The organism is Nocardia sp. PE-7, from assembly GCF_030486425.1.
Lineage (GTDB): Bacteria > Actinomycetota > Actinomycetes > Mycobacteriales > Mycobacteriaceae > Nocardia > Nocardia salmonicida_A.
Genome location: NZ_CP129614.1, coordinates 6,191,617 through 6,303,837, shown reverse-complemented (window position 1 = coordinate 6,303,837; position 112,221 = coordinate 6,191,617). Strand labels below are relative to the sequence as shown.

The following is a 112,221-nucleotide window of genomic DNA, read 5'->3' as shown; positions in this document are numbered from 1 at the left end:
ACCCGTTGACCACCGATTCGGTGATCAACGAGGTCAACGCCGTCACCCGCTCGCACATGGTGTTCGAGGTGCTGCCGGGCCTGCCCAACGGCTCGGCCGTGCCCAGCTACGCGGGCATCGCGCTGGGCTCCGGGCATACCGAGGCCGATGTGCGCGGCGAGGTCGACTGGTCGGCGCTGGCCGCCGCCCCCGGCCCGCTGGTCCTGCACGCCACCTCCGGGCACCTGGCCGAGACGGCGAGCGCGCTGGTGGAACACGGTCTGGCGCCGCAGACTCCGGTCGCGGTGACCGTGCGTGGCACCACCCGTCAGCAGCGCACCATCGAGGCCACGCTGGCCTCGCTGAACAACGCCGCGTCCGAACTGGTCGGCCCGCTGGTCGTGACCGTCGGCAAGGAAGTCGACAAGCGCGCCAAGATGTCGTGGTGGGAATCGCGTGCCCTCTACGGCTGGACCGTGCTGGTGCCGCGCACCAAGGATCAGGCGGGGGAGATGAGCGAGCGGCTCGTCACCCACGGCGCGATCCCGATCGAGGTGCCGACCATCGCGGTGGAGCCGCCGCGCAGTCCCGCCCAGATGGAACGGGCGGTCAAGGGTCTGGTCGACGGGCGCTACCAGTGGGTGGTGTTCACCTCCACCAACGCCGTGCGCGCGGTGTGGGAGAAGTTCGCCGAGTTCGGTCTGGACGCTCGCGCGTTCTCCGGTGTGAAGATCGCCTGCGTCGGTGAGGCCACCGCGGAGAAGGTGCGCTCCTTCGGTATCAACCCCGAACTGGTGCCCAGCGGCGAACAGTCCTCCGAGGGCCTGCTCGCCGACTTCCCGCCCTACGACGATGTCTTCGACCCGGTGAACCGGGTGCTGTTGCCCCGCGCCGACATCGCCACCGAGACCCTGGCCGAGGGTCTGCGTGAGCGCGGCTGGGAGATCGACGACGTCACCGCCTACCGCACGGTGCGCGCCTCGCCGCCGCCCGCGGAGACCCGCGAGATGATCAAGACCGGCGGTTTCGACGCGGTGCTTTTCACCTCGTCCTCCACGGTGCGCAACCTGGTCGGCATCGCGGGCAAGCCGCACGCGCGCACCATCGTGGCCTGCATCGGCCCGAAGACCGCCGAGACCGCGATCGAGTTCGGTCTGCGCGTGGACGTGCAGCCCGAGTCGGCTCAGGTCGGCCCACTGGTGGAGGCGCTGGCCGAGCACGCGTCGCGCCTGCGCGCCGAGGGCCTGCTGCCCCCGCCGCGGAAGAAGAGCCGCCGCAGCAGCAGCCGCTAGGCTCGACAGATACGCCGAAAGCCCGCCCGCAACGGCGGGCTTTCGGCGTATCTGGGTCATCGGCTGTAGCGCAGCAGTGTGCGCACGAGCCGGCAGGTGGCATCCGACGGCGGGCGGATGTCGATCTTCTCGGCGGTGCGCCGGATCGTCTCGTTGGTGGCCTGATTGGGTAGGTACACACCGGAATCCAGCAGTGCGATCGTCAACCGCATGGCCTTGAGCCGACGATTGTGCGCCACGTACCAGCGGCGCGGACGCCCCGCGGGCAGTCGCTTCTTCTCGAGCGGCACGTACGGCGCGGTGATGAAAGTGGTCTGAGCGGCAATGGCGTTCATTCGGCGTCCTCCCGTTGCGTTTGGGTCCCGCCCCCGATCGTCGGAACCCTCGAACACGCTTTCGATTATAGCGAGAGGTACCGACAGGTTTCGTCGATCTCGCGCGGAAGCCATTGAGCTCCAGTGTCTTTCGATGTTATCCACAGGTTCGCCGGGACCGGTTGCCGACCTCGGCGAAGCACCGCGGGTGGCGATTCGCCGGTAGCTGTCGGACCGCTGTGGTCTAGTAGCGCAACGCAACCCGAGGAGAGGCGATGACGGTGGACGAGATCGGCAAGCGGCTCGGCGCGCACGTCGCGGCCGACGAACTGCTCGGGCTGGCCTGGCTCGTCGCGGTCGGCGACGACGTGACCACCGGCGCCATCGGTCATCTCGACGCCGAGCGCAACGCACCGGTGCGCACCGACACGATCTTCCGGATCTCCTCGATGACCAAACCGCTCACCGCGGTCGCGGCCTCGATCCTGATCGACGACGGCGTGCTCGATCCGACCGAACCGGTCGATCGACTGCTCCCCGAACTCGCCGACCCGCGGGTGCTGGCGAACCCCGCTGCCGAACTCGCCGACACGGTCGCGGCGAACCGCCCGATCACCGTCGAGGACCTCCTGACCTTCCGCCTCGGCTGGGGGATGGATTTCGCCGACTTCTCACCCAAGCCGCTCGACACCGCCTGGAGCGAACTCGGCCTCGGCTGGGGCCCGCCGACGCCCGCGCAGATGCTGCCGCCGGACACCTGGATGCGGCGACTCGGCACCTTGCCGCTGCAATATCAGCCCGGCGAGCGCTGGCTCTATCACGTCGGCGCACCCGTCCTCGGCATCCTGATCGCCAGGGCAGCGGGCGCACTGCTGTCGGAATTCCTGGCCGACCGCGTCCTGCGTCCGCTCGGCATGACCGACACCGGCTTCTCCGTCTCACCGGACGAGCTGGCCCGACTCGGCCCGCACTACACCGACATCGACGGCGTCCGCACCGTCTTCGATCCGGCCCTGGGCCAATGGAGCACCCCACCCGCCTTCGAAGGCGGCGGCGACGGCCTGGTCTCCACCCTCGCCGACTACCACCGCTTCGCCCGCATGCTGCGCGACGGCGGCGAATTCGACGGCACCCGCATCCTGTCCGAACGCGCTGTCACCGCCATGACCACCAACCACCTCACCGCCGAGCAACTCGACCGCGGCGGACCCGCCCCCGACGGCAGCGCGGGTTGGGGATACGGCGTCGGCATCCAGCTGCGCGACCGGCCCGACGGCCCCCGCGCAGGTGCCTACGGGTGGGACGGCGGTCTGGGATCCACCTGGTCCAACGACGGTGCGGTGACGGCGATCCTGCTCACCAACCAAGCCTGGAGTTCGGCGGGCCCCTCGCCGGTCTTCGCAACCTTCGAGCAGATTCTGGGCGAACTGGCCCGCGGCTCCGGCCCGCTGTAGGCGCTGCCGCGACCGACCGGCGAGAGGCGTATTCTGCGGGCTATGACCGCTTTCGACCGCCCGCGGCGGTTGCGTAGGACACCCGCATTACGTCGACTCGTCGCCGAAACCACGCTGCAGCCGCGTCAGCTGGTGCTGCCGATGTTCGTCGCCGATGGTCTCGACGAGCCGCGGGAGATCAGCTCGATGCCCGGGGTGTACCAGCATTCGCTGGACTCCCTGCGCAAGGCCGGGGCGGAGGCGGTGGCCGCCGGGGTCGGCGGGCTGATGCTGTTCGGTGTGCCGCTGCCCGAGGACAAGGACGCGACCGGTTCGCAGGCCAGTGATCCGAACGGAATCCTCAATCGTGGTCTGCGCGCGCTCGCCGAGGAAGTCGGGGACGCGACGGTCATCATGGCCGATACCTGCCTCGACGAATTCACCGATCACGGCCACTGCGGTGTGATCGGCACCGACGGCGCGGTCGACAACGACGCGACGCTGCACCGCTACGTGGAGATGGCGCTGTCGCAGGCCGAAGCCGGCGCCGATCTGCTCGGGACCAGCGGGATGATGGACGGCCAGGTCGGTGCGATCCGGCGCGGACTCGACGCGGTCGGCCGGACCGACACCGCCATCCTGGCCTACGCGGCCAAGTACGCCTCGGCCTTCTACGGCCCGTTCCGTGAGGCCGTCGGCTCGTCGCTGGAAGGCGATCGCCGCACCTACCAGCAGGATCCGGCCAACCGTCGCGAATCGCTGCGCGAGCTCGATCTCGACCTCGCCGAGGGCGCCGACATCGTGATGGTGAAGCCAGCGATGTCCTACCTCGACATCCTGCGCGACGTCGCCGACCGCTCGACGGTCCCCGTCGCGGCCTATCAGATCTCCGGTGAGTACGCGATGATCACCGCCGCCGCCGAGCGTGGCTGGATCGACCGCAGGGCCTCGATCCTGGAGTCGCTGATCGGCATCCGGCGGGCGGGCGCGGACATCGTGCTCACCTACTGGGCGACCGAGGCAGCACACTGGCTGTCGTGATCGTTCCGCCGAACAAACCCGAAACCCTTCCCATGCCGGAAGACGTCGGCACCGCCCGTCAATTGTGGTGGGCGACCGCCGGCCTCGGTGTGGTCTACACCTTCGCCAGCGTGATCACCATGACCGGTGAGCGCGACGAGCTCAGCAAGCAGTTCCTCGACGAGATGCACAAGTCGGATCCGAACTTCCCCGCGGCTACTGTCGACGCGATGGTGCTGGTGGCTTTCGGGCTGACCGCGCTGGTCGGCGTGCTGCTGGCCGGGGTCACCGTGGCCATCGCGCATCAGCTCGGCCGCGGCAAGTCCTGGGCGCGCACAGTGCTCACGGTCGTCGCGATCTGGCTCGGGCTCGGTGCCGTCGCGACCATGTTCACCTTCTCCGGCGTCGCCGGTCCGGCGACGATCGTGGCGGGTGGCTCGGCGATCGTGCAGGGCGTGCTGGCCGCGGGCGCGGCGTTCCTCAGTTACCGGCCGGAGTCGACGAAGTACTTCCAGTCTCGCCGGAAGTAACACTGCACAGTGTAGGGTGAGGATTATCACACCGGCGTGGCGCCGGGGGAGCGGAGGCAATGATGCGCGTGGTGATCGAGCAGCCACACAGCCTGCGGCGCGACCTGTTGGTCATCGGGTTGATGGTTGTCCTCACCTTGGCCGTCATCGCGTTGTTGCTGGTACCGAGCCTGGTCGGCTGATTCGGTCTCGCCCCTGGCAGGATCGCGGGAATGAGACGCTGGATCGCGCTGTTCGAAGTCGGCTTCGCCGTGCTCTTCCTGGCCTGCGCGGTCGTCAGTTGGCAGGCGGCGCGGCGCACCACCGAGTTCGTCGGTACCGATGAACACCCCGGCTTCGTGGCCGTGCGCTACGTGCCGCCGTTGCTGTTGCTCGCCTGCGCGCTGGTGACGGTGGGCGGACTGCTGGTGATCGACGCCCTCGCCAGGATCTACGCCAGATCTGTAGCGCGTCGCCGCGTCGAACCGATGATCTAGAGGAAGCCGAATTCCGATGTGCGCGTGGGGGTTCGGGACACGAGCCCGCACCGCGGGCTCCCTCGAGGAGGAATCGATGACCAGACTGACCGCAGGAATCTGTACCGTCGCCGCCGCCGTGGCGACGATCGCGTTGGCCGCCGCGCCCGCTCAGGCCGCCGGCCTGCCGCTGACCCCGCTGACCGCCGAGCCGGCCGCCGACGGTTTCGCCCCGGAGACCGGCTCGAGCGGGATCTACAACGGCATCATGTGCCAGCTGCACACGATCTCCGCCGAAGTGCCCTGCATGTACACGTAATCAGTCGGTCCACTGCTGGTAGACGTCGATAACGCGCCCGCCCCGCGTGCCGGGCGCGTTCAGGAAAACGGAGACGGTGCCGTCGGGATGGGCCGCCGCCTCCGTCACCACCTGGCGCAAGGTGGCACGGATGCCGCCGTCGGCGTCACGGTACAGATCGGTATCGGTGTGAAGACCCGCGCCGATCCGATTGGGGGGTACGAGCATCGCGGTGATCGCTGGAATCGGCCCCGCCCCGAGTGCCACGGTCTCCTCGTGGCTGAGTTGGGCGCCGATCCGATCGGGCTGGACCTGCGGTGCGAAGGCGGTGGCCGAACCCGCGCCCAGAAGCACTCCCGCCGCGACGAACCCTGTGCCAAGGGCAGTGCTGGTGACGCCGAAACGCATGAAATACCCTCTCGCTGATAGCTGATTTCCCTCCGGCTCAGGTGCTGAGCCGCACGGAGCGTAGTCGCAGGCCAATGGGCCTAGATCGAATTCTTTCGCCGATAGGGGCGGCGTGTCGGGCGTGTCGCCGGTGGGTCGCTGCGGTCTGGGTCACTGTGCTCCACCCTGTCGTCCGGCGTGCCGAAGCGAGCTGAGAGACTGGAATCCGTGAGTCCTACGCAGGTACCGGTTTCCGCCCAGCTCTTCGAGCGGGCAGCCTCGGTGATCCCGGGTGGCGTCAACTCCCCGGTTCGTGCGTTCAATTCGGTCGGCGGTACGCCGCGGTTCATCACCTCCGCGAGCGGCTACACCCTCATCGACGCCGACGGCAACGACTACGTCGATCTGGTGTGCTCGTGGGGTCCGATGATTCTCGGGCACGCCCACCCCGCCGTCGTCGAGGCCGTGCAGAAGGCCGCGACCAGCGGATTGTCGTTCGGTGCGCCGACCGAGGCCGAGATCGAGCTCGCCGAGGCCATCGCCGCCCGCGTCGATCCGGTCGAGCGGGTCCGCCTGGTGAACTCCGGGACCGAGGCCACGATGAGCGCGGTCCGCCTGGCCCGCGGCTTCACCGGCCGATCCAAGATCATCAAATTCTCCGGCTGCTACCACGGCCACGTCGACGCGCTGCTGGCCGACGCGGGCTCGGGCGTCGCGACGCTCGGTCTGCCGACCTCGCCCGGCGTCACCGGCGCGCAGGCCGCCGACACCATCGTGCTGCCCTACAACGACCTCGCCGCCGTCGCCGCGGCCTTCGAGGCGCACCCCGGCCTGATCGCCTGCGTCATCACCGAGGCCGCCGCGGGCAATATGGGCGCGGTCGCGCCGCTGCCCGGCTTCAACGAGGGCCTGCGCACGCTGGCGCACGACAACGGCGCGCTGCTGATCATGGACGAGGTGATGACCGGCTTCCGGGTCAGCGCGTCGGGTTGGTACGGCCGCGAAGGCGTCGCGGGCGACCTCTACACCTTCGGCAAGGTGATGAGCGGTGGCCTGCCCGCCGCCGCGTTCGGCGGTCGCGCCGAGATCATGAACAACCTCGCCCCGCTCGGCCCGGTCTATCAGGCGGGCACCCTGTCCGGTAACCCCGTCGCCGTCGCGGCGGGCCTGGCGACGCTGCGCGCGGCCGACGCCGACGTGTACGCGGCGCTGGACCGCAATGCCGATCGTCTCGGCTCGCTGTTCGCGAAAGCCCTGACAGAGGCCGGTGTCGAGCATCAAGTCCAGTTCGCAGGCAATATGGTGAGCGTGTTCTTCGCCGAGCGCCCGGTGACCGACTACGCCGCCGCCAAAGCGAGCCAGACCTGGCGTTACCCTGCCTTCTTCCACGCCCTGCTCGACGCGGGCGTGTACGCGCCGCCCAGCGCTTTCGAGGCATGGTTCGTCTCCGCGGCACTCGACGAGGACGCGTTCGACCGTATCGCCGCCGCTCTGCCCGCCGCCGCCCTCGCGGCCGCGGCCGCAACCCCCGAAGGATCCCCAGCGTGAGCTCCGACCAGCCCGACGCAGAATTCGCCCCAGTCCCGGCGGATAGCGACGAGGCGCCTCATCCTGTCCCCGCCGCCGCGCCGCCCGCGCTCGACGACGACCCGTCGACCGTCGAAACCATCGTGCACGTGCTGCGCCACGGCGAGGTGCACAACCCGAACGGCATCCTCTACGGTCGCCTGCCCGGCTTCAGCCTCTCGGTGGCCGGTCGCTCGCAGGCCGGTGCCGTCGCGCGCTCGCTGGCCGATCACGACATCGCGATGGTGATCGCCTCCCCGCTGCAGCGTGCCCAGGAGACCGCGGCGCCGATCGCGGCCGCCCACGACCTGATCGTGCGCACCGACGAGAACCTGATCGAAGCGGGCAACACCTTCGAGGGCCTGCGGGTCTCCGTCGGTGACGGTGCCCTGCGCAAGCCGAGGCACTGGTGGAAACTGCGCGACCCGTTCACCCCGTCCTGGGGCGAGCCGTACCTGCAGATCGCGCATCGCATGCTCGCCGCGGTGAACAAGGCCCGCGTCGAGGCCGCCGGTCACGAGGTGGTGCTGGTCTCGCATCAGCTGCCCGTGTGGACGCTGCGGCGCTTCCTGCAGGGCCAGCGGTTGTGGCACGACCCGCGCAACCGGCAGTGCTCGCTCGCGTCGCTGACCTCGCTGGTCTATCAGGGCGATACGCTCGTCGACATCGTCTATTCCGAGCCTGCAGGCGCGTCGGACCCGTCGGTACACGGCGCATGACACGCTGGTCCTCATCGGGATCCGCCCGTGGCCGTCGGCCGCGGGCGCTGACCGCCGTGCTGTCCGCCCTGTTGGTGATCATCACCGTGGCGGGCTGCTCGACGGGTACCGATGCGGTAGCCACCGGTGGCGGGACCTTCGAATTCGTCTCACCCGGTGGTAGAACGGATATCTACTACGATCCGCCCGCGACGCGCGGGACGATCGGCACGCTCTCGGGGCCCGATCTGATGAACGAGGGAAAGACCGTTTCGGTCGACGATTTCCCGAACCAGATCGTGGTCGTGAACCTGTGGGGACAGTGGTGTGGCCCGTGCCGCGCCGAGTCGCCCGCTCTCGAAAAAGTCTTCGCGGCGACCAGAGATCAAGGCGTCGCGTTCCTGGGGATCAACGTCCGTGACCATCAGCGCGACAAAGCCCAGGACTTCGTAGTGGACAACAAGATCGAATACCCGTCCATCTACGACCCGTCGATGCGGACCTTGCTCGCTCTCGGCGGAAACTTTCCCACCAGTGTTATTCCGACCACGTTGATCCTGGATCGTCAGCACCGGGTCGCCGCGGTCTTCCTTCGCTCGCTACTGGCCGAAGACCTTCAGCCCGTGGTCGAGCGCATCGCCGCCGAGGAGAAGCAGTGAGCAGCCGTCGTCGTCCAGGAAATCTGACCGCGTGTCGTCCCCGTCAGGGCGCCCGCCGAATGGGTGCGGGCTGGACGGTCGACGACCGTTGGGCCGGCATCGCGACCGTCCCGCGCAGTGTCGCGGGCGCCGGTCTGTTCGATTTCGGCCCCGCTGAACCGGCCGAGACCGAGCGCACCCTGTCGTTGCCGCGCGACGAGCAGCAGGACATGGATACGGACACCGACGAGTGATTCCGCTCGCCGCAGTCGGGGATTCCTTCCAGCAGACGGCGGCATCGGGTCCGCTTCTGCTGGCGCTGGGAGCCTGCCTGCTCGCGGGCCTGGTGTCGTTCGCTTCACCGTGTGTCGTGCCGCTCGTCCCCGGCTATCTGTCGTACCTGGCCGGGCTGGTCGGCGCCGAGGCGCCGCCCGCCACCAACGCGCAGGCGAGCACGCTCACCGCGCAGCGCCGTAGCGCGAAGATGCGGGTGGCCGGTGCCGCCGGGCTGTTCGTCGCCGGGTTCACGGTGGTGTTCGTGCTGGCCACGGCCACTGTTTTCGGCGTGATCCAGACCCTCAATGTGAATCGGGAACTGCTGCAGCGCATCGGCGGTGTGGTGACGATCCTGATGGGTCTGGTGTTCATCGGCTTGGTCCCCGCCCTGCAGCGCGACACGCGGATGGAGCCGCGCAGGCTTACCAGCATCCTCGGCGCGCCGCTGCTCGGCGGGGTGTTCGCGCTCGGCTGGACGCCGTGTCTCGGGCCGACGCTGTCGGGTGTGATGGCGGTGTCCGCGGGTACCGAGGGCACCACCGCGGTGCGCGGAGTGACGTTGATCGTCGCCTACTGCCTCGGCCTCGGACTGCCCTTCGTGGTGCTGGCTTTCGGGTCGGCCGGTGCGTTGCGCGGGGTCGGCTGGCTGCGGCGCAACTCGCGCACTATTCAGGTAATCGGGGGTTTTCTGCTCGTCGCCGTCGGCGTCGCGCTGGTCACGGGGGCATGGGATCAGTTCGTCAGCTGGGTGCGTGACGGGTTCGTCTCCGAGGTGACTCTTCCGATCTGATGACTGACACGCTGACTACTCCGACCACCCCCACCCCGCCCGTCCGGCAGTCGCTGGTGGGCCGGGCCTGGGCCCTGGTTCGCAATTCGTGGCGCGGCCTGACGAGTATGCGCACCGCGCTGGTGCTGCTGTTCCTGCTCGCGCTGGCCGCCATCCCCGGCGCGCTGCTGCCACAGCGCAGTCTCAACGCGCAGAAGGTCGACAAGTACATCGCCGACCGCCCGACACTGGGCCCGTGGATGGATCGGTTCGAGCTGTTCGACGTGTTCGGCAGCTTCTGGTTCACCGCCATCTACGTGCTGCTGTTCATCTCGCTCGTCGGCTGCATCCTGCCGCGCTGCTGGGACCACTACCGGGCACTGCGCACCCCGCCGGTGCCCGCGCCGCGCAACCTGAGCAGACTGCCGCACCACTCCAGTGAGACCGACGACCGGACTCCCGACGAGGTGATCGAGGCCGCCAAGGTTTCCCTGCGTGGGTGGCGGACCGAGGTTCGCCCCGGTCAGCGCGACGGTGAGGTGACGCTGTCCGCGGAGAAGGGCTATCTGCGCGAGTTCGGCAACCTGGTGTTCCACCTGTCTCTGGTGGGGCTGCTGGTGGCGATCGCGCTGGGCAAGCTGTTCGGCTACGAGGGCAATGTCATCGTGATCGCCAACGACGGTCCCGGCTTCTGCACCACCTCGCCCGCGGTCTTCGACTCGTTCCGGGCGGGCAACACCAATGACGGCACCGGCATGACGCCGCTGTGCATCAAGGTGAAGGACTTCAAGGCCGACTACCTGCCCACCGGCCAGGCCGAGATGTTCCACTCGAATATCGAATATCAGGCGGGCGCCGACCTCAGCACCGACACGTGGCGCAGCACCGAGCTCCAGGTGAACCATCCGTTGCGCGTCGCCGGTGATCGGGTCTACCTGCAGGGACACGGCTTCGCGCCGACATTCACCGTCACCTTCCCCAACGGACAGACCCGCACCGAGACCATCCAGTGGCGGCCCGACGACGCTCAGACCTTCCTGTCCAGCGGTGTGCTGCGCATCGACCCGCCCGGCGGCATGTACGCCACCGACGAGGAACGCAGGCAGAACCAGATCGCCATCGAGGGTCTGTTCGCGCCGACCGCGATGTTCCACGGCAGCCTGCTCACCTCGTCGTTCCCCCGGATGGATGACCCGGCGGTGGCGGTCGATGTCTATCGCGGCAATACCGGTCTCGACACCGGTCGCTCGCAGTCGCTGTTCTCGCTGGACCCGGAGATGATCAAGCAGGGTCGGTTGACCAAGGAAGCGCGGGTCAACCTGCGTCCCGGCGAGTCGACCACGTTGCCGAGCGGAGCGAAGGTCACCTTCGACGGCGCCGAGGAATTCGTCAACTTGCAGGTCTCGCACGACCCGGCCCAGCAGTGGGTGCTGGTGAGCGCGCTGACGATGATGGCCGGTCTGCTGGTGTCGCTGTTGCTGAAACGGCGACGGATCTGGATCCGGGCGTACCCGGTCGAGGCCGCGGCGGGTACCGTGGGTCAACGACGCGCCGTAGTAGAAATGGGCGGCCTGGCCAGAAGCGATCAAGCGGGCTGGGGCGCCGAGTTCGATCGACTGCGGACACGGCTGCTGGGAGCGGAGAAGTGATCCGCGCACTCGACATGGAGACGGAATCCTGATGCAGATCGACGAAACGCTGGCACGGTACAGCGACTTCGCGTTCATGTCGGCCATGGCCATCTACGCCCTGGCCACGGTCCTGCTGATCGTGCAGTACGCCTCGGCGCGCGCCAAGCAGGTCACCGCGCGCGAACTCGTCCCCGCGGGCGACCCGGGGTTGCCCGGCCGCATCGAGACCCCGGAGGCCAAACCGCTCGCCGAACGGCTGGGCAACATGGCCTTCTCGGTGCTGGTGGTCGGCGCGGTGCTGCACATCGGTTCGATCGTGCTGCGCGGCTTCGCGACCCACCGCTTCCCGCTGGGCAACATGTACGAGTTCACCACCATGGCCACCGCGGCCGCCGTGGTGATCGGCCTGATCTTCCTGCGCGACCAGCGCTACCGCGCCATGTGGGCGTTCCTGCTGGTCCCCGTGCTGATCCTGATGTTCCTGGCGGGCACGGTCCTCTACGCCGACGCCGCACCCGTGGTCCCGGCTCTTCGCTCGTTCTGGCTGCCGATCCACGTCACCATCGTCAGCATCGGTAGCGGCGTCTTCCTGGTCTCCGGCGTAGCCAGCCTGCTCTACCTGTTCCGCATGCGTCAGCCCGCGGGCGAGGAATCCACCGGCATCCTCGGCACGATCGCCCGTCGCCTCCCCGACGCCCGCACCCTCGACCAGCTCGCCTACAAGACCACCATCATCGGCTTCCCCCTCTTCGGCGCGGGCGTCATCCTCGGCGCCATCTGGGCCGAAGCAGCCTGGGGCCGCTTCTGGGGCTGGGACCCCAAGGAAACCTGCTCCTTCATCGCGTGGGTCCTCTACGCGGCCTACCTGCACGCCAGAGCCACCTCCGGCTGGCGAGACACCAAGGCCGCCTGGATCAACATCGCCGGCTTCGTCGCGATGCTGTTCAACCTCTTCATCATCAACATGGTGATCAGCGGTCTGCACAGCTACGCCGGACTGAACTAGCCGTTCTGCCGCGGACATACATAAGGCCCAGAGGCTCGGAAGAGCGTCTGGGCCTTTGTTGTTCGCGGATCAGCAGTAGTAGCAGATCTTGTTCGCGGGGAGTTCTACGTGGCAGTTCAGGCAGACCGGTTTGCGGACCGGTTCGGGCTTGGGGACGGCGGCGGTGCTGCGGGGGGCTCGGGTGCGCTTGACGGCTGCCTCTGCTGCTTCGGCGGTGGCCAGGTCCGCGGAGGTGGACTGGCGGATGGCGGCGACCTTCGGGGGGAGGGTGGGCAGGCCGCCGTCAGCGGGGAGGTCGGTGGCGAAATGCTGGTAGCACTGCCAGCGGGCCGCGGCGGCGTGCATTTCGAGGTCGTCGGGGATGGGCAGGCCCGCGAGTTCGAGGATGTAGCGGTAGCCGGTGCCGACGGTCTGGTTCTTGCGCACACACAGCGCGCTCAGCGGCGGCTCGTTGTTCTCGTGACAGTGCTCGGCGACCTTGTCCAGCACGACGGGCAGCCAGTGCTGCCACTTCACCGCGGTGCGGATGCCGGACTCTTCCTGGACCAGCTCGGCCAGTTCGGTGTTGACGATGAAGTTGTTGAACCGGGTGGCGGTGTCGGCCAGCACTTCATGTGCGGCGCGAGTCCACTCCAACCGGGCCTCGGTGAACGTCACGGCGCTGCCGTCGGCCGCGCGCCAAGTGGTCGGGACAGAACCTTGCTGCACATCAATCACCGGAATACGTTATCTACCCAGCTCTTTCGACGCGCAACGGGGGTATGTGCGACAGCTCACGGCGACGCACATCGCGAGGTCACTCGGTAGGACCGGAGTCGTCGCGTGGTTGTTTGCCGAGGCGCCAGAGGAATTCTGGATCGTCGTCGGGACCGAGAACCGGCCTGCGCGGGGGTGGGCCGGAATTCGGGCGCGGCAATTCGGGGCCGAACGCCTTCCAGCACAACACTGCGATGGCAACGATCGCGATGAGTGCCAATAGGAACGTCACGTCGCTCACCTCCTGCTATCGAGGGTAGCCGTGTCCGCGCCGTGTGCACATCCGCAACGGGAGGGAAATTTTTGGCAAACGCGAGCCCGCGGTGGGCTCGCGTCGGCCGGCGAGTCAGCGCGGTGCTGCCTCGGTGGTGAGCGATCTGAGCAACTGCAAGACCTCGGACTCGCGGAAACGGCGATGTCCGCCCGGTGTGCGCAGCGAGCCGAGCCTGCCGGCATGAGCCCACCTGGTGACGGTCTTGGGGTCTACGTGGAACATGGCGGCCACTTGGCCTGGTGTCAGCAGAGTGTCCTGAAGGCCGACGGTGATCGCAGTCATAGCTAACCTCTCCGTTTCGACAGTTCCCTCATCAGTGGCGTCATCGTCGCACTGCGACCCCCATGTAGTCGAACCACCTACTGTTGGTAAAGGGGAAGTAATAGACAAAAGCCGCGAACGTGCCGTATCGAAGCGATTCTCGCCGGGCCATCCGTACCCGCGGCCGGGTACGGCTGATGAACGCCGCCGTATCGGCGCCCATTAGGCTGTAGCCGTGAGTGAAGCAACAGGTCAGCAGGGTTCTGGCGCCGGGAAACGGCTGGTACGCAATCTCGCGCTCTACACGCTGGCTCGCCTCGGTCTGGTGGTGGTGATCGCCGCGCTGATCATCGGTATCGCCAAGCTGATCGGCGTCGACGTGCCGATCATCGTCGCGGCACTGTTCGCGTTGATCGTCGCGATGCCGCTGTCGCTGACGTTGTTCAAGAAATTGCGGGTGAAGGTGAACGAGGACATCGCCGTCGTCGACGCGCGCCGCCGCCAGGACAAGGCGCAGCTGCGGGCCCGCTTGCGGGGTGACGACGACGGTACGTCGGCGTGAAGTACCTCGACCGCAGCGCCCCGCGTGACTGGGTCGACAACGCCGTGCGGCTGATCGACGCCGACACCCAGCGCTCCGCCGACACCCACCTGCTGCGGTATCCGCTGCCCGCCGACTGGCCGGTGCAGCTCTACCTCAAAGATGAGTCGACCCACATCACCGGCAGTCTCAAGCACCGGTTGGCGCGGTCGCTGTTCCTGTACGCGATCTGCAACGGCTGGGTGACCGAGGGGACGACCGTGGTCGAGGCGTCGTCGGGTTCCACGGCGGTGAGCGAGGCGTATTTCGCCAAGCTGCTCGGCCTCGACTTCGTCGCGGTGATGCCGGCGAGCACCTCGCCGCAGAAGGTCGCGCTCATCGAAGCGCAGGGCGGCCGATGTCATTTCGTCGATCGACCACCGGATATGTACACCGAGGCCAAGCGTCTGGCCGCCGAATCCGGCGGCCATTTCATGGATCAGTTCACCCACGCCGAGCGGGCCACCGACTGGCGTGGCAACAACAACATCGCCGAATCCATCTTCGAGCAGCTGGCGCTGGAGAACCACCCGGTGCCGGAGTGGATCGTGGTCGGCGCCGGGACCGGCGGCACCAGCGCGACGATCGGTCGCTACATCCGGTACCGCAGGCACGCGACCCGTCTGGCCGTGGTGGACCCGGAGCACTCGGCGTTCTACGGCGGCTACGAGACCGGCGACGCGGGCTATGAAACCGGGATGCCTTCGCGCATCGAGGGAATCGGCCGTCCCCGCGTGGAACCCTCGTTCGTCGGCCAGGTGGTAGACCGCATGATCGCGGTGCCCGACGCGGCCTCGATCGCCACCGCCCGCCACGCGAGCGCCGCGCTCGGGCGTCGTGTCGGCGGTTCGACCGGCACGAACCTGTGGGGCGCCTTCCATCTCGTCGCCGAGCTGGTCGCGGCGGGCCGTAGCGGCAGCGTGGTCACCCTGCTGTGCGACGGCGGCGACCGGTACGCGGGCACCTACTTCGACGACGACTGGGTGGCGGCCCAGCACATCGATCTGACCGGTCCTACCGACATCCTCACCGAATTCGCCGCCACCGGTCGCTGGAACGGCTGACACTTCCCACCTCTCTCCTCGGGTTTTCCGCACCCTCTGTTGTCAATTTTTGTTGACAAGCGCGAGATCGTCAATCAAAATTGACGCCATGACCGATGCAACAACCCTCGCCTCGGCGGCAGGCAATCCCGACCCCGCAGTCGGGCTGCGCGCCGTGCTCGCACTGCGCAGATTGGCCGACCGACTCGAAACGATCCAGGTGGCCAACGCCAGAGCCAACGGATGGTCGTGGCAGGCCATCGCGGAGGCACTAGAGGTGAGCAAGCAAGCGGTCCATCAGAAACACAATCGGAAAGGTGGAACCCGCTGATGTTCGAGAAATTCAGCCGCGAGGCCAGGGCCGCGGTGGTCGGCGCCCAGTCCGTCGCCAAGGAGCTCGGCGCGAATCAGATCGAACCGGAGCACGTGCTGCTCGGCACTCTGTCGAACGCCGACCCCGGACTCCGGGCGGTGCTCGACGCGCACGGCATCACCGCCGACGGGGTACGCACCGCCCTCGCCGCCCGCACGGGCGAGCCGCAGCTCGGCGCCGATGACGCGCAGGCCCTGCGCTCGATCGGCATCGACCTGGACGCGGTGCAGGCCAGCATCGCCGAGAACTTCGGACCGCAGGCCTGGGACCGGGCCGAACCGGAGGCCAAGCGCGGCATGCTGGGCCGACTGCTCGGCTCCGGGCACATCCCGTTCACCGGCCCGGCCAAGAAGACGCTCGAACTCGCGCTGCGGGAAACGATCCACCGCAAGGATCGCGAGATCACCTCGGTCTACCTGCTGCTCGGGATTCTGCGCGGGGCGGACCCGGCCACTGTCGATCTGCTCGGCGGACGCGACGCGGCGTCGGGTCTGCGCACTGATCTCTACGCGATGCTCGACCGCGCCGCGTGAATCTGGCGGCGGGTGTGTGTCAGACCCGCCGCAACGCCCGTTTCCCGGCCTAGCATTGCGTGTATGCAACTAGCAATCCGGTTGGTCATCAACGCCATAGCCATCTGGGCTGCGGCCGCGTGGATCGACAAGATCGATATCTACGTGCCGCCCGAGTGGTCAGCGGAGTGGGGCAACTGGGGCAAGGCCCTGGTCCTGCTCATCGTCGCGGTCGTGTTCACCGCGGTCAACGCCGTGATCAAGCCGATCGTGCAACTCCTGTCGCTGCCGTTCGTGATCCTCACGCTCGGCCTGTTCCTGTTGGTGGTCAACGCGGGGATGCTGTGGCTCACCGCCAAGATCACCGAGATCACCGACTACGGCCTGCGCGTCGACGGCTTCTGGGCGGCGTTGTGGGGCGGCTTGATCATCACGCTGGTCAACTGGGTACTCGGCATTCTGGTACCCGACGGCGACTAGCCGACGAGCCCGACGGCCAGCGCGCTCAGCGCCGACCACGCCAGCAGGGCCAGCCCCGAATCGCGGAGGGCGGGGATCAGTTCCAGCCCGCCCTTGCCGGTGCGCACAGGGGCGTTGGCCCGGATCGCCAGCGGCAACGCGAGCAATCCGACCAGCGCCCACGGCGTGCTCGCGATCAGCGCCAGGCTGATCACGAACGGCGCCGCGAGCAGCACCACGTGCAGGGTGCGGGTGCGTGCGTCGCCGAGTTTCACCGCGAGGGTGATCTTGCCTGTCTCGGTGTCGGTCGGGATGTCACGCAGGTTGTTGGCCACCAGCACCGCGCTGGAGAACGCGCCGACTCCGATCGCGAGCAGCAGGCCGACCCAGTCGACCCGCAGCGCCTGCACGTATTGGGTGCCGAGCACCGCGATCAACCCGAAGAACACGAACACCGCGATCTCGCCGAAACCGCTGTAGCCGTAGGGCTTGCTGCCGCCGGTGTAGAACCAGGCGCCCGCCAGGCACACCGCTCCGATCAGCACCAACCACCATGCGGTGGTCACGGCCAACACCAGCCCCGCGACCGCGCCGATCGCCAGGCTGAGCACCGCGGCGGTGCGAACGGCCTTCGGGGACGCCAGCTTCGAGCCGACCAGCCGCAGCGGCCCGACCCGCACGTCGTCGGTGCCGCGAATGCCGTCGGAGTAGTCGTTGGCGTAATTCACCCCGACGATCAGTGCCAGCGAAACCAGCAGCGCCAGAATTGCTTTCCACCAGACGGCCCCGTCGACAGACGCGGCCGCGCCGGTGCCCGCGAGTACCGGCGCGATCGCGTTGGGCAACGTCCGCGGCCGGGCGCCCTCGATCCATTCCGCTGCTGTAGCCATGGATCGAAGCCTAATCCGACATCGGTGGGAGGGCGCGGGTGCGCCTGGTCACGGTGTCAGGCCGGGGTGGATTCGGCGATCGTCTTGAGTCGGGCCAGACCCTTGTCGAAGTCCTTGCCGATGAGGTTGTCGATCGGGAACACCTTGCCGAGCACGCCCATCATGCCGGAGTGGGTGCCGGTCATCTTCCAGGTCACCTCGGTACCACCGGCAACCGGAGCCAGCGTGAAGGTGACGAAATTGGTGGCCTTGAACGGCTTCTCGAAGGTGAGCTCCACCCCGATCTCGCGTTCGGCATCGGCCTTGATCTCCATCACGCCCGCACCGGCTTTGCGGTTGCCGCGCCAGGCGTAGCGGGCGCCGACGCCGGATTCCGGGCCGGTATAGGTGCGGGCGAGCTGCGGATCGGCATCCTCCCATGGCGACCACAGCCGCCACTGGTGGAAGTTGTCGATCAGTGCGTGAATCCGTGCTGGTTCGGCGGCGATGGCGGTGTGCCGCGACACCTCGAAGTTGCCCATGCGCGTGAGCCTAAGGCGAGTCGGCGACAAATCGCGGGACACGTCGACCTCGGGTGTCGCGGTGAGCGCGAATCGGAAACCCGACGCCGCGCTCGCCTACGATGACATCGGCATGTCTGTACAGCACCGCGGCCCCGAGGGGTCGCTCTCCGAGGCTCTCTCCCGCGTTGTCGTGGGGGTGCTCGGCGTGATCGCGATCCGCCGCGACGAGGCCATGATCGCGCTACCGGGCGCCCGCGCCAGGCTGCTGCTCGCCGCCCTCGCCGTCCATCCCGGCCGGGCTCGCAGCGCCCAGGCGCTGATCGACGAGGTGTGGGGCGAACAACCACCCCGAGCGCCGATGAACGCGCTGCACACCCAGGTCTCGCGGCTGCGGGCGTTGCTGCCCGACGGTGCGCTCGAGATCGGTCCGGCGGGCTACCGGCTGACCCTGCCCGCCGACAGCGTCGACCTCACCGCGGTCGCCGCGCTGGCCCGGCGAGCCGACGAACACCTGGCCGCGGGCAACACCGCCGACAGCCTCGCCGCGATCGCCCTGGCCCACACCCTCTGGCGCGGCGAACCGGGCGCCGATCTTCCTGATTCCGCCCCGGCCGACGACCTCCGCGCGGCCGCCGTCGACCTGCGCCGCCACCTCGATCACACCGAACTCGCCGCCCACACCGCCCGGCACGATTTCGCCGCCGCCCTCCCGCTGGCTCGCGCCGCCGCCACGACCAACCCCTTGGACGAATCCGCCCACACGACCCTGGTCCGCCTGCTCGCCGCCGCGGGCCGAACCAACGAAGCCCTCGAAGTTTTCGCCACCTACCGCCTACGCCTGATCGAGGAACTCGGCGCCGACCCGGGCCCCGCCCTGCTCGCCCTCAACACCGCCGTCCTGCGGGGCGAAACGATCGAGATCCCTGGAGATCGCGCAGCACAGCGCAACCGAGAAGCCGACCCGAGCGCCTCGCCGCCCGCGCACCGAGCCGCTGACTCATCGGCACTCGGTGTGAACAACGGCGACATTGCCGGCCGACGGGGCCCCACTGACGCGCGCTCTTCGGCTGTCGCCGCCCGGTACGAGGGCGCCGAGGCCGACCTGCCCGACTCGACCAGCGGCGGTGGTTCCCAGCGGAGCGGCGCGTCACCGATCGTGGAGCTGGACGAGCGAGGACAGCCGAACACCCAGCCCGCCGAATCGGCGAACGGCAGCGCGCCTGACCGATCGACGGCGAACCACGCCGCGACGCCGCGCACAGCGGTAGGTCTGCGCGCCGCACCCAATGAACTGCTCGGTCGCACCGCCGATCTCGACGCCATCATCGAGCTGGCGCACCGCTCCAGGGTGACCACCGTCCTCGGACCCGGTGGCACCGGCAAGACCAGGGTCGCCAACGCGGTGGGTGAACGGCTGGCTCGTTCGGTTCCGGTGGTGCTCGTCGAATTGGCCTCGGTGCAGCCCGAATCAGAGGTGGGCGCCGACTCGCGCACCGGTATCGAGGTCGTGATCGGGCAGGTGATGGGTTTGGGGGAGGTCATCCGTGACCCCGGCGCCATCCGGCAGGGCAGGCAGATCGATGCGCGCACCCGCCTGCGTGAGGCGCTCGCGGCGCGGCCGATGGTGCTGATTCTGGACAATTGCGAGCACGTGATCGATGCCGCGGCCGAGGTGGTCGCCGATCTCGTCGGCAGGTGCGCCCAGCTGACGGTGCTCACCACCAGCCGCTCACCGCTGGCGATCACCGCCGAATCCGTCTATCCGCTCGCTCCTCTGGCGATCGACGCGGCCGGTTCACCTGCCACGGAACTGTTCTCGGCTCGTGCACGGGCGGTGCGTCCCGATGTGCGCCTCGACCCCGACACCGTGGCCAGGTTGTGTCGCACCCTCGACGGTCTGCCGCTGGCGATCGAGCTCGCCGCCGCACGGGTGCGCACGATGAGCGTCGCCGAGATCGAGACCAGGCTCGAACATCGTTTCGCCCTGTTGCGCAGCGGTGATCGGTCTGCGCCGCATCGGCATCGCACGCTGCACGCGGTGATCGCGTGGAGCTGGAACCTGCTCGACCTCGATCAGCAGGTGACCCTGCGCAGGCTGAGCCGGTTCGCGGCCGGGTTCACTTTGTCCGCGGCCGAGATCGTCGCCGCGGGCCCGGATGTGGCCGCCGCGGTGGACGGGCTGGTTGGCCAGTCTCTGCTCACCGTCTTGGACGACCCCGACGGCGCGGGCATCCGCTATCGCATGCTCGAAACGGTTCGTGAGTTCGGCGCCGAACAGATCGCCGCCGCCGACGCGGCGACCGACGGCGCCGAATCCGCGCTGGTGCTCGACAGAATGTTCTGCTGGGCGAGGGAATTCGCGCTGGCGTCGTTTCGCGGCTATCGCGGCGGCGATCAGGTGCGGGCGGTGCTCGCGGTGACCGCCGACCTGGACAACCTCGTCGCGGTACTGCGCATTGCCGTCGATCGCGCCGACGCGCACACCGCCTACTCGGTGTTCCCGGTGGTCGCGATGGTCTGGGTGATGCGCGGCGCGCACCTGGAATTCACCGGGTGGGCCATGCGATTGGTCGCGCTCGTACCACCGCCACCGGCCTCGGGCGACGCCGCCGACCTACAGATGATCGCGCATCTGCTGACCTGCCTGCACATGCTGTTCCTCAAGGACGGTGGCGTCCGCGCGACGGCGATCGTGCGGACGCGCGCGCGGCGGTTGGTGACGAACCCCGATCTCGATCCGGGCCTGTCCTTCCTCGGTACGGTGATCACCGTTCGGCCCGAGGAGTTCCGGTTGGGCAGACTGTTCGCCCGTGGCGCGCGTTCACATCATCGGCAAGTTCGGGTCGCCGCGCTGATCGCACGCGCCAATCTCTGGGAGAACGCGGGCAACGTCGCGGGCTCGACCCGTGACTCCTTACGCACACTCGACGACATGGACCCGGCGGAAGTGTGGGGCATGGCGACGGTGAGCCAGCACCTGGCCCAGCTGTCCGGTCAGTCGGCGCATTACGCCGACGCCGTGAACTATTACCGCCGCGCGCTGGAGTTGATGGGCAAGCTCCGTGTGCACGAGGAGATCATGGAGAGCCGCTGCTACCTGGCGGCTTCCTTGGTCGGCTGCGGTCGACTCGAGCAGGCCCGCGCCGAACTCGACTTCGCTTTACGCCCGGACGATTCCGGGGTGAGCGCGGTCGACGACCCGACCGTTCGCCGCAATCACCGGCTGGCGAACGCGGCCACCGCCCTCGCCGAACTCGAACTCGCCGAGGGCGATATCGACGCCGGACTGCGCCATTTCCGCCGCGGGCTGGAGCTGCTCGGGTGGCCCGATTTCGAACCGACGCCCGGCCCCGGTTCACTGATGATCGCGGCGGGCACCGTGAGCGCCCATGTGCTGCACGGCCGGGCGTCGGTGGCCCGCGCTCTGGTGGCCGAGATGATCGAGACCGCCGATCAACGGTTGGCGCAGTACATCGACCTGCCGCAGATCGGTGCGGTGGCGTGCGCACTCGGTTCCTACCTGCTCACCACCGAGAACGGGCGTACCGACGGTCTCGAACTGCTCACGCTGGCAGGGACATCGATGGCCAGACAGGACAGCCCGTCGATGGAACTGGCCGCGCACATCGCCTTGCATCGGAGCGTGGTCGGCGATGCCGCGATGGACGCCGCGCTGCATCGCGCGGCGGGTACGCGTCGTCTCGATGCCGCGATGCGCGTGATCGAGATCATCGCCGGACTGCACTGACACGACAACGGCACCCGACCCGTGGATCGGATGCCGTTGCGGAACAGCGGTGTTCAGGCGCGGCGCATGTAGGCCCTGACCGCGAGCGGCGCGAAAATCGCGATCACCACGAGCGAGCCGACCAGCGACCAGACTAGGTCGGTGCCGTAACTGTTGGAGTTCATCAGTTCCCGGCAGGTGTTGACCATGTAGTACACCGGGTTGGCGTGGTTGAGTCCCTGCATCCAGCCCGGCATGGTGCTCACCGGGGCGAAGGCGCCGGACATGAACGTCAGCGGGAACATCACCATCATCGAGATGCCCTGCACCGACGCGGCGCTCTTGCCGGTGACGCCGACCAGCGCCCAGATCCAGCTGACCGCGAACGAGCACACCACGACCACCAGGCAGGCCGCGACCACGCCGGCCAGACCGCCGCCGGGCCGGTAGCCCAGGCACAACCCGACCAGCACGGTCAGCGTCGAGGCGATGGCGTAGCGCACCATATCGGCCAGCAGCGCGCCCGCCAGCGCCGAAACCCGAGCGATGGGCAGGGATTTGAAGCGGTCGAACACGCCCTTGTCCATGTCCTCGCGCAGCTGAGTACCGGTGACCACCGAGGTCAGCACCACGGTTTGCACGAGGATGCCCGGGATGAGCACCGGCAGATAGCCGGACACGCTGCCCGAGATCGCGCCGCCGAAGATGTAGGTGAACAGGGCGGTGAACAGGATCGGCTGCACCGTCACGTCGAAGAGCTGTTCGGGATTGTGCTTGATCTTGAGCAGGCCGCGATAGGCCATGGTGAACGAGGTGGCGATCGTCTCGCGCAGGGCGATCCGGTCGCCGGCCTCGGGGAGTTTGTCGATGGATTCGGGAGCGGTGAGTACTGCGGTCATGCCGCGCTCCGTTCGGTGTCGTCGGATTCGTCGGCCGGATGGCCGGTGATGGTGAGGAAGACTTCGTCCAGCGTCGGTTTGCTGACGGTGATCTCGTCGACCCCGATCTCCCAGTCGCGCAACCGGATCAGCAGGTCGGCGGTGAGATTGGGGTCGGGCAGCGGCGCGGTGAGCCTGCCCGCTTCGGGGCTGATCTGCACGCTCACGTCGAGGAAGTCGCCGATGATGCGCCGGGCTTCGTCGAGCTGCTCGGAATCGACCAGTGTCAGGTGGACCGACGCGCCGCCGATGGAAGCTTTGAGCTGGTCGGCGGTGCCGTCGGCGATCACCTTGCCGCGGTCGATCACCGCGATCCGGTCGGCCAGTTGATCGGCCTCGTCGAGGTATTGGGTGGTGAGCAGCACCGTCGCGCCCTCGCGGACGAGCCTGCGGATGGTTTCCCACATCTGCGCGCGAGTGCGTGGGTCGAGGCCGGTGGTCGGTTCGTCGAGGAACAGCAGCGGCGGGGTGGAGATGAGGCTGGCGGCGAGGTCCAGGCGCCTGCGCATGCCACCGGAGAAGTTCTTCAGCGGCTTGGACGCGGCCTCGGCGAGGTCGAACTCGTCGAGGAGCTCGACAGCCTTGCGCCGGGCATCGGACCTGCTCAGGCCGAGGAGGCGGGCGAAGATGATCAGGTTCTCGGTGGCGGTGAGTTCCTCGTCGACCGAGGCGTACTGGCCGGTGACGCCGATCAGCGAGCGCACCGCGTTCGGTTCGGCCACGACGTCACGGCCGAAGATCCGGGCGCTACCGCCGTCGGGGCGGAGCAGGGTCGCCAGCATCTTGATGGTCGTGGTCTTGCCCGCGCCGTTCGGTCCGAGCACGCCGTACACGGCGCCGCGCGGCACCGTCAGGCTCACCCCGTCGACCGCGCGCTGCTTGCCGAACACCTTGACCAGCCCGTCCGCCTCGACGGCGAGGGATGAAGTGGGTGTGTAAGTCATGAGCACTACCGTGCCCACCCCGACTTGCACGCCCCTTGCGTCGCGCTGTCGTCCGGCCGCTATTCGGCCAGGAGGAGCTTGCGCAGGGCTGCGCGGTCGGGCTTGCCGGGGCCGCGCAGCGGAATCTCCGACAGCACGGCCAGTTCACGCGGTGCGGCGATCGAGTCGAGTTCGGCCACCACGTGGGCGCGCAGTTCGTCCAGCGTCGGCGCGGCACCCGCTGCCGGCACGATCGCGACCGCGACCCGCTGACCCAGTCGTTCGTCGGGCAGCCCGAGCACGATGCATTCGCTGATGCCGGGGTGGTTGGCCAGCACAGCCTCCACCACCTGCGGAATCACCAGTAGCCCACCGGTCATGATGGCCTCGTCCAGGCGCCCCGTAATCGAGAGCACACCGTCTTCGAAGGAGCCCGCGTCCTCGGTCCGGAACCAACCGGGCTCGGCGAAGGCCGGATGGTCGGGCAGATTGCGGTAACCGCGCGCGATCATCGCACCGCCGAGGATGACGCGACCGTCCTCGATGCGCAGTTCGGTGCCGTCGAGCGGCACGCCCTCGTAGACGCACCCACCGCAGGTCTCACTCATCCCGTACGTTCGCACCACGGTGATACCGAGGTCACGCGCCCGGTCGAGGACGGGCGCGGGCGTGGCCGCACCGCCGACGAGGACGCCGTCGAGCTCGGCCAGCGCCTTGGCCGCCACCGGCGAATCCAGCGACTTGATCAGCTGCGTGGGCACCAGCGCGGTATAGCGACGCGGTCCGCGCATCGCGCCGACAGCCCCGGCCAGTGCCTCGGGCAGGAACCCGCCCGACACGTCGAGCACCGTCGGCTCGGTGCCGGCGAGGATGCTGCGCAGCAACACCTGGATACCGGCGATGTGATGGGTCGGCAGCGCCAGCAGCCAACTGCCCGGACCGCCGAGACGGTCGTGCGTGGCGTTGCCGCTGGCCCGCAGGGCTTCGGCGCCGAGCAGCGCGCCCTTGGGGATACCGGTGGTGCCCGAGGTCGTCACGACCAGGGCGACATCGTCGTCGATCGGATCACCGGGCTTGAGCGCGTCGGAGAGCCTGCGCGCCTCCCGACGATCGGTGGTCGGGATCGGTAACCACGCCGGGCCGCTGCCGTCGAGGGCTTGGCGCAGGTGGGGCATCACTTCGCTGACCCCGGAACCGGTCGGCATCTGCAGCGTCCGCAGGGTTCTACTCACCCCACCACCTCCAGAAACAGCTTGCCGCGCGCCCTCACGGCTTCGATCGTGTCATGCGACCGACAAGACCCGGCCAACGGGTCGGTTTGTCGGGAAACGGGTCGGCAAAGCCAGACATAGCGACTGCGATTCAGTAGATGGACAACACCACTCGCACTGCGGTCCGGACGACGTCGGTCGGGCGCTTGCTCGCAGCTATCGTGCGCGGCCGAGCCGTCATCGGCAACTCGGCTCGGCCGCGGGCACAGCCCTCTCACTCCGGCGACCAGCGCTGATCCCGCCGGATCGGATGTTCGGCGGGAACCTGCACCAGCACGATGGCGACCCCGTCCGGATCGCGCACCCACATCTCCCACAGACCCCAGTGTTCGAGCACCGGTGCGCGCTCGATCTCGATTCCCTTCAGCGCCAACTCCGCCGCCGCGTCGTCGACATCGCGCACCTGCAACCAGATCGCGCCGTCGAAGCTGCCCGACTGCCCGCTGCCACCGTGTGCGGCGACCTCGAGCAGCGACTGCCCGGCGAAGAACACCGTGCCGCCGGGGTACTCCCGCGCGATCGCCAAGCCGAGGCCGTCGCGGTAGAAAGCCAGCGTGCGACCGTAATCGCTGGGACGCACGATGATCCGGCTGTTGAGAATCTCCATGGGGTGTCCGTTCTCAGAAGTACCAGGGGTAGGGCGTCCAATCGGGCTTGCGCTTCTCCAGGAACGAGTCGCGGCCCTCGACCGCTTCGTCGGTCATGTAGGCCAAGCGGGTCGCCTCACCGGCGAACAGTTGCTGACCGACCAGACCGTCGTCGAGCAGGTTGAACGCATACTTCAGCATGCGCTGCGCCTGCGGCGATTTGCCGTTGATGTCGGCGGTCCACTCCAGCGCGACGTTTTCCAGCTCGTCGTGGTCGACGACCTTGTTCACCGCGCCCATCTGGTGCATCTCCTCGGCCGTGTACGGCCTGCCGAGGAAGAAGATCTCGCGGGCGAACTTCTGGCCGACCATCTTCGCCAGGTACGCGCTGCCGTACCCGCCGTCGAACGAGCCGACGTCGGCATCGGTCTGCTTGAACCGCGCGTGCTCGCGGGAGGCGAGCGTCAGATCGCAGACCACGTGCAGGCTGTGCCCACCACCGGCGGCCCAGCCGTTGACGAGCGCGATCACCACCTTGGGCATGAAACGGATCAGGCGCTGCACCTCGAGGATGTGCAGTCGGCCCGCGCGGGCCGCGTCGACCGTGTCGGCGGTCTCGCCGTCGGCGTACTGGTAGCCGTTGCGGCCGCGGATGCGCTGGTCGCCACCGGAACAGAACGCCCAGCCACCGTCCTTCTCGCTCGGACCGTTGCCGGTGAGCAGCACCGCGCCCACGTCGGAGCTCATCCGCGCATGGTCGAGCGCGCGGTACAGCTCGTCGACAGTGTGCGGGCGGAACGCGTTGCGCACCTCGGGTCGGTCGAATGCGACCCGCACCGTGCCCTGCTCGATATGCCGGTGGTAGGTGATGTCGGTCAGGTCCTCGAACCCGGGGACGGGCTGCCACAGCTTCGGATCGAAAGTCACGACCACGATTATTGCCCTACTCTCCGACCGCGCGGTACAAGGTCGTAACACCGCAGCTCGAGCGGTCGGCGCGTGCTCTGAGCACCCGATGCGTATAGTTGCGCCTGCTCGTACATCGAACCGATCCGGAGGAACCTGAAAGTGGTTGCAGCACTGTCTGAATCCCTGCTCGACGACGCCAAGCGTCCGGCTTTCCTTGCTGACGCCGTCGAGGTGCTCGACGCCGAGGTCTCGGACAAAGGTGGTGCGTCCGGCCTCGCCGTGAAGGGTGGCTACGCGGCGGTCAAGAAGATCAGCCCGACCATCGTTCCCGACGGCCTCGCGTCGCTGGCGCCGAAACTGCTCGATCAGCTCCAGCCGTACTGGGCCGAATTCACCGCTTCCGGCACCGGCACCTTCGCCGATCTGCTGGCCGCGAAGTCCGATGAGGTAGCCGAGTCGCTGCTGGCCGTCACCGACGCCCGCGCCGAATCGTCCACCCGGCCCGCACTGAAGAAGGTGTACTCGTCGATGCGTGGTTCTGCCAAGAAGCACGTCATCGAGGCACTGCCGCGCGTCGGCGATCTGGTGCAGAAGCACGCAGGCTGAGCGCGCTGGCGGGGTGGCCCCCGCTGTGATCGTGTGAACGAGGCCGGTGCGAGTTCGGGTAACCGAACCGCACCGGCCTTTTCGCGTTCCCGGGTGACCACCCTCACGTAACGGGGGCATGCGGTGGCCCCGGACACATCGATTCCCGGTCGGCGGTAAATTCCGTGACAGCGGGTGTGAGGAATATAACCGCCACGGTGAACGTCAGGATAATTGCGGGTTGCCGATAATTCGGCGAGAGCGCGCCGGTCATCGACAGCGATTGACAACCACCCGGCCTTATCGGATACGTTGCCAATCAAGCGATCCGGAAATCGAATTGCTTTGGATGACTGCATTGCAAAGGTCGAAAGGAAGTTTGCTCACATGATCTCTCGTAAGACCCTCGCCGCCACCGGTGCTGCCGCTGCTGCCGCTGTCATGTTCTTCGGTCCCGCCGTCGCGAGTGCCGACGCCACCGGTTCCGCCGAGGCCGCCACGGGCTCTGCTGACGTGCTGACCGGCTCGTCCGCTGGTTCGGGTGTGCTGGAGTCGGGCAGCGCCGCGGTCGACAGCGCTACTTCCGCCGTCCTCAACATCATCGAGTCCGTCACGGGCATCCAGGATCTCACCGCCCCCGCGGAGTGAGCTGAATACTCGTTCGACCAACCTTTTGTAGGGTTGGCGGAAATTCCGGCGGCGGGCAGGTAGCCCGCCGCCGGATTTCTTCCTTCCGTTGTTCTCTTTGCGATTTCATGAATATCGGTTGCCTCGGTATATGAATTCCGGTTCATCGCCTCCACGGCATCCCGACAATGGGTCGCATAGTCGAATACCGGTGCGCTGGTCGTACTCGGTGACGCAGGCAACGCGGGCCGGGGGCAGACGCGTGCGCGCCGGTCTGACAGGCTGTGATTGTGAATCCGTCTACTGCGCAGGCACGAGTGGTCGTCGACGAGCTCGTCCGCGGCGGCGTCGGTGAAGTGGTGCTGTGCCCCGGATCGCGCAACGCGCCACTGGCCTTCGCGCTGCAGGCCGCGGACGCGGCCGGGGAGCTTCGGCTGCATATGCGCGTCGACGAGCGCACCGCGGGATTTCTGGCGATCGGTCTCGCGGTGTCGTCGGGGCGGCCGGTTCCGGTCGTGATGACCTCCGGCACCGCGGTGGCGAACCTGGGCCCGGCTGTGCTGGAGGCCAACTACGCGCGGGTGCCGCTGATCGTCGTCAGCGCGAACCGGCCCTACGAGATGCTGGGCACCGGCGCCAATCAGACGGTGGAGCAGCTCGGCTTGTTCGGTTCGCAGGTGCGCGCCACGATCAGCCTCGGGCTGGCCGAGGCCGAGGTGGGGGAGTCGGCCTACCCGCGACAGAACAGCGTGTGGCGCTCGTCGGTGTGCCGGGTGCTCGCCGCCGCGCGCGGAACCCGGTCCGGCAACGCGGGTCCGGTGCAGTTCGATATCCCGCTGCGTGAACCGCTGGTCCCCGAGCTGTCCGACGATCCGCTACCCGTGGGTCGCGAGGGGCAACGGCCGTGGACGGCAACCCAATACGCCACCCTCGACGTACCGCTCGACATCGACCTGACGCCCGATACCGTCGTCATCTCCGGCCACGGCGCGCGGTTGCTGCCCGAACTCGCCGCGCTGCCCACGGTGGCCGAGCCGACCGCGCCGATGCACGGACCCGCCCTGCACCCGCTCGCGCTGTCGCTGCTGAAGCCGGCCCAGGCGATCATCACCGGACGTCCGACCCTGCACCGGCAGGTTTCACGGGTGCTGGCCGATCCGGACGTCACCGTGTTCGCGCTCACCACCGGTCCGCGCTGGCCCGATGTCTCCGGCAATGTCGTCGGCACCGGCACCCGCGCGGTGACCACCGGCGCACCCGATCCCGCCTGGCTGGCGCGCTGCTCGGAACTGAACCAGCAGGCCGAGTCGGTGGTGCGGGCCGAGTTGGCCGCGCATCCGAAGGCGACCGGTCTGCATGTGGCGGCCGTGGTCATGGACGGCTTGCGAGAAGGCGATCAACTGTTGCTCGGCGCATCGAACCCGGTGCGCGATGCCGCCCTGGTGTCGTATCCGCGCCCGGGCATCCGGGTGCTGTCCAACCGCGGTGTCGCCGGTATCGACGGCACGGTTTCCGGTGCCGTGGGCGCCGCCCTGGCGCATCCCGGCCGCACCGTGGCGCTGATGGGCGACCTCACTTTTCTCCACGATGCGTCCGGCCTGCTGATCGGGCGCGGCGAACCGCGTCCGGACAATCTCACGATCGTCGTCGCCAACGACGACGGCGGCGGCATCTTCGAGCTGCTCGAACAGGGCGATCCGCAGTACGCGGGTGTGTTCGAGCGGGTATTCGGCACGCCCCACGGGATGGATCTGGCCGCCCTGTGCGCGGCCTACCGCATCCCGCACCGGCAGGTCGATCCCGCCGAATTGGCCGTGGAACTGGCCGCCGACGCGCACGGCCTGCGGGTGCTCGAGGTCGCGACCGAGCGTTCCAGCCTGCGCGAACTGCACGCGGGCCTGCGGGCCAAGATCGCGGGTTAGGCGTCGGTGAACCCCTCGTCGGCCTCGTCGAAGGGGACGGGGATGGTCTGTTCGATCACGTCCGCCGGATCGGCGGTGTCGGCTACGCGGGCGATATCGGCCGCTATCTCGGCGGCGTCGGAGTAGGCCGGATCGTCGGGGTCGTCATCGCGGAAGGCGGACTGCTCCTGCTCGATGCGATCGGCCTCGGGGACCTCGTCCAGTGGGCGAGCGGGTTCGTCATCGATCATCGGTGCTCCTCGTTCGTCGGCCTGCTCGATCGGTTGAGCCTCGGACGTGATGTGCGCTGATCGGGTCCTGCGCTGTCCAGGGTGCGCCGATCCGGTGCGCGGGGCAAGCCGCACCGATGACTTCGGGGCGATGGGTTCGTCTGCATGAGTGCAGCCGCGAAGTCATCGACGAGGAGTACTCATGGAACCGCAGTTCGATTTCGAACCCGCCGCTCGATCGCTCGCCGCGGTTGTCGACGGCATCACCGGCGACCAGCTCGCCGACCCGACGCCGTGTGCCGAGGCGACGGTGCGTGACCTGCTCGCGCACGTGGTCGGGCTCACCGAGGCCTTCCGGCAGGCCGCGACCAAGGAATCGGTCGGCCGGTCCGTGCCGCCGCCCGCCGGCTCCGAGAGCCCGCTGCCCGATGACTGGCGCACCCGCATCCCCGCGCAGCTCGAGACGCTGACGTCGGCGTGGCGGGTGGCGCAGGCATGGGACGGTGATACCGAGGCCGGTGGGGTCGAGTTGCCTGCCTCGGTGATGGCGATCGTCGCGCTCGACGAGATCACCATCCACGCGTGGGATCTCGCCGTCGCGACGGGACAGGATTTGACCGTTACCCCGGTGGACCTGGCGATCCTGCACGAGTTCCTGCGCGAAACCGACCCCGCGGGCACACCCGGCTTGTTCGGCCCGATCGTCGAGATCCCGGCCGACGCACCGGCATTCGATCGACTGCTCGGTCTCACCGGCCGTGATCCCGCCTGGCGTCCCGCCGTCGCATCGTGACACGGACCTCGATATCTTGCGGCGCTGAACGTGGCCTCGTTGGCGAACTTGTCGGGAGTCAGGCGCTGACATCGTCGGGCGTGACGACGAACGTTCCCGCGGCGGTGGCGATGGTGGCGGCCTTGGCCGACCGGTCGGCGATGTCGTCGTCGATGGGATCGCCGCTGGCCAGTAATCGGTAGTAGAGCGGCGCGGAGACGGCGGAGAGCACGGCGCGCGGGTCGGTGCCGACGGGCGCTTCGCCCCGGAGGACGGCGGCTTCGACACATGGCGCCCACTCGTTGAGGCGGGTGTCGTAGAAGGTGTGCAGCGCGGCGGCGGTGGCATCGTCGCAGGTGGCGGCGGCGATAACGGCGCGGAAGAGGTTGCTCTGGCGGCCGTCGGCGAGGGTTTTCGCGACCAGCCGGGCGTTGGCTGTGAGGTCGTCGAGCAGTGAGCCGGTGTCGGCGCGAGGCAACGACTGCTCCGCCATCTCGACGAGCAGGTCGGCGACCAAGCCCGCGGGGGTGCGCCAGCGGCGGTAGACGGTGGTTTTGCCGACCCCGGCACCGGTGGCGACCTCGGTCAGATCGAGATGCGCGAAGCCGCGGTCCGCGAGCAGATCACCGGCCACTTCCAGCACGGACTCGCGCACGCGAGCAGTGCGTCCACCAGGCCGAACGGAGCCCGGCCAAGCGATGTCGTGATCCATAACGGAACTCCTGTTTCATTTAGCGCGCAGCGGGTGTACTGTCGGTCCTGTTAACGAAACCATAGACCCTTTAGGAGCTCTCATGGAATACCGGCGGCTCGGCGCATCTGGTCTTCTCGTTCCGGCGCTCGGCTTCGGCGCGGGTACCTTCGGCGGGCGCGGTGCGCTGTTCAGCGCATGGGGCGATACCGATGCCGCGCAGGCCAGGCGCTTGATCGACATCAGCCTGGAGGCCGGTGTCACCCTGTTCGACACGGCCGATGTGTATTCCGACGGCGCGTCGGAGGAAGTCCTCGGCGCGGCGATCAAGGGCAGGCGCGAGCAGGTGCTGCTGTCGACGAAATCGGCGTTGCCCACCGGTCCGGGCCCGCACGAGGCGGGCTCGAGCCGTGCCAGGCTGATCCGTGCCGTCGACGCCTCGCTGCGCCGCCTCGGCACCGATTACCTCGATCTGTTCCAGCTGCACGCCTTCGATGCGGGCACCCCGCTGGCGGAAACCCTCACGGCTCTCGACGATCTCGTGCGCGCGGGCAAGATCCGCTACCTCGGCGTCTCCAACTTCGCCGGCTGGGAGTTGATGAAAACGCTGGCCACCGCGGAGGCGCTCGGCCTGGAAAAGCCGGTGGCGCACCAGGTCTACTACTCGCTGGTGGGTCGCGACTACGAATGGGAACTGATGTCGCTCGGTGCCGACCAGGGCGTCGGCTCCATCATCTGGAGCCCGCTCGGCTGGGGCAGGCTCACCGGCAAAGTCCGTCGTGGACAACCGCTTCCGGCAGGTAGTCGGCTGCACGAGACGGCCCAGGCGGGCCCGCCCGTCGACGATGAACGACTCTACGACGTCGTCGATGTGCTCGATCGCATCGCCGCTGAAACTGGTCGCAGCGTTCCGCAGATCTCCCTGAACTGGCTGCTCACTCGGCCGACCGTCGCCTCCGTGTTGATCGGCGCCCGCAACGAGGAACAGTTACGTCAGAACCTCGGGGCGGTCGGCTGGCGGCTCGATCCCGAACACCTGGCCGCCCTCGACGCCGCGAGCGCGACCACGCCGCCGTACCCCTACTACCCGTACCACCGGCTGCCCGACTTCACCCGACTCAACCCGCCCGCGATCCGCGCGGCCTGATCGGGCAGGTCAGTACACGTCGCGCACGTACCGCTTCTCGGCCACGAGCTGCTTCTTGAAGGCCAGCGCACCCGCCTCGTCCAGCTTTCCGTGGATCTGGGCGATCCGCAGCAGGGTGTCGTCGACATCCTTGGCCATCCGGGCGGCGTCACCGCAGACGTAGAAGTGGCCGCCGTCGCGCAGCCACGACCACAGCTCGGCGCCGTGCTCGATCATCCGGTGCTGGACATAGACCCGCTCGCGCTGATCGCGAGAGAAGGCCAAGTCCAGGCGGGTGAGGAAGCCGGAGCGGAACATGTCCTCGAGCTCGGCGCGGTAGTAGAAGTTCTGGGCGGCGTGCTGGTCGCCGAAGAACAACCAGTTGCGGCCGGTCGCGCCGATGGCTCGCCGCTCGTGCAGGAATCCGCGGAAAGGAGCGATGCCGGTTCCCGGCCCCACCATGATCATCGGGGCATTCGGATCCAGCGGCGGACGGAAATGCGGTGCCCGCTGCAGAAAGATCGGGACCTCGGTGGTGCCACGGTCGGCCAGGAACGTCGAGCACACCCCACCGCGCCGCGCCGAGGTGCCCACCGGATCGCCGTAGCGGACCACGCCTACCGTCAGCTGCACCTCGTCCGGGGTGGTCAAGGGGCTCGAAGAGATCGAATACTGCCGGGGCTGCAGCTTTTTCAGTGCTCCCAGCCAGTCGACGAGATCGGTCCGCACCGGGAAGTCGCGCAGCACATCGACGGCCTGGCGGTCCCACAGGTACGAGGCGAGCTCGTTGCGGTTGTCGCGGCGCAGCAGCTTGGCCAGCTGCGGGTGGGGGTTGCGCTCGCCGATGAAGCCGAGCAGGTCCTGACTCACCTTGGTGATGTCGTAGTGCGTGCGCAGGGCATCGGTGAGTGTGAGTTCGCGGTCGTCGACTTCGATCGTGCGCCGACCGTCGAGCCCGGTGCAGGCGAGCCATTCGTCGACCAGATCGGGGCAGTTGGCGGGCAGCACACCCAGCGAATCGCCCACCTCGTACCCGGCGTCGAGGTCGTGGAGGTCGAAACCGAAGCGTCGCACCTCTTTCGGTGAACCGGGCGCGCTCAGGATCTCGTTGCGCATCAGGGTGGCGCGGACGGGGGACTGGCGGGTGAACGGAGCGGCGGTGGCGCGCTGCGTCCGGGAGGAGGCCGGCGCGAGCTGCCGGTCGAGCACGGTCGCGCCACCGCGGCCGGCTGATGACGGCATCAGGGGGGTCGAATGCGCTTGGGGAGCAGCACTGTTGGCGCCGAGGGGGGCTCGCCCATTGGTTGCGCCGATGAGCGAACCGTCGCGTCCTCGTGTAGAGCCGCCGGTGGGACCACCGTCGTCGGATGGACCGCTGATGATCGCGACCAGGACATCATCGAGCCACTGATCGGCGACATCGGCGAAATCCGGTTCGCTGTCCACCCTGGGCAGCAGCCGCTTCGCGCCACGCTCGGCGAACAGCGTGTCGAGCTTGCGGCCGTGGCCACAGAAATCGTCATAAGAGGAGTCGCCCAGCGCGAACACCGCGTAGCGAACGCCGTTGAGGCGAATGATGCTGTCTTCGAGCCTGGTCCAGAAGTCGGCGCCGTTGTCCGGCGGCCCACCGTCACCGAACGTGCTGGTGATGATGAGGACGTCACCGGTGATCGAGGTCAGCTCGCACGAATCCATATCGAGCAACGACGGCGAGAGGTCGGCTTCCGCGAGGCGGGCCGCGACGGTGGCGGCCAGTTCTTCGGCATTGCCGGTCTGGGAGGCCCACAGCACGGTGACCGGGTGGGGGACAGGGCTGTCGGTCGCCTCGGCGGCGGTGGCGCCGACATTGCGGGAGTACATGCCGGCCAGCAGACCGTCGACCCACAGGCGTGACTGTGTCGACAGCGGTGCGCTCACCGGCAGCACCGGCTGCCCGGTCACCGGCAGCGACTGCAGGGCGGCGAGGTAGCCGCCGAGGTAGATGCGCTCGGTCTCGCTGAGCGTGGGCGAGGTGCCGGCATCGAGGCCGAGAATTCCGGCCAGTGGATGCGCGGCCGGTTGTACGGGCAGCTGTGCGGGCTGGGCGGGCGCGTGCTCGGGCGGGGCGGCGGGGCCGACCCGGCGCAGCGCCACCGCGCACGCCTTGAACTCCGGCTGCAACGAGGCCGGATCCACCGCGTCATTGGTCACCGCGTTGATCGTCAGATATTCGCCCTGTTCGTCATTCCAGTGGAAGGGAGCAAAACAATCACCAGGTCGCACCCGGTCGCTGATGCGCACCGGCAGCACAGCCCGCCCCCGGCGCGATGCGATCTCGAGCTGATCGCCCGGCCGCAGATCGAGTCGTTCGGCATCGGTGGGATGCACTTCGACGAACGGTCCCCCGGTCAGCTTGGTCAGCTTGGTCACCTTGCCCGTCTTGGTCATGGTGTGCCACTGATGTTGCAGCCGCCCGGTATTCAGCAGGAAGGGATAGTCGTCGTCGGGCAGTTCGGCGGCGGGCAGATGCGGGCGAGGGAAGAACACCGCGCGCCTGCTCGGGGTGGCGAACGCGAGCCGCGGGGTGGTGCCGTCGGCCGCCACATGCAACGGCTGATGGGTGCCGTCGTTGACATAGCGGATCGGGTTGCGCGGTGTATCGGCGTCCTTGCACGGCCACTGCATCGGGCCTTGCGCCAGACGCTCGTAGCTCATACCGCTGAGGTCGTAGCCGGTGGCGGGATTGGTGAACTGCCGCAGCTCGGCGAACACCTCGGCGCTGGAGGCGAAGTCGAAGCCGGGGAAACCCATGGCCGTGGCGACCTGCGCGATCAGCAGCCAGTCCGGTCGCGCGTCGCCGATCGGGTCGACCGACTGCTGCAGCAGGGTGACGTTGCGCTCCGAATTCACCATCACCGCATCGGCTTCGGCCCACAGCGCGGCGGGCAGCAGCAGATCGGCGTAGGCATTGGTCGCGGTCTCGGCGTAGGCATCCTGCACCACGACCAACTCGGCCGCTTCGAGACCCGCGATCACGGTTTTGCGATTGGCCACGGTGGCAACGGGATTGGTGCAGATGATCCACGCGGCCTTGATCTCGCCGTCGGCCAGTCCGCGGAACATGTCGATGGTGCCGGGGCCGGACTCGGTGCGCAGGGTGCCCTCGGGCAGGTCCCAGGCGGTTTCGACGAAGGTGCGGTCGGCGGGGGAGAGCAGGCTGCGCTGGCCGGGCAGGCCGGGGCCCATGTAGCCCATCTCGCGGCCGCCCATGGCGTTGGGCTGGCCGGTGAGCGAGAAGGGCCCACTGCCCGGCCTGCAGATGGTGCCGGTCGCCAGGTGCAGGTTGACCAGGGCGTTGGTGTTCCAGGTGCCGTGCGTGGACTGATTGAGCCCCATCGTCCACAGCGACATCCACTCGCCCGCCTCGGCGATCATCGTGGCCGCGGTGCGGATATCGGCCTCGGCCAGGCCGGTCGACTCGGCGACGCGGGCCGGGGGATAGTCGGCGAGGAACTCGGGCATCGCCTCCCAGCCCTCGGTGTGCTCGGCGATGAACGCGGTGTCGATCGCGCCGTCGGCGACCAGCAGGTGCAGCAGTCCGTTGAGCAGGGCGAGGTCGGTACCCGGTGCGATCTGCAGGAACAGGTCGGCGCGGGCGGCGGTATCGGTGCGGCGTGGGTCGACCACGATCAGCTTGGCGCCTGCCTTGAGCCGGTCGGCCATGCGCAGATACAGGATCGGGTGGCAGTCGGCCATGTTCGCGCCGCTGACCAGGAACAGGTCGGCGTGTTCGAAATCGTCGTAGGAACCGGGCGGGCCGTCCGCGCCGAGCGACTGCTTGTAGCCGGTGCCCGCGCTGGCCATGCACAGGCGCGAGTTGGCTTCGATGTGCTTCGTCCGCAGGTAGCCCTTGGCCAGTTTGGTGGCCAGGTACTGGGCTTCCAGCGACATCTGTCCGGAGACGTAGAGGGCGATCGCGTCGGGGCCGTGCTCGTCGAGGATCGCGCGCAGACGGGTGGCGGTTTCGTGCACGGCCTCGTCGACCGGCAGCGGTACCGGGACCTGGCCGCGTTCGGGGCGCCGGTAGGCGGTGTCCATCCGGCCGGGTGCGGCCATCATCTCCGCGTGGGTGGCGCCCTTGGTGCACAGTCTGCCCGCGTTCGCCGGATGCAGCTTGTCGCCGCTGACCTTCGCGATCAAGCGTGCGCCAGACTGATCAGTCTTTGTCTGGACGTTTATGCCGCAGCCGACGCCGCAATACGAGCACTGTGTACGCACAGTGTCCGTGCCGCGGCCATCCGCTTCGCCTGTCATGACTCGATCATCCGCATTGGTCGTTGCGCTCGATTTACCGAACGTTATGTCCAGGTGACAATCGACCTCACAAGTCGAAATCCCGGCTGTGAGGAATCGGCCCGGATATCACCCCTGATCAGGGCGCATTCCGAGCAGCGGACGGGTAACAGCGCACGAACCGGGGTGACGGGACTCACCCCGGCGGTCGAGGCTGTTTCAGCTCAATTTGTAGCCGCGGTGCAGTGCCACCACGCCACCGGTGAGGTCGCGCCACTGCACCGAGTCCCAGCCGGCGTCCGCGATCCGGCGGGCCAGCCTGCGCTGGTTCGGCCACGCGCGGATCGACTCGGCCAGATACACGTACGCGTCGGGGTTGGAACTCACCGCGCGCGCCACCCGGGGCAGCGCCCTCATCAGGTACTCCATGTACACGGTGCGGAACGGCCCGAACACCGGCGTGGAGAACTCGCAGACCACCACCCGTCCGCCCGGTTTGGTCACCCGCAGCATCTCCCGCAGTGCCACATCGATGTCGGCGACATTGCGCAGCCCGAACGAGATGGTCACCGCGTCGAACGAATCGTCGGCGAACGGCAGGGCCATCGCATCGCCCGCCACCATCGGTACCTGCCGGAACCGGCCCGCCGAGAGCATGCCCTGGGAGAAGTCGGCGGCCACGCACCAGGCGCCGGACTTGCCGAGCTCCACCGTCGACACGCCCGTGCCCGCGGCCAGGTCGAGGACCCGCTCGCCGGGCCGCAGCCCGAGAGCACGTCGCGTCGCCCACCGCCAGTACCGATCCTGGCCACCGGAGATGACCGTGTTGGTGAGGTCGTAGCGCTTCGCCACACCGTCGAACATCGACGCGACCTCGTGGGGTTGCTTGTCCAGCGAAGCCCGAATCGGTTCTCGCTGCTCTGTTGTCGCCACGAACCGAGCTTAGAGTTCTTTCGCCGCGATAGCGCGCGTGGGTTTCACCACTCAGGCCGACCGTGGCAATCGCGCGCGCATCCCGGTGACATCGGCGTAATGGCCCATCAACTCGGTGCAGACCGCGGGCCAGGTGCGGTGCAGCACCGACTTGCGTGCCGCCGCCGCGAACAACCCGCGCTGCCCGGCATCACGCAGGGCAGACACCGCGCTCGGCAGCAATTCCGTGAATCGGTCGACCGGCAGCAGGTACCCGTTGCGGCAATGGGAGATCAGGTCGCGCGGCCCACCGGCATCGGGCCCGATCACCGGCACACCCGACGACAGCGCTTCCTGCACGCCCTGACAGAACGTCTCGTGCTCGCCGGGATGCACCATCACGTCCAGGCTGGCGTAGTGCGTCGCCAGCTCGCTGCCACCCAGCTCGCCGGTGAACACCGCGTCCGGCATCAACCTGCGCAGGCGCGCCCGCTCGGGTCCGTCGCCCACCACAACGAGCTGGATCGACGGGTCACCGGCCAGCGCGGCCAGCCGCTCCACGTGCTTTTCCGGCGCGAGCCTGCCCACGAACCCCACGACGAGCCGCTCACCCGATCCCAACCAGCTCGCCCGCAACTCGGCACTGCGCGCGGCCGGGGTGAAACGGGCTATATCCACGCCACGGCCCCACCGATGCACTCGCGGGATGCCGTGCTCGGCGAGGTCGTGCGCGGCCGCCGACGACGGCGCCAGCGTGCGGGTAGCGCCCTCGTGGATCCGGCGCGTCCATGCCCACGCGGCTCGCGCGGCCAACCCGAGGCCGTAGCTCTTGGCGAACCCCGCCACATCGGTCTGATACACCGCGACGGTCGGCAGATCCAACCGCGTCGCCGCGGCGAGCCCGCCCGCGCCGAGCAGGAACGGCGAGGCCAGGTGCACCACATCGGGATCGAAATCGGCGATGGCCGCGGTGATTCCCGGTTGCGGCAGACCCACCGGAAGAGAACTCACCTTGGGCACCATCATCGCGGGCACACGGTGCACCGGGAAGCGGCCGTGAAAACGAGGTGCCGGTGGGGCGCCGCGCAGGGTATCGGGCGCCACGATCATCGCGTCGTGCCCGTGCTGGTCCAGGTGGTCCAGCACCCGAAGCACGGAGTTGACGACGCCGTTCATGTTCGGCAGGAAAGACTCCGAGACGATGGCTACGCGCACTCTTCCAGGGTGACCGCCACACCGCGCGCCACACCCACACCGACGTGAAGCCGGGACGAACAGCAAGCGAAGTTACAACTCGCGCTGCTTGCGGCGCACGAGCCACAGCACCGGCACAGCCATCGCCCACGCCACGAAGATCACCGACGCCGCCGGGATGATCGCCACCCGCGCATCGCGCCCGGCCACCCGGACCAGGTCGGGATCGCGCGTGCTGTACTCCACGTTGATCCGTTGACCAGCGGTCAGGTTCGTCGGATACAGGATGCCGACCTTCGGATTGTGGGTCACGCTGTCGGGCGTCACGTAGGTCACCGCCGAGCGCAACCGGCCCGCGGAAAGCACTTCGCCGGAGGTCACGCCGCGATGGCTCTCGATCTCGAAATCGTTGCGCCAGGCCGCGAGCACCAGCAACACCATCAGCACGCTGATCACGGCAGCCGCACCGACCACCCACGTCCGAACCCGTCGCAGGCGCTTGTTCCGCCGCTCCGACAGGCTGGTTTCCGACACCCGGCACACAGTACCGGCTGTCATCCCGGCGGTTGGTGCCGCTTCGGAACGTGGTGACCGAGAACCACGGACTGCCGCAGCCGGGCACAGCGAATACGCCTAGCATTTTCGGCATGTCCCGCAAATTCAGCTTCACCGTGCCCTATACCGTCCCGGTCGAAGAGCTTCACCGGGCACTTGTCGACGACGCTGTCTGGCAGGCGCGTTTCGCCGCCGCCGAGACCGCGACCATCGAACTCTCCCATCCCGACGGCCCCGACTCGATCACCATCCAAATGACCGAAACACCAGGTAAGGACAAGGTTCCCGCCCTCGTGCGCAAGGTGCTCAAGAGCGATCTCGTGCTGGTGCGCACCGACAACTGGCAGCCGCTGCAGGGCGAGACCGCCAAGGGCAGTTTCACCGGCAACACCAGCGGCATCACCACCGAGATGTCGGGCACCTATGAGCTGCGCCCCACCGCCGAGGGCAGCGAAATCGAGGTCGTCGGCACCGTGAAGGTCAAGGTTCCCCTGGTCGGTGGCGCCATCGAGCCCTTGGCCGAGCAACTGCATCAGCGCGTCCTACACAGTGAACGCAAGTTCATCGAGAACTGGTTCGCCAAGCTCTGAGCCGCTGCGAGAGGGTGCCGCTCCTGCGAGCGGCACCCTCGCCTCATCCGCGATTCTCGACCAGGACCAGCCAGTTGCCCGAGTTGTCGCGGATGATCGCCTCGGTGCCGTACGGGCGCTCGGACGGCGGCTGGATGAACTCGACCCCCTTGGCCGTGAGTTCTTCGTAGGTCTTCTGACAGTCGGCGGTGCGCAGCCCGAGGGCGCCGTGGGTGCCGTCGGCCAGTGCCCGCCGGACCGCGTCGGCGAGGTCGTCGGTGAGCGGTGGCCCCGGCACCATCAGCGTCACCTCGAGCTCGCGATGATCGGGGTGGGCGATGGTGACCCAGCGGAACCCGTTGTCGCCCATGCTCACATCCGCGGATTCGACGAAGCCGAGCTTGTCGATGTACCACTGCTTGGCGGCATCCTGATCGGTGACGTACACGGTGACCAGGGAAACGTTCGTGATCGTTGTCATGATTGCAGGCTATGGCCGCGCGGTGCCGTCCGGCTTCTCCGAAATTGCGGTGTCGTGGCGGACGCGGTCGGAGAGCCCGTGCATGAACACGTAGCAACCCGGAATGTGCGGCGCACCGTCGGCGAATTTCGCCTGGTACTCGCTCGGCGTGACCCCGACCAGCTGACGGAACTTGGCGCTGAACGAGCCGAGGCTCGAATAGCCGACCAGCATGCACACCTCGGTGACGGTCAGGTTGGTCGACCGCAACAGATCCTGCGCCCGCTCGATCCGCCGCTCGGCCAGATACACCGCCGGGGTGCGCCCGTACACAGCGGCGAACGCGCGCAGGAAGTGATACTTGGAAACACCCGCGGCGCGGGCGAGTTCGTCCAGGGCGAGCGGTTCGGCGTACTGCCGGTCGACCAGGTCACGAGCCTTGCGCAGATGCGGCAGCAGGGCGAGCACCGGACGACGTGCTGCCCCGCTCACGACGCTCGCCCGCACTCGGTCATCAGCTGAACGGCGGGAGTTCGTCGGCGCGCAGCGAGGCTCGTCCCGCCGCACGCCAGGCGCGGGCGGTGAGGTCGAGGTCCTCGTCGGTCACCAGATTGCCCATCACGCGAACCGCCGTGCGCTGCAGATACTTCGAGCGCATCACCGGTGGCCCACCGAGCGGGACCATCCTCGGCTGGGTGGCCAGGCCCGCGAGCCTGCGCGCCACCGAGAAGGTGCGTCCGTAGTGCTCACGCAGCAGCTGCGGCCACGCCCGGCTCAGATCGGGCTCGTCGAGCAGGTCGGCGAGCATGTGCCCGCCTTCCAAGCCGTAGTCGATGCCTTCGCCGTTGAGGGGGTTCACGCAGCCGGCGGCGTCACCGACCAGCACCCAGTTCGGACCCGCCACGTTCGAGACCGCACCGCCCATCGGCAACAGCGCCGAGGCCACCGCGCGCAGTTCGCCCTCGAGTTCCCATTCCTCGCGGCGAAGCCGGGTGTAGTGCTCGAGCAGCGGCTTGAGCGCGACGTGCGAGGGCCGGGCCTCCGTGGCCAGCGAGCCGACGCCGATGTTCACCTCACCGTTGCCGAGCGGGAAGATCCAGCCGTAGCCGGGAACCAGTTCGTCGGCGGCGTTGCGCAGTTCCAGGTGCGAGGAAATCCACTGGTCGTCGCTCCGGCCGGACTTGATGTAGGCGCGGGCCGCCGTGCCGTAGGCGTAGCGGCGATGCCAGGTACGGCCCAACTGCTTCCCGACGGGGGAGCGCACGCCGTCGGCCACCACCAGCACCCGGCAGCGCACCGTGTGGGTGTTCTCGCCGATACGCACCGTCACCCCGGTGACCTGCTCGCCTTCGCGCAAAACCTCGGTGACCTTCGCGCCGTCGACCATCCGCGCACCGGACTTGATCGCGGTCTCGCGCAGTTTGTCGTCGAGTTCGGTTCGTGGAACGGCACTTCCGTAGGTAGGGAACGACCCGCCCGGCCACGGCAGCAGCGATTCCTTGCCGAACCCCGCCATCCGCAGACCGTGGTTCACCGTGTGCGCGCGCAACCATTCGCCCAGACCCAGATGCTCCAGTTCGGCGGTGGCGCGCGGCGTCAACCCGTCACCGCAGGTCTTGTCGCGCGGGAAAACCGCCGAATCGAGCAGCAACACATCGCGTCCGGCGCGCGCGGCCCAGGCCGCCGACGCGGAACCGGCGGGCCCGGCCCCGACCACCAGTACCTCGACGGTGGCAGGCAGGGGAGCGCGGTCGGCAGGGGTGAGATCCGGTGAACCCATGGCTCAATACTGGCACTGTCGGCCGCTGTGCGAGAGTGTCGGGTACACCGGGAATTGTCACTGTGTGACGGGGTTCATCGGCCATAGTGCCGGAACACGCTAGGTTGCTACCCGTCGGGGTCGGACGCATCGCTGGGAGAAGATAATGAGCACATCGGCTGTGAGCGACGAGAGCACCGTGGTTGCCGGGGTAGATCTTGTCGATCCCGAACTCGCTGTCATCGTGCGCGACGGACTGGCCGCGGTCGAGAAACTGCTCGTCGACGAACTCTCCGACGGCGCGGAATTCCTGCAGGAAGCCGCGCTGCACCTGGCCAGGGCGGGCGGCAAGCGGTTCCGGCCGCTGTTCACCGTGCTCACCGGCCAGCTCGGCCCCAATCCCACCGATCCGGCGCTGATCACCGCGGGCACGGTCGTGGAACTGGTGCACCTCGCGACGCTCTATCACGACGATGTCATGGACGAGGCGTCCCAGCGCCGCGGTGCGGAGAGCGTCAACTCGCGGTGGGGCAACAGCATCGCGATCCTGGCAGGCGACTACCTGTTCGCCCACGCCTCGCGCCTGACCTCCACCCTCGGCCCCGACGCGGTGCGCATCATCGCCGAGACCTTCGCCGAGCTGGTCACCGGCCAGATGCGGGAAACCATGGGCGCCAAGCAGACCCAGGATCCCGTCGAGCACTACCTGCGCGTGGTGTGGGAGAAGACCGGCTCGCTCATCGCCGCCGCGGGCCGCTTCGGCGGCACTTTCTCCGGTGCGGGCCTCGAGCATGTCGAACGCCTGGCCCGCCTCGGCGACGCCGTCGGCACCGCCTTCCAGATCTCCGACGACATCATCGACATCTCGTCCTCGGCCGAGCAGTCGGGCAAGACGCCGGGCACCGACCTGCGCGAAGGGGTGCACACTCTGCCGGTGCTCTACGCCCTGCGCGAGATCAGCGCCGACGGCGACCGCCTGCGCACCCTGCTGGCCCGCCCGCTGGAAACCGATGCCGAGGTCGACGAGGCATTGGAACTGCTGCGCCGTTCACCCGGCATGGCGCTGGCCAAGGAAAAGCTCGCTGAATACGCCGACCTCGCCGACACCGAACTCGCGGCCCTGCCTGCAGGCCCCGCCAACGACGCCCTCACCCGGCTGGTCCGCTACACCATCGAACGGGTGGGCTGAGACGGAAGGTCGCGGCGTCTTCTACTCGGAACTTTCGGCCCGCGATTCGCGTTGCTCTTTCATGCCCAATGGGATCAAAACCTTCGGTTTGATGGTTGGCATGTCGGCGCTGATCGTCGCCATCGGGGCGATGTTCCGCAGTCCGACGATCCTCATCATCTCGATCGTGCTGGCCGTCGGCATGAACGCCTACGCCTACTTCAACAGCGACAAGCTGGCGTTGAAGGCGATGCACGCGCAACCGGTGAGCGAACTCGAGGCGCCGGTCATGTACCGGATCGTGCGCGAACTCGCCACGACCGCGCGCCAGCCGATGCCCCGGCTCTACATCAGTCCGACCAGCGCCCCCAACGCGTTCGCGACCGGCCGCAATCCGCGGCACGCCGCGGTCTGCTGTACCAGCGGCATTCTGCAACTGCTCGATGAACGAGAACTGCGGGCGGTGCTCGGGCACGAGCTGTCCCACGTCTACAACCGCGACATCCTGATCTCGTCGGTGGCGGGCGCGATGGCCTCGGTCATCACCGGCTTGGCGAACATGGCGTTCTTCGCGAGTTCGTTCGGCAACAGAGACGGAAACGGCCCGAACATCATCGGTGTGCTGCTGGTCTCGTTGCTCGGCCCGATCGCGGCGGGCCTGATCAGGATGGCGGTCTCCCGATCACGGGAATACCAGGCCGACCAGTCCGGGGCAGAACTCACCGGCGACCCGCTGGCCCTGGCCTCGGCCCTGCGCAAGATCGAACGCGGCGTGCAGGCGGCCCCGCTTCCGCCGGACCCGAAGATCACCAGCGAATCGCACCTGATGATCGCCAACCCGTTCCGCGCGGGCGACCGCGTCGCCCGCTGGTACTCCACCCACCCCCCGATGGACGAACGAATCAAGCGCCTCGAAGATCTGGCCAGGGGCGACACCCATCAGCACTGACCGCCACGGTTCGCGGCGCCCGGGGGCCGCGAACCGTGGCACCAGCCGCTGAATTATCGGTAGTTGACGAACTGCAGGGCGATGCCGAAATCCTCGCCCTTGAGCAGCGAGATCACTTCCTGCAGATCGTCACGCTTCTTGCTGCTCACCCGCAGCTCCTCGCCCTGGATCTGCGCTTTCACGCCCTTGGGGCCCTCGTCGCGGATCTTCTTCGAGATCTTCTTGGCTTTCTCGGTGTCGATACCCTGCACCAGCGTGCCGGTGATCTTGAACACCTTGCCCGAGGGCTGCGCCTCGCCGGCGTCGAACGCCTTGAGCGAGATATCGCGACGGATCAGCTTCTCCTTGAAGACGTCGAGCGCCGCCTGCACCCGCTCCTCGGCATTGGCGGTCAGCACGATGGCTTCCTCGCCCGACCACGCGATGGACGCATCGGTGCCTTTGAAGTCGTAGCGCGAGTTCAGCTCCTTCTCCGCCTGATGCAGAGCGTTGTCGACCTCCTGGCGATCGACCTTGCTCACGACGTCGAATGACGAATCAGCCACACTGCGCTCCTGTCCTGTGAAGGTCCGGCGAACTCCGGCCGGGGTTCTACCGGCCACCGAGACAGTTCTACCCGCATAGGCGGCCGACCTGTGCTCGCAGGGGGTCTGTGCAGGCGTTTTGATAGTCCGGGTGGGTACGTTGTAAGCTGCTCAGCGCACCGGAAACGGCGCACACGGCAGATTGCCCGAGCGGCCAATGGGAGCGGACTGTAAATCCGTCGGCTTATGCCTACGTAGGTTCGAATCCTACATCTGCCACCTCGAACCCCGTCGATCATGAAGATCGGCGGGGTTCTTTGGTTCGAGGGGTCGCCCCGGCGCGCAGTCGAGGTAGCCTCGCTGGGAACTACGTGCCAGACCGGTTCCGATGCCGTGAAAATGGGCCTTGAGCTGCCGATTTGGTGGTGTCGGGTGCGAGTGTGTAATCTCGTTCAGGACGCCGGAGCACGGGGTCACGCTGATCGGCTTGCCGATACAGACTCTGTGCCACGTTGTCATGCCCCCTTAGCTCAGTCGGTAGAGCGTTTCCATGGTAAGGAAAAGGTCAACGGTTCGATTCCGTTAGGGGGCTCGCCGGATTGCCGGTGGTGAGCGGCTAACCGCGGCATCATCGGGATATTAGTCCGCCGTGGCGGTGTAGCTCAGTTGGTAGAGCAAACGACTCATAATCGTTGTGTCGCCGGTTCAAGTCCGGCCATCGCTACCAATTTCAACTCAGCCCAGACCGGAAAGAAGGCAAATCGTGGCCGCGAAGTCCACCGATGTCCGGCCAAAGATCACCTTGGCCTGCGACGAGTGCAAGCACCGCAACTACATCACGAAGAAGAACCGGCGTAACGACCCGGATCGCCTCGAGCTCAAGAAGTTCTGCCCGAACTGCGGAACCCACCGGGCGCACCGCGAGTCGCGCTAGTTTTCAACAGCATCTGCCGAAGGCCGGACGAGAGTCCGGCCTTTGTGCTTTTCCCGGTAAGTTCATGCGAAGTTCGGGGTCGATACACTACTCGGACAGGTCACGTTTTGCACCGGTCGACTTCGGTGCTGTCTTACAGGTGGGTAAGGTCCACGTTGTGACAGTGAACACCGGAACTCACGAAGCGGTCCCTGCCGCAGCCGCCGAATTCGATCCCGCCGCCCATGCGGCGTCGATGGTCGGCCACCACTATCGCGTCGACGACTACTACGAGGTCGGCCGCGAGAAGGTGCGCGAATACGCCCGTGCGGTGCAGGACTACCACCCGGTGCACTGGGAAGAGGACATCGCGCGCGAGTACGGCTACCAGGGTCTGGTAGCCCCGCTCACCTTCATCTCCCTGGTCGGCATCCTCGCCCAGCGCAAACTGTTCGAACAGATCGTGACCGGGTACGACCTGAGTCAGATCATGCAGACCGACCAGATCCTGGAGTTCCACCGCCCGATCCGGGTCGGTGACCAGTTGACCTGTGATGTATATCTGCATTCTTTCCGCCAGGCTTTCGGCGGCGACATCATCGTGACCAAGAACATCGTCACCGCCCAGGACGACGAGTTGGTGCTCACCACCTACACCACGCTGATCGGCCGCAGCGGCGGTGACAGCGACCCACGGATGTCGGACGCGGTGCGCAACGTGCTCATGCACGGCCTCGGCGAAGAGGAGCCCGCCCATCACGCACCGTCCGAGCTTTCCGTCGGGAGCACCGCCGACCCGATCACCAAGCAGCCGGAGCCGACGGTCAGCGTGCACGCCCTGTCCTTCGACAGTGTGTCGGTCGGCGACGAGCTGCCCGCGCGCGTGGCGCGACTCACCCGTGGCGACCTCGTCAACTACGCGGGCGTGTCCGGCGACGCCAACCCCATCCACTGGAGCGACGAGGTCGTGAAGCTGGTCAGCCTGGACAACGTGGTCGCGCACGGCATGCTCACGATGGGTCTCGGCGGCGGTTTCGTCACCTCGTGGCTGGGCGATCCCGGTGCGGTGAAGGAATACAACGTCCGCTTCACCAGCCCGGTCTATGTCGGTTCCGATGTCCCGGCCGAGGTCGAATACACCGGCAAGGTGAAATCGGTCGACCCGCAGACCCGCACCGCCGTGGTCGCCATCACGGCGAAATCGGCGGGCAAAAAGATCTTCGGTCGCGCCACGGCAACCGTTCAGCTGTCCTGACCTGGTCGAGTGTCCCGGATTGGCGATAACCGCGCGCGGTGACGTATAGTCGGGTCTCTGGGGTCATGAGGTGCTGCGCGCTGATCTTCCCGAGGGGTTAACCCCTCATGGAAGCGGCGCGCGTGTTGTGTGACACTGGGGACAACCGAATATCGAATGTGGTTGGGCACTACAGCTCAGGCTGGTCCAACCGAAGGGGCGTAGCTCAATTGGCAGAGCAGCGGTCTCCAAAACCGCAGGTTGCAGGTTCAAGTCCTGTCGCCCCTGCCCTGAATGCCAGCGACGAGAGAGGATCGACGTGAGCGACGAGCGGGATACTCGCGAAGACGGCGAGGACACCGCCGCTGCCACTCGACCGAGTGGCAAGCGGTCTGCTCGTCGTGTGCGCGCGTCGGATGCTCCAGCGGACAACGGATCGGTGGCCACGCTCGATCGGCCGTCGCGTAAGGCAGACAAGTCTGCCGGCACGGGCAACCCGTTCAAGCGGCTGCTCAAGTTCCTGCGAGAGGTCATCGCGGAACTGCGCAAGGTGATCTGGCCCAACCGGAAGCAGATGGTCACCTATACGGCCGTCGTTCTGGTGTTCGTGGTCTTCATGGTCGCGTTCATCGCCGGGATCGACGTAGCGTTCGTCAAGGGTGTCGACTGGCTGTTCGGCTGATCGCCGACACCCACGCCGGTAGCCGATCGCGGGCCGGAACGGCGGAGTCTGCCTCCGCGCGCCCGACCCGGCCCAGAGGATGTACGTGACGACACAGGAAGCGAGTGCCTCAGTGAGCACCCCGGAGAACGACACCAACGACGAGTTCCCGGTTGACGACACTGTCGTGGCGGAAAACGCCACCGACGAGGTCGAGGCCGCCGAGCTCGCCGACACCGACGAAGCCGCTGCCGAAGAGGCTGTCGTCGACGAAACCGTGATCGAAGAAGTCGCCACCGAGGACGACCCCGAGGCCGACCCGATCGAGTCGATGAAGACCAAGCTGCGCCGCGTGCCCGGTGACTGGTACGTCGTGCACTCCTACGCCGGCTACGAGAACAAGGTCAAGACCAACCTCGAGACCCGTGTGCAGAACCTCGGCCTCGAGGACTACATCTTCCAGGTCGAGGTGCCGACCGAAGAGGTCACCGAGATCAAGAACGGCCAGAAGAAGAACGTCAACCGCAAGGTGTTGCCGGGCTACATCCTGGTCCGGATGGAACTGAACAACGAGTCGTGGGGCGCGGTCCGCAACACCCCCGGCGTCACCGGTTTCGTCGGCATGACCGGCGGTGGCCCCGGCGCCAAGCCGACCCCGCTGACCATCAACGAGGTCGTGAAGTTCCTGGTCCCGGCCGGCGCGCAGGCGCAGAAGAAGGCCGCCGCGGCCGCCGCCGGTGGTTCGGATACCGGTAGCTCGGCTTCGGGCAAGCCCACCATCGAGGTCGACTTCGAGGTCGGCGAGTCGGTCACCGTCATGGACGGCCCGTTCGCGACCCTGCCCGCGTCGATCTCCGAGGTCAACGCCGAGCAGCAGAAGCTCAAGGTGCTGGTGTCGATCTTCGGTCGCGAGACCCCGGTCGAGCTGAACTTCACCCAGGTTTCCAAGATCTGAGTTCTACCGCTTTTCGTGAACGGCACCGCTGACCGGCGGTGCCGTTTCGCGTTTGTGCTGGTCGCACCCGATTGCTGGGTCGCGGGTCAGGTCGAGTAGAGTGTGATGGTTCGTGTTCTGACTTCCCCGCAGTACCTGTCGGGGCCCAGTCGTGCGCGGATACGAGGCTTACGGCAACCGTAAGGAACCGAACCCCAGAAAGCCAAGGAAGAAAGATGCCCCCCAAGAAGAAGAAGCTCGCCGGGATCATCAAGCTGCAGATCCAGGCCGGCGCAGCCAACCCGGCACCGCCGGTCGGCCCCGCGCTCGGTCAGCACGGCGTCAACATCATGGAGTTCTGCAAGGCGTACAACGCCGCGACCGAGTCGCAGCGTGGCAACGTCATTCCGGTCGAGATCTCGGTGTACGAGGACCGGACGTTCGACTTCAAGCTGAAGACCCCGCCTGCCGCTCGTCTGCTGCTCAAGGCCGCCGGTGTGCAGAAGGGCTCCGCTGAGCCGCACAAGACCAAGGTCGCCAAGGTCACCATGGACCAGGTCCGGGAGATCGCCAAGACCAAGGCCGAGGATCTCAACGCCACTGATCTCGATCAGGCCGCGAAGATCATCGCCGGTACCGCGCGTTCGATGGGTATCACCGTCGAAGGCTGAGTGTCAGCGCCGGAGGCGGCAGCGCAGCGTAACCACGCAGGCGCAGCGAAGCCTTCGATCAGACACCGCAGGCTGAGCGAATCTCGCTCCATGTGGGAGGGCCGGCCAGGCCCGACAACCACATCTGAACTCGAAACTCTAAGGACAGAAAATCATGGCAAAACGAAGCAAGGCGTACCTCGCCGCTGCTGAGAAGGTCGATCGCGACAACCTGTACTCCCCGCTGGCCGCCGCGCGCCTGGCGAAGGAGACCGCGACCACCAAGACCGACGCGACCGTCGAGGTCGCCGTCCGTCTCGGCGTGGATCCCCGCAAGGCCGACCAGATGGTCCGTGGCACCGTCAACCTGCCGCACGGCACCGGTAAGACCGCTCGCGTCATCGTGTTCGCCGCGGGCGAGAAGGCTTCCGAGGCCGAGGCCGCCGGCGCCGACGCCGTGGGCGCCGAAGACCTGATCGAGCGGATTCAGGGCGGCTGGCTCGACTTCGACGCCGCGATCGCCACCCCGGATCAGATGGCCAAGGTCGGCCGCATCGCGCGTGTCCTCGGCCCGCGTGGTCTGATGCCGAACCCGAAGACGGGCACCGTCACCAACGATGTGACCAAGGCCGTCAACGAGATCAAGGGCGGCAAGATCAACTTCCGCGTCGACAAGCAGGCCAACCTGCACTTCGTCATCGGCAAGGCGTCGTTCGACGACGCCAAGCTGGTGGAGAACTACGGCGCCGCGCTGGACGAGATCCTGCGTGTGAAGCCGTCGACTGCCAAGGGTCGCTACGTCAAGAAGATCACGGTTTCGACGAACACCGGACCGGGCATCCCGGTGGACCCGAACCGCACCCGCAACCTCCTCGACGAGGATGCGTGAGCTTCGGCTGACCGCTAGCTCCTAGAGCAACCGCGAGGGTGGGAACGCACTGCGTTCCCACCCTCGCGGCTTTTGTCAGGACTGGTCGGGAGTCTTGTCCCGCCAGCCGAGCAGCACCGATTCACCGCTCTGCGGCTTCCACGGCAGGAAGACGGCCACGATCACCGCGCACACCAGCACCGCGCCGGTGGCGACCAGCGAGGCCGCGTGCGCGCCCTGCAGGGTCGCGGCCTTCATGGCGACGATCAAGTTCTCGCGTTGAGTCTCGAAGAACGGCGCGAGCTCGCGTTTACGCAGTTCCAGGACGCTGAGTGGACTTGCCTTGACCAGGCTCTTCTCGTTGTCGTTCATGATGCCCATCGGGATCGCGTCGATGCGGGCGCCGATCCGGCTGGTGTAGTACGAGGCCACGATCGACCCGAGCACCGCGACGCCGAGGGTCCCGCCGATCTCGCGGGTCGTATCGTTGACGGCCGAGCCCGCACCCGCCTCGTCCAGCGGTAGCGAGGACATGATCGACTCGGTGGCCGGTCCCTGCACGATGCCGAGACCCAACGCCATCAGCACCATCGAGGGCAGCACGCCGACCAGGTAGGTACTGTCGACGGTCACCTGTCCGCCCAGGTAGAGACCGGCGCCGATGAGCAGCAGGCCGATCACCAGAACCGCGGTGGTGCCCACCCGTTGCGCGAGCAGCGTCGCGACCGGTGCGCCGATCGCGACCGAGAAGGCGAACGGCAGTGAGGCGATGCCGAATTCGAGTGGGGTGTATTCGCGCACGCCCTGGAAATACTGGGTGATCAGGAACAGGAATCCGAACATCGAGAAGTAGCCGATCGCGATGGCCAAGGCGGGCAGCGAGAATCGGCGATTGCGGAACAGTCGCATATCGAGAATCGGTGCGGCGGTGCGCAATTCCCAGGTGACGAAGCCGGCGAGCATGGTGGCGCCGAGGGTGGCGGTGCCGAGCGTGGTGAGGGAGAGCCAGCCGTTGTGCGGTGCCTCGATGATCGCCCACACCACCAGCGTGATGCCCGCGATCGAGAGGCCGATGCCGAGCAGGTCGATCTTGCCGACCTGCGCCGCGCGCGATTCCGGCACCCAGATCAGGGTCGCGATCAAGGCGATCAATGCCACCGGCACGTTGATCCAGAACACCGAATGCCAGCTGAAGTGTTCGAGCAGCCAGCCGCCGGAGATGGGGCCGATCGCGATGGCGAAGCCCGCCATCGCGGTCCAGGCGGCGATGGCCAGCGCGCGTTCGCGCCGGTCGGTGAAGATGTTGATGATCAGGGCGAGGGTGGCGGGGAAGACGGCCGCGGCGAAGACGCCCATCGCCGCGCGGGCGGCGATGACCTGGGTCATCGAATCGGCGAGTGCGCCGCCGACCGACATCACCGCGATGCCGACGAGGCCGACGATCATGATGCGACGGCGCCCGTAGCGGTCGCCGAGGTTGCCCGCGGCGAGGAGTAGTCCGGCGAAGGTGAGGGTGTAGGCGTCGACGATCCATTGCAGGCCGGAGACGCCGGTGGCGAGTTGGACGCCGATGGACGGCAGCGCCACGTTGACGATGGTGTTGTCGAGTACGACCAGCAGTTCTGCCAGGCAGATGACGGCTAGTGCGATGAATCGCTGCGGGCGTCGGCCCAGCAGCACTGGTGGAGCGACTATGGAGGTTGCCATAGCATTGGAGTGAACCAGGTTACTGTCACCGCACGTAACACCTTTCCCTTGGGATTCCGGCCACATTCGACTGTCAAATGTGAGCTGGGACACATGAATTCGGCCCGATCGAAGGGTTTCGACCCGTTTTGGCAGATGGGGGTAGGTGCAGGTACAGTGGTCAACGGTCATGCGGGATGTGCATACATCCTCGAAGACCACACCCATTCGTTCTACCGAAGACCGTTGGTCGTTGACGCCGAATTTCACGGTGTCGATCGAAGGTCCGGCGACATTGCCGGCGACCCACGCAGGGAGAGCTGAGGCCGAAGTTATTTTGCGCCCCGGTACGCCTTGCGTCCGGGGCGTTCGTTTTGTCGCCGGCCCCTGATTCGGTAGTGCACCAACGAAACCGACATCAGAGAGGAGGCGAAGTATGGCGAAACCTGAAAAGGTCACCGCTGTCGCGGAGATCGCGGAGCAGTTCAAGAACTCCACGGCCACTGTTGTCACGGAATACCGTGGCCTGTCGGTCGGCAAGCTCACCGAGCTGCGTCGTGCGCTCGGCGCCGACGCCACGTACTCCGTCGCCAAGAACACCCTGGTCAAGATCGCTGCCGGCGAAGCCGGTGTGGCGGGTCTCGACGAGCTGTTCGTCGGCCCGACCGCTATCACCTTCATCCAGGGTGAGCCGGTCGATGCCGCCAAGGCGCTCAAGCAGTTCGCCAAGGACAACAAGTCCCTGGTCATCAAGGGCGGATACATGGACGGCCGCGCGCTGTCCGTGTCCGAGGTCGAGCGCATCGCCGACCTCGATTCGCGCGAGGTGCTGCTGGCCAAGCTGGCCGGTGCGTTCAAGGCCAAGCCCTCGCAGGCTGCCGCCCTGTTCGCCGCTCCCGCTTCCCAGGTCGCCCGGCTCGCCCAGGCGCTGCTCGAGAAGCGCACCAGCGCTGAAGGCGCTGTCGCCGCTCCGGCTGCCGACGAGGCACCCGCGGCCGACGCCGAATAAGACAACTAATACCCGCTTCGCGGTGCGTACGCGCTGCGAGGTACACCATCGGAAGGAAACACCATGGCAAAGCTGAGCACCGAAGAACTGATCGGCGCCTTCAAGGAGCTGACCCTGCTCGAGCTCGCTGAGTTCGTCAAGGTCTTCGAAGAGACCTTCGACGTCACCGCCGCCGCCCCCGTCGCGGTCGCCGCCGCCGGTGGCGCTGCTGCGCCGGCCGACGCCGCCGAAGAGCAGGACGAGTTCGACGTCATCCTCGAGGGTGCCGGCGACAAGAAGATCCAGGTCATCAAGGTGGTCCGTGAGATCGTCTCGGGCCTGGGCCTGAAGGAAGCCAAGGACCTGGTCGAGGGCGCCCCGAAGCCGATCCTGGAGAAGGTCGCCAAGGATGCCGCCGAGGCCGCCAAGGCGAAGCTCGAAGAGGCCGGCGCCAAGGTTTCCGTCAAGTAATTCGGAACCAGTGCTGTTGTTGTGAACGGGCGGTCCTTTGCGGGCCGCCCGTTTGCTATTTGTCCGGACATGCGAAAGTGATCCGGGTCGTAGGAACCGCGCCAGGTTACTCTTCAGTCATGTAGGGGTGTGCCCCGTCTCACTGATGGGTTACAGTGACCGGACCCACAGAGTCGTAGCGCACCGCCGTGATGTGAGCGCGCGGGAACGCCGGTGGGGTGCTCGCAGGGATCAATGGAGGTAGCAGTGGGCGTCGAGGTCAGGACCGAGGGTGTAACCAAATCCTTCGGTTCACAGCGAATTTGGCAGGACGTGTCGATCACGCTCCCTTCGGGTGAGGTCAGTGCGTTGCTCGGACCTTCGGGCACGGGAAAGTCGGTGTTCCTGAAGTCGCTCATCGGTCTGCTGCGACCCGAGCGCGGGTCCATCTTCATCGATGGCACCGATATCATGACCTGCTCCAACAAGGAGCTCTACGAGATCCGCAAACTGTTCGGCGTCCTTTTCCAGGACGGCGCGCTGTTCGGCTCGATGAATTTGTACGACAACATCGCTTTCCCGCTTCGTGAGCACACGAAGAAGTCGGAATCCGAGATCCGTCGTGTCGTCATGGAGAAGCTCGAGCTCACCGGTCTGCTCGGCGCCGAGGGCAAGCTCCCCGGCGAGATCTCCGGTGGTATGCGCAAGCGCGCCGGTCTGGCCCGCGCGCTGGTCCTCGACCCGCAGATCATCCTCGTCGACGAGCCCGACTCGGGTCTGGACCCGGTGCGTACCTCGTACCTGGCGCAGTTGCTGCTCAACATCAACGCGCAGATCGACGCCACGATCCTGATCGTGACCCACAACATCAACCTGGCCCGTACCGTGCCGGACAACATCGGCATGCTCTTCCGCCGCAACCTGGTGATGTTCGGCCCCCGCGAGGTGCTGCTCACCAGCGAGGAGCCGGTGGTCAAGCAGTTCCTCAACGGCCGCATGATCGGTCCGATCGGTATGTCGGAGGAGAAGGACGAGGCGCAGATGGCGCGCGAGCAGGCGCTCGTCGACGCCGGTCACCACCACGGTGGCGCCGAGGAGATCGACGGCATCATCCCGCAGATGAAGGCCGAGCCCGGCATGCCCGCCCGTCAGGCCGTGTTCCGTCGGCAGGCGCGCGTGCGCGAGATCATCCACACCCTGCCGCACGCGGCACAGGTGGCGATCCGCGAGTCGCTGGATTCCTCCGACGACACTCAGGTGATGGCGGCCTACGGCGGCAGCGATCAGCCCACCGAAACCTTCAAGACCGTTCCGCACGGCCAGCTCAACAGCTGAGCGACTTTCACGTCCTGAATGAGCCCCGACCCTACGGTCGGGGCTCATTTGCTTTACAGGCCGGAAAACGGCGGCTGACCGGCCGCCCGCCGGTTGGCGCGCACGGCGTGTCGCGGGTAAAATAGGCGCGGTTCGAGGCCGGGGAAGTCCAGCGGCCCAGGCGATCTCACTTCGCGAACAGACCGTCCCGCGGCACTTGACGAGGCGCGCGGGAACCGTCACCCTATCTACAGCAGTACAAGCTGTTAAGGGGCACCAGCGGCCAGCGGATAGCTGGCCCGGCGCCGAGGGAACCCGACGCGGCCAGCGTTCCGGGGCTTCGGCGCGTTATCCGTGCGAGCGGTCACACGGATGGTATGTTGACACTCCCTTGTCTAGGGGTGTAAGTTTGGACGTTGCGCTGGCTGCCTCCTGTCCACACCTTGATTCGCACTCGAAAGTTCCACCCTTCCGGTGTTACTTCCGCTGCTGCTTGTTCTGGTTTCGTTCGGGCTGTAACCAGCGGAATTCGTAGCAGACAAGCGACGGTCGCGGACCACCACGCGACGCGCGTGAGGTGCTGGAAGGACGCATCTTGGCAGTCTCCACCCAGACCAAGGCTGGTATCCCCGGAGCCCCGTTGAGGGTTTCGTTCGCGAAGATCCGAGAGCCCTTGGAGGTGCCCGGACTTCTCGACCTACAAACGGACTCGTTCGCCTGGTTGGTCGGTACACCCGACTGGCGCGAGAAGGCAGCCGCTCGCGGCGACGTCGGTCTCGCAGGCGGCCTCGAGGAGGTGCTCGAAGAGCTCTCTCCGATCGAGGACTTCTCCGGGTCCATGTCCCTGTCGTTCTCTGATCCGCGCTTCGAAGAGGTCAAGGCCTCCATCGACGAGTGCAAAGAGAAGGACATGACCTACGCGGCGCCGTTGTTCGTCACCGCGGAGTTCATCAACAACAACACCGGCGAGATCAAGAGCCAGACGGTGTTCATGGGCGATTTCCCCATGATGACCGACAAGGGCACCTTCATCATCAACGGCACCGAGCGTGTCGTCGTCTCGCAGCTGGTCCGTTCCCCGGGCGTCTACTTCGATCACAACATCGACAAGACCACCGAGAAGGACCTGCACAGCGTGCGCGTGATTCCGTCGCGCGGCGCGTGGCTGGAGTTCGACGTCGACAAGCGCGACACCGTCGGTGTCCGTATCGACCGCAAGCGTCGTCAGCCGGTTACCGTGCTGCTCAAGGCGCTGGGTTGGACGACCGAGGAGATCGTCGAGCGTTTCGGCTTCTCCGAGATCATGATGTCCACCCTGGAGAAGGACAGCACGCCCGGCCAGGACGAGGCGCTGCTCGACATCTACCGCAAGCTGCGTCCGGGCGAGCCGCCGACCAAGGAGTCCGCGCAGACTCTGCTGGAGAACCTGTTCTTCAAGGAGAAGCGCTACGACCTGGCCCGCGTCGGTCGTTACAAGATCAACAAGAAGCTCGGCATCCACGTGCACGAGCCGGTGACCTCCTCGGTTCTCACCAAGGAAGACATCGTCGACACCATCGAGTACCTGGTGCGTCTGCACGCCGGTGACCGCACGATGACCGCCCCCGGCGGTGAAGAGGTCCCCGTCGAGATCGACGACATCGACCACTTCGGTAACCGTCGTCTGCGCACCGTCGGTGAGCTCATCCAGAACCAGATCCGCGTGGGCCTGTCCCGCATGGAGCGTGTCGTTCGTGAGCGGATGACGACTCAGGACGTCGAGGCGATCACGCCGCAGACCCTGATCAACATCCGTCCGGTCGTCGCGGCGATCAAGGAGTTCTTCGGAACTTCGCAGCTGTCGCAGTTCATGGACCAGAACAACCCGCTGTCGGGTCTGACCCACAAGCGCCGCCTGTCGGCGCTGGGTCCCGGTGGTCTGTCCCGTGAGCGTGCCGGTCTGGAAGTTCGTGACGTCCACCCGTCGCACTACGGCCGCATGTGCCCGATCGAGACCCCGGAAGGCCCGAACATCGGCCTGATCGGTTCGCTGTCGGTGTACGCGCGGGTCAACCCGTTCGGCTTCATCGAGACGCCGTACCAGAAGGTTGTCGACGGCAAGGTCACCGACGAGGTCAAGTACCTGACCGCCGACGAGGAAGACCGCTACGTTCGCGCGCAGGCCAATTCCCCGGTCGACGCCGAGGGTCGCTTCCTCGAGGAGAAGGTCCTCGTCCGCCGTGCGGGCGAAGAGGTCGAGTTCGTGACGCCGGCGCAGGTCGACTTCATGGACATCTCGCCGCGCCAGATGGTGTCGGTCGCGACGGCCATGATCCCGTTCCTCGAGCACGACGATGCCAACCGTGCCCTCATGGGTGCGAACATGCAGCGTCAGGCCGTGCCGCTGATCCGTTCCGAGTCCCCGATCGTGGGTACCGGCATGGAGCTGCGCGCAGCTGTCGACGCCGGTGACGTCGTCGTGAACGAGAAGCCCGGCGTGGTCGAAGAGGTCTCGGCCGATTACGTCACCGTGATGGCCGATGACGGCAGCCGCAAGTCCTACCGGATGCGCAAGTTCAACCGGTCGAACCAGGGCACCTGCTCGAACCAGCGTCCGATCGTGGACGAGGGCGATCGGGTGGAGAAGGGGCAGGTCCTCGCGGACGGCCCCTGCACCGAGAACGGTGAGATGGCGCTGGGCAAGAACTTGCTCGTCGCGATCATGCCGTGGGAAGGCCACAACTACGAGGACGCGATCATCCTGTCGCAGCGCCTCGTGGAAGAGGACGTTCTCACCTCGATCCACATCGAAGAGCACGAGATCGATGCCCGCGACACCAAGCTCGGTGCCGAGGAGATCACTCGGGATATCCCGAACGTCTCCGACGAGGTCCTCGCCGACCTCGACGAGCGCGGCATCATCCGCATCGGTGCCGAGGTGCGCGACGGCGACATCCTGGTCGGCAAGGTCACGCCCAAGGGCGAGACCGAGCTCACCCCGGAAGAGCGTCTGCTGCGTGCCATCTTCGGTGAGAAGGCTCGCGAAGTTCGCGACACCTCGCTGAAGGTGCCCCACGGTGAGTCCGGCAAGGTCATCGGCATTCGCGTGTTCTCGCGCGAGGACGACGACGATCTGCCTCCCGGTGTCAACGAGCTGGTCCGCGTCTACGTGGCCCAGAAGCGCAAGATCCAGGACGGCGACAAGCTCGCCGGTCGCCACGGCAACAAGGGCGTCATCGGCAAGATCCTCCCCATCGAGGACATGCCGTTCATGCCCGACGGCACGCCGGTCGACATCATCCTGAACACCCACGGTGTGCCCCGTCGTATGAACATCGGCCAGATCCTGGAAACCCATCTCGGGTGGATCGGTAAGGCCGGCTGGAATATCGACGTGGCCACGGACGGCACTCGTCCCGATTGGGCGGCCACGCTGCCCGAGGAGATGCTGTCCGCGCCTGCCGACTCGAACATCGCCACGCCCGTCTTCGACGGCGCCAAGGATGACGAGCTGACCGGTCTGCTCGCGTCGACGCTGCCCAACCGTGACGGCGAGCGCATGGTCGACGAGAACGGCAAGTCGACCCTGTTCGACGGTCGCTCCGGCGAGCCGTTCCCGTACCCGGTCGCAGTCGGCTACATGTACATCCTGAAGCTGCACCACCTGGTCGACGACAAGATCCACGCCCGTTCGACCGGTCCGTACTCGATGATCACGCAGCAGCCGCTGGGTGGTAAGGCGCAGTTCGGTGGTCAGCGATTCGGTGAGATGGAGTGCTGGGCCATGCAGGCCTACGGCGCGGCGTACACGCTGCAGGAACTCCTGACCATCAAGTCCGACGACGTGGTCGGCCGCGTGAAGGTCTACGAGGCCATCGTCAAGGGCGAGAACATTCCGGAGCCGGGCATTCCGGAGTCGTTCAAGGTGCTCCTCAAGGAACTCCAGTCGCTGTGCCTCAACGTCGAGGTGCTGTCTTCGGACGGCGCCGCGATCGAGATGGGTGGCGGCGAGGACGAGGATCTGGAGCGCGCCGCGGCGAACCTGGGCATCAACCTGTCCAGGAACGAAGCGGCAACCATCGACGATCTGGCGAACTAGGTGGTTGGCGGTGCGGTCGCTGTGGAAGCGACCGCACCGCGCACCGCGCTCGACAACTAGTGAACTTTTGCTCGAATTCGACCCGAATAGGGGAAAGGAAGTTACGTGCTAGACGTCAACTTCTTCGATGAACTCCGGATCGGCCTTGCCTCCGCCGATGACATCCGCCAGTGGTCTTTCGGCGAGGTGAAGAAGCCGGAGACCATCAACTACCGCACGCTCAAGCCGGAGAAGGACGGGCTCTTCTGCGAGAAGATCTTCGGTCCCACCCGGGACTGGGAGTGCTACTGCGGCAAGTACAAGCGTGTCCGCTTCAAGGGCATCATCTGTGAGCGCTGTGGCGTCGAGGTAACTCGTGCCAAGGTGCGTCGCGAGCGGATGGGCCACATCGAGCTGGCCGCTCCCGTTACTCATATCTGGTACTTCAAGGGCGTTCCGTCGCGCTTGGGTTACCTGCTCGACCTGGCGCCGAAGGATCTCGAGAAGATCATCTACTTCGCCGCCTACGTCATCGTCGGTGTCGACGAGGAGCTGCGTCACAACGAGCTCTCCACGCTCGAAGCCGAGATGGAGGTCGAGAAGAAGTCGGTCGCCGATCAGCGCGACGCCGACCTGGAAGCCCGTGCGCAGAAGCTCGAGGCCGACCTGGCCGAGCTGGAAGCCGAAGGCGCCAAGTCCGACGTGCGTCGCAAGGTCAAGGACGGCGGCGAGCGCGAGATGCGTCAGCTGCGCGACCGCTCGCAGCGTGAGCTGGATCGTCTCGACGAGATCTGGACCACCTTCACCAAGCTGTCGGTTCAGCAGCTCATCGTCGACGAGGTGCTCTACCGCGAGCTCGTCGACCGCTACGGCGAGTACTTCACCGGCGCCATGGGTGCGGAGTCCATCCAGAAGCTGATGGAGAACTTCGACATCAACGCCGAGGCCGAGAAGCTGCGCGAGACCATTCGCTCGGGCAAGGGCCAGAAGAAGCTGCGTGCGCTCAAGCGTCTGAAGGTCGTCGCGGCCTTCCAGACCAACGGCAACTCGCCCATGGGCATGGTGCTCGACGCTGTTCCGGTGATCCCGCCGGAGCTGCGTCCGATGGTTCAGCTCGACGGTGGCCGTTTCGCCACCTCCGACCTGAACGACCTGTACCGCCGCGTGATCAACCGCAACAACCGCCTCAAGCGACTGATCGATCTGGGTGCGCCCGAGATCATCGTCAACAACGAGAAGCGGATGCTGCAGGAGTCGGTCGACGCACTGTTCGACAACGGCCGTCGTGGCCGTCCGGTCACCGGACCGGGTAACCGCCCGCTGAAGTCGCTGAGCGATCTGCTCAAGGGCAAGCAGGGTCGTTTCCGTCAGAACCTGCTCGGCAAGCGCGTCGACTACTCGGGCCGTTCGGTCATCGTCGTCGGTCCTCAGCTGAAGCTGCACCAGTGTGGTCTGCCGAAGCTGATGGCGCTCGAGCTGTTCAAGCCGTTCGTGATGAAGCGTCTGGTCGATCTCAACCACGCGCAGAACATCAAGTCCGCCAAGCGGATGGTCGAGCGTCAGCGTGCCCAGGTGTGGGATGTCCTCGAAGAGGTCATCGCCGAGCACCCGGTGATGCTGAACCGCGCGCCCACCCTGCACCGCCTCGGCATCCAGGCCTTCGAGCCCCAGCTGGTCGAAGGCAAGGCCATTCAGCTGCACCCGCTCGTCTGTGAGGCGTTCAACGCCGACTTCGACGGTGACCAGATGGCCGTGCACCTTCCGCTGTCCGCGGAGGCGCAGGCCGAGGCACGCATCCTGATGCTGTCGTCGAACAACATCCTGTCCCCGGCGTCGGGTCGCCCGCTGGCGATGCCGCGTCTGGACATGGTGACGGGCCTGTTCTACCTGACCCGTCTCGACGAGAACGGTGCGGGCACCTACCGCGCCGCGGGCACCGACGAGCCGGAGTACGGCGTGTACTCCTCGCCCGCCGAGGCCCAGATGGCCGTCGATCGTGGCGAGCTGACCGTGCGGTCCACCATCAAGGTGCGGCTGACCGAGCAGCGCCCGCCGCGTGATGTCGAGACCGAGCTGTTCCCGGACGGCTGGCGGCGTGGCGAGGCCTGGCTGGCCGAGACCACGCTGGGTCGCGTGATCTTCAACGATCTGCTTCCGGCGGACTACGCGTTCATCAACGAGCCGATGCCGAAGAAGCGTCAAGCCACGATCATCAACGATCTGGCCGAGCGCTACCCGATGATCGTCGTCGCGCAGACCGTCGACAAGCTCAAGGACGCCGGCTTCTACTGGGCCACGCGTTCGGGCGTCACCGTCTCCATGTCGGACGTGCTCGTTCCGCCGGAGAAGCCCGAGATCATGGAACGCTATGAGGCCATGGCGGACCTGATCGAGAAGAAGTACCAGCGTGGTGCGCTCGATCACGCCGAGCGCAACAACGCTCTGGTCAAGATCTGGCAGGAAGCCACCGAGGAAGTGGGCGCCGCGCTGCGGACCCACTACCCGCCGGACAACCCGATCATCACGATCGTCGACTCCGGCGCCACGGGTAACTTCACCCAGACCCGTACCCTCGCGGGTATGAAGGGCCTGGTGACGAACCCGAAGGGTGAGTTCATCCCGCGCCCGATCAAGTCCTCGTTCCGTGAGGGCCTGACCGTGCTCGAGTACTTCATCAACACTCACGGTGCTCGTAAGGGTCTGGCCGACACGGCGCTTCGTACCGCCGACTCGGGTTACCTGACCCGTCGTCTGGTCGACGTGTCGCAGGACGTCATCGTCCGCGAAGAGGACTGTGGCACCGAGCGCGGCATCCTGGTGCCGATCGCGGAGAAGCTGGCCGACGGCACGATCATCCGTGACGCGCACGTCGAGACCTCGACCTTCGCTCGGACCCTGGCGTCCGACGCGGTCGATGCCAAGGGCAACGTCATCGTGGCGAAGGGCGCCGACCTCGGCGACCCCGCGCTGGAGGCGCTGCTCGAGGCCGGTATCACCGAGGTGAAGGTCCGCTCCGTGCTGACCTGCACCACCGGCACCGGCGTCTGCGCCACCTGCTACGGCCGTTCGATGGCCACCGGCAAGCTGGTCGATATCGGCGAGGCCGTCGGCATCGTCGCGGCCCAGTCCATCGGTGAGCCCGGTACTCAGCTGACCATGCGTACCTTCCACCAGGGTGGCGTCGCGGGCGACGACATCACCGGTGGTCTGCCGCGTGTTCAGGAGCTCTTCGAGGCCCGTGTCCCCAAGGGCAAGGCGCCGATCGCGGAGGTCTCGGGTCGGGTGCGTCTCGAGGACGACGACCGCTTCTACAAGATCACGATCATCCCTGATGACGGGTCCGAGGAAGTCGTCTACGACAAGCTCTCGAAGCGTCAGCGTCTGCGTGTGTTCAAGCACGACGACGGCTCCGAGCGTCTGCTGGCCGACGGTGACCACGTGGAGGTGGGTCAGCAGCTGCTCGAGGGCGCTGCCGATCCGCACGAGGTGCTGCGCGTGATGGGTCCCCGTCAGGTGCAGGTCCACCTGGTCCACGAGGTCCAGGAGGTCTACCGCTCGCAGGGTGTGTCGATCCACGACAAGCACATCGAGGTCATCGTTCGCCAGATGCTGCGTCGTGTGACGATCATCGATTCGGGTGCGACCGAGTTCCTGCCCGGCTCGCTCACCGAGCGCGCCGAGTTCGAGAACTCGAACCGTCGCGTGGTGGCCGAAGGCCGCGAGCCGGCTTCGGGTCGTCCCGTGCTGATGGGTATCACCAAGGCGTCGCTGGCCACCGATTCGTGGCTGTCGGCGGCTTCCTTCCAGGAGACCACCCGAGTGCTGACGGACGCGGCGATCAACTGCCGCTCCGACAAGCTGATCGGCCTGAAGGAGAACGTGATCATCGGTAAGCTCATCCCGGCCGGTACCGGTATCAACCGTTACCGCAACATCCAGGTGCAGCCGACTGAAGAAGCCCGTGCCGCGGCGTACGCGGTGCCGTCCTACGACGACACCTACTACTCCCCGGACAGCTTCGGCTCCTCCACCGGCGCAGCGGTGCCGCTGGACGACTACGGCTTCAGCGACTACCGCTAGTCCGTAGGTAGGCAACAGATTTCGGCCCCCGCCCATCAGGGCGGGGGCCGTTTTCGTGGGTGTCACCGGGGGCGGTTCCCACGGAGTCTGCGTACAGTCGCCGTGTGAAGTATCAGATCGTCGTCGGCGTGCTCGCGGTGATCGGCGTGCTCGCGATGGTGTTCGCGGCCTGTCGTGTCGCGGCCACCGTGATGTCGACCCAGGTCGTTCTGGGTTGCAGCCAGCAGAACAACACCGAGTACTGCGTGTACCACCGCGCGACGTGGGGTCTGTTGGCTACCGAGTACGAAATCCTCGTCGGCCCTTCACCCGACCGTGGCTTGGTCTACAGCGTCCCCTACCCGGCCCACGACGCGCATGTCACCTGGGCGGCCGATACGGCCCTGCTGACGATCGAGATGCCCGGCACCGCACTCACGATCGAGGCCGCCGAATACATCGACACTCGATAGCTCTGCGGGCGGGAATCGCGCAGGCGGTCAGGACTCCGATTCGGCGGTTTCGGGTCGAGGCCGGGCGGGGGCGGTTCGGGCGTGGGTGGCGTAGAGGGTCAGGCCGACGAACGTGAGCCCGCCTACGAGATTGCCTACGACGGTCGGGATTTCGTTCCAGATCAGGTAGTCGCCGATCGAGAAGTCGCCGCCGAGGAGCAGACCGGAGGGGAACAGGAACATGTTCACGATGGAGTGTTCGAAGCCCATGTAGAAGAACAGCATGATGGGCATCCACATCGCGATCACCTTGCCCGACACCGAGGTCGACATCATCGCGGCGACCACGCCGGTGGAGACCATCCAGTTGCACAGCACGGCGCGGATGAACAGGGTGAGCATGCCCGCGGCGCCGTGTTCGGCGTAGCCGAGGGTTCTGGATTCGCCGATCTCGCCGAGCTTTTCGCCGACAACGCTGGGGTCGACGGAGAAGCCCATGGTGAGGATGATCGCCATCATCACCGCCACGGTGAACGCGCCGGCGAAGTTGCCGACGAACACCAGCCCCCAGTTCCGCAACATCGAGCCCACGGTGACGCCGCGTCGTTTGTCGATCAACGCCAGCGGAACCAGCGTGAAAACACCGGTGAGCAAGTCGAATCCGAGCAGGTAGAGCATGCAGAACCCGACGGGGAAGAGCACGGCTCCGAGCAGCGGTTCGCCGGTGTTCACCGTGATCGTCACCGCGAAGGCGGCCGCGAGGGCGAGGATCGCGCCCGCCATGTAGGCGCGGATCACGGTGTCGCGGGTGGACATGAACGCTTTGGCTTCACCGGCGTCGATCATCTTCTCGACGAAGTCCGCCGGTTTGAGATAGGACATGAAAAACCCCTTCGTAGTGGTTCTAGCGCAGGAGTTTTCGCTGTCGACATTGCCTCGTGATCACTCGAGGTTGCGCCCGCGTAAATAGTGGTATTCCACTATGGCGAGTGAGCGGCTCCGAATGGCAGGCTATCGGCGACTCACCGACCTAGGAGCCCGTATGGAACCGATCCTGAGCAAGTCCGCCGCCGCCGACCTCGTCGTCGCCGCCCGCATCCGCAAAGGTCTCACGTGGGCGGGCATCGCGGAATCGATCGGCGCGCCACTGGTCTGGACGACAGCGGCCCTGCTCGGTCAGCATCCGATGACCGAGGAGCAGGCCGCCGCCGTCTGTGCCCTGCTCGACCTGGACGACACCGTCGCCGAAAGCCTGCGCCTACAGCCCTCCCGCGGCGCCGACCCGGCACAACTGGCCGACCCCACCGTCTACCGCCTCGTCGAGGCAGTCTCGGTCTACGGCCCCGCCCTCAAAGAACTCATCCACGAGGAATTCGGCGACGGCATCATGAGCGCCATCAACTTCAACATCGACATAGCCCGCCGCCCCCACCCCGACGGCGACCGCGTCGTCATCACCCTGGACGGCAAATTCCTCGACTACCGCTGGTGAGCCACACTCTGTTGTCGGTCAGGATCCTTGCTCGGACCGAGCCGCCGGGATCTCCGTCGGGGTGTCTGCCGGTGTCTCGGGGTCGCCGAGGGCGGAGGTCGTCGGTTCGCCGAGGCGGACGGCGACGACTCCGATGAGGATCAACGCGCCGCCGAGTAGTTGGATCGGGCGGGGGGCTTCGCCCAGGAGGGCCCAGGCGAAGATCAGGGCGGCGAGGACTTCGGTGAGGGCTACGAAGGAGGCAAGGCGGGAGCCGAGGCGGCGGGTGGCGGCGATGCCGGTGACGTAGGCGATGGCGGCGGTGACTATGCCGATGACGAGGATGGGGATCCACCAGGGGGTGGTGAAGTCGGCGAAGACGACCTGGCGAGTGGTGGCGTGCAGGGGGGCGATGCCGATGGTGCCCGCCAGGATCAGGAGGAGGCCGCCGATCAGGAGACCGCCGCAGGCCAGGACGGTGCCGGGGAGGTCGCCGCCCTGGGCGGAGAGGACGAAATAGGCCGCGGCGCCGATCATCGCGGCCAGTGCCCAGGCGATGCCGATCGGGTCGGTCGACAGGCCCGAGGCCACATCGAGGACGAGCAGTAGTCCGGTGATGCCCAGCACCGCACCGGCGATCGTGGCCGCGCCGGGCTGTTGCCGGTGGCGCACCCACAACCAGCCCACCACCGCGATCGGTGCGGTGTATTCGATCAGCAGCGCAGCGCCGACTTCCATGTGCGCGACGGCGTTGAAATAAGCGAGCTGAGTGCCCGCCACGGCGACCAGCCCGTACGCGCCGATGAGACTCGCGTTGGCGCGCAGTAGCTTCCAGTGTCCGCGCAGCTGGGGCAGTGCCAGCGGCAACAGAACCACCCCGGCCAGTAGGACGCGTGCGGCGACAACCGCGGCGGCACTCCACCCCGCGTTCATCAACCCACGCGCGAGCGGACCGGACAACCCGAACGAGGTGGCCGACGCCAGCGCGAACAGCAGCCCGGATCGCATCCGGATCGCACTGTCATGAGTCAAAGTCGCCATGACTAATGACGGTAAGCAGGCTGCGGTAATATGTCAATGTGGTTTTTGCTCATGACACCGAGGCGGCCCTGCTGGCGGCGGTCGAACTGGTCAATTCCGCCGAAGATCCCGACACGTTGACCGAAACAGCCCAGCTCGCCGAGTTCTTCGACCGGCACGTCTACACGGGCGCGCACACCGGCGACCCAGCCGAGCTGGCTGCCGTCCGGGCCCTGCGCGCGCCGCTACGCGCGATGCTCACCAGCGACCGCGATGCCGCCGTCACCCTCGTGAACGAGACCCTCGCCGAGCACCGCGCTGTGCCGCAGTTGGTCCGCCACGGCGACGTCGACTACCACGTGCACGCGGTCCCGCCACAAGCCCCGCTCCCGGTCCGCATCGCCGTCGAAACCGCGATGGCGATGATCGATCTGATCCGCGCCGACGACCTGAGCCGCCTCTCGATCTGCGCCGACGCGGACTGCGCCGGGCTGGTGCTCGACCTGTCCCGCAATCGTTCCCGCCGCTATTGCAGTACGGCATGCGGTAATCGCAACGCCGTCGCGGCCTATCGCGCGCGTCAACGCTGAGGGTCGGTCGCACCTCAGCCCAGCGTGCGTACCTTCGGGCACTTCTTACCCGCCAGGTGGCACTTGTCCTCGAACCCGGCGGGCAGCCAGGTCCCGGTCTTCAGCAGCGGATGATGCGGGAAATGTCGCAAGGCGGCCGTGACGAAAAGCAATGCTGCCCAAGGGGTCTGGACCTGGATCTGCTGCAACTTCCCGTCCCGGTCCGGGAATCGGCAGCCGACCCGATCCGGCGCGGTGAGGTCGATGGACTCGAGCGCCGACCAGTACAGCGAGAACGAACGCTCAGGATTGGTCAGGTGCAGCCGCCGGTCCGAGATCATCACCGACCCTGCCCGTTCCGCCACCCAGCGCGGTTGCGCGGCGGCCGCCTGCGTGCGCCGGGTCCGGTTCGCGACGGCATTGCCCAGCTGTGCGGCCGCGGCGACCGGGTTCGGACCGACGACAGTGCTCCGACCGCGAGGCGATTTGCCGTCGCCCGTCGCCCGCCACGTGTACCAGTTGACCGGCCCCTCGGCCAGACCGACCTCACCGGGCTCGATCCGCACCCGCGTCGCGGTGTGCGGGATCAGCGCCACCTCGCCGCGCGCCAGTAGATCGGCCACCCCGCACGTGTACAGCAGGTAGTCGTCGAACCACGTCCACCCGGCCTGTTCGGCCAGGGCGCGTTCGATATCGGCCAGCGGGTCGAACACCACTCTCATCACCACCCACCCGTGCGGACTTACTGCCGTCAACGGTAGCCGAGACCGGCGGCAACGCGCGTCGGGTGACCCGGCGAATGTCAGCGTTCGCTGTCCAGCATCGCCATCTGCTCGGCCGCGTACCGCTCGCCGGCGACAGCGTCGGCCGGAGTCGCTGCCTCGATCACGGCCGACTCGTCCGGCGTGAGCGAGATCGCGAGCGCCCCGAGCGTCTCGTCGAGTCGCGTCCGGGTTCGCGCGCCGATCACCGGCACGATGTCCGTGCCACGGCCCAGCGCCCAAGCGATCGCCAGCTGGGCGACCGAAACCTGTTTCGTGGCAGCGATATCGGCCAACGCCTCGACCATGCGCAGATTCCGAGTGAGGTTCTCGCCCTGGAAACGCGGGCTGTGGGCACGGAAGTCGCGTGCCGACGATGGACCTCCTCGGCGGAAAGTATCGCTGAGCAGCCCCCGCGAGAGCACACCGTAGGCGGTGATGCCGGTGCCGAGTTGTCTTGCGACCGGGAGGATTTCCTTCTCGATGTCGCGGGAGATGAGCGAGTACTCGATCTGCAGATCGGCGATCGGATGCACGGCAGCGGCACGTCGCAAGGTATCGGCACCGATTTCGGAGAGTCCGATATGGCGCACGTATCCCGCCTCGACGAGTTCGCCGATGGCGCCGACTGTGTCCTCGATCGGCACCTCGGGATCCAGGCGCGCGGGCCGGTAGATGTCGATGTGGTCGACACCGAGTCGTGTCAGTGTGTAGGTGAGGAAGTTGCGCAATGCGGCTGGACGCCCATCGAAGCCGCCCCAGGTTCCGCCCGGCCCGCGCAGCGCACCGAACTTCACGCTGAGCACCACGTCCTCGCGGGCGCGTTCGGCGATGGCCTTGCCGAGCAGCATCTCGTTGTGGCCCGCGCCGTAGAAGTCGCCGGTGTCGATGAGATTGATGCCCGCGTCGACAGCGGCGTGGACGGTCGCGATCGATTCACGGTCGTCGGAAGCGCCGTACATCCCGGACATGCCCATGGCGCCGAGGCCGATGCGGCTGACGCGGGGGCCGGTGTCGCCGAGGGCGACGGTGGGGATCTGTGAATTCGTCATGCTTCGAGCCTGCGCCGCGAGCGCCGGTCGCGGCAGAGATCGTTCATCGGGGGATCGGCAGTCCCTGGCTGGGCGTCGGCGCGAAGCGCACCATGGAGGAATGGACCGATCCGAGCTGGCCGACTTCCTGCGCCGTCACCGGGACCTGCTCACCCCCGCAGACGTGGGCCTGCCGCCCGGCGTGCGCCGACGCACCCCCGGCCTGCGGCGCGACGAGGTTGCCCTGCTCACCGGCATGTCCACCGACTACTACACCCGCCTCGAACAGGCGCGCGGTCCGCGCCCGTCCACCCAGGTCCTCGCCGCGCTGGCCCGCGCGCTGCGTCTGAGTGCCGACGAGCGCGACCACCTGTTCCATCTGTGCGGCCATCAATCCCCGGACCGAGGGCTACGCGACAAGCATGTCGGCCCCGGGCTGCTGCACATGCTGGACAAGCTCGACGACATCCCCGCCGCCGTGATCACCGACCTCGGCGAGGTTCTCGTCCAGAACCGCATGCACAGCCTGCTGGCCGGCGACCACAGCACCCGCCGCGGCCTCGATCGCTTCTATTCCTGGCGGTGGTTCACCGACCCGTCGGCCAGAACGCTGTTCCCGGAATCGGATTGGTCCCGCATGAGCCGCAGCCATGTGGCCGATCTCCGCGCCACCGCGGCGCGCCGAGCCGATGATGCCGAAGTCGTGGACTTCATCAGCCGATTGCGCGCCGACAGCACGGAATTCGAACAGCTGTGGAACGAACACGAAGTGGCCGTGCGGATCTCCGACACCAAACAGTTCCTGCACCCGGAAATCGGCCTGATCGACACGATCTGCGAAACCCTGCTCACCCCGAATGCGGCCCAACGACTACTCGTCTACCTGCCTCGCCCGGGCACCGACGCGGCGGAGAAGATGGCGCTGCTGCGCGTGATCGGCACCCAACTCCTCAGTCCGACAACGTGATCAGGGTGCCCCGGTGACATAGGCCAGCGCGGTATCGATCGCGGGCTGACCACCCGCCAGCGCGTACCCGGCGAGAGCGCCGATCGCCGCGCCCGCCACGGTGGCGACCGGGACGGTGATGAAGTCCAGGATGAACAGGCCGAGCGGGAAGCCGAGAACGAAACCGATCGCGGCCCCGATGACGGCGCCTTCGATGATCTTCGGTTGCAGGCGTTGGGTTTCGGCGAAGAAGCGCTCCTGCGCGCTGATGTCGCGCACCGGTGTGGTGGATTCGCTGATCGGTGTGAGGGTGAGGCTGGTGCCCTTCTCGTCGATCGACGGCGTGAGCGGCACCTGGTGCTCACCGACGCGCACGACCATCGGCAGCGCGGCGAGTACCGCACCCGATTCGTCGGTCACCGTGACAACTTTCGCGTCGTGGACGAGCTGGAACCGCCCCGCGTCGATGGTGGTGACCACCGCGCGTCGATCGTCGGTCGCGCTCACCCGGTAGTTCAGGCCCTTGTCGATCCCGCGCAGCGAGGGCGCTTCGGTCGGCTGTTCGGCGATGACCGCAGCGGGCTCGGCGTGCCCGTTTCCGGCTGCCGCCACGATGACCCCCATCGCGAGCAGTGCCGCGCCGATCCCAGTGCCGATCCTCATCCCGCAAGCCTCCTGCTGCTTCACCCGGTCCCATTCGTCCCGTTCGTCGCGGCAAATTTAGCCGTTGCGACCCATTTTCGAAAATGCCGACCGGAGCGCTAGGGCGGATCAGCGCGTCGCGTTGGACGGTTCGATGCCCGACGGTGGACGTCGCGCGAACTCCGGTGCGCGCTCGGGGCGCAGGCCGACCCCGCCGAGATAGGCGGTGAGCCCGGCCAGCGCGGGCACGGCGTCGACGACGCGCAGTGGCAGGGGCGCGGTGTGCAGGGTTCCCCGCAGCGCGGGCGCGATGAGCATGTCGTGCTCGCCACGCTGGGACCGCTGGGTGAAGCTGGCGGGCAGCATCCGTCTGCGCTGCACCTTTTCCAGATCGGCGGTTCGCACGGTGCCGGCGAGCAGTGGCTGCGCCAGGATGCGCGCGGCGGCCACGGCGTCCTGCACCGCGAGGTTGACCCCGACCCCACCGACCGGTGACATCGTGTGCGCGGCATCGCCGATGCACAGCAGGCCGGGCACATACCACCGGTCGAGCATGCCCACCGTGACCTCGAGCAGCTCGACGTCGTCCCAGGTCCGGATCGCCGCCGTGGTCTCGGTGGACCAGCCGAAGAGTTCGGCGACGCGAGCACGCAGCCATCCCACGTCGTGGGCGGCGCGAAGCTCCGCGTCGCAACCCTTCTCGATGATGTAGCCGGTCTGGTGATAGTCGCCGCGGTCGATGGCCACCGCGGAATTGCCGCTGGTGAAGCGGGCCTGTACGGCCCCGCCGTCGATGTCGTCGCGCGCTTTGGGGATGCGGAAGAACCACATGTCCATCGGCACGTCTTCCATCCGCCGGCGCAGTCCCGCGGCCTCGCGCACCACGGAATCGCGTCCATCGCAGGCGATCACGAGATCGGCACGCAACACGCGCTCGGCGCCGTCGGCATCGAGGTAGCGCACGCCGGCCACCTGGCCCGCCTCGTGGATCAGCCCGATCGCGGTCGAGCGCATCCGCAATGTGAAGGACGGTTCCTCGGCTGCGGCGCCGGCGAGCAGGTCGAGGAAGTCCCATTGCGGCACCATGGCGATATGCCGGTACCTGCCGGGGACCCGGGTGAAATCGGCGGCGACCACCATGCGGTCGCCCGCGTACATGCACATGCGAGTCAGCTCGGAGTGCGGCAACTCGGCGAACTCGGCGCCGAGCCCCAGTTCGTCGATCAGCCGCACCGTCGACGGGTGCACCGTGTCGCCACGGAAATCCCGGAGGAAGTCGGCATGTTTTTCCAGCACGGTGACGTCGACACCGGCTCTGGCGAGGAGTAGACCGGCCATCGTGCCCGCCGGGCCACCGCCGACGATGCAACACGTGGTCTTGTCCATGAGTGTTCCCCCTCGATGATTCCCGCCAAGTTCTACGACAAAGCGTAGTAGCAAATCCGTCGGCCCGTCCAGGGATTTCCGAAAGGGGTTGACCGGAGGGAATCAGCGCGCAATACTGAACTAGATGGTTCAGTATGACTTCCTCAACGCCTCGTTCGGGGCGCTCGCGGACCCCACACGGCGGGGCATCCTCGAGCAACTCGGACGTGGGCCCGCGAGTATCAGCGAGTTGGCCGAGCGGTTCGAGATGACCTTGACCGGCATCAAGAAGCACATCGGGCTGCTCGAGGACGCGGGCATGGTGGTCACCGAGAAGCGTGGGCGGGTGCGGTACTGCCGGATCTCCGAGCACGTCTTCGATCGTGAGGTGGCCTGGATGCAGGGTTATCGGCAGATGCTCGAAGCCCGGATGGACCGTCTCGGTGAATTCCTGCAACGAACGGAGTCGGAGCAATGAGCACAACCACCAACGACGCGGTCATCACCTCGACCTCGGACCGCGAAGTCCACATCGAACGCGATTTCGACGCGCCGCTGGACCGGGTGTGGGACGCCTACAGCCGCATCGAGCAGCTCTCGCGCTGGTGGGGTCGCGGCCACGTGCTCGACGTCGAGCGCTGGGAGTTCCGCAAGGGCGGGCACTGGCGTTTCGTCGAACACGACGGCGACGAGTCCTACGGGTTCGAAGGCCGTTTCCGCGAGATCACCCCGAAGGAACGCATCGTGCAGTCCTTCGAATGGGACGGCATGCCCGCCCACATCTCCATCGACGACACCACCTTCGTCGACCTCGGTGGCGGCCGCACCAGGGTCGTCACCGACAGCGTCTTCCATACAGCCGAGGAATGCGCGGGCATGCTGTCCTCCGGCATGGAGGGCGGTCTCAACGACAGCTACCGCGCCCTCGACGCCCTGCTCGCCGACGGTCGCTGATCGCGCACACCCGATGCGGCGCAGGGGAGCCCGCATCGGGTGCAGGCGCGGCCTGATCCGGTTCGGCGCGGTCAACCGATTCGGCTCGCGCGCAAACTGATTCGGGGCCGCGATCCGTCGAGTCAGCGGTGATTGCAGCCGGTCGCTCGTTTGCGCGGCTTCAAGCGCAACGGCGGCAGCGGCGGGGCAGGTATCCGCTCGTCGGGGATGTGACCGACGACCGTGGGAAAGCGGCCGGTATCGCGGGCTTCCCACGCCTCGCGGGCATCGACGATCTCGTCGTGACTGCGGGCGACGAAGTTCCACCACATCACCAATTCCTCGGCGAAGGGTTCGCCGCCGATCAGCGCGAAATGCGCACCGTCGGTACTGGACAGCCGCAGCTCGGCGCGGTCGGTACCCAGGTACAACAGCGGTCCAGGGGCGAGATCGGTGCCGTCGACGGTCACCGTGCCCGCGATCACCAGCACCGCGTGCTCGAACGCGCGCTCCAGCGGCAGCCGCACCTCGGCGCCGGGATCGAGCAGGATGTCGGCCCCGACGATCGGCGTGTAAGCCTTCGCCGGTGAGGTGACGCCGCCCAGCGCGCCGATCAGCACGGTGGCGCGCAGGCCCGGTGCGGAGTAGATCGGCAGTTCACGATGCTGCTCGAAATGGGGATCGACGCCCGTCGCGGTGCCGGGCAAGGCGATCCACAACTGGAGGCCGTTGGCCGACTCGGCGCCGGGCACACCGACCTCCGAGTGCGCGATGCCGCGACCGGAGGTCATCAGGTTCAGCTGCCCCGGTTCGATCACCACGTCGGAGCCCACCGAATCACGATGCCGGATGCGGCCGTCGAGCGGCCAGGTCACCGTCTGCAAGCCGATGTGCGGGTGCGGCAAGATGTCGGGGGAGGCGCCGGCCTCGGTCGCCGACGCCGAACCGAACCGGTCGAGGAAACACCACGCGCCCACGGTCGGCAGATCCCGTTGCGGCAGTGTGCGTTCCACGTACACCCCGCGCACGCCGCCGAGCGGCACCTCCCTGGCCGGGTACGACTCGGTGATCGGACCCGGCCGAGGCGAGGGTTCACACAGCGCCTCGTCCGGGTCGATCTCCAAGTCGCTCATCGCGCGATGCCCTTGCCCACCACATGCGCGTCGTACTCGGGGTGCTTGTCCAGCCAGCCGCGAATGAACGGGCAGTGCGCGGTGATGGTGCGTCCGCGCGCGATCACGTCCTCGACGGCCTGGCGGGCGAGTACCCCGCCGAGGCCTTTGCCCGCGAACGCGTCGTCGATTTCGGTATGGATGAAGTCGGTGTCGTTGTCGCGCTCGATGTACTCGGCGAAACCGGCGAGTTCATCGTCGAAGAACACGTCGTAGCGGTTCTTCTCGACATTGCGCACGACACGGCGCTGCGGATCGGCGGTGGCATCGGTCATGGTCGCGATCCTATTCGCGGCCGGCCGAGGTGAACGACATATCCGCGTACCGGCTGCCCGCCACCTGCCCGGCGATCGGTTCCAGCGTCGCCAGTTCGTCCGCGGACAGACGCACCGACGCCGCGGCGACGTTATCGGCGAGCCTGGTCCGCTTGCGGGTACCGGGGATCGGCACCACCGACAGGTTGTGCACCCCCGCCCTGGCATGCACCCACGCGAGCGCGACCTGGGCCCGGGTGATGTCGCGCGCCGCGGCGATCGTGGCCAACGGCGCGAGCAATTCGGCGTTGTGTTGGGCATTGTCGCCGGTGAAGCGAGGCTGGAACCGACGGAAGTCCTTGTCGCTCAGATCTTTCGCCGAGGCGAACGCGCCGGTGAGGAATCCGCGGCCCAGCGGCGAATACGGTACGAACGCCACCCCGAGTTCGGCCGCGGCGGGCACCGCGGTGCGCTCCACATCGCGCGAGAACAGCGACCACTCCGACTGCAGCGCCGCGATCGGGTGCACCGCGTGCGCGGCGCGCAACTCCTCGCCGGTCACCTCGGACAGCCCGAGAGCGCGCACCTTGCCCGCCGCGACGAGTTCGGCCATCGTGGCGACGGTCTCCTCGATCGGTACCGCGGGATCGCGCCGGTGCATGTAGTACAGGTCGATCGTGTCGACGCCGAGCCTGCGCAGGCTGGCATCGACCGACGCGCGGATGTAGGCGGGGGAGTTGTCGAACCCGCGGAAGGACGGGTCGTCGGCCTTGCGCACGATGCCGAACTTCGTGGCGATCAGCAGGTTCTCGCGGTTGGCGCGGACGAAATCGGCCAGGAATTCCTCGTTGTGGCCGGAGCCGTACACATCGGCGGTGTCGAACAGAGTGACCCCGAGTTCGAGCGCGTGGTCGAGAGTGGCCCGCGATTCGGCCGCGTCGGTGTCACCGTAGAACTCGCTGATGCCCATGCAGCCGAGGCCCTGGGTGCCGATCAGCGGCCCGTCGGCGCCGAGAGTGGTGGTCGGCAGTGTCGCGGTGGTGCTCATGTGTCGCTTCCTTCGCTCGTGTGCACGGTGATCGTGGCGGGACGGACCACATCGGATCGGCCTTCGTAGACGGCGATCTTGTAGTCGAGAACGGCCACGGTCTGCTGCAGCTCCGCGATCTTGTCGAGCACATCCGATCTGGTCTGCCGGAACATCTCCAGCCGATCGGGGTAGGTCTGTTCACCCGCCCGGACCAGTTCGGCGTAGCGGATCATGTCGGCCACCGGCATGCCGGTGAGCCGCAGCCGCCCGATCAGCGCCAGCCACTCCAGGTCGCGGTCGCTGAACCGGCGGTTGCCGGTGTGATCGCGACCGATGTAGCCCATCAGCCCGATCCGCTCGTACCAGCGCAGCGTGTCGCGGCTCAGGCCCGACAGCTGCGCCACCTGGCCGATCGAATACCTCGGGCGCCCGTGCTCGTCGTCGCCGCTGTCGTCGCGAAGCGCCGCGTCCTGATCCATCGTGCTCGTCCCTTCCCGTGGAACTTCCTAGAAGCTATCCACCTGGAGTGCGCTCCAAGCAAGACTTATTCTCACGGGCGGGCGAAGTCAGCTGTAGTTCGGCAGCTCCTGAATAGCCCATTTGTTGCCGTCGGGGTCGGCGAAGAAGGTGAACCGGCCCCAACCCATGTCCTCGACGGGGGTGGCCGCCACACCCGCGGCGATCAGCTGTTCATAGGCCTTGTCGGCGCTGGCCACGACCATCTGCATGCCCTCGACGCTGCCCGGCGCGGCACTGGTGAGCCCGCGCCCGATACAGATCGAACAGCCCGATCCCGGTGGAGTGAGCTGCACGAAACGGATCTCCGGGGTCGGGGTGTGGTCGTGATCGGCGTTGAAGCCGATGCTGGTGTAGAAATCCTTGGCCCGGTCGACATCGGTGACCGGGATGGCAACGAGTTCGATTTTCCAATCCATGTGGTCAAGCATCGTTGCGAGGTCTGACAGAAACAAGATGTGGATCACATGTGGGTGCGTGCGAGCCTGTGTACCGGGGTCCGGCGGAAACGTAGTGTGGATCACATGGCTGGTAAGGACATCGACCGCGTCAGGGCCCGCTCGGCTTGGGAAACGGTCAAGGAGAGCCCGGTGATCACCGCTATCGCGGTGGCGCCGGTGGTACTCGTGCTGGGCGTGGTCTGGGCGCTGACGAACGGATTCGTCGCGTTCGTGCTGCTCGTGCTGCTGGGGGTGGGCATCGTCGTCGGCGGCAAGTTGCTCAAGTGAGCCGCGCCGGATGAACTCAGCGCGGGACGTGGAACGTCGTGAGCTCGCCCGTGCCGGGGCCCAGTTGTGCCCACGGCAGGTCGAATTCGAGCACCGCCAGGGCCGAGGTGGGGAATTTACGGCTGAGTTCGGTCGCCTGATCGGATTCACGGTTGCCCGCCAGTTCCCACGCGGTCCACGGGATCCCGGGCACATGGCCGACGATGAGCAGTGTCGAGATCGTGTCGTCGGTGAGCCCGATCAGCTCCATGAGAGCGTGCGGGTTCGCGTCGTAGATGTCGTCGGTGTATTCGACGGGCGCCGTGATGCCGGTGGCGGCCAGCGTCTGTCTGGTGCGCTCGGCCGTCGAGCAGCGCACGGCGTCGATGGGCGGCTGGGCGGCGCGCAACCAGTCACCGGCCAGGGCCGCTTCGCGTTCGCCACGCGGCGCGAGCGGGCGCGCGTGGTCGTCGACGTTGTCGGGATACGCCGATTTTCCGTGCCGCATCAGGATCAGGGTCGCCACCATGAGACCACCGTAATGCCGGGCAGCGGTGAGGTAGCAGTCACACTCGAGGCACACTGAAAGCTGCGTCACCATCGATGGGTTCGTGGTTCACCTGCCGCGGGCCCTGATCGGGGGCGTCTCGAGCCACCGACCACACATTTCGAGGATCTGCACCTATGGCCTACGTCATCACGCAGCGTTGTTGCAACGACGCCAGCTGCGTCACCGAATGCCCGGTCGACTGCATCCGCCCGACTCCGGATCAACCGGAGTTCGCCACGGCGGAGATGCTGTACATCGACCCGGACACCTGCATCGACTGCGGTGCCTGCGTCGACGCGTGCCCGGTGGACGCGATCTTCTCCGAGGACGACCTGCTCGCCTCGCTGGCCAGGTATCGCGATATCAACGCCGCCTACTTCCAGCGCCACCCGCTCGAGTCGAACTTCGACCCGCTGAGCACCCCGGTCCGCCCGCCCAAGACTCTGGGCACATTGCGCGTCGCGATCGTCGGCGCGGGCCCCGCGGCCTGCTACGCCGCCGACGAGCTACTGCGGCGCAGCGATGTCGAGATCGAGATGTTCGACAAGCTGCCGACCCCATGGGGGCTGGTGCGCGCGGGCGTGGCCCCCGACCACGCGGGCACCAAGGGCGTCGCCGAGATGTTCGAGTCGGCGTTCCGTCGCGACACGCTGCAGTACTACCTCAATGTCGAGGTCGGCGAGCACATCGATCATCAGGAGCTCCTCGATCACCATCACGCGGTGATCTACGCCGTCGGCGCCTCGAGCGACCGCTCGCTCGACATCCCCGGCGAGGACCTGCCCGGCAGCCACTCGGCCACCGAGTTCGTGGCCTGGTACAACGGCCACCCCGACTTCGCCGACCGCGAGTTCGACCTGTCCGGCGAGCGCGCGGTGATCGTCGGCAACGGCAATGTCGCCCTCGACGTGGCGCGCGTGCTCACCGCCGACCCCGACGAGCTGGCCAAGACCGACATCGCCGACCACACGCTCGACGCCCTGCGCCGCAGCAACATCCGTGAGGTCGTGATCCTCGGTCGGCGCGGTCCGCTCCAGGCCGCCTACTCCTCCCCGGAGTTCCTGGCGCTCACCCATCGCAACGGCGTCGACGTGATCATCGACCCCGCCGATATCGAACTCGACCCGCACAGCCGCGCGGTGCTCGACGATCCGAACATCGAACCCTCGTTGCGCCTGAAGTACGAACTCGCGCAGGAGTATTCGACGGCACAGCCGGACCTGTCGAACAAGCGGATCGTCTTCCGCTATCTCGCCACGCCGACCGCCGTGCACGGCACCGACGCGGTCACCGCGATCGAGTTCGCGCACAACGAATTGACCGAGGAGAACGGGCAATTGGTGGCCACCGCCACCGACCGCACCGAGACCATCGACACCGGCCTGGTGCTGCGCGCGATCGGCTACCGCGGCGAACCCATCGCCGGCCTGCCCTTCGACGAGCGCCGCGGCACCGTGCCGAGCGAGCACGGCCGCGTCATCGACGCCGCCGAGCCCGTCCCCGGCGTCTACGTCTCCGGCTGGATCAAGCGCGGCCCGCGCGGGGTGATCGGCTCCAACCGGGTCGACGCGGAGGAAACCGTCGAAGCGTTGATCGCCGACTTCATCGCGGGCAAACTCACCACGCCGACCGGCGATCGGGCAGCTCTGCGCGCACTGCTCGCCGAGCGCCAGCCCGATCTGGTCGACCGCAAGGGCTGGAAGACCATCGACCAGGCCGAGAAGACCGCGGGCAAGGCGGCAGGCAGGCCACGGGTCAAGTTCACCACCCGCGCCGACCTACTCAAGGCAGCCAAGGGCTAGACGTAGAACCGGCACGGGGACCCGCGGCGCCGGGTTCCCGTGCCTGCTGCCATGCAACGGCCGAAGGCCGGTTCTCGGCGCGCCTCCGCCGATGGACTGACCGAAGGGTGCGACGAAGGAGTGCCCGTAGGGAGGGAAGAGGCGGAGTCAAGCGCCGAGAACCGCGGCGCCAGCCGCCAAATTACGGCAGGGGCATGATTCTGACGACGGTAGTGGTGACGCCGCCGACCACGAACCACAGTCGCAGCACCATCTGCCCGGTCCGGTCACCCGGTTCGTGGCGGGCGCGCACGGTGATGTGCTCGCGGGCCAGCACCGGCGCCACGTACTCGATCACGGCGCGGTGCGGTCCGGCGACCAGCTTCGGGAAGTCGACGAGGAACTGTTCGACGGCCTGCCAGTAGCAAGCGTTGTTGACGTGGTTGTACTGGTCGATATCGGTCGCCCGCACCGGGAACGGTAGGTCGTTGTCGGACTCGCGCGGCGCCGGATCGGTGAGATAGGGCCGCCAGCGCAGGCGGTGTTCGTCGGTGGATCTGGCCAGGTAGGCGAGGCCGTCGTCGCTGATCCGGGCGGGCAGATTGCTCGATTCGCTGAGGTTGATCCAGAAACCCTCGGTCTCGATCAGCCCGCCGCGCTCGCTGGTGATGCGCGTGCGCATATTCGTCCACCGGGTGGACATCGACGAACACCAGCGCTCGAGATGCACGTGATCGGGCCACACGACCGGGCGGACCACGTCGATGACGGTGCGGCGCACGATCCAGGTGGGATCGGTGAGATGCAGAGCCGTCTGATTCAGCTCGTCCCAGGCGATGTCGGACAGATAGCGCGCCACGGCATCCAGGCGCAGTCGTCGATAAGGATCCACGTCGCCGGCCCGGACGGGCCACGCCGTGGCGAAACCCGTGCCCTCCTCGGGAAGCGGGGCCAGTGGCTGATCGAGTGACACGTGTGCTCCTTGCACGACACACCAGGTGCGTCGCGACTTCTTGCGTAGTTCTGTAGACGACTTTACGGGTCGCAGATCACACCCTCACGCCGAGTCGGGACTAGCGGTACCAGGTGTGGGTCACCAAGGGGGTAGCGGCGCGGTTGTCCTACATGACAGACCTATCCACGCCCAGGTAGCCTGCTGTAATGGCCGGCGGAGCAATGGCGGGCTCGATGTTCGGGCGCTATGAAATTCGCAGACTTCTGGGAGTCGGCGGCATGGGGGAGGTCTACGAGGCCTACGACACCTCCAAGAATCGTGTTGTCGCGCTCAAGATGCTCAATCGCGAACTCGCCACCGATCCCACCTTCGTGCAGCGCTTCCGCCGCGAATCGCACGCGATGGCGAGCGTGCAGGAACCGCACGTCATCCCGGTGCACGACTGGGGCGAGGTCGACGGCGTCCTCTACATCGACATGCGCCTGGTCAAGGGCGTCGATCTCAAGGAGCGGCTGCAGCAGTTCGGCAGGCTCACTCCCGTCGAGGCGGTGCAGGTGATCGAGCAGATCGCGTTCGCGCTCGACGCGGCGCACGAGATCGGCCTGGTCCACCGCGACGTGAAACCGGCCAATATCCTGCTCACCGGCAACCTGTTCGCCTACCTGGTCGACTTCGGCATCGCCCACTCCGCCACCGACCCGCAGCTCACCAGCGCGGGCAGTGCGGTCGGCTCGATGGCCTACATGGCGCCGGAGCGGTTCGAGAGTGTGCCGATGTCGCCGTCGGTGGACACCTACGCGCTCACCTGTGTGCTCTACGAATGTCTGGTCGGCCGAGTTCCGTTCCCGGTGAACAGCCTCGCGGGCGCGATCGGCTCGCATCAGATGGCGCCCGCCCCGCGTCCCAGCGCCGCCGACGCCTCGCTGGCTACTTTCGACGCGGTCGTCGAGCGGGGTATGGCCAAGCGCCCCGACCAGCGTTACGCCACTCCCGTCGACCTGGCCCGCGCCGCCAGAGCCGCGTTGATCCAAGCCGAACGGTCGACTCCCGCAACGGTATCCGGCCCCCGCATCGAGATCACCGGACCGCAGACGCCGCCGAACCGGTCCGACGATATTGCTTCCCCGCCGACAACCCGTGGTTCGGCGGTGGTCCCGGCCGATTCGCAACCCCCACCGACCAGGGACTCCGCGGCCTTCTCGCCCGACTCGCACTCACCCCCGACTCGGGATTCCGCGGCGCTCTCGCCCGACTCGCGTTCACCCGCTACGCGGGATTCCGCTGCGCTGTCTCGTGATTCGCAGTCGCCCCCGACGATCCGCGGCTCGGTGGCCCGTTCCGCCGAACCCCATGCGACGCGCCGGGTGACCGGCCCGCAATCCGCCGGACCGCAGCCGACGCGCCGCGTGACCGGACCACAACCCGCCGGCGCGTATCGGGCAGCGGAGCACGAGCCCACGGTTCTGCGCGCGTCAGCCGGCGTGGGCGGCCCCGGTCAGCGCAGTGGCTACACCCATCCGTCGGCACCGATACCGATTCCCCCGCAGCGTAATTCGGCGACGCCGATCCTGGCCGGTGCGCTGGGTTCGCTGGTCGTGTTGGCGGCGCTCGGTATCGGGGTGTGGTTCATGATGAGCGTCGACGACCGCCGCAACGTGGCCGTCCCGCCGCCGCCCGCGTCCGGCGTCGTCGATCCCACCGTGATCGAGACCGGCAGCCAGACGGGCTACACCACAGCGCCGTCGCCGACCACGACCACCGTCCCCCCACTGCAGTCGAGTGTCTCCGGCGCCGACGGCCGGGGCTTCCTCACCGCGGGCCCTCGGTGTAATGACAACGACGCCGCGATGTCCATCGCCCGCACCACCAGATCGCGCGTCGTCATCTGCCACACCGGCGACCAGCGGTACTACTACAAGGGTGTACGAGTCAGCGACGGCGCCGGGATCGAACTCGACGATCCGGTACCGAACGGTGATGGCGCGTACACCGTGACCAACCCGTCCGACGGCACCCAGTACCAGCTCGACGCATCCGCTCTGACGATCATCAAGGCCGGTTCGGTGCTCGCCAGCGAGCCGGTGATCGAGTTCGCCCATCGTTGATCCCGTCGCCGGGTTATGTTCGCTGGTGAATGTCATAGAGAGAGGTGTCGAAGAATGCGCGCAGCCCAGGTCGGCAAGTTGGATGGACCGTCGGCGATCGAGATCGTGGATCTGCCCGAGCCGGTGGCCTATCCGGGCGGTGTGCTGATCGACGTGCACGCGGCGGGCATCGCCTTCCCCGATGTGCTGATGACGCGCGGTCTCTACCAGATGAAGCCGGGCCTGCCCTTCGTCGTCGGCGGCGAGGTGGCCGGTGTCGTGCGTGAGGCGCCGGAGGGTTCGTCGCTGCGCCCCGGTGACCGGGTCGCGGCGCTGACCATGCTCGGCAACGGTGTCGCCGAGGTGGCGGTGTCACCCGAGCACGCCGTGTTCGTGCTGCCCGACAACATCTCCCTTGAAGCCGGCGCGGGCGTGCTGTTCAACGACCTCACCGTCCATTTCTGCCTGACCAAGCGCGGCAGGCTGGCCGAGGGCGAGACGGTCCTGGTGCACGGCGCGGCAGGCGGCATCGGCACCTCCACGCTGCGCATGGCCAAGGCGCTCGGCGCGGGTCGGGTGATCGCCGTGGTCAGCACCGACGAGAAGGCCCAGGTGGCCAAGGCCAACGGCGCCACCGATGTGGTGCTCACCGATGGCTGGCTCGCCGCGGTGAAGGACCTGACCGAAGGTCGCGGCGTCGATATCGTCCTCGACCCGGTCGGCGGCGACCGCTTCACCGACAGCATCCGCTCGCTGGCGGGCGGCGGGCGGCTGCTGGTCGTCGGCTTCACGGCGGGCGAGATCCCGACGGTGAAGGTGAACCGCCTGCTGCTCAAGAACGTCGAGGTCATCGGCGCGGCCTGGGGCGAATGGGTGATGTCGCACCCCACCTACCTCGCCGAACAGTGGGCCGAGATCGCGCCGCTGCTGGCGTCCGGCGCGATTTCCGCTCCCGATCCGGTGCTCTACCCGCTGGAGAGCACCGCCGAAGCCGTTGCGGCACTGGACAACCGGACCGCCACCGGCAAGGTGGTCGTGCAGCTGCGCTGATCGCGCCGACTGTCACAGGTCGGCGGTACTGTCGGCGGATCATCGCGGGTCGACGAAGGAAACCGAATGCAGCTGTCGAACAGAACGCTCAACCGGACGTTGCTGGCCCGCCAGCATCTGCTGGAGCGTTCGACGCTGACCACCGACCAGATGTGCGAGCACCTGGTCGGCTTGCAGGCCCAGGACGTACCGCCGCCGTTCATCGGCTTGTGGAGTCGGATAGCCGATTTCGATCCGGCGACGGTATCGAAGGGCCTCGACGACCGGTCGCTCGTACGGATCACCCTGATGCGCGGCACGATTCATCTCGTCACTCCGCCGGATGCCTTGCGGATCGCGCCGCATATTCAGCCCGAGCTCGAGAAGGCCCCGTTCCGCAAGGGTTTCAACTACGGCGCGATGGTCGGGCTCGATCCCGACGAGGTGCGCGCGCACGGGGAAGCGGCGCTCGGTGACGAGCCGAAGTCGGCAGCCGACCTACGGGCCGAAGCCGCTCGTCGCTACCCCGACCGCGACGCAGGCGCGGTGCTGCAGACGTGGCTGTACCAACTCCCCGTCCTGCAGACACCCCCGCGTGGCCGCTGGGGTGACAACAGCCGCCCGGTCTGGTCGCGAGTTCAGCCCTGGCTGGGCGCACCACTCGACCCGACCTACCCGGTGTCGGAGTTGATCATGCGCTACCTGCGCGCCTTCGGCCCGGCGAGCACGATGGACATGCAGGCATGGTCACGCCTGCCCGCCATGAAGAAGGCCGTCGCCGAACTCGGCGACCGGGTGCGCACCTACACCGACGCCCGCGGCCGCACCCTCGACGACGCGGCCGACCTCGAACTCGCCGATCCCGACCTGCCCGCCCCGGTCCGGCTCCTCGGCTGGTACGACAACGCGCTGCTGTCCCACCAGGACCGCGCGCGGATCACCGGCGACGACAACCCGCCGACCCTGCGCGCCTTCGCCACCAATGTCTCGCCGATTCTGATCGACGGGTTCGCGGCCGGGGTGTACAAGATCTTCGTCAAGTCCGGGACCGCGCGCCTGCGGATCAGTCCGGCCCGTCCGTGGACGAAAACCGAAGCGGCGCAGGTGGAAGCGGAAGCGAACGCCTTGCTCGCCTTCCTCGAGGCCGAATCCGAACCCGTCGTCGAGATCCTCGAGCCCGGCGCCGACCTTCGCCCGTGACATCGCTTTAACGTCGAGGCAACAACCGCTTCCTAAGGTCGTCCCCACGACGTTCATGGCTGCAACGGACGACGTGCTCCGCTGAATCCGGCGAGCGAACCAGCCGCATCCCGAAAGAGGTGCGCGCATGGAATCCGTCGCGTCCGTAGTCATTACCGATGTCACCGTCTACACCGAGCAGGGCTGGACGCCCAGCGAGGTCGTGATCGAAGACGGCGTGGTCATCGCCATGGGAGCCGCGGCCGAGCACGCGGACCTGCCCCGTTTCGACGGCGGTGGCGGCTACCTGCTCCCCGGCTTCGTCAACACGCACACTCACCTGCAGCAGGCAGTCCTTCGCGGTGTCGGCGAGGGTCTGCCGCTGCTGGAATGGCTGCGCTGCGTCGGCGAACACACCGTGGCCGCCACCCCGGAACAGACCTACCTCTCGGCGCTGGCGGGTGGTCTGGAAATGCTGCGCAGCGGCGTCACCACGGTCGTCGAACATATGTGGCCCAGACCTTCCGACGAGGTCCATCAGGCGATGATCCGCGCGCTGCGGGAACTCGGCATCCGCGTGGTCTTCGGGCGCGGCATCGCCGACCGCGCCGACATCACCCGCAAGTGGGGTCTCGACCCGCGCCTGATGCAACCACTCGACGAGGCCCTGGCCCACGTCGACGAACTCGACAAGCAACTGGTCGGCACCCGCATCACCACCGCGCTCGCCGTGCCCAACCCGCGCTGCCTCACCCCTGACGGCATGGCGGCCACGCGCGAGTACGCGCAGGCCACCGGTAAAACGGTGTCGATACATGTTCTCGAGACCACCACCGACGACGATATGTGCCGATTGCATGCAGGCGTCTCGGCCGTCGACTACCTCGACGCGAGCGGTTTCCTCTGGGACCGCACCCTCGCCGTGCATTGCGTCAACCTCGACGACCACGGCCGTAAGGTCTTCGCCGAGCGCGGTGTCGCCGTGTCCTACAACCCGGTCTCGAACATGCGGCTCGGCAGCGGCGTCGCCCCCGTACCGCAGATGCTGGCCGCGGGCATCGATGTCACCCTCGGCGTCGACGGCGCCGCGAGCAACGACACCCAGGACATGTTGCTCGCCCTGCGTCTCGGCGCGTATCTGCAGCGTGCGGCCCACAAGAAGGCCGACCTGCTCGGCTTCGGCCAGATGATGCGCATGGCGACCGGCGCCGCGGGCCGCGTCCTCGGCCGCCCGTCGTACACCGGCATCGCGATCGGCGATCGCGCCGACCTCACTCTCGTGCGCTTCGACCGCGACTTCGCCTGCCTGCCGGTTCTCGACCCCGGCGCCACCCTGCTCACCGCCGCGTCGCCGCGCGTGATCGACACGGTGTGGGTCGACGGCGAGGCCGTGATCCGCGACGGCGCCAGCACCCGCGTCGACCATCGCGATCTCGCGCGACGCCTGATCCACATGCGATGACTGTTAATAAATCCGAAACGAACGACACATTGCATGTAATTCGATTAGTTCAAACTGAATTCACCCACAAGTTGCACGCAACACCGATATATCGCGGGAGAAGGTGATCACGGTGACGCTCTACGACACGGTGAACGACGCCGACGCGAGGACGCTGCTGTCCGGCATGGAGGTCTCCTTCGCCGACGTGAGCAAGCGCTTCGGCGGCGAAGAGGGCACGCTCGCCCTGACCGACATCGACCTCGACATCCGCGAAGGCGAATTCGTGGCGGTGGTCGGCCCGTCCGGCTGCGGCAAGTCCACGCTGCTGCGCCTGGCCGCCGGTCTCGAGCCGGTGAGCTCGGGAGCCGTTGCGGTGCGCACGAATTCGATCGGCTTCATCTTCCAGGAAGCCACGCTGCTGCCGTGGCGCAAGGTGCGCCGCAATGTCGAACTCTCGGCCGAACTGGCCGGTGTCGACCGCAAGACGCGCCGCGTTCGGGTCGAGCGGGCGATCGAAGCCGTCGGCCTCGCGGACTTCGCGAACAAGCTGCCCAGCCAGCTCTCCGGCGGCATGCGCATGCGCGTCTCGCTGGCGAGGGCATTGACGCTGGAACCGCGCCTGATGCTCCTGGACGAACCGTTCGGCGCGCTCGACGAGATGACCAGGCTGAACATGCAGGAAGAGCTGCTTCGCCTCTACCGCGACAACGCCTTCACCGCCCTGTTCATCACCCATTCGGTCTCCGAGGCCGTGTTCCTCGCTTCGCGCGTGGTGGTGATGTCGGCCAGACCGGGCCGCATCCACGAGGTGATCGACGTCGACCTGCCCTACCCGCGGGAACGCGAACTGCGCTTCGAACCCGCCTTCACCGAACTCGTTTCGCGCATCTCGCGCTCGTTGAAAGAGGCTGCCTGATGGTGAGTATCGCGGCCCGTGTCCCTGCCACGGCGAAGGTGCCATTGCCGACTACGCAATTGCGTAGATTCGGCAGTGCTCTTGTGGCGCCGATTGTTTCGATCACCTTGGCGCTGGCCGCCTGGTACGCGGTGTCGATGCTGGTCCTCAGCGAGGGCCGCCGCTTCCTGCTGCCCGCGCCGCATGTGGTGTTCAGCGAATCGTTGGCCGACCCGAAGAAGCTCGAGGTGATGCTCGAGGCATTGGCCGTCACCGCCCGGGTAGCGATCACCGGCCTGCTGATTTCGGCGGTACTGGGGGTGGCGATCGCGGTGCTGATGAGCCAGGCCAAGCCGATCGAGAACGTCGTCTACCCATACGCGGTGGTCTTGCAGGCGATTCCGGTGCTCGCCGTGGTCCCGCTGATCGGCTTGTGGCTCGGCTACGGCTTCGCCGCCCGCACCACCGTGTGCGTGCTCATCGCGATCCACCCGATCATCGCGATGACCCTGTTCGGCATCAAATCCGTCGACGGCAACCTCCAAGAACTGTTCACCCTCGGCCGAGCGGGCCGCCTGCGCCGCCTCTGGTCGCTGCAACTGCCCGCCGCCCTGCCCTCGACACTGACCGGATTGCGCACCGCCGCAGGTCTTTCGGTCACCGGCGCCATCATCGGCGACATGTTCTTCGCCCAGGGCAAACCCGGCATCGGCACCCTGCTCGACACCTACCGCGCCCGCCTGCAATCTGAGGACCTGATCGGTGCGCTGCTGCTGGCCGCCCTGTTCGGCGTGCTCGTGTTCACCGTGTTCACGGTCATCCAGAAGATCAGCGTCGGCCGCTGGCACAACTCCGCCCAATAGCTTCTAAGGACAACCATGAAGACACTTCCGCTGCGCCGCATAGGTTTCGCCGCGCTGGCCGTGCTGCTGGCCGGTACCGCGTCCGCCTGTTCCGACGACACCACCGACGCACCCGCCGTCGCGCTCGAACCCGCACCGGCAGAACAGCAACTCGCCGGCGCCTGCCCCGCCACCGTGGTGGTCCAGCTCCAGTGGGCGCCCGAAACCGACTCCGGCCCGATCTTCGGTCTGCTCGGCCCCGGCTACACCGTCGACGCCGACAACAACAAGATCACCGGCCCACTCGTGGCAGACGGCAAGGACACCGGCGTGAAGCTGGAGATCCGCGCGGGCGGCCCGGCCATCGGCTTCCAGACCGTGCCCTCGCAGATGTATGTGGACCAGAGCATCACTCTCGGCCTCGCCCATTCCGAGCACGCCATCGCCGCCGCCGGTCAGCAGCCGATCGTCGCCGTCACCACCCTGCTGCGCAACAGCCCGCAGATGCTGATGTGGGACCCGAAGACCAATCCCGACTGGCAGGGCATCGCCGATATCGGCAAGTCCGGCAAGCCGGTCGTGGTGTCGAAGGGTCAGCTCTACCCGGACTGGCTCGTCGCCCGCGGACTGGTGAGCAAGGCTCAGATCGACGCCTCCTACGACAATTCGCCCTCGCGCTTCGTCACCGATCCGTCCTTCGCCCAGCAGGGTTTCGCCAACGCCGAACCCTTCACCTACGAGCACGAAGTGCGGGCGTGGAACAAGCCGGTGGGCTATCAACTGCTCAAGGACGTCGGCTACGAGGGTTATGCCCGCACCGTGAACGTGCGCGCCGACAAGCTCGCCGAGCTGCGCCCGTGCCTGCGGAAGCTGGTGCCGATGATCCAGCAGGCCACCGCGTCGTTCAAAGCTGATCCCGGTCCCGTCAACGATGTCGTCGTCGACGTGGTCGAACAGAATCCCAAGCTCAGCCCCTACAGCGCCGAACTGGCCGAATTCGGTTCCAAGGCACTCATCGACGGCGGGCTGATCGGCAACGACACCGACGGCGTGCTCGGCAGTTTCGACGAGGCCCGCGTGCAGCGCATCATCGACGAATTCGGACCCATCCTGTGGACCGGCGGCGCGAACGTGCCCACCGGGCTCACCGCGAAGGACCTGGTCACCAAGGAATTCCTCGACCCCGCCATTTCCGTCACCGGTTAAGGAGACACCCCCATGACCACCAGTTACGACCTGTCCGAAGTCTCGCGCGAGAAGCAGATGGGCGGCCTCGGCAAGGAGACCACCGACCGCGAGATCCGCGTCATCGACCTCGCCGACTTCGAGAACCGGCGCGCCGAGATCACCGAGGAACTGTGGGGCGCCGCCACCGAGATCGGCTTCTTCCAGCTCTCCGGCCACGGGATCCCGCAGGACCTGATCGACGAAATGTTCGGCGCCACTGCCGATTTCTTCGCCCTTCCCGAAGAGGTCAAGGGGCAGTATCCCCTGGTCAAGAAGAACAACGCGGGCTGGGAAAGCTTGAGTCAGGTGCGCCCGTCCATCGGCGTGCCCGATCAGAAGGAGTCCTACCAGATCACCCGGCCACACATGGACCAGCTGTGGCCCAGTGAAACCGAGCTGGCCGGATTCCGTTCCCGGGTGCTCGATTTCGAGAGCCGGGCCTGGGAAGTGGCGATGCGGGTGCTGTCGTGCTTCGCCGACCGCCTCGGCCTCGAACGGGAACACTTCACCGCCGCACACGATCCCGGCTCCGAGAGCTACCAGAGCGCCCTGCGGTTGCTGCACTACTTCGCCGTCCCCGAGGAACTGCGCGGCGTCCCCGGGCGCTGGCGGGCCGGTGCCCATACCGACTTCGACTGCCTCACACTGCTTTTCCAGCGTGACGGCCAGGGTGGGCTGCAGGTGTGTCCCGGTAAAGAGATGGCGGAACAGGAGTGGACCTCGATCACCCCGTCGTCGAGCCTGATCACCTGCAATATCGGTGACATGCTCACCCGCTGGAGCGACGACCTGCTGCCGTCGAATTTCCACCGCGTGCGCAGCCCCGGCGAGGGCGAGTACCAGGGCGAGCGCTACAGCATCGCCTACTTCGCCCAGGCCGACCGCGACGCCGTCATCCAGGGGCCCGCGGGCAAGTACCCGCCCGTCACCGCGGCGGACTTCCTGACTCAGCGGGTGCAGGCGAACTACCGGCCCCAGGGATAATTGCCGCAATCAACGGAAAGGGCACTGCGATGACCGAAGCCTCGCTGCTCGGCCAGTCTGTCCATCGGCAGATCAGGCAGATGGTCCTCGCCGGCGAGCTGACCCCGGGCCAATCGCTCAGCGTGCCGGCGCTGGCGACCGAACTCGGGGTCAGCCGCAGCCCTGTTCGCGAAGCGGTGCAGCAGCTGATCTACGAGGGTCTCGCCGTCAGCGCACCGCACGCGGGCGCGAAGGTGGCCGCCGTCGACGACGACCGCATCCGCGACGTGCTCGCGGTCCGCGCCGCCCTCGACGGCCTCGCCGCCGCCGCGGCCGCCACCCGGCTCACCGAGGCCGACCTCGACAAGCTCACCGGCATCATCGACGCCCAGCAGGCGCACCTCGGCGACCCGACCGACCCCGCGCGCGACGCCCAGCTCGACCTGGAATTCCACACCTTCATCCGCGACGCCTCCGGCAACGCGTGCGTCGTCGACGAACTGGCCCGCCTGGAAGCCCAGGCCCACCTCTACCGTGGCGACCTGTGGTGCTCGGCCCGCAACCGTCGCGTCGCCCTGCGCGAACACCGCCGCATCGTCGAAGCCCTCGAGTCCGGTCACCCGGAGTCCGCCCGCGCCGCCGCGGAGGCACACGTCCAGGGTCTGTTGACCCGCCTCGCCAGGCAATAACAGCTCCGGCGGGAACCCTCAGCGTTGCTCGCGGTACGCGGGCGCCTTCGCGGTGCCCGCCGGGGTCAGTGTGCGCAGCAGCGGCATCGTGCGGTGCGCGACCACCGTCGACAACACGACCACGCTGTGCGACCGCACCACCGAACCCGTCCGGTCGATGCTCAACAACACCGCTTGCAATCCCGCATGGGAATCTGCCCCGATCCGGCACAACACATCACCGGAGCCCGTCGTCGCGTACGCCTCGACCACCCCCGGAATCGCGGTGAGCTCCGTGCTCACCTGGTCGAGCGCGCCCTGCGCGATCTCCAAGGTCACGAACGCCTGCACATCGAAACCCGCTGCGGTGACATCGATCTGCGGATCGTAGGACGCGATCACCCCGGATTCCTCCATCCGGTTGATCCGCGCCTGCACCGTCGCCCGCGCGACCTTCGTCCGCCGCGACAGCTCGAGAATTCCGGCCCGCTGGAACTCGTGCATCGCGGTGAGGATCGCCAGATCGAGCTCATCCAATTTCGCGGGCGTGCGCATGCGAAGACCTCCGTGTCCGGTTGCTATTCAAATTGTCCACCATTCGGGCACATTCGGTGGCTTCTCGAGCCAGCCTGTTCAGGCAAATATGGAGTAGTTGCCCACCTGCGGCGTGACGCGATTTCCTAGGTCATGACCATTGAGCAGCAGCTCGTCGGGCTGATCGAGCACGACGACAGTGTCGATCCGTTTCCGGTGATCGGGTGGGACTCCCTCGTCTGGGTGGTCGGCAACGCGACCCAGAGCGCCCACTTCCTGCAGTCCGCGTTCGGCATGCGACTGGAGGCGTACTCGGGCCCGGAGACCGGCAATCGCGACCACAAGTCGTTCGTGCTGCGCAGTGGGGGAGCGCGGTTCGTGATCACCGGCGCGGTCGACCCCGACAGCCCCCTCGTCGCCCACCACGACCGCCACGGTGACGGCATCGTCGACATCGCACTCGAGGTCGCCGATGTGGATCGCTGCATCGCCAGGGCCCGCGAACACGGCGCGACGATCCTTACCGAACCCCACGACGAGACCGACGAATTCGGCACCGTCCGCTCCGGCGCGCTGGCCACCTACGGCGACACCAGACACACCCTCGTCGACCGCTCCGGCTACGTCGGCCCCTATCTCCCGGGCTATATCGCCCGCACCTCCACCCGCGCGCCGGGCAAGCGCGTGTTCCAGGCGATCGACCATGTGGTGGGCAATGTCGAGCTGGGCATGATGGATCGCTGGGTCGACTTCTACCGCGGCGTCATGGGATTCACGAACATGGCCGAATTCGTCGGCGACGACATCGCCACCGAGTACTCGGCGCTGATGAGCAAGGTCGTCGCCAACGGCAACCACCGCGTGAAGTTCCCCCTCAACGAACCGGCTTTGGGCCGCAAGCGTTCTCAGATCGACGAGTACCTCGAGTTCTATCGCGGCCCCGGCGTCCAACACATCGCGCTGGCCACCGGAGACATCCTCGACACCGTCGATGCCCTGCGCGCCGAGGGCGTCGAGTTCCTCGCCACCCCCGACGCCTATTACGAGGACCCGGAATTGCGCGCCCGCATCGGGGCCGTGCGCGTACCGGTCGACGAACTCCAGCGCCGGGGCATCCTGGTCGACCGCGACGAGGACGGCTACCTCCTGCAGATCTTCACCCGTCCCCTCACCGATCGCCCCACCGTCTTCTTCGAACTCATCGAGCGACACGGCTCACTCGGTTTCGGAAAGGGCAACTTCAAGGCCCTGTTTCAGGCCATCGAACGAGAACAGGAGGCTCGCGGCAACCTGTGACCGGGCCCGCGGACCTACTACAGTTGCGGCCATGCGGATCCCCTCGGCGATCATCACCGGCATGACCTTGGTCGTCATGCTGACGTCGTGCGGATCGGGGGGCGACTCCGATACGCCGGCAGGGCCCAACCGACCACCACCGAAGGTCGCCTCACTGGGGCCCTTCGTCGGTGAGTGCGGTCACGTCACCGACGACGAAGTGCGCACTCTCGCGGGCTTGGGTCAGATCGCGAGGGTCTACAAGAACGCGACCGGCTGCAACTGGCAGTCGGCCGGATTGTCTTCGCCCAGCGTCACTTTCGCTTCCTACCGAGGCAGTCCGATCGAACGTGAGAAGGCGTGGGTGTCCAACGTAGGCCGTGCACCGGAGACCATCGACGTGGGCGGGCATTCGGGCTTCATGGCGCTCGCGCCGGAGGGCACCGTCTGTGACCTCGCCGTGCAACTCGACGACGACTTCTTCGAGTGGTCGATGTCCACCGGCCTGTTCGCCACCGGTGGCAACCCGTGCGACCGGACCAGGAAACTGGCCGAGCTGACCGTGGGACGGCTGCGGTGAGCGCGGGCAAGGTCGCCGCCGCGGCGTTGCTGCTCACCCTCGCGCTGGCGGGCTGCGGCCAGAAGATCGAGGGCAGCGCCCAGCCCCTGGGCAAGGGTGGCGGTGGTGAGTCGATCAACACCGACTTCGACAAGCTGCTGCGCGAGTGCGAGGTGGTGGCCGCGGACAAGATCGGCGAGATCGTCGGCAACGCGAAATACGTGAGCGCCTCCTTCAGCGGCGCAGTCTGCATGTGGGACATCGAGGACGCACCTGGCGGGGGAGCCATGGCCAGCCTCAACTGGTACGAGATGGGTACGCTGAACAACGAGAAGGCCACCAACGACAAGTTGGGCTACCTCTCCGGCGACATCACCGTGCAGGGCCGCAGGGCGCTGCAGGTGCGTCGACCGGGCGACAACGACTCCTGCGGCGTCACCGCACCGGCCGCCGATGTCGGCGTCGTCGGCTGGTGGATCAACTACCGGCCCGGCTCGGCTCACCCCGATCCGTGCGCGGGGGCCCAGAAATTGGTCGAGCTCACCTTGGATCTCGCCCGGTAGAAGGCTTGACGCGGCCCCCCGCTTTGACCCCCAATCGGGCACGCGGGTATCGTAGATCCCTGTGCCCGGATTGCTACGGGCAAGTTCGTGTGTGAACGTAGGCCAGCGAAAGCGGCCGATACGTTCCAGCGTGCCTTGAAAAGGGCACTGAGCGCCACCGCGACACGCCCGACCACGGGTTAACGGAAACGTGGTCTGACGTGCGAGTGAAAGCTCGATGAACTGCAAGACACTGCACACCAAGCGAATTACCAATAAGGAAAGCCGGTCTATGCCAACCATCAACCAGCTGGTCCGCAAGGGTCGCCGCGACAAGGTCACCAAGACCAAGACTGCGGCCCTGAAGGGGAGCCCGCAGCGTCGTGGCGTGTGCACTCGCGTGTACACCACCACCCCCAAGAAGCCGAACTCCGCGCTCCGTAAGGTCGCGCGTGTTCGCCTGACCAGCGCGATCGAGGTCACGGCGTACATCCCCGGTGAAGGCCACAACCTGCAGGAGCACTCGATGGTGCTCGTCCGCGGCGGTCGTGTGAAGGACCTTCCCGGTGTCCGTTACAAGATCATCCGTGGCTCGCTCGACACCCAGGGCGTGAAGAACCGCAAGCAGGCGCGCAGCCGCTACGGCGCCAAGAAGGAGAAGAGCTGATATGCCACGCAAGGGCCCCGCACCCAAGCGTCCGCTGATCAACGACCCGGTCTACGGGTCCCCGCTGGTCACTCAGCTGGTCAACAAGATCCTCATGGACGGCAAAAAGTCCACCGCCGAGCGCATCGTCTACGGCGCACTCGAGCAGGCGCGTGAGAAGACCGGCACCGACCCGGTCGTCACCCTCAAGCGCGCGCTGGACAACGTCAAGCCCGCCCTCGAGGTGAAGCCCCGTCGTGTCGGTGGCGCCACCTACCAGGTGCCGGTCGAGGTCCGTCCGGGCCGCGCCAACACCCTCGCGCTGCGCTGGCTGGTCAGCTACTCCCGCGCCCGTCGCGAGAAGACCATGGTCGAGCGTCTCGCCAACGAGCTCCTCGATGCCAGCAACGGCCTCGGTGCCGCCGTGAAGCGTCGCGAGGACACCCACAAGATGGCCGAGTCGAACCGGGCCTTCGCGCACTACCGCTGGTGATTGCCCGGCCCGTCACTTAAAAGGGAGAATTTCGTGGCACAGGACGTGCTCACCGACCTGAACAAGGTCCGCAACATCGGCATCATGGCCCACATCGATGCGGGCAAGACCACCACGACCGAACGCATCCTGTTCTACACCGGTATCACGTACAAGATCGGTGAAGTTCACGATGGCGCGGCCACGATGGACTGGATGGAGCAGGAGCAGGAGCGTGGTATCACCATCACCTCCGCGGCTACCACTTGCTTCTGGAAAGACAACCAGATCAACATCATCGACACCCCCGGGCACGTCGACTTCACCGTCGAGGTGGAGCGTTCGCTGCGCGTCCTCGACGGCGCGGTCGCGGTGTTCGACGGCAAAGAGGGTGTCGAGCCCCAGTCCGAGCAGGTGTGGCGTCAGGCCGACAAGTACGACGTGCCGCGTATCTGCTTCGTGAACAAGATGGACAAGCTCGGTGCGGACTTCTACTTCACCGTGCAGACCATCAAGGACCGTCTCGGCGCTCGTCCGCTCGTGATCCAGCTGCCGATCGGCGCTGAGAACGACTTCGAGGGCATCGTCGACCTGGTCGAGAACAATGCCAAGGTCTGGAAGGGCGAGACCAAGCTCGGCGAAGAGTACGAAGTCGTCGAGATCCCGGCCGACCTCAAGGAGAAGGCCGAGCAGTACCGTCAGGAACTGCTCGAGACCGTCGCCGAGTCCGACGAGGCACTGCTCGAGAAGTTCTTCGGTGGCGAGGATCTCACCATCGAGGAGATCAAGGGCGCCATCCGCAAGATGACGGTCAACTCCGAGCTGTACCCGGTGCTTTGTGGTTCCGCGTTCAAGAACAAGGGCGTTCAGCCCATGCTCGACGCGGTCATCGATTACCTCCCTTCCCCGCTGGACGTCGAGGCCACCACCGGCCACGTGCCCAACAAAGAAGACGAGCTGATCACCCGCAAGCCCAACGTCGACGAGCCGTTCGCGGCGCTGGCGTTCAAGATCGCGGTGCACCCGTTCTTCGGTGAGCTCACCTACGTGCGCGTGTACTCGGGTCAGGTCGCCTCCGGCGCCCAGGTCGTGAACTCGACCAAGGGCAAGAAGGAGCGTCTGGGCAAGCTGTTCCAGATGCACTCCAACAAGGAGATGCCGGTCGCCACGGCGTCGGCAGGCCACATCTACGCGGTCATCGGCCTGAAGGACACCACCACCGGTGACACCCTGTCCGACGCGCAGAACCAGGTCGTCCTTGAGTCGATGACCTTCCCGGATCCGGTCATCGAGGTCTCGATCGAGCCCAAGACCAAGTCCGACCAGGAGAAGCTCGGCACCGCGATCCAGAAGCTGGCGCGCGAAGACCCGACGTTCTCGGTCAAGCTCGACCAGGAGACCGGCCAGACCGTCATCGGCGGCATGGGCGAGCTCCACCTCGACATCCTCGTCGACCGTATGCGTCGCGAGTTCAAGGTCGAGGCCAACGTCGGCAAGCCGCAGGTGGCCTACCGCGAGACCATCACCAAGAAGGTCGAAAAGCACGAGTTCACCCACAAGAAGCAGACGGGTGGCTCCGGCCAGTTCGCGAAGGTCATCATCGCCCTCGAGCCGTTCGTCGGCGAAGACGGCGCGACCTACGAGTTCGAGAACAAGGTCTCCGGCGGTCGCGTGCCCCGTGAGTACATCCCGTCGGTCGACGCGGGCGCCCAGGATGCCATGCAGTACGGCGTGCTCGCCGGCTACCCGCTGGTGAACCTGAAGGTCAGCCTGCTCGACGGCGCGTACCACGACGTCGACTCCTCGGAAATGGCGTTCAAGATCGCGGGTTCGCAGGCCCTCAAGGAAGCGGCCCGTAAGGCCGGTCCGGTGATCCTCGAGCCGCTCATGGCGGTCGAGGTCATCACGCCCGAGGAATACATGGGCGACGTGATCGGCGACCTCAACTCCCGCCGTGGCCAGATTCAGGCCATGGAGGAACGCAGTGGTGCCCGTGTCGTCAAGGCGCTGGTTCCGCTCTCGGAGATGTTCGGTTACATCGGTGACCTGCGGTCCAAGACCCAGGGTCGCGCGAACTACTCCATGGTGTTCGCCCAGTACGCAGAGGTTCCGGCCAATGTGTCCAAGGAGATCATCGCCAAGGCGACCGGCGAATAAAACCCTCTTGCGGTCCAGTGGCACACTGGACCGCAAGTGCCGGGCGTCAAGTAATACCCCCGATCCCCGCCTCCAGCGGGGATGACACACGCACTGCTGCAAATGCACGCACCAACAAGTCCAGGAGGACCCAAAAGTGGCGAAGGCGAAGTTCGAGCGGACGAAGCCGCACGTCAACATCGGCACCATCGGTCACGTCGACCACGGCAAGACCACGCTGACTGCAGCGATCACCAAGGTGCTGGCTGACAAGTTCCCGACCCTGAACGACGCGTTTGCGTTCGATCAGATCGACAAGGCGCCGGAGGAGAAGGCTCGTGGTATCACGATCAACATCTCCCACGTCGAGTACCAGACCGAGAAGCGCCACTACGCGCACGTCGACGCCCCGGGTCACGCGGACTACATCAAGAACATGATCACCGGTGCGGCGCAGATGGACGGCGCCATCCTGGTGGTCGCGGCCACCGATGGCCCGATGCCGCAGACTCGCGAGCACGTGCTGCTCGCCCGTCAGGTCGGCGTGCCTTACATCCTGGTCGCGCTGAACAAGTCGGACATGGTCGATGACGAGGAAATCCTCGAGCTCGTCGAGATGGAGGTCCGCGAACTGCTGGCCTCGCAGGAATTCGACGAGGACGCGCCGGTCGTGCGCGTCTCCGGCCTGAAGGCCCTCGAGGGCGACGAGAAGTGGGCCGAGGCCATCGTCGAGCTCATGCAGGCCGTCGACGACTCGATCCCGGACCCGGTCCGCGAGACCGAGCTCCCGTTCCTGATGCCCGTTGAGGACGTCTTCACGATCACCGGTCGTGGCACCGTCGTCACCGGTCGTGTCGAGCGCGGCATCGTCAACGTGAACGAGGAGGTGGAAATCGTCGGCATCAAGGAGAAGTCGACCAAGACCACCGTCACCGGCATCGAGATGTTCCGCAAGCTGCTCGACCAGGGCCAGGCGGGCGACAACGTCGGCCTGCTGGTTCGTGGCATCAAGCGCGAAGATGTCGAGCGTGGCCAGGTTGTCGTCAAGCCGGGCACCACGACTCCCCACACGGAGTTCGAGGGCCAGGCGTACATCCTGTCGAAGGACGAGGGCGGCCGCCACACCCCGTTCTTCAACAACTACCGCCCGCAGTTCTACTTCCGTACCACGGACGTGACCGGCGTCGTTACCCTCCCCGAGGGCACCGAGATGGTCATGCCCGGCGACAACACCGAGATGCTGGTCAAGCTGATCCAGCCGGTCGCCATGGACGAAGGCCTGCGCTTCGCGATCCGCGAAGGTGGCCGCACCGTCGGTGCCGGTCGCGTCACGAAGATCATCAAGTGAGTCTGTAAGACCCACTGCACAACCTGAACGGCGTCGCTCCTGCGGGAGCGGCGCCGTTCGGCGTTTCCGGGGGGATCGTCCGGTTCACCGACACGGACGCATCCACTACTCCGGTCGGACTCGGACGGTCACTCGGCCGCGGTCGTCCCGGCGGGCTGTGGCGTGGCCCGGGTGGTCGAGGCCGTCGATGCGCAGGGTGACGGGGGACCCCTCGTCCAGGAAATTGCGCCACCAGGTTTTCTTGTCCGGCATCGCTACGCCGATGAGGTATTCGTCGCCGGAGCGGCGGTAGTTGACGGGGGTGCTGAACGTGCGGCCGGAGCGGCGGCCGGTATAGGTGATCTGGGCGAAGGCTTTGCCCAGTAGTTTGCCGATGACGGGGGCATTGGTCAGGGCGATCACGCCGGCGTTGAATGCGCCGACACCGCGGCGCAACAGCGGTTCTTGTCCCATCGGATTCTCCTGTGGTCGACGAACCGCCAGCCTACCGACGGTGGACGACCTCGCAGGTCATCGTGGTTGTCGGTGGTGCTCGGTAGCGTTGAGGCGCTAACGCATTCGAGAGATCGGAGACGGTGTGGGTAGGGCACTCGAGCGGGAACTGGATGTCAGCGAAGGGGTGCTCGAACACGGGATGCCCTATCTCGCGTTCGGGTCGGGGCGTCCGTTGGTGTTCCTGCGGTGGTTCATGCCCGACCACGCCAATCCGAGTGGCTGGCTGCGGTCCAGCGAGATCAAGACGATGGCGCCGTTGGCCAGGAATTTTCGGGTGTACGCGGTCAATCGCGCGCCGGGGATGGCGGCGGGTACCTCGATGGCCGATATCGCGCGGGCGCACGCGGAAGCCCTACATGCCGAATTCAGCTCTCCGGTAGACGTTCTCGGCATTTCCTCGGGTGGCTCGGTAGCCCTGCAACTCGCCGCCGACCATCCCTCGGCCGTGCGCCGATTGGTGATCGCTTCCTCCGCCTACCGTCTCGACCGGTCCGCGCGCGTATCGCAGATGAAATACGCGGAGGCCGCCGCCGCGGGCAAACGGTCCCTGCACCACATGGTGACCCAGGGCATCGAATCGCCGCTGAAGGCCCGCCTCATCGGCGCCGCGGCCTGGCTGGCGGACCCACTGCTTCGCCCGAAGAACCCCGCCGACACCCTCGCCTTCGTGCGTGCCGAAGACGCCTTCGACCTCACCGACCGCCTGGCCGACATCACGACCCCCACCCTGGTCGTCGCAGGCGAACGCGACGAGTTCTACGACCAATCCTCGTTCCGCTACACCGCCGACGGCATTCCCGATTCCCGCTTGATCGTCTACCCCGCGACAAGCCATCTGGGTACGATCAAACACGCCCGGTTCGCTCCGGATGTCACCGAATTCCTTTCGGCGACAGAATGACTCAGCGAATCTTGGCCCCGTAGACGTGTTCGACGGACAACGCCATGAGGACGCGCCGGTCCGAGACCATGACTTCGCGGTACTCGTTCCAGTCGGGGTGCTCGCCCGCGGCGGCGCGGTAGTAGTCGACCAGTGCCTCGACTTCCGGTCCGTTCGGATCGGTTCCGGGACCGGTCAATGTCGCGGTGCCCTCGGCGGTGGCCCACGACCACCCGTCGGCGCTGGTGACCTCGAGGGCGGCCCGGGGATCGCGTCGAAGATTGATCGTTTTGGCGCGGCCCTCGGTCATCGAGACGTAGATGATGCCCGCCGCGCGGTCGTAGTACGGGGTGACAGGGGAGAGCTGGGGGCGGCCGTCGGACTTGATGGTGGCCAGGATGCCGAGACGGGAGTCGGCGATGAGAGCGTGCAGGTCGAGTGGCGTTTCGGGCATCGGTCGGCTCCTAGGGGTCGCGGGGTTGTTCGTTGTGACGAACCGTCGTGCTCGCCTGTTTATGCCCGGGCGGCGGAAATCCCGTCGACAGCGCGCGATCGGGCGCGTAGAACTTGTCGCATGGTTACAGCACGTCCGCAGTCGCGGTTCTAGCTCGCATCGGGTCCTTCGGCGCCGGTGCGGCGCCGCGTGATCCGACGCCCATGCCGTCCCAGGAGCGCACAACCGGCGAGCGTCGATTCATCGACCGAACCAGCCTGGGGGATTCTCATGACCAGATTCGATCTCGCCCGAATACGCAATATCGGCATCGCCGCCCACATCGACGCGGGTAAGACCACGACCACCGAGCGGGTGCTGTTCTACACCGGCGTCACCCGGACTCTCGGCGAGGTGCACGACGGGACCGCGGTGATGGATCGCATGGTCCAGGAGCGCGAGCACGGCATCACGATCGCGACGGCGGCGACCACCTGCTGGTGGAACGAGCACCAGATCACCATCCTCGACACCCCTGGCCACGTCGACTTCACCGTCGAGGTGGAGCGTTCGCTGCGGGTACTCGACGGTGCGATCGCGGTGTTCGACGCCAAGGAGGGCGTGGAACCGCAGTCCGAGCAGGTGTGGCGCCAAGCCGACAAGTACGGCGTTCCACGGATCTGCTTCGTGAACAAGATGGACAAGCTCGGGGCCGATTTCGCGTTCACCGTGCGGACCATCGCGGAGCGGCTGGGCGTGCGTCCGTTGGTGATCCAGCTGCCGATCGGCGCGGAGCGCGCGTTCGACGGCATCATCGATCTGGTCGAGATGACCGCGAAGGTGTGGCGTGGCGACACCGATCGCGGCACCCACTTCGAGACGATCGAGATCCCGGAAGACTTGCGCACCAGAGCCTTCCAGCATCGTGACGCGCTGGAGGCGGCGGTCGCCGAAGCCGATGAGGAAGTGCTCGAGCGCTACCTGGCCGGCCGGCCGATCACCGTCGATCTCATGAAAGCCGCCATCCGGCGGATGACGATCGACGCACAGGCCTACCCGGTCCTGTGTGGTTCGGCGCTGGCGAACATCGGTGTGCAACCGCTGTTGGACGCCGTCGTCGACTACCTGCCGTCGCCGCTGGATGTTGTCGCTGTGCACGGATTCTCGCCGGAGGGTGAGCGCATCCACCGCGCGCCCGATGTCGCCGAGCCGTTCGCGGCCCTGGCGTTCAAGGTCGCACTGCACCCGTTCTTCGGCAAGCTCGTGTACCTGCGGGTGTACTCCGGTACCGCCGAACCCGGTGCGACCGTGCTGAATTCGACCAACGGGCGAAAGGAGCGCCTCGGCAAACTGTTCCAGATGCATTCGAGCACCGAGATCGCCGTCGAGCGGGTGCGGGCCGGTCAGATCTGTGCCGTGATCGGTCTGAAGGCGACGGGAACCGGCGACACCCTGTGCGATCGGGAAGCCCCCGTCGTGCTGGAGTCGATGACGTTCCCCGACCCGGTACTCGCCGTCTCGATCGAACCGAGGACCCGCGCCGACCAGGACAAGCTGGGCACCGCCCTGGCTCGCCTGGCCGACGAGGACCCGACGTTCACCGTGCACGTCGACGCCGAAACCGGCCAGACGGTCATCGGCGGCATGGGCGAACTGCACCTGGAGATCCTGGTCGACCGGATGAAGCGGGAGTTCCGGGTCGACGCCGACATCGGCGCCCCCCGCGTGGCCTACCGCGAAACCATCACCGCCGCGGTCGATCTGTTCGAGTACACCCACCGCAAGCAACAGGGTGGGCACGGACAGTTCGCCAAGGTGGTGATCGCGCTGGAACCACACGTGGCCGATGACGACGCGATCTACGAATTCGAGAGCCGGGTCACCGGCGGGCGGGTGCCGCGGGAGTACATCCCCGCGGTCGACGCGGGCGCGCAGGACGCGCTGCGCGTCGGCACACTCGCCGGCTTCCCCCTGGTGAACGTGAAGGTGACGCTGCTCGACGGCGCCGCTCACGTGCAGGATTCGTCGGAGCCGGCATTCCGTCTCGCGGGCGCGGCCGCAGTGCGCGCCGCGGTCGCGAGGGCGAAGCCGGTACTGCTCGAACCGGTGATGGCCGTCGAGGTCGTGACTCCGGAGGAGTATGTCGGTGAGGTGATCGGTGACCTCAACGCCCGCCGTGGCCGGGTCACCGAGCTCACGGAACGGGGCGGCGCGCATATCATCCGCGCGCTGACCCCGCTCCAGGAGATGTTCGGCTACATCGGGGACCTACGCTCGAAAACCCGTGGCCGAGCGAACTACTCCATGGTGTTCGACTCCTACGCCCCGGTCCCACCGGGCGCGGCGGCGTCGATCATCGCGGGCAGTTGATCGACACCGGTGACGTCGCGAGGGCGGCGTCACCGGTTCGTCGTCGGTGCCTAAGTGGGGGTGCCGTCCGACGTCTCGGAGTCGACCATCGCCGGAAGCTGGGGTTCGCCGGCGGACCCGGCAGTCAGCAGGCGCAGCGCGTCGGCCGAACTCTCGTCGCGCGCGGTGTAGATCTCGAGCCGGTGGTCGGGACTGTCGGGCTGCAACCACACCTGATAGTCGACATCGACGCGCCCGACCGTCGGATGTCGCAGATCCATCGGCCCCACGGTGCAGTCGGCGACCTCCGCCGCGGCCCACAGCGTCGCGAAAGTCGTACTGCGCATGGCGAGTTCGCCGATCAGTTCGGCCAGGCGCGCGTCGGTGGGATGGCGTCCCGCGGTCAGCCGCAGGTAGCCGACGTGGATGCGGGCGAGTTCGTCCCAGTTTCGGTACAGGTCCCTGGCGAGCGGATCGAGGAAGAACTGCCGCGGAATCGACGGCCGTCGCGCGGGGTCGTCGGGGGCGGTGACATCGAGGTGCTCGCCGACGAGCGCGTGCCCGGCGCGATTCCAGGCGAGCACATCGCCACGGCGCCCGAGGACGATGGCGGGCATGGTGTCACCGAGCGAGGTGAGCAGCGCGAGCACCCGAGGGTGAGGTTGCTCGGGTTCGTCTCTGACCAGGTGCGGGACGGCCGGTTGGCCTGCGAGATTGTGCAGGTGGGCCGTTTCGGCGGGGTCGAGCTGGAGCACCCGGGCGATGGCATCGATGACCTGCGCGGAGACGGTTCCCGCCTGGTCCTGTTCGAGTCGGGTGTAGTACCCGGCACTGACCCCGGCGAGCTGAGCGAGTTCCTCGCGGCGCAGGCCGGGCACGCGGCGGGTGACGCCGAAGGTTCGTAGGCCGATCCGTTCGGGGGTGGTTCGGTCGCGGCGGGACTTGAGGAACGTTCCGAGGCTTTCCAACTCCATCGTTCCGATCGTAGGCACCCGGGCGCGGTCGTGCCTATCCCGGCTGGGTGTACCCACGTCAGGGGTCTGGTTGTCAGCCGCACGCGCTCGCAGGGTGAGTGACATGAATCGAACCCATGACACCGATGTGCGGTCCTGGCTGGGCCTGCTGGTGGTACTCGGTCCCGTCCTGCTCGTCGCGATGGACGGCTCGGTGCTGTTCCTGGCGATGCCCGCCATCACCGACGCGCTCTCACCTTCCGCCGACGAAGCCCTGTGGATCCTCGACAGCTACGGCTTCGCGGTCGGCTCACTGCTGATCGCGTTCGGCACCATCGGCGACCGCTACGGCCGCAAGCGCCTGTTGATGATCGGCGCCGCGATGTTCGGCCTCGGCTCGGTGGGGGCGGCCTTGGCCACGAGTCCCGAACTGTTGATCGCCTTCCGGGTCCTGATGGGCGTGGCAGGCGCGACGCTGTTGCCGTCGGCGCTCGCCGTGCTCGGCACCCTGTTCACCGACCCGCGCCGCCGCGCACAGGCCATCGGCATCTTCGCCGCCACCTTCGCCGCGGGTTTCGCGATCGGCCCGATCGTCGCCGGTCAGTTGCTGACGCGGTTCTGGTGGGGATCGGTGCTGCTGATCAATGTGCCCGTGGTGCTGGTGTTCCTGGTGCTGGCGCCGGTCCTGCTCGGTGAGGTGCGCGCGACCGGGCGCGGCCGTATCGATGCGGCGAGCGTGCTCACCTCGGCGACCGGGCTCTTGCTCACCATGTTCGCGGTGAAACACGTGGCTGCCCACGGTGTCTCGACCTCGACGGTGCTGGTCGGACTGGCCGGTGTGGCCCTGCTCGGATCTTTCGGCCGCAGGCAGGGGCACCTCGACAACCCGCTCGTCGACTTCACCTTGTTCCGCAACCGGGTCTTCGCCATCGCGATCATCACCGGGTTCCTGCCCCTGGCGGCCTGGTCGGCGACCGCTTACCTGGCCGCGACCTACCTGCAATCTGTCCTCGGGATGTCGATCGCCGACGCCGCGCTGCTCGCGGTCCCCGGCGCCCTCGTGCTCACCGTGGCCGCCGTCTTCACCCCGGCCGTGGTCGCCCGCGTCGGATACTCGGCAGCCCTGATCACCGCCCACTTCACGATCGCGGTCGGCCTGTTACTGCTGTTGGCGACCGGTTCCGGCGGCGGAGCGGGCTGGTACATCGCCGCGACCGTGGTGGCAGGCGTCGGCTACGGCATCTCGTTCAGTGTGGTCGCCGACATCGCCGTCGCCGCGGTCCCGGTCGAGCGGGCAGGGGCAGCGGCTGCGCTGGCCGAAACCGGCAACGAACTCGGCAACGCGCTCGGTATCGCCCTGTTCGGCTCCCTGGCCGCGGTCCTCTTCCGTCTCCAGGGCCCCGATCTCGCCCCCACCCTCGGCGAAACCCTGCGCCTGTCGGCCCTCACCCCCGCGGTGCTGGACGACGCGCGCAGCGCCTTCGTCAGCGGACTGCACGTCGTCGCCGCTGTGGCGGCCGCCCTGCACGTCGTCCTCGGGCTGGCGGCCGTCCGCGTCCTCGGTGGCGGTTCGCGGGCGAGTCGACCGATCGCGGCGGGATCAGCCGAGTTGGGTCATGCCCGCGGCGACCACCTGGGCGACATTCACCAGGTCGTCGGCCGTGGGAACGGGTAGACCGTCGAGGGCGTGGAGGCGGTCGGTGCTGGCGATCGCGAACATGGCCGATACCCAGGCGGCGGCGCACGCGTGCAGGGTGCCGGGCCGAACCGGGACCGGGGCGCTGGCTTGCAATACCCGGGCGGTGACGTCGAGGAGCTGGTCGCGCAGCACGCGCAGGGTGCGGCGGACGTCGGGATGGGTGTCGGCCTCGCGCCACATGATCACGCGCAGGACCGAGGAATGGTGGTCGCGCAGGTTGATCGCGGTGTCGAGGTTGACGAGGCTGGCGGCCGGATCGCCGGGGCGCACCACGGCGGCGAGGTCGTCGATCGGGTGTGCCGGGACGCGTTCGCGCATGAGCGCGGACAGGATCGCGTTCTTGGTGGGGAAGTAGTAGAAGACCAGTCCTTTCGGCACATCGGCGGCCGCGGCGACGGCCGCGGTCGGTGTGGCATCGAATCCCTGTGTGGCGAACAGGGTTTCGGCGGCATCCAGGATGAGTTGCCGGGCGTCGCCATCGCGTTTCGCGTTGCGGCGCCCGACTCGTCGGCCCGGCATCAGTGATGCGGAGCCATGTTGTGCAGGCGCTGGTTCATCGCGGGCAGCGCGGCGACCGCCACCACCGCCGTCACCACTCCGACCACCCATGCGGTCCAGGATGCGCCGCCGAAGGCGGTGAAGTCCATGGCCCACGGCGAGATGAACAGCAGCACGCCGAACACGCCCATCGCGTAGTCCGCGACGGACAGATCGTCCCTGGCCATCTGGATCAGACCGGTCGCGGCGATGAGGACGCCGAGCACGATGAGAGTCCAGCGGGCATTGTCGTTGGTGTCGAGCCACAGGGGCGACAATGCGGTGAATGCGCCGAGCACGACGGCGAGAAAATCCTGTGCGCGACTGTTGGTGAACATGGGAAATGCCTCCTCGTTGAGACGAAAATACCTCTGACCTCGGTCTACTCCTGATTGACCGCCCGGTCGATATCGGAACCGCCACGGTTGGGTTGCGACGTGGGTGTCACAGGTGGCGCGGTGCACTGGTACAAACATCTGGGGGCCGTAGTGGTCCGCGACACAGCAGAACATGGCATGGGTGCGGTCGGTGACCGCGCATGCCGAGAGGACACAACATGAGCGCGCCCATCGTGATCGTCGGAGCGGGTCTGGCAGGCCTGCGAACGGCCGAGGAACTGCGTCGGGCCGGGTACGAGGGCGGTGTGCTGCTGCTCGGTGACGAGACGCGCCCGCCGTACGACCGTCCGCCGCTGTCGAAGCAGTTCGTGCGCGGCGAGACCGATGACACCACCCTTCGCCCGCCGGAGTTCTTCGCGGACAAGAACATCGAGCTGCGCCTCGGTACCGCCGTCACCGGCGTCGACACCGCCGCGCGCACCGTCGCCCTGGCCGACGGCAGCACCATCGCCTACGACCAGCTGATCATCGCGACCGGTCTGCGCCCCCGCAGGCTCCCCGGCTTGCCCCAGGTCGCCGGCGTGCACGTGCTGCGCGCCCACGAGGACGCCGAAACGCTGCGTGCCGAACTCGACGGCGCCACCCGCGCGCTGATCATCGGCGCCGGCTTCATCGGCTGTGAACTCGCCGCCAGCTTCCGCGCCGCCGGTGTCGAGGTCACTCTCGTCGAACCGCAGCCCACTCCGCTCGCGTCGATCCTCGGCGAGCAGATCGGCGGCCTGGTGGCGCGCATGCACCTCGACGAAGGCGTGGACCTGCGCTGCGGCACCGGCGTCGACACCCTGCGTGCCGACGACACCGGCCGGGTGTCCGGCGCCGTCTGCACCGATGGCACCGAAATCGACGCCGACCTGGTCGTGGTCGGTGTGGGTTCGGTGCCCGTCACCGACTGGCTGGCCGACTCCGGCATCGAGCTGGCCGACCGGTCCGCGGGCGGTGGCGTGCTCGCCGACGAGGTCGGCCGCACCTCCGCCGACGCGGTCTGGGCGGTCGGCGACGTCGCCGCCTGGCAGCACGACACCGGCGTCCGCAAGCGCGTGGAGCACTGGACCAGCGCGGGCGAACAGGCAAAACTGCTGGTCACCGCCCTCCTCGGGGGTGCACCCCCCACCATGGCCCGCGTCCCGTACTTCTGGAGCGATCAGTACGACGTCAAGATCCAGGCCCTCGGCACCCCATCGCCCGACGACGACCTCACCATCGTCAGCGACGACGGCCGTAAGTTCCTCGCCTACTACTCCCGCGACGGCATCCTCACCGCCGTCCTCGGTGCGGGCCTGACCGGCCAGGTGATGAAACTGCGCGCGAAGCTGGCCACTCCCACCCCGGTGGCCGACCTTCTCGCCGCAGCGGGCTGAGGGACACCCCGACGTCTCGACACGGGCGCCACGGCGACGCGCACACGGTCGAGATCGGCCGATCTCGCCGCTGTAATACGGTGTAGCGGTGATCGTCGCGCTCATCGATTCCGGCCTCGGCCTCCTGCCTACGGCTTCGTGGTTGCGCAAACTGCGGCCCGATGTCGACCTGCTGCTGTTGCTCGACCCCGACGGCGCGCCGTGGGGGCCCAAGCCCGAGCAGTGGGTGGTCGAGCGGGTCGTCGGCGCGGCGCGCCAGGCGGTCGAGTCGGGGGCCGAGGTGATCGTGCTGCCGTGCAATACCGCCAGCGTCACCGCGTTGGACCATGTGCGGGCCGAGGTGGGGGACTCGGTGCCGGTGATCGGCACCGTTCCCGCTATCAAACCCGCTGCCGCGCAATGTAATTCGGTGGCGGTGTGGGCGACGGCGGCGACCACGGCCAGCCGCTACCAAGCCGATCTGATCGCCCGGTTCGGTGGTGACGCGAAGGTGGTCGGGGTCGCCTGCCACGGACTGGCCGACGCGATCGACCGCGGCGACGTCGAGGCCATCCGCGAGTCGATCGCCGACTCCGCCGCCCGCACCCCGGCCGATGTCGAGGGCGTGGTCCTCGGTTGTACCCACTATCCGCTGGTCATCGACGCCATCGTCGCCGCACTGCCCGACGGTGTGCGCCTGTTCGACAGTGCTCAGGCCGTCGCCGCCCAAACTGTCCGCAAGATGGACGAACTCGGTCGCCCCACCACCGGCACCGGCACGGTCACCGTTCGCACGAGCGGGCGACCGGGCGAATTGCCTTCCGGTGCGGCGACATTCGAGTCGGGTCGACTGCTCGGTGCGCTTCCTGCGTGATCGGCGGACAGCCTGCGCGAACATGTCACCGCACCAGTGTTGAATGCGGAGGGAATCCCCGACCCGGAGGTGCGTGTGTCCGAGCTCCCCACCGCTGCACAGGTGCGCAAGGCCCTCGCCGACCTGGCGAACCCCACCGACGCGCATCATCTGCAACGCTTCTTCAAAACCGGCCCCGGCGAATACGGCGAGGGCGACATCTTCCTCGGCATCCGAGTTCCCGTCACCAGAAAGGTGGCGAAACAGTTCGCCACACTTCCCCTTTCACAGATCGACGAGCTCCTCGACAGCCCCCTCCACGAGGAACGTCTGGCCGCCCTGCTCATCCTCAACGCCCGCTTCGCCGAGGCATCGAAACCGCGCGTCCGCGACGACAAGGCCCGCGAGGAGATGGTCGACCTCTACCTGGCAGCCGTCCGGCGGGGGCGAGTCAACAACTGGGACCTGGTCGACGCCTCCGCCGAGAACATCATCGGCCCGTGGCTGCTCGACAAAGACCGAGCGCTGCTTTTCGAGCTGGCCGACCAGGATTCACTCTGGGAGCGTCGCGTAGCGCTGCTGTCCACCTTCGCCTTCATCAAGGCGGGTGACCCGAGGACCACCCTGGAACTCGCCGAGATTCTCCGGTCGGACCGCCGAGACCTGATCCAGAAGGCGCTCGGCTGGATGCTGCGCGAAGTAGGCAAACGCGTCGACCGGGCCGCGCTCACCGATTTTCTCGACGAGAACGCACCCGAGTTGGGTCGCACCGCGCTGAGTTACGCGACCGAACACCTCGAGCCCGAGCAACGCGCCGCCTACCGCGCCCTGCGTTAGAACTGGATCCGCAACCGATCGGTCACCGGCCGCGCCTGGCAGCCGAGGATGTACCCGTTCTCGATGTCCTCGGGATCCAGGATCTCCGAATTGGCCATCTCCACCTTGCCTTCCAGCACGGTGCAGGCACACGACCCACACTCGCCCTCCTGGCAGGAGTAGGGCACGTCGAGGCCCTTGTCGAGCATGATGTCGACCAGCGTCTGCTTGCGCGGCCACGACATCTCGTGCACCTCGCCGTCGAGTTCCACCTCGACCGTCGCCGCGTCGGCGGCCTCGGCCTCGGAGACCTCGGCGGGTGCGTGGGCGGCGAAGGGATCGCCCGCGAGGGAGTTGAACACCTCGGCATGGGTCCGGTTGCGTGGCACCTCGAGTGAGGCCAACGCGTCGTGCACCAGGTCCATGAACGGCTTCGGCCCGCACATGAACGCCTCATAGCCGGTGTAGGGCGAGACCAGGGTGGCCAGCATGTCGGCGGTCGGCAGGCCGAGCAGCGGCTCGAGCCAGTGGATGACGGTGAGTCGCTGGGGATGCTTGCCGACGAGATCACGCAGTTCGTCGGCGAAGATCACCGAATTCGCGTCGCGATTGGCGTACACCAGCACGACCTTGCCCGAACCCTGCGACAGCGCCGACTTCAGAATCGACATCACCGGCGTGATCCCGCTACCCGCGCCGAACAGCAGCAGGTTCTCGTCGAGATCCTTCGGCGTGAACACACCGGAGGGCGGCAGCACCTCGATCTCGTCGCCGACGGCGAGGTTGTCGCAGAGCCAATTCGAGCCGTATCCGCCCTCGGTGCGTTTGACCGTCACCTTCGGCTGATCATCGGTGAACGGCGAGCTGGCCAGCGAATAGCAGCGGGCGACCGATCCGGTCCGATCGCTCGGGATGCGCAGCGTCAGGAACTGGCCGGGGGTGTAGGCGAAGCGCTCGCGCAGTTCGGCGGGCACCTCGAAGACCACGGAGTGGGTATCGGCCGTTTCGGCGATCACCGCTGCTACCCGCAGCACCACCGAGCGCGAGCCGTGCGGAACCTCGACTGTGGTCATGTCGTCCTCTCGGGCAAAACTAGAACGTGTTTCAGTTTCATGCTAGGCCGGGACGCGCCTGCAGGGCAAGCTGTGCCTCGAGTCCGGCGACCAGCACCTCCATCCCGAAGTCGTAGGAGTACTTGCCGCGCAGGTCGGGCATGTACTTCGTGGCTCGGGCCACCGCCTCGGGCAGCAGCACGTCCGCCGGCGCGGAACGATCGCGCGGGTTCACTCTGCTGCGGCCGAACAGGTAGGTGTGGATGGTCGCGTAGGCGGCCAGCACGTTGCGGTCGCTGAAGCCCGCGTCGAACAGGATCTCCATCACCGCTTCGATCAGGTCGAGCTGCTTGCCGAGCATCTGCTCGAGCAAGATGTCGCCGAGGCCGGGATGCGTGCGGAGTTTATCGTCTATCTGATCGATCAGATCGCGCAGGCGCTGCTGCCACGGACCGGACTCGCGCGGCGGCTTGCGCACTCCGAGCAGTGCGGCGCTGGCGACGAGGTCGAGCAACTCGCGCTTGTCGGCCACGTAGTAGTACGGCGCCATCGGCGACACCCCGAGCTCGCGCGAGAGTCGCCGCATCGAAAGCTTTTCGACCCCGTCCTCACGCACCACCTTCAGTGCCGCGTCGACGATCTCGGCCTCGGACAGTGTCGAACTAGCGCCCGCCCCACCATGGTTACGCAAGCCTCTGCCTCACCTCTGTTGCCACCGGGCCATCAGCCCTTTTCCCATCCTGCCCCCGGAAGTCTAGAGGGGTTCGCAGGTGATGGGGGCGGGGTGTGCTCAGAGAAAGATTTTCCGATTCCGCCCTTTATGGCAGTCACTGACGTTAAGGTCCGAGGTGACCGGCAACACAATGGAGGTAGTCATGCCTGAGAACACCACGCCTGCGACCGTCGAATCCGACGAGGACCTGGTCACCGAGACGCTGATCGAAGAGGTCAGCATCGACGGCATGTGCGGCGTGTACTGACCATGCTCGATCTCGACACCCGTTGGACGCTGCACCCGCGGGTCTCGTTGCGCCCGGAGTCCTTCGGCGCGCTGCTGTACCACTTCGGGACCCGCAAGCTCTCCTTCCTCAAGAGCCGCGATCTCGTCGACGTGGTCCGGTCGCTGCCCGCGCACTCTTCGGTGCGCGAGGCACTGCGCGCCAAGGGCATCGACGCCTCCGACGCGCACCTGGCCGCGCTCGGGCAGCTCGCCGACACCGACATGATCGTGGCATCGCCCGGCCCGGTCACCGCCGCACCGAAAGCCTTGCCCCCGGGTAACGCGCCCCAGGGCGGCAGGCTGATCGACCGCTTCGAATCGGGCCTGGGCGCACCGATCTGCCTCACCTGGGAACTCACCTACGCCTGCAACCTGTCGTGCGTGCACTGTCTGTCCTCGTCGGGCCGCCGCGACCCGAACGAACTGAGCACCGAGCAGTGCAAGGCGCTGATCGACGAGTTCGAGCGCATGCAGATCTTCTACGTCAACATCGGCGGCGGTGAACCGACCGTGCGCCCGGACTTCTGGGAACTGGTCGACTACGCCACCGCGCACAATGTGGGGGTCAAGTTCTCCACCAACGGCGTTCGCATCAACGAAGAGGTCGCCGCGCGCCTGGCGGCCAGCGACTACGTCGACGTGCAGATCTCCCTCGACGGCGCCGACGCCGCGGTCAACGATGCCGTGCGCGGCCCCGGCTCCTACGACACCGCGATCAAGGCGCTGTCGAACCTGGCCGCGGCGGGTTTCAAGGACGCGAAGCTCTCGGTCGTGGCCACCCGTCACAACATCTCCCAGCTCGACGAGTTCAAGGCCATCGCCGACAAGTACGGCGCCACCTTGCGACTCACTCGGCTGCGTCCTTCGGGTCGCGGCGCCGACGTGTGGGACGAACTGCACCCACTGCCCGAGCAGCAACGCGAGCTCTACGACTGGCTCGTCCGCAACGGCGAGGGCGTGCTCACCGGCGACTCGTTCTTCCACCTGTCCGCATTCGGCTCGGCCCTACCGGGTTTGAACATGTGTGGCGCGGGTCGTGTGGTCTGCCTGGTCGACCCGGTCGGCGACGTCTATGCCTGCCCCTTCGCCATCCACGACCGCTTCAAGGCCGGAAACATCGTCGCCGACGGTGGTTTCGAGTCGGTCTGGACCGATTCGACGCTCTTCGCCGAACTGCGCGAACCGGTCGACGGCGGCGCGTGCACGAAGTGCTCGCACTACGACTCCTGCCGTGGTGGCTGCATGGCGGCGAAGTTCTTCACCGGCCTGCCCGCCAACGGACCCGATCCGGAATGCGTGCAGGGCTACGGTGAAGCGGCATTGACAGCGCCGGGTCGCACCATTCCGCGCCCTGCTGTCGACCACTCGCGCCCGGTTCGCAGCCGTGCCAGGGTGTCGCTGCCGCTGACCGTGAAGCGCCCACCTGCCAAGGCGTGCAACGAGAGTCCGCTCGGCTAGTCCAGTCCGGTTGCCGGAAATGCGCTGCCGATCTTGTTGACACGTCCGGCAACCGGTCAGGGCGGCATTTCAGGCAGACTTTCCTCCTTTTTTGTGGGGTGATGATGTCTGAGAGCCCAACTGCGCATAGCATGCGAGGAATGCGCCATGATCGTCTGCCCGACGGCTTCGGGGTACGGATCGATCCACGGGTACGCGCATTTTCCGGGGGTCGGATCCTGATCGGAGGATCGCCCGCACGGATGCTGCGCTTGGCCCCGGAGGCCGCCGAGTTGATCGGCGACGGATACCTGGAGGTGACCGACACCAAGTCCGCGATCGTCGCCCGCCGACTGCTCGATTCCGGCGTGGCCAACCCGCGTCCGCGGCTCGAACCGTCACTCGACGACGTCACCGTCGTCATCCCGCTCTACAACAACGCCGACGGACTGTTACGTCTGCTGGCGGTGTTGCGCGGGCACAACGTGATCGTCGTCGACGACGGCTCCGACGAACCGGTCCGCATCCCGCCGCGATCGGGCCGTGGTCAGGTGACGGTGCTGCGGCACGAGAGTCCGCTCGGCCCCGCGGCTGCCCGAAATGCCGGATTGCAGGCGGCGACAACGGGCTTCGTGGCGTTCCTCGACTCCGACGTGGTGCCTCGCAGCGGCTGGCTGGAAGTCATGCTCGGACATTTCAGCGATCCGCAGGTCGCGCTCGTCGCGCCGCGCATCGTCGCCTTGGACTCCGAATCGAACGCGCTCGCCCGCTACGAACACACCCGCTCCTCACTCGATCTCGGCCGCCGCGAGTCGGCGGTGCACGCGCGCGGCATCGTGTCGTATGTGCCGAGCGCGGCGCTGCTGGCACGGCGCGCGGCGCTGCTCGGTGAGGGCGGGTTCGACGAATCGATGCAGGTGGCAGAGGATGTCGACCTGTGCTGGCGGCTCGAACGCGCCGGCTGGCGGTTGCGCTACGAGCCCGCCGCGCACGTCGCCCACGATCACCGTGTCGCCTTCCGCGCCTGGTTCGGGCGAAAGCTGTTCTACGGCACCGGCGCCGCACCGCTCGGCAAACGGCACTCCGGCCTGGTCTCGCCGCTGTCGGTGCCGACCTGGACCGTGCTGGCGAGTCTGCTGTTCGCGACGCTGTCGAAGTGGGGTCTGCTCGGCGGTCTCGTCACCCTCGCCACGGCCCTTGTTCGTCTGCGCCGGGTCTTCACCGAACTCGACAACCCGACCAGGATCGCCGCGGTCTACCTGGCGCGCGGCTACTTCGCCGGCATGTGGCGACTGGCTTCGGCGATGTGTCGCGATTATTGGCCGGTGACCCTGCTCGCCGTCATCGCGTCGAGCCGGATCCGCAGGATCGCCATCACCATGGCGCTCGCCGACGGGCTGGCCGACTGGTTCACCCACCGCGACTCCGGCGGCCTCGACCCGCTGCGCTATGTGGCCTACAAGCGTCTCGACGACGTGGCCTACGGCACGGGCCTGTGGCTCGGCGTCATCCGGGCGCGCAGTTTCGAGGCGCTCAAGCCGAGCGTGCCGCCCCGCTGAATACGCCTGCGTGACGAGC

117 protein-coding genes and 4 tRNA genes (2 of these 121 cut by a window edge) are annotated in these 112,221 nt (G+C 67.1%); 77 read left to right on the top strand and 44 right to left on the bottom strand.

Annotation, left to right across the window (positions count from 1 at the left end; genetic code table 11):
- Positions 1–1,271, top strand: partial view of a bifunctional uroporphyrinogen-III C-methyltransferase/uroporphyrinogen-III synthase gene (locus QX204_RS29460; protein WP_301903744.1) — the 3' portion only. The gene continues 304 nt to the left of window position 1, outside the view; 1,271 of the gene's 1,575 nt are visible here — the last part of the coding sequence; its start codon lies off the left edge, out of view; it ends in the stop codon at positions 1,269–1,271.
- 56 nt (positions 1,272–1,327) lie between these two features.
- Here QX204_RS29460 and QX204_RS29455 read toward each other — a convergent pair whose 3' ends face one another.
- Complete coding sequence (locus QX204_RS29455; protein WP_062988789.1) at positions 1,328–1,606, bottom strand: hypothetical protein; 279 nt, start codon at positions 1,604–1,606, stop codon at positions 1,328–1,330.
- A gap of 254 nt (positions 1,607–1,860) precedes the next feature.
- Here QX204_RS29455 and QX204_RS29450 point away from each other — a divergent pair, with 254 nt between their 5' ends.
- The 6 genes from QX204_RS29450 (at position 1,861) to QX204_RS29425 (ending at position 5,342) form a co-directional block, all read left to right on the top strand.
- Positions 1,861–3,039, top strand: coding sequence for a serine hydrolase domain-containing protein (locus QX204_RS29450; protein WP_301903743.1), 1,179 nt, complete (start codon positions 1,861–1,863; stop codon positions 3,037–3,039).
- 42 nt (positions 3,040–3,081) lie between these two features.
- The gene (gene hemB / locus QX204_RS29445) at positions 3,082–4,059 is read left to right on the top strand and encodes a porphobilinogen synthase (protein WP_301903742.1); all 978 of its coding nucleotides are present in this window, start codon (positions 3,082–3,084) and stop codon (positions 4,057–4,059) included.
- A complete protein-coding gene (locus tag QX204_RS29440; RefSeq protein ID WP_301903741.1) occupies positions 4,056–4,568 on the top strand; it encodes a hypothetical protein in 513 nt (170 codons plus the stop codon). Before hemB ends, QX204_RS29440 begins: the two co-directional genes overlap by 4 nt.
- Positions 4,569–4,627: 59 nt before the next feature.
- Positions 4,628–4,750: a hypothetical protein gene (locus tag QX204_RS29435; protein WP_301903740.1), complete on the top strand. Its 123-nt coding sequence runs from the start codon at positions 4,628–4,630 to the stop codon at positions 4,748–4,750.
- Positions 4,751–4,780: 30 nt separating this feature from the next.
- Positions 4,781–5,044: a hypothetical protein gene (locus QX204_RS29430; RefSeq protein WP_301903739.1), complete on the top strand. Its 264-nt coding sequence runs from the start codon at positions 4,781–4,783 to the stop codon at positions 5,042–5,044.
- A gap of 76 nt (positions 5,045–5,120) precedes the next feature.
- A complete protein-coding gene (locus QX204_RS29425; RefSeq protein ID WP_301903738.1) occupies positions 5,121–5,342 on the top strand; it encodes a hypothetical protein in 222 nt (73 codons plus the stop codon).
- Here QX204_RS29425 and QX204_RS29420 read toward each other — a convergent pair whose 3' ends face one another.
- Positions 5,343–5,729 carry a hypothetical protein gene (locus QX204_RS29420; protein ID WP_301903737.1) on the bottom strand — a complete coding sequence of 129 codons (387 nt, stop codon included), beginning with the start codon at positions 5,727–5,729 and terminating at the stop codon, positions 5,343–5,345.
- A 207-nt stretch (positions 5,730–5,936) separates the two neighbouring features.
- Here QX204_RS29420 and hemL point away from each other — a divergent pair, with 207 nt between their 5' ends.
- The 7 genes from hemL (at position 5,937) to ccsB (ending at position 12,292) form a co-directional block, all read left to right on the top strand.
- On the top strand, positions 5,937–7,256 hold the full coding sequence (gene hemL, locus QX204_RS29415) for a glutamate-1-semialdehyde 2,1-aminomutase (RefSeq protein WP_301903736.1): 1,320 nt from the start codon (positions 5,937–5,939) through the stop codon (positions 7,254–7,256).
- 119 nt (positions 7,257–7,375) lie between these two features.
- Positions 7,376–7,993 carry a histidine phosphatase family protein gene (locus tag QX204_RS29410; protein WP_301908144.1) on the top strand — a complete coding sequence of 206 codons (618 nt, stop codon included), beginning with the start codon at positions 7,376–7,378 and terminating at the stop codon, positions 7,991–7,993.
- Entirely contained in the window at positions 7,990–8,631 is a 642-nt protein-coding gene (locus tag QX204_RS29405; RefSeq protein ID WP_301903735.1) for a TlpA disulfide reductase family protein, read from the top strand. The genes QX204_RS29410 and QX204_RS29405 overlap by 4 nt, the downstream gene beginning before the upstream one ends.
- Positions 8,628–8,864: a hypothetical protein gene (locus QX204_RS29400; RefSeq protein WP_131816568.1), complete on the top strand. Its 237-nt coding sequence runs from the start codon at positions 8,628–8,630 to the stop codon at positions 8,862–8,864. The genes QX204_RS29405 and QX204_RS29400 overlap by 4 nt, the downstream gene beginning before the upstream one ends.
- Positions 8,861–9,676 (top strand): cytochrome c biogenesis CcdA family protein, encoded by an 816-nt coding sequence (locus QX204_RS29395; RefSeq protein ID WP_131816567.1) that lies wholly within the window; start codon positions 8,861–8,863, stop codon positions 9,674–9,676. Before QX204_RS29400 ends, QX204_RS29395 begins: the two co-directional genes overlap by 4 nt.
- Complete coding sequence (locus tag QX204_RS29390) at positions 9,676–11,304, top strand: cytochrome c biogenesis protein ResB (protein ID WP_301903734.1); 1,629 nt, start codon at positions 9,676–9,678, stop codon at positions 11,302–11,304. Before QX204_RS29395 ends, QX204_RS29390 begins: the two co-directional genes overlap by 1 nt.
- A gap of 31 nt (positions 11,305–11,335) precedes the next feature.
- The gene (gene ccsB, locus QX204_RS29385) at positions 11,336–12,292 is read left to right on the top strand and encodes a c-type cytochrome biogenesis protein CcsB (protein WP_301903733.1); all 957 of its coding nucleotides are present in this window, start codon (positions 11,336–11,338) and stop codon (positions 12,290–12,292) included.
- A 69-nt stretch (positions 12,293–12,361) separates the two neighbouring features.
- On the opposite strand, the gene QX204_RS29380 is transcribed toward ccsB, so the two are convergent.
- From QX204_RS29380 to QX204_RS29370, 3 genes are all read right to left on the bottom strand, one after another.
- Positions 12,362–13,009, bottom strand: coding sequence for a hypothetical protein (locus QX204_RS29380; protein ID WP_301903732.1), 648 nt, complete (start codon positions 13,007–13,009; stop codon positions 12,362–12,364).
- A 79-nt stretch (positions 13,010–13,088) separates the two neighbouring features.
- The gene (locus QX204_RS29375) at positions 13,089–13,280 is read right to left on the bottom strand and encodes a hypothetical protein (RefSeq protein ID WP_063054496.1); all 192 of its coding nucleotides are present in this window, start codon (positions 13,278–13,280) and stop codon (positions 13,089–13,091) included.
- Positions 13,281–13,394: 114 nt separating this feature from the next.
- Positions 13,395–13,604, bottom strand: a complete 210-nt coding sequence (locus QX204_RS29370) for a BldC family transcriptional regulator (RefSeq protein ID WP_056814442.1) — start codon at positions 13,602–13,604, stop codon at positions 13,395–13,397.
- A gap of 214 nt (positions 13,605–13,818) precedes the next feature.
- Between QX204_RS29370 and QX204_RS29365 the strand changes: the two genes are divergently transcribed.
- The 5 genes from QX204_RS29365 (at position 13,819) to QX204_RS29345 (ending at position 16,571) form a co-directional block, all read left to right on the top strand.
- On the top strand, positions 13,819–14,145 hold the full coding sequence (locus QX204_RS29365) for a DUF4229 domain-containing protein (RefSeq protein WP_301903731.1): 327 nt from the start codon (positions 13,819–13,821) through the stop codon (positions 14,143–14,145).
- Positions 14,142–15,227 carry an L-cysteine desulfhydrase Cds1 gene (locus QX204_RS29360; RefSeq protein ID WP_301903730.1) on the top strand — a complete coding sequence of 362 codons (1,086 nt, stop codon included), beginning with the start codon at positions 14,142–14,144 and terminating at the stop codon, positions 15,225–15,227. Before QX204_RS29365 ends, QX204_RS29360 begins: the two co-directional genes overlap by 4 nt.
- Before the next feature lie 88 nt (positions 15,228–15,315).
- Positions 15,316–15,537 carry a hypothetical protein gene (locus QX204_RS29355; protein ID WP_019049431.1) on the top strand — a complete coding sequence of 74 codons (222 nt, stop codon included), beginning with the start codon at positions 15,316–15,318 and terminating at the stop codon, positions 15,535–15,537.
- On the top strand, positions 15,537–16,112 hold the full coding sequence (locus QX204_RS29350; RefSeq protein ID WP_301903729.1) for a Clp protease N-terminal domain-containing protein: 576 nt from the start codon (positions 15,537–15,539) through the stop codon (positions 16,110–16,112). The genes QX204_RS29355 and QX204_RS29350 overlap by 1 nt, the downstream gene beginning before the upstream one ends.
- 63 nt (positions 16,113–16,175) lie before the next feature.
- Positions 16,176–16,571, top strand: coding sequence for a phage holin family protein (locus tag QX204_RS29345; protein ID WP_301903728.1), 396 nt, complete (start codon positions 16,176–16,178; stop codon positions 16,569–16,571).
- On the opposite strand, the gene QX204_RS29340 is transcribed toward QX204_RS29345, so the two are convergent.
- Both QX204_RS29340 and QX204_RS29335 read right to left on the bottom strand, forming a co-directional pair.
- Complete coding sequence (locus QX204_RS29340; RefSeq protein WP_301903727.1) at positions 16,568–17,440, bottom strand: 1,4-dihydroxy-2-naphthoate polyprenyltransferase; 873 nt, start codon at positions 17,438–17,440, stop codon at positions 16,568–16,570. The two genes, QX204_RS29345 and QX204_RS29340, sit on opposite strands and share 4 nt — an antisense overlap.
- A 56-nt stretch (positions 17,441–17,496) precedes the next feature.
- Positions 17,497–17,961: an SRPBCC family protein gene (locus QX204_RS29335; RefSeq protein WP_301903726.1), complete on the bottom strand. Its 465-nt coding sequence runs from the start codon at positions 17,959–17,961 to the stop codon at positions 17,497–17,499.
- Positions 17,962–18,022: 61 nt separating this feature from the next.
- Here QX204_RS29335 and QX204_RS29330 point away from each other — a divergent pair, with 61 nt between their 5' ends.
- Positions 18,023–21,691 (top strand): AfsR/SARP family transcriptional regulator, encoded by a 3,669-nt coding sequence (locus QX204_RS29330; protein WP_301903725.1) that lies wholly within the window; start codon positions 18,023–18,025, stop codon positions 21,689–21,691.
- Positions 21,692–21,744: 53 nt separating this feature from the next.
- Here QX204_RS29330 and QX204_RS29325 read toward each other — a convergent pair whose 3' ends face one another.
- The 5 genes from QX204_RS29325 to QX204_RS29305 form a co-directional block, all read right to left on the bottom strand.
- The gene (locus QX204_RS29325) at positions 21,745–22,569 is read right to left on the bottom strand and encodes an ABC transporter permease (RefSeq protein ID WP_301903724.1); all 825 of its coding nucleotides are present in this window, start codon (positions 22,567–22,569) and stop codon (positions 21,745–21,747) included.
- Entirely contained in the window at positions 22,566–23,552 is a 987-nt protein-coding gene (locus QX204_RS29320) for an efflux ABC transporter ATPase subunit, DrrA-related (RefSeq protein WP_301903723.1), read from the bottom strand. The genes QX204_RS29325 and QX204_RS29320 overlap by 4 nt, the downstream gene beginning before the upstream one ends.
- 59 nt (positions 23,553–23,611) lie before the next feature.
- On the bottom strand, positions 23,612–24,736 hold the full coding sequence (gene menE / locus QX204_RS29315; protein WP_301908143.1) for an o-succinylbenzoate--CoA ligase: 1,125 nt from the start codon (positions 24,734–24,736) through the stop codon (positions 23,612–23,614).
- Positions 24,737–25,016: 280 nt separating this feature from the next.
- Positions 25,017–25,409 (bottom strand): VOC family protein, encoded by a 393-nt coding sequence (locus QX204_RS29310; protein WP_062988839.1) that lies wholly within the window; start codon positions 25,407–25,409, stop codon positions 25,017–25,019.
- A gap of 13 nt (positions 25,410–25,422) precedes the next feature.
- A complete protein-coding gene (locus QX204_RS29305; RefSeq protein ID WP_301903722.1) occupies positions 25,423–26,316 on the bottom strand; it encodes a 1,4-dihydroxy-2-naphthoyl-CoA synthase in 894 nt (297 codons plus the stop codon).
- 141 nt (positions 26,317–26,457) lie between these two features.
- Between QX204_RS29305 and QX204_RS29300 the strand changes: the two genes are divergently transcribed.
- The 3 genes from QX204_RS29300 to menD all read left to right on the top strand — a co-directional run bounded on the left by QX204_RS29300 (position 26,458) and on the right by menD (position 29,432).
- Positions 26,458–26,904 carry a DUF6918 family protein gene (locus tag QX204_RS29300; RefSeq protein WP_301903721.1) on the top strand — a complete coding sequence of 149 codons (447 nt, stop codon included), beginning with the start codon at positions 26,458–26,460 and terminating at the stop codon, positions 26,902–26,904.
- Between the two features lie 366 nt (positions 26,905–27,270).
- Positions 27,271–27,531 (top strand): hypothetical protein, encoded by a 261-nt coding sequence (locus QX204_RS29295; RefSeq protein ID WP_056814399.1) that lies wholly within the window; start codon positions 27,271–27,273, stop codon positions 27,529–27,531.
- Between the two features lie 269 nt (positions 27,532–27,800).
- Positions 27,801–29,432 (top strand): 2-succinyl-5-enolpyruvyl-6-hydroxy-3-cyclohexene-1-carboxylic-acid synthase, encoded by a 1,632-nt coding sequence (gene menD / locus QX204_RS29290; RefSeq protein ID WP_301903720.1) that lies wholly within the window; start codon positions 27,801–27,803, stop codon positions 29,430–29,432.
- On the opposite strand, the gene QX204_RS29285 is transcribed toward menD, so the two are convergent.
- Positions 29,429–29,662, bottom strand: a complete 234-nt coding sequence (locus QX204_RS29285; RefSeq protein WP_301903719.1) for an Rv3202a family protein — start codon at positions 29,660–29,662, stop codon at positions 29,429–29,431. The two genes, menD and QX204_RS29285, sit on opposite strands and share 4 nt — an antisense overlap.
- 181 nt (positions 29,663–29,843) lie before the next feature.
- Here QX204_RS29285 and QX204_RS29280 point away from each other — a divergent pair, with 181 nt between their 5' ends.
- On the top strand, positions 29,844–30,434 hold the full coding sequence (locus tag QX204_RS29280) for a TIGR03086 family metal-binding protein (RefSeq protein ID WP_301903718.1): 591 nt from the start codon (positions 29,844–29,846) through the stop codon (positions 30,432–30,434).
- 58 nt (positions 30,435–30,492) lie between these two features.
- Here the strand turns inward: QX204_RS29280 and QX204_RS29275 are convergent, their stop codons facing one another.
- Positions 30,493–31,068 (bottom strand): TetR/AcrR family transcriptional regulator, encoded by a 576-nt coding sequence (locus QX204_RS29275; RefSeq protein ID WP_301903717.1) that lies wholly within the window; start codon positions 31,066–31,068, stop codon positions 30,493–30,495.
- 139 nt (positions 31,069–31,207) lie between these two features.
- On the opposite strand from QX204_RS29275, the gene QX204_RS29270 reads away from it, so the two are divergent.
- A complete protein-coding gene (locus QX204_RS29270; protein WP_301903716.1) occupies positions 31,208–32,251 on the top strand; it encodes an aldo/keto reductase in 1,044 nt (347 codons plus the stop codon).
- Positions 32,252–32,260: 9 nt separating this feature from the next.
- Here QX204_RS29270 and QX204_RS29265 read toward each other — a convergent pair whose 3' ends face one another.
- The 4 genes from QX204_RS29265 to QX204_RS29250 all read right to left on the bottom strand — a co-directional run bounded on the left by QX204_RS29265 (position 32,261) and on the right by QX204_RS29250 (position 39,142).
- Positions 32,261–36,523: a bifunctional nitrate reductase/sulfite reductase flavoprotein subunit alpha gene (locus tag QX204_RS29265; protein WP_301903715.1), complete on the bottom strand. Its 4,263-nt coding sequence runs from the start codon at positions 36,521–36,523 to the stop codon at positions 32,261–32,263.
- Positions 36,524–36,721: 198 nt separating this feature from the next.
- A complete protein-coding gene (locus tag QX204_RS29260; protein ID WP_235569501.1) occupies positions 36,722–37,366 on the bottom strand; it encodes a demethylmenaquinone methyltransferase in 645 nt (214 codons plus the stop codon).
- Between the two features lie 120 nt (positions 37,367–37,486).
- Positions 37,487–38,629 carry a glycosyltransferase family 4 protein gene (locus QX204_RS29255; RefSeq protein ID WP_301903714.1) on the bottom strand — a complete coding sequence of 381 codons (1,143 nt, stop codon included), beginning with the start codon at positions 38,627–38,629 and terminating at the stop codon, positions 37,487–37,489.
- Between the two features lie 72 nt (positions 38,630–38,701).
- On the bottom strand, positions 38,702–39,142 hold the full coding sequence (locus QX204_RS29250; protein ID WP_301903713.1) for a DUF3592 domain-containing protein: 441 nt from the start codon (positions 39,140–39,142) through the stop codon (positions 38,702–38,704).
- Between the two features lie 113 nt (positions 39,143–39,255).
- Here QX204_RS29250 and QX204_RS29245 point away from each other — a divergent pair, with 113 nt between their 5' ends.
- Entirely contained in the window at positions 39,256–39,753 is a 498-nt protein-coding gene (locus QX204_RS29245; RefSeq protein ID WP_301903712.1) for a DUF2505 domain-containing protein, read from the top strand.
- Between the two features lie 43 nt (positions 39,754–39,796).
- Here the strand turns inward: QX204_RS29245 and QX204_RS29240 are convergent, their stop codons facing one another.
- From QX204_RS29240 to QX204_RS29230, 3 genes are read right to left on the bottom strand one after another with little or no spacing between them, the layout of a single operon-like run.
- Positions 39,797–40,213: a VOC family protein gene (locus tag QX204_RS29240; RefSeq protein ID WP_301903711.1), complete on the bottom strand. Its 417-nt coding sequence runs from the start codon at positions 40,211–40,213 to the stop codon at positions 39,797–39,799.
- Positions 40,214–40,222: 9 nt separating this feature from the next.
- On the bottom strand, positions 40,223–40,684 hold the full coding sequence (locus QX204_RS29235; protein WP_301903710.1) for a helix-turn-helix transcriptional regulator: 462 nt from the start codon (positions 40,682–40,684) through the stop codon (positions 40,223–40,225).
- A gap of 22 nt (positions 40,685–40,706) precedes the next feature.
- Positions 40,707–41,972, bottom strand: a complete 1,266-nt coding sequence (locus QX204_RS29230) for a geranylgeranyl reductase family protein (protein ID WP_301903709.1) — start codon at positions 41,970–41,972, stop codon at positions 40,707–40,709.
- Between the two features lie 145 nt (positions 41,973–42,117).
- Between QX204_RS29230 and QX204_RS29225 the strand changes: the two genes are divergently transcribed.
- Together QX204_RS29225 and htpX are read left to right on the top strand one after the other, a co-directional pair.
- Positions 42,118–43,140 (top strand): polyprenyl synthetase family protein, encoded by a 1,023-nt coding sequence (locus QX204_RS29225; RefSeq protein ID WP_301903708.1) that lies wholly within the window; start codon positions 42,118–42,120, stop codon positions 43,138–43,140.
- Positions 43,141–43,201: 61 nt separating this feature from the next.
- The gene (htpX, locus tag QX204_RS29220; RefSeq protein WP_301903707.1) at positions 43,202–44,068 is read left to right on the top strand and encodes a zinc metalloprotease HtpX; all 867 of its coding nucleotides are present in this window, start codon (positions 43,202–43,204) and stop codon (positions 44,066–44,068) included.
- A gap of 53 nt (positions 44,069–44,121) precedes the next feature.
- On the opposite strand, the gene QX204_RS29215 is transcribed toward htpX, so the two are convergent.
- Entirely contained in the window at positions 44,122–44,613 is a 492-nt protein-coding gene (locus QX204_RS29215; protein ID WP_056814350.1) for a YajQ family cyclic di-GMP-binding protein, read from the bottom strand.
- A 175-nt stretch (positions 44,614–44,788) separates the two neighbouring features.
- Here QX204_RS29215 and QX204_RS29210 point away from each other — a divergent pair.
- The 10 genes from QX204_RS29210 (at position 44,789) to rplA (ending at position 49,873) form a co-directional block, all read left to right on the top strand.
- Positions 44,789–44,871 (top strand) — tRNA-Tyr (locus tag QX204_RS29210).
- Between the two features lie 240 nt (positions 44,872–45,111).
- Positions 45,112–45,184, top strand: a tRNA-Thr gene (locus QX204_RS29205).
- Positions 45,185–45,243: 59 nt separating this feature from the next.
- Positions 45,244–45,319, top strand: a tRNA-Met gene (locus QX204_RS29200).
- A 36-nt stretch (positions 45,320–45,355) separates the two neighbouring features.
- Positions 45,356–45,526, top strand: a complete 171-nt coding sequence (rpmG, locus tag QX204_RS29195) for a 50S ribosomal protein L33 (protein WP_056814348.1) — start codon at positions 45,356–45,358, stop codon at positions 45,524–45,526.
- A 163-nt stretch (positions 45,527–45,689) separates the two neighbouring features.
- Positions 45,690–46,760 (top strand): fused (3R)-hydroxyacyl-ACP dehydratase subunits HadA/HadB, encoded by a 1,071-nt coding sequence (locus QX204_RS29190; protein WP_301908142.1) that lies wholly within the window; start codon positions 45,690–45,692, stop codon positions 46,758–46,760.
- A gap of 194 nt (positions 46,761–46,954) precedes the next feature.
- A tRNA-Trp gene (locus tag QX204_RS29185) sits at positions 46,955–47,027 on the top strand.
- A 31-nt stretch (positions 47,028–47,058) separates the two neighbouring features.
- Positions 47,059–47,421, top strand: a complete 363-nt coding sequence (gene secE, locus QX204_RS29180) for a preprotein translocase subunit SecE (RefSeq protein WP_301903706.1) — start codon at positions 47,059–47,061, stop codon at positions 47,419–47,421.
- Between the two features lie 112 nt (positions 47,422–47,533).
- Complete coding sequence (gene nusG, locus QX204_RS29175; RefSeq protein ID WP_301908141.1) at positions 47,534–48,355, top strand: transcription termination/antitermination protein NusG; 822 nt, start codon at positions 47,534–47,536, stop codon at positions 48,353–48,355.
- 215 nt (positions 48,356–48,570) lie between these two features.
- Positions 48,571–49,005, top strand: coding sequence for a 50S ribosomal protein L11 (gene rplK, locus QX204_RS29170; protein ID WP_019049397.1), 435 nt, complete (start codon positions 48,571–48,573; stop codon positions 49,003–49,005).
- Between the two features lie 154 nt (positions 49,006–49,159).
- On the top strand, positions 49,160–49,873 hold the full coding sequence (rplA, locus tag QX204_RS29165; protein ID WP_301903705.1) for a 50S ribosomal protein L1: 714 nt from the start codon (positions 49,160–49,162) through the stop codon (positions 49,871–49,873).
- A gap of 75 nt (positions 49,874–49,948) precedes the next feature.
- On the opposite strand, the gene QX204_RS29160 is transcribed toward rplA, so the two are convergent.
- Entirely contained in the window at positions 49,949–51,559 is a 1,611-nt protein-coding gene (locus tag QX204_RS29160) for an MFS transporter (protein WP_301903704.1), read from the bottom strand.
- Between the two features lie 415 nt (positions 51,560–51,974).
- On the opposite strand from QX204_RS29160, the gene rplJ reads away from it, so the two are divergent.
- The 6 genes from rplJ (at position 51,975) to QX204_RS29130 (ending at position 62,879) form a co-directional block, all read left to right on the top strand.
- A complete protein-coding gene (rplJ, locus tag QX204_RS29155) occupies positions 51,975–52,547 on the top strand; it encodes a 50S ribosomal protein L10 (RefSeq protein WP_301903703.1) in 573 nt (190 codons plus the stop codon).
- A 63-nt stretch (positions 52,548–52,610) separates the two neighbouring features.
- Complete coding sequence (rplL, locus tag QX204_RS29150) at positions 52,611–52,997, top strand: 50S ribosomal protein L7/L12 (protein WP_056814330.1); 387 nt, start codon at positions 52,611–52,613, stop codon at positions 52,995–52,997.
- Between the two features lie 234 nt (positions 52,998–53,231).
- Positions 53,232–54,311, top strand: a complete 1,080-nt coding sequence (locus QX204_RS29145; protein ID WP_301903702.1) for an ABC transporter ATP-binding protein — start codon at positions 53,232–53,234, stop codon at positions 54,309–54,311.
- A 556-nt stretch (positions 54,312–54,867) separates the two neighbouring features.
- Positions 54,868–58,368, top strand: a complete 3,501-nt coding sequence (locus QX204_RS29140; RefSeq protein WP_301903701.1) for a DNA-directed RNA polymerase subunit beta — start codon at positions 54,868–54,870, stop codon at positions 58,366–58,368.
- A 105-nt stretch (positions 58,369–58,473) separates the two neighbouring features.
- Positions 58,474–62,427, top strand: coding sequence for a DNA-directed RNA polymerase subunit beta' (locus QX204_RS29135; RefSeq protein WP_301903700.1), 3,954 nt, complete (start codon positions 58,474–58,476; stop codon positions 62,425–62,427).
- Positions 62,428–62,531: 104 nt separating this feature from the next.
- Positions 62,532–62,879: a hypothetical protein gene (locus tag QX204_RS29130; RefSeq protein WP_301903699.1), complete on the top strand. Its 348-nt coding sequence runs from the start codon at positions 62,532–62,534 to the stop codon at positions 62,877–62,879.
- Positions 62,880–62,906: 27 nt separating this feature from the next.
- On the opposite strand, the gene QX204_RS29125 is transcribed toward QX204_RS29130, so the two are convergent.
- Positions 62,907–63,740: a formate/nitrite transporter family protein gene (locus QX204_RS29125; protein ID WP_301903698.1), complete on the bottom strand. Its 834-nt coding sequence runs from the start codon at positions 63,738–63,740 to the stop codon at positions 62,907–62,909.
- A 160-nt stretch (positions 63,741–63,900) separates the two neighbouring features.
- Here QX204_RS29125 and cynS point away from each other — a divergent pair, with 160 nt between their 5' ends.
- Positions 63,901–64,350 carry a cyanase gene (cynS, locus tag QX204_RS29120; RefSeq protein WP_062988868.1) on the top strand — a complete coding sequence of 150 codons (450 nt, stop codon included), beginning with the start codon at positions 63,901–63,903 and terminating at the stop codon, positions 64,348–64,350.
- A gap of 18 nt (positions 64,351–64,368) precedes the next feature.
- On the opposite strand, the gene QX204_RS29115 is transcribed toward cynS, so the two are convergent.
- Positions 64,369–65,370, bottom strand: coding sequence for an EamA family transporter (locus QX204_RS29115; protein ID WP_301903697.1), 1,002 nt, complete (start codon positions 65,368–65,370; stop codon positions 64,369–64,371).
- Positions 65,371–65,408: 38 nt separating this feature from the next.
- On the opposite strand from QX204_RS29115, the gene QX204_RS29110 reads away from it, so the two are divergent.
- A complete protein-coding gene (locus QX204_RS29110; RefSeq protein WP_301903696.1) occupies positions 65,409–65,939 on the top strand; it encodes a CGNR zinc finger domain-containing protein in 531 nt (176 codons plus the stop codon).
- A 14-nt stretch (positions 65,940–65,953) separates the two neighbouring features.
- On the opposite strand, the gene QX204_RS29105 is transcribed toward QX204_RS29110, so the two are convergent.
- On the bottom strand, positions 65,954–66,640 hold the full coding sequence (locus QX204_RS29105; RefSeq protein ID WP_301903695.1) for a hypothetical protein: 687 nt from the start codon (positions 66,638–66,640) through the stop codon (positions 65,954–65,956).
- Between the two features lie 80 nt (positions 66,641–66,720).
- A complete protein-coding gene (locus tag QX204_RS29100) occupies positions 66,721–67,731 on the bottom strand; it encodes an aldo/keto reductase (protein WP_301903694.1) in 1,011 nt (336 codons plus the stop codon).
- A 100-nt stretch (positions 67,732–67,831) separates the two neighbouring features.
- Between QX204_RS29100 and QX204_RS29095 the strand changes: the two genes are divergently transcribed.
- On the top strand, positions 67,832–68,677 hold the full coding sequence (locus QX204_RS29095; RefSeq protein ID WP_301903693.1) for a helix-turn-helix transcriptional regulator: 846 nt from the start codon (positions 67,832–67,834) through the stop codon (positions 68,675–68,677).
- Here QX204_RS29095 and QX204_RS29090 read toward each other — a convergent pair whose 3' ends face one another.
- Both QX204_RS29090 and QX204_RS29085 read right to left on the bottom strand, forming a co-directional pair.
- The gene (locus QX204_RS29090; protein ID WP_301903692.1) at positions 68,678–69,319 is read right to left on the bottom strand and encodes a DUF8020 domain-containing protein; all 642 of its coding nucleotides are present in this window, start codon (positions 69,317–69,319) and stop codon (positions 68,678–68,680) included.
- A gap of 108 nt (positions 69,320–69,427) precedes the next feature.
- The gene (locus QX204_RS29085; protein ID WP_301903691.1) at positions 69,428–70,684 is read right to left on the bottom strand and encodes an FAD-dependent oxidoreductase; all 1,257 of its coding nucleotides are present in this window, start codon (positions 70,682–70,684) and stop codon (positions 69,428–69,430) included.
- A gap of 124 nt (positions 70,685–70,808) precedes the next feature.
- On the opposite strand from QX204_RS29085, the gene QX204_RS29080 reads away from it, so the two are divergent.
- Positions 70,809–71,141 (top strand): ArsR/SmtB family transcription factor, encoded by a 333-nt coding sequence (locus tag QX204_RS29080; protein ID WP_301903690.1) that lies wholly within the window; start codon positions 70,809–70,811, stop codon positions 71,139–71,141.
- Positions 71,138–71,617, top strand: a complete 480-nt coding sequence (locus tag QX204_RS29075) for an SRPBCC family protein (protein WP_301903689.1) — start codon at positions 71,138–71,140, stop codon at positions 71,615–71,617. Before QX204_RS29080 ends, QX204_RS29075 begins: the two co-directional genes overlap by 4 nt.
- Positions 71,618–71,739: 122 nt before the next feature.
- Here the strand turns inward: QX204_RS29075 and QX204_RS29070 are convergent, their stop codons facing one another.
- The 5 genes from QX204_RS29070 to QX204_RS29050 all read right to left on the bottom strand — a co-directional run bounded on the left by QX204_RS29070 (position 71,740) and on the right by QX204_RS29050 (position 74,987).
- Entirely contained in the window at positions 71,740–72,729 is a 990-nt protein-coding gene (locus tag QX204_RS29070; RefSeq protein ID WP_301903688.1) for a pirin family protein, read from the bottom strand.
- Positions 72,726–73,043 carry a GNAT family N-acetyltransferase gene (locus tag QX204_RS29065; RefSeq protein WP_301903687.1) on the bottom strand — a complete coding sequence of 106 codons (318 nt, stop codon included), beginning with the start codon at positions 73,041–73,043 and terminating at the stop codon, positions 72,726–72,728. The genes QX204_RS29070 and QX204_RS29065 overlap by 4 nt, the downstream gene beginning before the upstream one ends.
- Before the next feature lie 10 nt (positions 73,044–73,053).
- Positions 73,054–74,070, bottom strand: a complete 1,017-nt coding sequence (locus QX204_RS29060; protein WP_301903686.1) for an aldo/keto reductase — start codon at positions 74,068–74,070, stop codon at positions 73,054–73,056.
- Positions 74,067–74,531: a MerR family transcriptional regulator gene (locus QX204_RS29055; protein WP_301903685.1), complete on the bottom strand. Its 465-nt coding sequence runs from the start codon at positions 74,529–74,531 to the stop codon at positions 74,067–74,069. Before QX204_RS29055 ends, QX204_RS29060 begins: the two co-directional genes overlap by 4 nt.
- 87 nt (positions 74,532–74,618) lie before the next feature.
- Positions 74,619–74,987: a VOC family protein gene (locus QX204_RS29050; protein WP_056814268.1), complete on the bottom strand. Its 369-nt coding sequence runs from the start codon at positions 74,985–74,987 to the stop codon at positions 74,619–74,621.
- Between the two features lie 105 nt (positions 74,988–75,092).
- Between QX204_RS29050 and QX204_RS29045 the strand changes: the two genes are divergently transcribed.
- Positions 75,093–75,296 (top strand): hypothetical protein, encoded by a 204-nt coding sequence (locus QX204_RS29045; RefSeq protein ID WP_056816178.1) that lies wholly within the window; start codon positions 75,093–75,095, stop codon positions 75,294–75,296.
- Between the two features lie 16 nt (positions 75,297–75,312).
- On the opposite strand, the gene QX204_RS29040 is transcribed toward QX204_RS29045, so the two are convergent.
- The gene (locus tag QX204_RS29040) at positions 75,313–75,804 is read right to left on the bottom strand and encodes a SixA phosphatase family protein (protein WP_301903684.1); all 492 of its coding nucleotides are present in this window, start codon (positions 75,802–75,804) and stop codon (positions 75,313–75,315) included.
- 155 nt (positions 75,805–75,959) lie between these two features.
- Here QX204_RS29040 and QX204_RS29035 point away from each other — a divergent pair, with 155 nt between their 5' ends.
- Positions 75,960–77,627 carry an FAD-dependent oxidoreductase gene (locus QX204_RS29035; RefSeq protein ID WP_301903683.1) on the top strand — a complete coding sequence of 556 codons (1,668 nt, stop codon included), beginning with the start codon at positions 75,960–75,962 and terminating at the stop codon, positions 77,625–77,627.
- A gap of 181 nt (positions 77,628–77,808) precedes the next feature.
- Here QX204_RS29035 and QX204_RS29030 read toward each other — a convergent pair whose 3' ends face one another.
- Positions 77,809–78,579, bottom strand: a complete 771-nt coding sequence (locus tag QX204_RS29030; protein WP_301903682.1) for an acyl-[acyl-carrier-protein] thioesterase — start codon at positions 78,577–78,579, stop codon at positions 77,809–77,811.
- A gap of 188 nt (positions 78,580–78,767) precedes the next feature.
- Here QX204_RS29030 and QX204_RS29025 point away from each other — a divergent pair, with 188 nt between their 5' ends.
- From QX204_RS29025 to QX204_RS28985, 9 genes are all read left to right on the top strand, one after another.
- Positions 78,768–80,666: a serine/threonine protein kinase gene (locus QX204_RS29025; RefSeq protein WP_301903681.1), complete on the top strand. Its 1,899-nt coding sequence runs from the start codon at positions 78,768–78,770 to the stop codon at positions 80,664–80,666.
- Positions 80,667–80,720: 54 nt separating this feature from the next.
- Complete coding sequence (locus QX204_RS29020; protein WP_301903680.1) at positions 80,721–81,695, top strand: NADPH:quinone oxidoreductase family protein; 975 nt, start codon at positions 80,721–80,723, stop codon at positions 81,693–81,695.
- A gap of 66 nt (positions 81,696–81,761) precedes the next feature.
- On the top strand, positions 81,762–82,874 hold the full coding sequence (locus QX204_RS29015) for a winged helix DNA-binding domain-containing protein (protein WP_301903679.1): 1,113 nt from the start codon (positions 81,762–81,764) through the stop codon (positions 82,872–82,874).
- Positions 82,875–83,001: 127 nt separating this feature from the next.
- Positions 83,002–84,315: an amidohydrolase family protein gene (locus QX204_RS29010; protein ID WP_301903678.1), complete on the top strand. Its 1,314-nt coding sequence runs from the start codon at positions 83,002–83,004 to the stop codon at positions 84,313–84,315.
- Positions 84,316–84,427: 112 nt separating this feature from the next.
- Positions 84,428–85,213 (top strand): ABC transporter ATP-binding protein, encoded by a 786-nt coding sequence (locus QX204_RS29005; RefSeq protein ID WP_194827195.1) that lies wholly within the window; start codon positions 84,428–84,430, stop codon positions 85,211–85,213.
- A gap of 137 nt (positions 85,214–85,350) precedes the next feature.
- Entirely contained in the window at positions 85,351–86,055 is a 705-nt protein-coding gene (locus QX204_RS29000; protein WP_301908140.1) for an ABC transporter permease, read from the top strand.
- A gap of 15 nt (positions 86,056–86,070) precedes the next feature.
- Positions 86,071–87,240: a periplasmic binding family protein gene (locus tag QX204_RS28995; RefSeq protein WP_301903677.1), complete on the top strand. Its 1,170-nt coding sequence runs from the start codon at positions 86,071–86,073 to the stop codon at positions 87,238–87,240.
- A 12-nt stretch (positions 87,241–87,252) separates the two neighbouring features.
- Positions 87,253–88,245, top strand: a complete 993-nt coding sequence (locus QX204_RS28990) for an isopenicillin N synthase family dioxygenase (protein WP_301903676.1) — start codon at positions 87,253–87,255, stop codon at positions 88,243–88,245.
- A gap of 29 nt (positions 88,246–88,274) precedes the next feature.
- Positions 88,275–88,913, top strand: a complete 639-nt coding sequence (locus QX204_RS28985; protein ID WP_301903675.1) for a GntR family transcriptional regulator — start codon at positions 88,275–88,277, stop codon at positions 88,911–88,913.
- Positions 88,914–88,931: 18 nt separating this feature from the next.
- Here QX204_RS28985 and QX204_RS28980 read toward each other — a convergent pair whose 3' ends face one another.
- The gene (locus tag QX204_RS28980) at positions 88,932–89,447 is read right to left on the bottom strand and encodes an Lrp/AsnC family transcriptional regulator (RefSeq protein ID WP_301903674.1); all 516 of its coding nucleotides are present in this window, start codon (positions 89,445–89,447) and stop codon (positions 88,932–88,934) included.
- Positions 89,448–89,579: 132 nt separating this feature from the next.
- On the opposite strand from QX204_RS28980, the gene hppD reads away from it, so the two are divergent.
- From hppD to tuf, 7 genes are all read left to right on the top strand, one after another.
- Entirely contained in the window at positions 89,580–90,722 is a 1,143-nt protein-coding gene (gene hppD / locus QX204_RS28975) for a 4-hydroxyphenylpyruvate dioxygenase (RefSeq protein WP_301903673.1), read from the top strand.
- Between the two features lie 31 nt (positions 90,723–90,753).
- A complete protein-coding gene (locus tag QX204_RS28970) occupies positions 90,754–91,281 on the top strand; it encodes a DUF3558 domain-containing protein (RefSeq protein ID WP_301903672.1) in 528 nt (175 codons plus the stop codon).
- A complete protein-coding gene (locus QX204_RS28965; protein WP_301903671.1) occupies positions 91,278–91,823 on the top strand; it encodes a DUF3558 domain-containing protein in 546 nt (181 codons plus the stop codon). The genes QX204_RS28970 and QX204_RS28965 overlap by 4 nt, the downstream gene beginning before the upstream one ends.
- Before the next feature lie 271 nt (positions 91,824–92,094).
- The gene (gene rpsL / locus QX204_RS28960; protein ID WP_056814220.1) at positions 92,095–92,469 is read left to right on the top strand and encodes a 30S ribosomal protein S12; all 375 of its coding nucleotides are present in this window, start codon (positions 92,095–92,097) and stop codon (positions 92,467–92,469) included.
- A 1-nt stretch (position 92,470) separates the two neighbouring features.
- Positions 92,471–92,941 carry a 30S ribosomal protein S7 gene (rpsG, locus tag QX204_RS28955; RefSeq protein ID WP_056814216.1) on the top strand — a complete coding sequence of 157 codons (471 nt, stop codon included), beginning with the start codon at positions 92,471–92,473 and terminating at the stop codon, positions 92,939–92,941.
- 33 nt (positions 92,942–92,974) lie between these two features.
- A complete protein-coding gene (gene fusA / locus QX204_RS28950) occupies positions 92,975–95,077 on the top strand; it encodes an elongation factor G (protein ID WP_301903670.1) in 2,103 nt (700 codons plus the stop codon).
- A 136-nt stretch (positions 95,078–95,213) separates the two neighbouring features.
- Positions 95,214–96,404, top strand: coding sequence for an elongation factor Tu (gene tuf / locus QX204_RS28945; protein ID WP_056814209.1), 1,191 nt, complete (start codon positions 95,214–95,216; stop codon positions 96,402–96,404).
- Positions 96,405–96,509: 105 nt separating this feature from the next.
- Here tuf and QX204_RS28940 read toward each other — a convergent pair whose 3' ends face one another.
- On the bottom strand, positions 96,510–96,857 hold the full coding sequence (locus QX204_RS28940) for a nitroreductase/quinone reductase family protein (protein WP_301903669.1): 348 nt from the start codon (positions 96,855–96,857) through the stop codon (positions 96,510–96,512).
- 124 nt (positions 96,858–96,981) lie between these two features.
- On the opposite strand from QX204_RS28940, the gene QX204_RS28935 reads away from it, so the two are divergent.
- Positions 96,982–97,800, top strand: a complete 819-nt coding sequence (locus QX204_RS28935; RefSeq protein ID WP_301903668.1) for an alpha/beta fold hydrolase — start codon at positions 96,982–96,984, stop codon at positions 97,798–97,800.
- Between the two features lies 1 nt (position 97,801).
- On the opposite strand, the gene QX204_RS28930 is transcribed toward QX204_RS28935, so the two are convergent.
- Positions 97,802–98,233 (bottom strand): PPOX class F420-dependent oxidoreductase, encoded by a 432-nt coding sequence (locus QX204_RS28930; protein WP_301903667.1) that lies wholly within the window; start codon positions 98,231–98,233, stop codon positions 97,802–97,804.
- A 270-nt stretch (positions 98,234–98,503) separates the two neighbouring features.
- Between QX204_RS28930 and fusA (QX204_RS28925) the strand changes: the two genes are divergently transcribed.
- Complete coding sequence (fusA, locus tag QX204_RS28925) at positions 98,504–100,582, top strand: elongation factor G (RefSeq protein WP_301903666.1); 2,079 nt, start codon at positions 98,504–98,506, stop codon at positions 100,580–100,582.
- A 50-nt stretch (positions 100,583–100,632) separates the two neighbouring features.
- Here fusA (QX204_RS28925) and QX204_RS28920 read toward each other — a convergent pair whose 3' ends face one another.
- Positions 100,633–101,535: a helix-turn-helix transcriptional regulator gene (locus QX204_RS28920; RefSeq protein WP_301903665.1), complete on the bottom strand. Its 903-nt coding sequence runs from the start codon at positions 101,533–101,535 to the stop codon at positions 100,633–100,635.
- Positions 101,536–101,638: 103 nt separating this feature from the next.
- Here QX204_RS28920 and QX204_RS28915 point away from each other — a divergent pair, with 103 nt between their 5' ends.
- Complete coding sequence (locus QX204_RS28915) at positions 101,639–103,189, top strand: MFS transporter (protein WP_301903664.1); 1,551 nt, start codon at positions 101,639–101,641, stop codon at positions 103,187–103,189.
- On the opposite strand, the gene QX204_RS28910 is transcribed toward QX204_RS28915, so the two are convergent.
- Both QX204_RS28910 and QX204_RS28905 read right to left on the bottom strand, forming a co-directional pair.
- Positions 103,115–103,732, bottom strand: coding sequence for a TetR/AcrR family transcriptional regulator (locus QX204_RS28910; protein ID WP_301903663.1), 618 nt, complete (start codon positions 103,730–103,732; stop codon positions 103,115–103,117). The two genes, QX204_RS28915 and QX204_RS28910, sit on opposite strands and share 75 nt — an antisense overlap.
- Complete coding sequence (locus tag QX204_RS28905; RefSeq protein WP_056814191.1) at positions 103,732–104,088, bottom strand: SPW repeat domain-containing protein; 357 nt, start codon at positions 104,086–104,088, stop codon at positions 103,732–103,734. Before QX204_RS28905 ends, QX204_RS28910 begins: the two co-directional genes overlap by 1 nt.
- A 218-nt stretch (positions 104,089–104,306) precedes the next feature.
- Between QX204_RS28905 and QX204_RS28900 the strand changes: the two genes are divergently transcribed.
- From QX204_RS28900 to QX204_RS28890, 3 genes are all read left to right on the top strand, one after another.
- Positions 104,307–105,506 (top strand): NAD(P)/FAD-dependent oxidoreductase, encoded by a 1,200-nt coding sequence (locus tag QX204_RS28900; protein WP_301903662.1) that lies wholly within the window; start codon positions 104,307–104,309, stop codon positions 105,504–105,506.
- An 88-nt stretch (positions 105,507–105,594) separates the two neighbouring features.
- Complete coding sequence (locus tag QX204_RS28895) at positions 105,595–106,359, top strand: glutamate racemase (protein ID WP_301903661.1); 765 nt, start codon at positions 105,595–105,597, stop codon at positions 106,357–106,359.
- 75 nt (positions 106,360–106,434) lie between these two features.
- Complete coding sequence (locus QX204_RS28890; RefSeq protein WP_301903660.1) at positions 106,435–107,175, top strand: DNA alkylation repair protein; 741 nt, start codon at positions 106,435–106,437, stop codon at positions 107,173–107,175.
- Here the strand turns inward: QX204_RS28890 and QX204_RS28885 are convergent.
- Positions 107,172–108,227: a ferredoxin--NADP reductase gene (locus tag QX204_RS28885; protein ID WP_301903659.1), complete on the bottom strand. Its 1,056-nt coding sequence runs from the start codon at positions 108,225–108,227 to the stop codon at positions 107,172–107,174. The two genes, QX204_RS28890 and QX204_RS28885, sit on opposite strands and share 4 nt — an antisense overlap.
- Positions 108,228–108,264: 37 nt before the next feature.
- Positions 108,265–108,897, bottom strand: coding sequence for a mycofactocin system transcriptional regulator MftR2 (gene mftR2, locus QX204_RS28880; RefSeq protein ID WP_301903658.1), 633 nt, complete (start codon positions 108,895–108,897; stop codon positions 108,265–108,267).
- A 184-nt stretch (positions 108,898–109,081) separates the two neighbouring features.
- Between mftR2 and mftA the strand changes: the two genes are divergently transcribed.
- From mftA to QX204_RS28860, 4 genes are all read left to right on the top strand, one after another.
- A complete protein-coding gene (mftA, locus tag QX204_RS28875; RefSeq protein WP_101468422.1) occupies positions 109,082–109,186 on the top strand; it encodes a mycofactocin precursor MftA in 105 nt (34 codons plus the stop codon).
- A gap of 2 nt (positions 109,187–109,188) precedes the next feature.
- Positions 109,189–110,664, top strand: coding sequence for a mycofactocin radical SAM maturase (gene mftC / locus QX204_RS28870; RefSeq protein WP_301908139.1), 1,476 nt, complete (start codon positions 109,189–109,191; stop codon positions 110,662–110,664).
- A gap of 140 nt (positions 110,665–110,804) precedes the next feature.
- Entirely contained in the window at positions 110,805–112,202 is a 1,398-nt protein-coding gene (mftF, locus tag QX204_RS28865; protein ID WP_062987066.1) for a mycofactocin biosynthesis glycosyltransferase MftF, read from the top strand.
- 10 nt (positions 112,203–112,212) lie between these two features.
- On the top strand, positions 112,213–112,221 hold the 5' portion of the coding sequence (locus QX204_RS28860) for a GMC family oxidoreductase N-terminal domain-containing protein (protein ID WP_301903657.1). The gene runs 1,500 nt beyond the window's last position; 9 of the gene's 1,509 nt are visible here — the first part of the coding sequence; the start codon lies at positions 112,213–112,215; its stop codon lies off the right edge, out of view.

What these genes read in the sequence shown, in the direction of transcription:
- QX204_RS29455 (WP_062988789.1), bottom strand. Translation starts at nt 1,606, where the DNA reads ATGAACGCCATTGCCGCTCAGACCACTTTCATCACCGCGCCGTACGTG.
- QX204_RS29450 (WP_301903743.1), top strand. Translation starts at nt 1,861, where the DNA reads ATGACGGTGGACGAGATCGGCAAGCGGCTCGGCGCGCACGTCGCGGCC.
- hemB (WP_301903742.1), top strand. Translation starts at nt 3,082, where the DNA reads ATGACCGCTTTCGACCGCCCGCGGCGGTTGCGTAGGACACCCGCATTA.
- QX204_RS29435 (WP_301903740.1), top strand. Translation starts at nt 4,628, where the DNA reads ATGATGCGCGTGGTGATCGAGCAGCCACACAGCCTGCGGCGCGACCTG.
- QX204_RS29430 (WP_301903739.1), top strand. Translation starts at nt 4,781, where the DNA reads ATGAGACGCTGGATCGCGCTGTTCGAAGTCGGCTTCGCCGTGCTCTTC.
- QX204_RS29425 (WP_301903738.1), top strand. Translation starts at nt 5,121, where the DNA reads ATGACCAGACTGACCGCAGGAATCTGTACCGTCGCCGCCGCCGTGGCG.
- QX204_RS29420 (WP_301903737.1), bottom strand. Translation starts at nt 5,729, where the DNA reads ATGCGTTTCGGCGTCACCAGCACTGCCCTTGGCACAGGGTTCGTCGCG.
- QX204_RS29405 (WP_301903735.1), top strand. Translation starts at nt 7,990, where the DNA reads ATGACACGCTGGTCCTCATCGGGATCCGCCCGTGGCCGTCGGCCGCGG.
- QX204_RS29390 (WP_301903734.1), top strand. Translation starts at nt 9,676, where the DNA reads ATGACTGACACGCTGACTACTCCGACCACCCCCACCCCGCCCGTCCGG.
- ccsB (WP_301903733.1), top strand. Translation starts at nt 11,336, where the DNA reads ATGCAGATCGACGAAACGCTGGCACGGTACAGCGACTTCGCGTTCATG.
- QX204_RS29370 (WP_056814442.1), bottom strand. Translation starts at nt 13,604, where the DNA reads ATGACTGCGATCACCGTCGGCCTTCAGGACACTCTGCTGACACCAGGC.
- QX204_RS29355 (WP_019049431.1), top strand. Translation starts at nt 15,316, where the DNA reads ATGACCGATGCAACAACCCTCGCCTCGGCGGCAGGCAATCCCGACCCC.
- QX204_RS29350 (WP_301903729.1), top strand. Translation starts at nt 15,537, where the DNA reads ATGTTCGAGAAATTCAGCCGCGAGGCCAGGGCCGCGGTGGTCGGCGCC.
- QX204_RS29345 (WP_301903728.1), top strand. Translation starts at nt 16,176, where the DNA reads ATGCAACTAGCAATCCGGTTGGTCATCAACGCCATAGCCATCTGGGCT.
- QX204_RS29340 (WP_301903727.1), bottom strand. Translation starts at nt 17,440, where the DNA reads ATGGCTACAGCAGCGGAATGGATCGAGGGCGCCCGGCCGCGGACGTTG.
- QX204_RS29335 (WP_301903726.1), bottom strand. Translation starts at nt 17,961, where the DNA reads ATGGGCAACTTCGAGGTGTCGCGGCACACCGCCATCGCCGCCGAACCA.
- QX204_RS29325 (WP_301903724.1), bottom strand. Translation starts at nt 22,569, where the DNA reads ATGACCGCAGTACTCACCGCTCCCGAATCCATCGACAAACTCCCCGAG.
- QX204_RS29320 (WP_301903723.1), bottom strand. Translation starts at nt 23,552, where the DNA reads ATGACTTACACACCCACTTCATCCCTCGCCGTCGAGGCGGACGGGCTG.
- menE (WP_301908143.1), bottom strand. Translation starts at nt 24,736, where the DNA reads ATGCCGACCGGTTCCGGGGTCAGCGAAGTGATGCCCCACCTGCGCCAA.
- QX204_RS29310 (WP_062988839.1), bottom strand. Translation starts at nt 25,409, where the DNA reads ATGGAGATTCTCAACAGCCGGATCATCGTGCGTCCCAGCGATTACGGT.
- QX204_RS29295 (WP_056814399.1), top strand. Translation starts at nt 27,271, where the DNA reads ATGATCTCTCGTAAGACCCTCGCCGCCACCGGTGCTGCCGCTGCTGCC.
- QX204_RS29285 (WP_301903719.1), bottom strand. Translation starts at nt 29,662, where the DNA reads ATGATCGATGACGAACCCGCTCGCCCACTGGACGAGGTCCCCGAGGCC.
- QX204_RS29280 (WP_301903718.1), top strand. Translation starts at nt 29,844, where the DNA reads ATGGAACCGCAGTTCGATTTCGAACCCGCCGCTCGATCGCTCGCCGCG.
- QX204_RS29270 (WP_301903716.1), top strand. Translation starts at nt 31,208, where the DNA reads ATGGAATACCGGCGGCTCGGCGCATCTGGTCTTCTCGTTCCGGCGCTC.
- QX204_RS29265 (WP_301903715.1), bottom strand. Translation starts at nt 36,523, where the DNA reads ATGACAGGCGAAGCGGATGGCCGCGGCACGGACACTGTGCGTACACAG.
- QX204_RS29260 (WP_235569501.1), bottom strand. Translation starts at nt 37,366, where the DNA reads ATGTTCGACGGTGTGGCGAAGCGCTACGACCTCACCAACACGGTCATC.
- QX204_RS29245 (WP_301903712.1), top strand. Translation starts at nt 39,256, where the DNA reads ATGTCCCGCAAATTCAGCTTCACCGTGCCCTATACCGTCCCGGTCGAA.
- QX204_RS29240 (WP_301903711.1), bottom strand. Translation starts at nt 40,213, where the DNA reads ATGACAACGATCACGAACGTTTCCCTGGTCACCGTGTACGTCACCGAT.
- QX204_RS29230 (WP_301903709.1), bottom strand. Translation starts at nt 41,972, where the DNA reads ATGGGTTCACCGGATCTCACCCCTGCCGACCGCGCTCCCCTGCCTGCC.
- QX204_RS29225 (WP_301903708.1), top strand. Translation starts at nt 42,118, where the DNA reads ATGAGCACATCGGCTGTGAGCGACGAGAGCACCGTGGTTGCCGGGGTA.
- htpX (WP_301903707.1), top strand. Translation starts at nt 43,202, where the DNA reads ATGCCCAATGGGATCAAAACCTTCGGTTTGATGGTTGGCATGTCGGCG.
- rplK (WP_019049397.1), top strand. Translation starts at nt 48,571, where the DNA reads ATGCCCCCCAAGAAGAAGAAGCTCGCCGGGATCATCAAGCTGCAGATC.
- rplA (WP_301903705.1), top strand. Translation starts at nt 49,160, where the DNA reads ATGGCAAAACGAAGCAAGGCGTACCTCGCCGCTGCTGAGAAGGTCGAT.
- QX204_RS29160 (WP_301903704.1), bottom strand. Translation starts at nt 51,559, where the DNA reads ATGGCAACCTCCATAGTCGCTCCACCAGTGCTGCTGGGCCGACGCCCG.
- rplJ (WP_301903703.1), top strand. Translation starts at nt 51,975, where the DNA reads ATGGCGAAACCTGAAAAGGTCACCGCTGTCGCGGAGATCGCGGAGCAG.
- rplL (WP_056814330.1), top strand. Translation starts at nt 52,611, where the DNA reads ATGGCAAAGCTGAGCACCGAAGAACTGATCGGCGCCTTCAAGGAGCTG.
- QX204_RS29145 (WP_301903702.1), top strand. Translation starts at nt 53,232, where the DNA reads ATGGAGGTAGCAGTGGGCGTCGAGGTCAGGACCGAGGGTGTAACCAAA.
- QX204_RS29125 (WP_301903698.1), bottom strand. Translation starts at nt 63,740, where the DNA reads ATGTCCTATCTCAAACCGGCGGACTTCGTCGAGAAGATGATCGACGCC.
- cynS (WP_062988868.1), top strand. Translation starts at nt 63,901, where the DNA reads ATGGAACCGATCCTGAGCAAGTCCGCCGCCGCCGACCTCGTCGTCGCC.
- QX204_RS29115 (WP_301903697.1), bottom strand. Translation starts at nt 65,370, where the DNA reads ATGGCGACTTTGACTCATGACAGTGCGATCCGGATGCGATCCGGGCTG.
- QX204_RS29105 (WP_301903695.1), bottom strand. Translation starts at nt 66,640, where the DNA reads ATGAGAGTGGTGTTCGACCCGCTGGCCGATATCGAACGCGCCCTGGCC.
- QX204_RS29100 (WP_301903694.1), bottom strand. Translation starts at nt 67,731, where the DNA reads ATGACGAATTCACAGATCCCCACCGTCGCCCTCGGCGACACCGGCCCC.
- QX204_RS29095 (WP_301903693.1), top strand. Translation starts at nt 67,832, where the DNA reads ATGGACCGATCCGAGCTGGCCGACTTCCTGCGCCGTCACCGGGACCTG.
- QX204_RS29090 (WP_301903692.1), bottom strand. Translation starts at nt 69,319, where the DNA reads ATGAGGATCGGCACTGGGATCGGCGCGGCACTGCTCGCGATGGGGGTC.
- QX204_RS29085 (WP_301903691.1), bottom strand. Translation starts at nt 70,684, where the DNA reads ATGGACAAGACCACGTGTTGCATCGTCGGCGGTGGCCCGGCGGGCACG.
- QX204_RS29080 (WP_301903690.1), top strand. Translation starts at nt 70,809, where the DNA reads ATGGTTCAGTATGACTTCCTCAACGCCTCGTTCGGGGCGCTCGCGGAC.
- QX204_RS29075 (WP_301903689.1), top strand. Translation starts at nt 71,138, where the DNA reads ATGAGCACAACCACCAACGACGCGGTCATCACCTCGACCTCGGACCGC.
- QX204_RS29070 (WP_301903688.1), bottom strand. Translation starts at nt 72,729, where the DNA reads ATGAGCGACTTGGAGATCGACCCGGACGAGGCGCTGTGTGAACCCTCG.
- QX204_RS29065 (WP_301903687.1), bottom strand. Translation starts at nt 73,043, where the DNA reads ATGACCGATGCCACCGCCGATCCGCAGCGCCGTGTCGTGCGCAATGTC.
- QX204_RS29060 (WP_301903686.1), bottom strand. Translation starts at nt 74,070, where the DNA reads ATGAGCACCACCGCGACACTGCCGACCACCACTCTCGGCGCCGACGGG.
- QX204_RS29055 (WP_301903685.1), bottom strand. Translation starts at nt 74,531, where the DNA reads ATGGATCAGGACGCGGCGCTTCGCGACGACAGCGGCGACGACGAGCAC.
- QX204_RS29050 (WP_056814268.1), bottom strand. Translation starts at nt 74,987, where the DNA reads ATGGATTGGAAAATCGAACTCGTTGCCATCCCGGTCACCGATGTCGAC.
- QX204_RS29045 (WP_056816178.1), top strand. Translation starts at nt 75,093, where the DNA reads ATGGCTGGTAAGGACATCGACCGCGTCAGGGCCCGCTCGGCTTGGGAA.
- QX204_RS29040 (WP_301903684.1), bottom strand. Translation starts at nt 75,804, where the DNA reads ATGGTGGCGACCCTGATCCTGATGCGGCACGGAAAATCGGCGTATCCC.
- QX204_RS29035 (WP_301903683.1), top strand. Translation starts at nt 75,960, where the DNA reads ATGGCCTACGTCATCACGCAGCGTTGTTGCAACGACGCCAGCTGCGTC.
- QX204_RS29025 (WP_301903681.1), top strand. Translation starts at nt 78,768, where the DNA reads ATGGCCGGCGGAGCAATGGCGGGCTCGATGTTCGGGCGCTATGAAATT.
- QX204_RS29020 (WP_301903680.1), top strand. Translation starts at nt 80,721, where the DNA reads ATGCGCGCAGCCCAGGTCGGCAAGTTGGATGGACCGTCGGCGATCGAG.
- QX204_RS29015 (WP_301903679.1), top strand. Translation starts at nt 81,762, where the DNA reads ATGCAGCTGTCGAACAGAACGCTCAACCGGACGTTGCTGGCCCGCCAG.
- QX204_RS29010 (WP_301903678.1), top strand. Translation starts at nt 83,002, where the DNA reads ATGGAATCCGTCGCGTCCGTAGTCATTACCGATGTCACCGTCTACACC.
- QX204_RS29000 (WP_301908140.1), top strand. Translation starts at nt 85,351, where the DNA reads ATGCTGGTCCTCAGCGAGGGCCGCCGCTTCCTGCTGCCCGCGCCGCAT.
- QX204_RS28995 (WP_301903677.1), top strand. Translation starts at nt 86,071, where the DNA reads ATGAAGACACTTCCGCTGCGCCGCATAGGTTTCGCCGCGCTGGCCGTG.
- QX204_RS28990 (WP_301903676.1), top strand. Translation starts at nt 87,253, where the DNA reads ATGACCACCAGTTACGACCTGTCCGAAGTCTCGCGCGAGAAGCAGATG.
- QX204_RS28985 (WP_301903675.1), top strand. Translation starts at nt 88,275, where the DNA reads ATGACCGAAGCCTCGCTGCTCGGCCAGTCTGTCCATCGGCAGATCAGG.
- QX204_RS28980 (WP_301903674.1), bottom strand. Translation starts at nt 89,447, where the DNA reads ATGCGCACGCCCGCGAAATTGGATGAGCTCGATCTGGCGATCCTCACC.
- hppD (WP_301903673.1), top strand. Translation starts at nt 89,580, where the DNA reads ATGACCATTGAGCAGCAGCTCGTCGGGCTGATCGAGCACGACGACAGT.
- QX204_RS28970 (WP_301903672.1), top strand. Translation starts at nt 90,754, where the DNA reads ATGCGGATCCCCTCGGCGATCATCACCGGCATGACCTTGGTCGTCATG.
- rpsL (WP_056814220.1), top strand. Translation starts at nt 92,095, where the DNA reads ATGCCAACCATCAACCAGCTGGTCCGCAAGGGTCGCCGCGACAAGGTC.
- rpsG (WP_056814216.1), top strand. Translation starts at nt 92,471, where the DNA reads ATGCCACGCAAGGGCCCCGCACCCAAGCGTCCGCTGATCAACGACCCG.
- QX204_RS28940 (WP_301903669.1), bottom strand. Translation starts at nt 96,857, where the DNA reads ATGGGACAAGAACCGCTGTTGCGCCGCGGTGTCGGCGCATTCAACGCC.
- QX204_RS28930 (WP_301903667.1), bottom strand. Translation starts at nt 98,233, where the DNA reads ATGCCCGAAACGCCACTCGACCTGCACGCTCTCATCGCCGACTCCCGT.
- fusA (WP_301903666.1), top strand. Translation starts at nt 98,504, where the DNA reads ATGACCAGATTCGATCTCGCCCGAATACGCAATATCGGCATCGCCGCC.
- QX204_RS28920 (WP_301903665.1), bottom strand. Translation starts at nt 101,535, where the DNA reads ATGGAGTTGGAAAGCCTCGGAACGTTCCTCAAGTCCCGCCGCGACCGA.
- QX204_RS28915 (WP_301903664.1), top strand. Translation starts at nt 101,639, where the DNA reads ATGAATCGAACCCATGACACCGATGTGCGGTCCTGGCTGGGCCTGCTG.
- QX204_RS28910 (WP_301903663.1), bottom strand. Translation starts at nt 103,732, where the DNA reads ATGCCGGGCCGACGAGTCGGGCGCCGCAACGCGAAACGCGATGGCGAC.
- QX204_RS28905 (WP_056814191.1), bottom strand. Translation starts at nt 104,088, where the DNA reads ATGTTCACCAACAGTCGCGCACAGGATTTTCTCGCCGTCGTGCTCGGC.
- QX204_RS28900 (WP_301903662.1), top strand. Translation starts at nt 104,307, where the DNA reads ATGAGCGCGCCCATCGTGATCGTCGGAGCGGGTCTGGCAGGCCTGCGA.
- QX204_RS28885 (WP_301903659.1), bottom strand. Translation starts at nt 108,227, where the DNA reads ATGACCACAGTCGAGGTTCCGCACGGCTCGCGCTCGGTGGTGCTGCGG.
- mftA (WP_101468422.1), top strand. Translation starts at nt 109,082, where the DNA reads ATGCCTGAGAACACCACGCCTGCGACCGTCGAATCCGACGAGGACCTG.
- mftC (WP_301908139.1), top strand. Translation starts at nt 109,189, where the DNA reads ATGCTCGATCTCGACACCCGTTGGACGCTGCACCCGCGGGTCTCGTTG.
- mftF (WP_062987066.1), top strand. Translation starts at nt 110,805, where the DNA reads ATGCGCCATGATCGTCTGCCCGACGGCTTCGGGGTACGGATCGATCCA.